This is a genomic window from Kitasatospora sp. CM 4170, assembly GCF_032110285.1.
GTDB classification, from domain to species: Bacteria; Actinomycetota; Actinomycetes; order Streptomycetales; family Streptomycetaceae; genus Kitasatospora; species Kitasatospora aburaviensis.
This window is the reverse complement of sequence record NZ_CP134877.1, coordinates 2,111,577-2,226,919: the sequence shown is the minus strand read 5'-3', so window position 1 is coordinate 2,226,919 and position 115,343 is coordinate 2,111,577. Positions and strand designations below refer to the sequence as shown.

Annotated in this window: 71 protein-coding genes (2 of these 71 cut by a window edge); 52 read left to right on the top strand and 19 right to left on the bottom strand. The window is 74.9% G+C overall.

Annotated elements, in window-relative coordinates:
* The 9 genes from RMN57_RS08750 to RMN57_RS08710 form a co-directional block, all read left to right on the top strand.
* Nucleotides 1-43, top strand: partial view of a hypothetical protein gene (locus RMN57_RS08750; RefSeq protein WP_313762824.1) — the final stretch only. It extends 977 nt beyond the left edge of the window; 43 of the gene's 1,020 nt are visible here — the last part of the coding sequence; its start codon lies off the left edge, out of view; it ends in the stop codon at nt 41-43.
* Between the two features lie 50 nt (nt 44-93).
* Nucleotides 94-1,203 (top strand): beta-ketoacyl synthase N-terminal-like domain-containing protein, encoded by a 1,110-nt coding sequence (locus tag RMN57_RS08745; RefSeq protein ID WP_313762823.1) that lies wholly within the window; start codon nt 94-96, stop codon nt 1,201-1,203.
* Between the two features lie 34 nt (nt 1,204-1,237).
* Nucleotides 1,238-1,507 (top strand): acyl carrier protein, encoded by a 270-nt coding sequence (locus RMN57_RS08740; RefSeq protein WP_313762822.1) that lies wholly within the window; start codon nt 1,238-1,240, stop codon nt 1,505-1,507.
* Nucleotides 1,504-1,995 (top strand): hypothetical protein, encoded by a 492-nt coding sequence (locus RMN57_RS08735; RefSeq protein ID WP_313762821.1) that lies wholly within the window; start codon nt 1,504-1,506, stop codon nt 1,993-1,995. Before RMN57_RS08740 ends, RMN57_RS08735 begins: the two co-directional genes overlap by 4 nt.
* Nucleotides 1,992-2,498 (top strand): beta-hydroxyacyl-ACP dehydratase, encoded by a 507-nt coding sequence (locus RMN57_RS08730; protein ID WP_313762820.1) that lies wholly within the window; start codon nt 1,992-1,994, stop codon nt 2,496-2,498. The genes RMN57_RS08735 and RMN57_RS08730 overlap by 4 nt, the downstream gene beginning before the upstream one ends.
* Nucleotides 2,499-2,565: 67 nt before the next feature.
* Nucleotides 2,566-3,312 (top strand): 3-oxoacyl-[acyl-carrier-protein] reductase, encoded by a 747-nt coding sequence (fabG, locus tag RMN57_RS08725; protein WP_313762819.1) that lies wholly within the window; start codon nt 2,566-2,568, stop codon nt 3,310-3,312.
* Between the two features lie 17 nt (nt 3,313-3,329).
* On the top strand, nt 3,330-3,947 hold the full coding sequence (locus RMN57_RS08720) for a DsbA family protein (protein ID WP_313762818.1): 618 nt from the start codon (nt 3,330-3,332) through the stop codon (nt 3,945-3,947).
* Between the two features lie 92 nt (nt 3,948-4,039).
* Nucleotides 4,040-6,073, top strand: coding sequence for an AarF/UbiB family protein (locus RMN57_RS08715; RefSeq protein ID WP_313767751.1), 2,034 nt, complete (start codon nt 4,040-4,042; stop codon nt 6,071-6,073).
* A gap of 146 nt (nt 6,074-6,219) precedes the next feature.
* Entirely contained in the window at nt 6,220-6,474 is a 255-nt protein-coding gene (locus RMN57_RS08710) for a LysR family transcriptional regulator (RefSeq protein WP_313762817.1), read from the top strand.
* A 69-nt stretch (nt 6,475-6,543) separates the two neighbouring features.
* Here the strand turns inward: RMN57_RS08710 and hppD are convergent, their stop codons facing one another.
* Nucleotides 6,544-7,608: a 4-hydroxyphenylpyruvate dioxygenase gene (hppD, locus tag RMN57_RS08705; RefSeq protein ID WP_313762816.1), complete on the bottom strand. Its 1,065-nt coding sequence runs from the start codon at nt 7,606-7,608 to the stop codon at nt 6,544-6,546.
* A 264-nt stretch (nt 7,609-7,872) separates the two neighbouring features.
* Here hppD and RMN57_RS08700 point away from each other — a divergent pair, with 264 nt between their 5' ends.
* The 3 genes from RMN57_RS08700 to RMN57_RS08690 all read left to right on the top strand — a co-directional run bounded on the left by RMN57_RS08700 (nt 7,873) and on the right by RMN57_RS08690 (nt 11,006).
* On the top strand, nt 7,873-9,099 hold the full coding sequence (locus tag RMN57_RS08700; protein ID WP_313762815.1) for a cytochrome P450: 1,227 nt from the start codon (nt 7,873-7,875) through the stop codon (nt 9,097-9,099).
* A gap of 114 nt (nt 9,100-9,213) precedes the next feature.
* Entirely contained in the window at nt 9,214-10,212 is a 999-nt protein-coding gene (locus RMN57_RS08695) for an ATP-binding cassette domain-containing protein (protein ID WP_313762814.1), read from the top strand.
* Nucleotides 10,209-11,006: an ABC transporter permease gene (locus RMN57_RS08690; RefSeq protein ID WP_313762813.1), complete on the top strand. Its 798-nt coding sequence runs from the start codon at nt 10,209-10,211 to the stop codon at nt 11,004-11,006. The genes RMN57_RS08695 and RMN57_RS08690 overlap by 4 nt, the downstream gene beginning before the upstream one ends.
* Nucleotides 11,007-11,232: 226 nt before the next feature.
* On the opposite strand, the gene RMN57_RS08685 is transcribed toward RMN57_RS08690, so the two are convergent.
* Nucleotides 11,233-12,297, bottom strand: coding sequence for a MupA/Atu3671 family FMN-dependent luciferase-like monooxygenase (locus tag RMN57_RS08685; RefSeq protein ID WP_313762812.1), 1,065 nt, complete (start codon nt 12,295-12,297; stop codon nt 11,233-11,235).
* A gap of 92 nt (nt 12,298-12,389) precedes the next feature.
* Nucleotides 12,390-13,619: a cytochrome P450 gene (locus RMN57_RS08680; RefSeq protein WP_313762811.1), complete on the bottom strand. Its 1,230-nt coding sequence runs from the start codon at nt 13,617-13,619 to the stop codon at nt 12,390-12,392.
* A gap of 295 nt (nt 13,620-13,914) precedes the next feature.
* Here RMN57_RS08680 and RMN57_RS08675 point away from each other — a divergent pair, with 295 nt between their 5' ends.
* The 6 genes from RMN57_RS08675 to RMN57_RS08650 all read left to right on the top strand — a co-directional run bounded on the left by RMN57_RS08675 (nt 13,915) and on the right by RMN57_RS08650 (nt 55,456).
* Nucleotides 13,915-24,936 (top strand): non-ribosomal peptide synthetase, encoded by an 11,022-nt coding sequence (locus RMN57_RS08675; protein ID WP_313762810.1) that lies wholly within the window; start codon nt 13,915-13,917, stop codon nt 24,934-24,936.
* Nucleotides 24,937-25,041: 105 nt separating this feature from the next.
* Nucleotides 25,042-36,921: a non-ribosomal peptide synthetase gene (locus RMN57_RS08670; protein WP_313767750.1), complete on the top strand. Its 11,880-nt coding sequence runs from the start codon at nt 25,042-25,044 to the stop codon at nt 36,919-36,921.
* A 95-nt stretch (nt 36,922-37,016) separates the two neighbouring features.
* Nucleotides 37,017-38,282 (top strand): cytochrome P450, encoded by a 1,266-nt coding sequence (locus tag RMN57_RS08665; protein ID WP_313762809.1) that lies wholly within the window; start codon nt 37,017-37,019, stop codon nt 38,280-38,282.
* 270 nt (nt 38,283-38,552) lie between these two features.
* Nucleotides 38,553-52,739 carry a non-ribosomal peptide synthetase gene (locus RMN57_RS08660; RefSeq protein WP_313762808.1) on the top strand — a complete coding sequence of 4,729 codons (14,187 nt, stop codon included), beginning with the start codon at nt 38,553-38,555 and terminating at the stop codon, nt 52,737-52,739.
* An 86-nt stretch (nt 52,740-52,825) separates the two neighbouring features.
* Nucleotides 52,826-53,320, top strand: a complete 495-nt coding sequence (locus RMN57_RS08655) for a flavin reductase family protein (protein ID WP_313762807.1) — start codon at nt 52,826-52,828, stop codon at nt 53,318-53,320.
* A gap of 69 nt (nt 53,321-53,389) precedes the next feature.
* The gene (locus tag RMN57_RS08650) at nt 53,390-55,456 is read left to right on the top strand and encodes a glycosyltransferase family 39 protein (RefSeq protein ID WP_313762806.1); all 2,067 of its coding nucleotides are present in this window, start codon (nt 53,390-53,392) and stop codon (nt 55,454-55,456) included.
* A gap of 63 nt (nt 55,457-55,519) precedes the next feature.
* Here RMN57_RS08650 and RMN57_RS08645 read toward each other — a convergent pair whose 3' ends face one another.
* On the bottom strand, nt 55,520-56,332 hold the full coding sequence (locus RMN57_RS08645; RefSeq protein ID WP_313762805.1) for a class II aldolase/adducin family protein: 813 nt from the start codon (nt 56,330-56,332) through the stop codon (nt 55,520-55,522).
* Between the two features lie 79 nt (nt 56,333-56,411).
* Entirely contained in the window at nt 56,412-57,950 is a 1,539-nt protein-coding gene (locus RMN57_RS08640) for an FAD/NAD(P)-binding protein (RefSeq protein ID WP_313762804.1), read from the bottom strand.
* A 354-nt stretch (nt 57,951-58,304) separates the two neighbouring features.
* Here RMN57_RS08640 and RMN57_RS08635 point away from each other — a divergent pair, with 354 nt between their 5' ends.
* The 7 genes from RMN57_RS08635 to RMN57_RS08605 all read left to right on the top strand — a co-directional run bounded on the left by RMN57_RS08635 (nt 58,305) and on the right by RMN57_RS08605 (nt 66,614).
* Nucleotides 58,305-59,549, top strand: coding sequence for a cytochrome P450 (locus tag RMN57_RS08635; protein ID WP_313762803.1), 1,245 nt, complete (start codon nt 58,305-58,307; stop codon nt 59,547-59,549).
* A gap of 332 nt (nt 59,550-59,881) precedes the next feature.
* On the top strand, nt 59,882-60,496 hold the full coding sequence (locus tag RMN57_RS08630; protein ID WP_313762802.1) for a hypothetical protein: 615 nt from the start codon (nt 59,882-59,884) through the stop codon (nt 60,494-60,496).
* Between the two features lie 500 nt (nt 60,497-60,996).
* Nucleotides 60,997-61,377, top strand: coding sequence for a hypothetical protein (locus tag RMN57_RS08625; protein WP_313762801.1), 381 nt, complete (start codon nt 60,997-60,999; stop codon nt 61,375-61,377).
* Nucleotides 61,374-61,907, top strand: a complete 534-nt coding sequence (locus RMN57_RS08620; protein WP_313762800.1) for a beta-hydroxyacyl-ACP dehydratase — start codon at nt 61,374-61,376, stop codon at nt 61,905-61,907. The genes RMN57_RS08625 and RMN57_RS08620 overlap by 4 nt, the downstream gene beginning before the upstream one ends.
* A gap of 222 nt (nt 61,908-62,129) precedes the next feature.
* Nucleotides 62,130-62,795, top strand: coding sequence for a hypothetical protein (locus tag RMN57_RS08615; RefSeq protein WP_313762799.1), 666 nt, complete (start codon nt 62,130-62,132; stop codon nt 62,793-62,795).
* Nucleotides 62,796-63,015: 220 nt separating this feature from the next.
* The gene (locus RMN57_RS08610; protein WP_313762798.1) at nt 63,016-65,493 is read left to right on the top strand and encodes an aminotransferase class I/II-fold pyridoxal phosphate-dependent enzyme; all 2,478 of its coding nucleotides are present in this window, start codon (nt 63,016-63,018) and stop codon (nt 65,491-65,493) included.
* The gene (locus RMN57_RS08605; RefSeq protein ID WP_313762797.1) at nt 65,490-66,614 is read left to right on the top strand and encodes a prephenate dehydrogenase; all 1,125 of its coding nucleotides are present in this window, start codon (nt 65,490-65,492) and stop codon (nt 66,612-66,614) included. The genes RMN57_RS08610 and RMN57_RS08605 overlap by 4 nt, the downstream gene beginning before the upstream one ends.
* 125 nt (nt 66,615-66,739) lie before the next feature.
* On the opposite strand, the gene RMN57_RS08600 is transcribed toward RMN57_RS08605, so the two are convergent.
* Nucleotides 66,740-67,195 (bottom strand): YbaK/EbsC family protein, encoded by a 456-nt coding sequence (locus RMN57_RS08600; protein ID WP_313762796.1) that lies wholly within the window; start codon nt 67,193-67,195, stop codon nt 66,740-66,742.
* A 360-nt stretch (nt 67,196-67,555) separates the two neighbouring features.
* Between RMN57_RS08600 and RMN57_RS08595 the strand changes: the two genes are divergently transcribed.
* The 7 genes from RMN57_RS08595 to RMN57_RS08565 all read left to right on the top strand — a co-directional run bounded on the left by RMN57_RS08595 (nt 67,556) and on the right by RMN57_RS08565 (nt 73,757).
* On the top strand, nt 67,556-68,377 hold the full coding sequence (locus RMN57_RS08595) for a LuxR family transcriptional regulator (RefSeq protein ID WP_313762795.1): 822 nt from the start codon (nt 67,556-67,558) through the stop codon (nt 68,375-68,377).
* Between the two features lie 532 nt (nt 68,378-68,909).
* Complete coding sequence (locus RMN57_RS08590; RefSeq protein ID WP_313762794.1) at nt 68,910-69,869, top strand: ACP S-malonyltransferase; 960 nt, start codon at nt 68,910-68,912, stop codon at nt 69,867-69,869.
* Between the two features lie 22 nt (nt 69,870-69,891).
* On the top strand, nt 69,892-70,641 hold the full coding sequence (locus RMN57_RS08585) for an alpha/beta fold hydrolase (protein ID WP_313762793.1): 750 nt from the start codon (nt 69,892-69,894) through the stop codon (nt 70,639-70,641).
* 1 nt (nt 70,642) lies between these two features.
* Nucleotides 70,643-71,371 (top strand): IclR family transcriptional regulator C-terminal domain-containing protein, encoded by a 729-nt coding sequence (locus RMN57_RS08580; protein WP_313762792.1) that lies wholly within the window; start codon nt 70,643-70,645, stop codon nt 71,369-71,371.
* 129 nt (nt 71,372-71,500) lie between these two features.
* Complete coding sequence (locus RMN57_RS08575) at nt 71,501-72,142, top strand: DsbA family protein (RefSeq protein ID WP_313762791.1); 642 nt, start codon at nt 71,501-71,503, stop codon at nt 72,140-72,142.
* Between the two features lie 99 nt (nt 72,143-72,241).
* Entirely contained in the window at nt 72,242-72,454 is a 213-nt protein-coding gene (locus tag RMN57_RS08570) for an MbtH family protein (protein WP_176190830.1), read from the top strand.
* A 253-nt stretch (nt 72,455-72,707) separates the two neighbouring features.
* Nucleotides 72,708-73,757, top strand: coding sequence for a polyprenyl synthetase family protein (locus RMN57_RS08565; RefSeq protein ID WP_313762790.1), 1,050 nt, complete (start codon nt 72,708-72,710; stop codon nt 73,755-73,757).
* Nucleotides 73,758-73,829: 72 nt separating this feature from the next.
* Here the strand turns inward: RMN57_RS08565 and RMN57_RS08560 are convergent, their stop codons facing one another.
* Entirely contained in the window at nt 73,830-75,980 is a 2,151-nt protein-coding gene (locus RMN57_RS08560; RefSeq protein ID WP_313762789.1) for an MMPL family transporter, read from the bottom strand.
* A gap of 317 nt (nt 75,981-76,297) precedes the next feature.
* Here RMN57_RS08560 and RMN57_RS08555 point away from each other — a divergent pair, with 317 nt between their 5' ends.
* The 3 genes from RMN57_RS08555 (at nt 76,298) to RMN57_RS08545 (ending at nt 81,241) form a co-directional block, all read left to right on the top strand.
* The gene (locus tag RMN57_RS08555) at nt 76,298-77,866 is read left to right on the top strand and encodes an acyl-CoA carboxylase subunit beta (RefSeq protein WP_313767749.1); all 1,569 of its coding nucleotides are present in this window, start codon (nt 76,298-76,300) and stop codon (nt 77,864-77,866) included.
* Entirely contained in the window at nt 77,863-78,096 is a 234-nt protein-coding gene (locus tag RMN57_RS08550; protein WP_313762788.1) for an acyl-CoA carboxylase epsilon subunit, read from the top strand. The genes RMN57_RS08555 and RMN57_RS08550 overlap by 4 nt, the downstream gene beginning before the upstream one ends.
* Before the next feature lie 121 nt (nt 78,097-78,217).
* On the top strand, nt 78,218-81,241 hold the full coding sequence (locus RMN57_RS08545; protein ID WP_313762787.1) for a BTAD domain-containing putative transcriptional regulator: 3,024 nt from the start codon (nt 78,218-78,220) through the stop codon (nt 81,239-81,241).
* A gap of 89 nt (nt 81,242-81,330) precedes the next feature.
* On the opposite strand, the gene RMN57_RS08540 is transcribed toward RMN57_RS08545, so the two are convergent.
* The 4 genes from RMN57_RS08540 to RMN57_RS08525 form a co-directional block, all read right to left on the bottom strand.
* Complete coding sequence (locus tag RMN57_RS08540) at nt 81,331-81,480, bottom strand: hypothetical protein (RefSeq protein ID WP_313762786.1); 150 nt, start codon at nt 81,478-81,480, stop codon at nt 81,331-81,333.
* A gap of 201 nt (nt 81,481-81,681) precedes the next feature.
* A complete protein-coding gene (locus tag RMN57_RS08535; RefSeq protein WP_313762785.1) occupies nt 81,682-82,140 on the bottom strand; it encodes a nuclear transport factor 2 family protein in 459 nt (152 codons plus the stop codon).
* 14 nt (nt 82,141-82,154) lie between these two features.
* Nucleotides 82,155-83,081, bottom strand: a complete 927-nt coding sequence (locus tag RMN57_RS08530) for an NAD(P)-dependent oxidoreductase (protein ID WP_313762784.1) — start codon at nt 83,079-83,081, stop codon at nt 82,155-82,157.
* Nucleotides 83,078-85,837, bottom strand: coding sequence for a non-ribosomal peptide synthetase (locus tag RMN57_RS08525; protein ID WP_313762783.1), 2,760 nt, complete (start codon nt 85,835-85,837; stop codon nt 83,078-83,080). The genes RMN57_RS08530 and RMN57_RS08525 overlap by 4 nt, the downstream gene beginning before the upstream one ends.
* A gap of 542 nt (nt 85,838-86,379) precedes the next feature.
* Here RMN57_RS08525 and RMN57_RS08520 point away from each other — a divergent pair.
* Together RMN57_RS08520 and RMN57_RS08515 are read left to right on the top strand one after the other, a co-directional pair.
* Nucleotides 86,380-87,219 carry a LuxR C-terminal-related transcriptional regulator gene (locus RMN57_RS08520; protein WP_313762782.1) on the top strand — a complete coding sequence of 280 codons (840 nt, stop codon included), beginning with the start codon at nt 86,380-86,382 and terminating at the stop codon, nt 87,217-87,219.
* Between the two features lie 88 nt (nt 87,220-87,307).
* Nucleotides 87,308-88,096: a TrmB family transcriptional regulator sugar-binding domain-containing protein gene (locus RMN57_RS08515; protein ID WP_313762781.1), complete on the top strand. Its 789-nt coding sequence runs from the start codon at nt 87,308-87,310 to the stop codon at nt 88,094-88,096.
* Nucleotides 88,097-88,248: 152 nt separating this feature from the next.
* Here RMN57_RS08515 and RMN57_RS08510 read toward each other — a convergent pair whose 3' ends face one another.
* Together RMN57_RS08510 and RMN57_RS08505 are read right to left on the bottom strand one after the other, a co-directional pair.
* Nucleotides 88,249-88,455 (bottom strand): DUF6269 family protein, encoded by a 207-nt coding sequence (locus RMN57_RS08510; protein WP_313762780.1) that lies wholly within the window; start codon nt 88,453-88,455, stop codon nt 88,249-88,251.
* A 251-nt stretch (nt 88,456-88,706) separates the two neighbouring features.
* On the bottom strand, nt 88,707-92,630 hold the full coding sequence (locus RMN57_RS08505) for an amino acid adenylation domain-containing protein (protein ID WP_313762779.1): 3,924 nt from the start codon (nt 92,628-92,630) through the stop codon (nt 88,707-88,709).
* A 389-nt stretch (nt 92,631-93,019) separates the two neighbouring features.
* On the opposite strand from RMN57_RS08505, the gene RMN57_RS08500 reads away from it, so the two are divergent.
* The 3 genes from RMN57_RS08500 (at nt 93,020) to RMN57_RS08490 (ending at nt 94,083) form a co-directional block, all read left to right on the top strand.
* Nucleotides 93,020-93,256, top strand: coding sequence for a hypothetical protein (locus RMN57_RS08500; RefSeq protein ID WP_313762778.1), 237 nt, complete (start codon nt 93,020-93,022; stop codon nt 93,254-93,256).
* Nucleotides 93,257-93,415: 159 nt separating this feature from the next.
* Nucleotides 93,416-93,619, top strand: coding sequence for a hypothetical protein (locus tag RMN57_RS08495; protein ID WP_238861761.1), 204 nt, complete (start codon nt 93,416-93,418; stop codon nt 93,617-93,619).
* Complete coding sequence (locus RMN57_RS08490) at nt 93,616-94,083, top strand: SsgA family sporulation/cell division regulator (RefSeq protein ID WP_313762777.1); 468 nt, start codon at nt 93,616-93,618, stop codon at nt 94,081-94,083. Before RMN57_RS08495 ends, RMN57_RS08490 begins: the two co-directional genes overlap by 4 nt.
* Nucleotides 94,084-94,255: 172 nt before the next feature.
* On the opposite strand, the gene RMN57_RS08485 is transcribed toward RMN57_RS08490, so the two are convergent.
* Nucleotides 94,256-94,666 carry a DUF5997 family protein gene (locus RMN57_RS08485; protein ID WP_313762776.1) on the bottom strand — a complete coding sequence of 137 codons (411 nt, stop codon included), beginning with the start codon at nt 94,664-94,666 and terminating at the stop codon, nt 94,256-94,258.
* A gap of 69 nt (nt 94,667-94,735) precedes the next feature.
* On the opposite strand from RMN57_RS08485, the gene RMN57_RS08480 reads away from it, so the two are divergent.
* The 4 genes from RMN57_RS08480 to RMN57_RS08465 all read left to right on the top strand — a co-directional run bounded on the left by RMN57_RS08480 (nt 94,736) and on the right by RMN57_RS08465 (nt 99,258).
* Nucleotides 94,736-95,587 carry a LysR family substrate-binding domain-containing protein gene (locus RMN57_RS08480; RefSeq protein WP_313767748.1) on the top strand — a complete coding sequence of 284 codons (852 nt, stop codon included), beginning with the start codon at nt 94,736-94,738 and terminating at the stop codon, nt 95,585-95,587.
* 315 nt (nt 95,588-95,902) lie between these two features.
* A complete protein-coding gene (locus RMN57_RS08475; protein ID WP_313762775.1) occupies nt 95,903-96,190 on the top strand; it encodes a heavy-metal-associated domain-containing protein in 288 nt (95 codons plus the stop codon).
* 130 nt (nt 96,191-96,320) lie between these two features.
* Complete coding sequence (locus tag RMN57_RS08470) at nt 96,321-98,612, top strand: heavy metal translocating P-type ATPase (protein ID WP_313762774.1); 2,292 nt, start codon at nt 96,321-96,323, stop codon at nt 98,610-98,612.
* Between the two features lie 127 nt (nt 98,613-98,739).
* Nucleotides 98,740-99,258 carry a histidine phosphatase family protein gene (locus RMN57_RS08465; protein ID WP_313762773.1) on the top strand — a complete coding sequence of 173 codons (519 nt, stop codon included), beginning with the start codon at nt 98,740-98,742 and terminating at the stop codon, nt 99,256-99,258.
* Between the two features lie 46 nt (nt 99,259-99,304).
* On the opposite strand, the gene RMN57_RS08460 is transcribed toward RMN57_RS08465, so the two are convergent.
* Together RMN57_RS08460 and RMN57_RS08455 are read right to left on the bottom strand one after the other, a co-directional pair.
* Nucleotides 99,305-99,958, bottom strand: coding sequence for a maleylpyruvate isomerase N-terminal domain-containing protein (locus RMN57_RS08460; RefSeq protein ID WP_313762772.1), 654 nt, complete (start codon nt 99,956-99,958; stop codon nt 99,305-99,307).
* On the bottom strand, nt 99,955-100,842 hold the full coding sequence (locus tag RMN57_RS08455; protein WP_313762771.1) for an NAD(P)-binding domain-containing protein: 888 nt from the start codon (nt 100,840-100,842) through the stop codon (nt 99,955-99,957). Before RMN57_RS08455 ends, RMN57_RS08460 begins: the two co-directional genes overlap by 4 nt.
* A gap of 324 nt (nt 100,843-101,166) precedes the next feature.
* Between RMN57_RS08455 and RMN57_RS08450 the strand changes: the two genes are divergently transcribed.
* The 3 genes from RMN57_RS08450 to paaK all read left to right on the top strand — a co-directional run bounded on the left by RMN57_RS08450 (nt 101,167) and on the right by paaK (nt 104,491).
* A complete protein-coding gene (locus RMN57_RS08450; RefSeq protein WP_313767747.1) occupies nt 101,167-102,150 on the top strand; it encodes a helix-turn-helix domain-containing protein in 984 nt (327 codons plus the stop codon).
* Nucleotides 102,151-102,228: 78 nt separating this feature from the next.
* A complete protein-coding gene (locus tag RMN57_RS08445; protein ID WP_313762770.1) occupies nt 102,229-103,005 on the top strand; it encodes a Mut7-C RNAse domain-containing protein in 777 nt (258 codons plus the stop codon).
* 133 nt (nt 103,006-103,138) lie between these two features.
* The gene (gene paaK, locus RMN57_RS08440; RefSeq protein WP_313762769.1) at nt 103,139-104,491 is read left to right on the top strand and encodes a phenylacetate--CoA ligase PaaK; all 1,353 of its coding nucleotides are present in this window, start codon (nt 103,139-103,141) and stop codon (nt 104,489-104,491) included.
* A gap of 71 nt (nt 104,492-104,562) precedes the next feature.
* On the opposite strand, the gene RMN57_RS08435 is transcribed toward paaK, so the two are convergent.
* Both RMN57_RS08435 and RMN57_RS08430 read right to left on the bottom strand, forming a co-directional pair.
* Nucleotides 104,563-106,200 (bottom strand): amidohydrolase, encoded by a 1,638-nt coding sequence (locus RMN57_RS08435; RefSeq protein WP_313762768.1) that lies wholly within the window; start codon nt 106,198-106,200, stop codon nt 104,563-104,565.
* A gap of 226 nt (nt 106,201-106,426) precedes the next feature.
* The gene (locus RMN57_RS08430; RefSeq protein ID WP_313767746.1) at nt 106,427-107,881 is read right to left on the bottom strand and encodes an APC family permease; all 1,455 of its coding nucleotides are present in this window, start codon (nt 107,879-107,881) and stop codon (nt 106,427-106,429) included.
* Between the two features lie 184 nt (nt 107,882-108,065).
* On the opposite strand from RMN57_RS08430, the gene RMN57_RS08425 reads away from it, so the two are divergent.
* Both RMN57_RS08425 and RMN57_RS08420 read left to right on the top strand, forming a co-directional pair.
* Nucleotides 108,066-108,854, top strand: a complete 789-nt coding sequence (locus tag RMN57_RS08425) for a TetR/AcrR family transcriptional regulator (protein WP_313762767.1) — start codon at nt 108,066-108,068, stop codon at nt 108,852-108,854.
* Between the two features lie 94 nt (nt 108,855-108,948).
* Complete coding sequence (locus RMN57_RS08420) at nt 108,949-109,338, top strand: metalloregulator ArsR/SmtB family transcription factor (protein WP_313762766.1); 390 nt, start codon at nt 108,949-108,951, stop codon at nt 109,336-109,338.
* A gap of 167 nt (nt 109,339-109,505) precedes the next feature.
* On the opposite strand, the gene RMN57_RS08415 is transcribed toward RMN57_RS08420, so the two are convergent.
* Nucleotides 109,506-111,857 (bottom strand): collagenase, encoded by a 2,352-nt coding sequence (locus RMN57_RS08415; RefSeq protein WP_313762765.1) that lies wholly within the window; start codon nt 111,855-111,857, stop codon nt 109,506-109,508.
* A gap of 397 nt (nt 111,858-112,254) precedes the next feature.
* Here RMN57_RS08415 and RMN57_RS08410 point away from each other — a divergent pair, with 397 nt between their 5' ends.
* From RMN57_RS08410 to RMN57_RS08400, 3 genes are all read left to right on the top strand, one after another.
* Nucleotides 112,255-113,463 carry an aminotransferase class V-fold PLP-dependent enzyme gene (locus RMN57_RS08410; RefSeq protein ID WP_313762764.1) on the top strand — a complete coding sequence of 403 codons (1,209 nt, stop codon included), beginning with the start codon at nt 112,255-112,257 and terminating at the stop codon, nt 113,461-113,463.
* 307 nt (nt 113,464-113,770) lie between these two features.
* Nucleotides 113,771-115,117, top strand: a complete 1,347-nt coding sequence (locus tag RMN57_RS08405) for a sugar ABC transporter substrate-binding protein (RefSeq protein ID WP_313762763.1) — start codon at nt 113,771-113,773, stop codon at nt 115,115-115,117.
* On the top strand, nt 115,114-115,343 hold the 5' portion of the coding sequence (locus tag RMN57_RS08400) for a sugar ABC transporter permease (protein WP_313762762.1). 697 nt of this gene lie beyond the right edge of the window; only the first 230 of its 927 coding nucleotides appear in the window; its start codon is at nt 115,114-115,116; the stop codon falls past the right edge of the window. The genes RMN57_RS08405 and RMN57_RS08400 overlap by 4 nt, the downstream gene beginning before the upstream one ends.

The window sequence follows — 115,343 nt, the reverse complement described above, 5'->3', positions numbered from 1 at the left end:
CTTCGACGAGCGCGTCGCCAAGGCGCTCCGGGGCGAGGCCTGAGGGCCGTGCCGGATCCGGCAGGCGAAACCGCGGAGAGCAACGGAGCAGATATGAGTACCACCTCAACCCCTGTGAATCGCATGGTCATCACGGCCTGGTCGGCGGTGTCGCCGTTCGGCACCGGCCGCGAGGCGTTCGCCGAGGGGCTGCGGGAACGCCGGTCGGCCGAGGCGCCGCTGGCCCGCGAGCCCTGGCAGGCAGCGGCCGAAACAGCCTGCCTGGTACCGGACTTCGACATCCGCGCGGTACTCGGCAAGAAGGGCACCCGGTCGATGGACCGGGCCACCGGCCTCGCCGTCACCACCGTGGGCCGGCTGCTCGACGACGCGCCGCGTAACCGGCGGGTCGCCACCGGCGAGAACTCCGCCCTCGTGCTCGGCACGACCATCGGCAGCGTGCAGAGCCAGATGGACTTCACCCGGGACTCGTTCACCGGCGAGAAGCCCTACTTCGTCGACCCGGCGCGGTTCCCGAACGCCGTGATGAACTGCGCCGCCGGGCAGAGCGCCATCTGGCACCAGCTCAAGGGCCCCAACACGACCATCGCCGGCGGCCACGCGGCCGGGCTCTACGCCCTCAACTACGCGCGCCGGCTGCTCAACTTCGGCCGCGCCCGGACCGTCCTCTGCGGCGCGGTCGAGGAGTTCTCGCACGCCCGCTCCTGGCTGGACCGGCACTCCCACGACCCGCAGGCCGACGGCGCGGCGCAGCCGGCCGGCGAGGGCTGCGGCCTGCTGCTGATCGAGCGCGCCGACCCGGACGACCCGGACCAGCCGGTGCTGGCCGAGGTCCTCGCCGTCCAGATGGGCATCGCCCTCGGCGGCGACGTCCGCACCGCCCTGGCCTCCTGCGTGGAGCGCGCCGGGCGCCGCGCCGAGGTGCGGCCGGAGGAGCTGTGGGCGGTCTCCACCAGCGAGGTGCCCGGCCCGATGGGCGAGCAGGAGCGGGCCGTGATCGAGGCCGCCACGGCCGGCGGGAGCCCCCGCCACCTGACCCAGACCGCGCTGCTCGGCGACACCGTGGCCGCCTCGGCCGCCTTCCAGGTGGCCGGCGTCCTGGTCCACGCCGAGGACGACCCCTCGGCCGCGGGCCGGGTGGCCCTGGTCACCTCGGTCGACCGCGACGGCGCGGTCGGCTGCGCCCTGCTCCGCCTGCGCTGACCCCCACCCCCGACCCTGACGAAAGGACACCGCCGTGACGACCCAGGAGGTCTCTGCCGTGGCCGTGCTGGACAAGGAGGACCTGCGCGCGACGATCGCCCAGGTCCTGGACGTGGACGTGGCCGAGCTGGCCGACGACACCGGCTTCATCGCCGACCTCGGCGTCGACTCCCTGCTGGCCCTGGAGGTGGTGGTCGTGCTGGAGAAGAAGTACGGCGTCCGGCTGGAGGAGAGCCAGTTCCCCCGGATCACGTCGCTGGCCGGCACCTACGAGGTGCTCGGCGAGAAGCTCCGGTCGGCATGAGCCGGCCGGGTCCGATCAGCCCGGTCGTCGCGGGGGTCGAGGTGGTCCGGCCCCCGGCGACCGGTGCCGAGGGCCGGACGTCCGCCGCGACGGCGGTCGCCGTCACGGCGGACGAGCCGGTCCTGCCCGGCCACTACCCGGGGTTCCCGATCTTCCCCGGGGTCTGCGTGATCGAGTCGGTCCGCCTCAGCGCCCTGGCGGCCCCGCCGCCCGGCGCCGGGGCCCTGGCCCTGGCCGGGGTGGAGACGGCACGGTTCCTCAGCCCGGTCTTCCCCGGCGACGAACTGGCCGTGGAGCTGGAGTGGCGCGAGGTCGCCGAGGGCTGGCGGTGCACGGCCGAGGTGGCCACCGGCCGCGCGGTCGCGGCCCGGACCAGGCTCCGCTTCACCGGCGCCCGACCGCCGGCCGAAGCGCAGGCCGTCGAAGCGCAGGCCGCCGAGCCGCACGTCACCGAGCCGCACGTCACCGAAGGGGAGGGAGCCCGATGACCGCCGAGTGGAGGACCACCGCCGGCCAGGCGGCGATCCGCCGGGCCCTGCCGCACCGCTTCCCGATGCTGCTGGTGGACCGGGTGCTCGACGTCGTCCCCGGCGAGCGCATCACCGCCGTGAAGGCCGTGAGCTGCAACGAGCCCTGGTACCGGGACGTCCCCGAGGGCGCCGAGGACTTCGCCTATCCGCAGGTCCTGCTGATGGAGTCCTGGTGCCAGGCGGCCGGCCTGCTGGCCACCTGGGAGGACCCCAACCCGGACGTCCTCACCGGCCGGGTCATGCTCTTCGGCGCCGTCACCGGGCTCGCGTACCACGGACCGGTCCTGCCCGGCGACGTCCTGGAGCACCGGGCGACCATCACCCGGACTCTGGGCGACACGCTGATCATCGCCGGCGAGAGCCTGGTGGACGGCGAACCCGTCCTCACCGTGGAGAGCGCCGTGCTGGCCTTCCGGCCCGCCGAGGAGCTGCGGCCGGCCGCCGCCACCGCCACCGCCTGACGCGGGGCATCCGAGCCACCGGCCGACCGGCCGGCGGCGCACACCGAAGCACTCTTGGGAGAGACCCATGGCTGACAACGAATCCCGGGTGGCGCTGGTCACCGGCGGCTCGCGCGGCATCGGCCGCGCCACCGTGCTGCGACTGGCCCAGGACGGCTTCGACGTCGCCTTCTGCTACCAGTCCAACGAGCAGGCCGCGCTCGAACTGGAGAAGGAGGTCCAGGAGTTCGGCGTGCGGGTGCTCAGCCGCCGGACCGACGTGCGCGAGCTCGCCTCGGTGCGCACCCTGGTCGAGGAGACCGAGCGGGAGCTGGGCCCGATCGACGCGGCCGTGACCGCCGCCGGCATCACCCGCGACAACCCGCTCGTCCTGATGAAGGACGAGGAGTGGCACGACGTGCTCGACACCAACCTCGACGGCGTCTACAACACCTGCCGCTCGGTCGCCTTCGGAATGATGAAGCGCAAGGGCGGGTCGATCGTCAACATCTCCTCGGTGGCGGGCGTCTACGGCAACGCCACCCAGAGCAACTACTCGGCCTCCAAGGCCGGCATCATCGGCTTCTCCCGGGCGCTGGCCAAGGAGGTCGGCCGCTACGGCATCCGCGCCAACGTGGTCGCCCCCGGCTTCATCGACACCGACATGACCTCCGTGCTCAGCGGCAAGGTCAAGGACAAGGCCCTGGAGTCGGTCCCGCTGGGCCGCCTCGGCACCGCCGAGGAGGTCGCCGACCTGGTCGCCTACCTGGTCTCGCCGCGCGCGGGCTACATCACCGGCGCCGTCCTGCAGATCGACGGCGGCATCACCATCTAGAGCCCCTGGAGCCGAAGTTGGCGGTCGAACCGACGCGCTGGTACTTCTCCCTGCGCAGCCCGTACTCGTGGCTCGCCTACCGGGAGCTGACCGAGAACGCCCCCGACGTGGCGGAACGGATCGAGTGGCGCCCCTACTGGGAGCCGGGCGCGGCGAGCGCCCGGCTCCTGGCCGGGACGGACATCCGGCTGCCCTACGTCCCGATGTCGAAGGAGAAGCACCTCTACATCCTGCAGGACGTCAAGCGGCTCGCCGCCGAGCGCGGCCTCGCCGTCGCCTGGCCGGTGGACACCGAGCCCGACTGGGACGTCTCCCACCTCGGCTACCTGGTGGCCGAGGACGCCGGGCTGGGCCGCGAGTTCATCGGTCTGGCTTACCGGGCCCGCTTCGAGCGCGGCCTCGACCTCTCCGAGCGGGCCGTGGTCGCCGCGATCGGCACGGAGCTCGGCCTCGACCCGGACACCCTCGGCAACGCCGCCGACGACCCGGCGGTCCTGGCCCGCGGCGTCGAGGCGCTGCGCACGATCGGCCGGGACGGCGTCTTCGGCGTGCCGTTCTTCGTCCACGGCCCGGACCGCTACTGGGGCTCGGACCGCCTGAACGGCTTCCTCGCGGGAGTCCGCGCGGCGGCGTGACGGCCGGCCGGGCCCGCCCGCCGCGGGATGCGGCATGAAGCTGACAACCCCATGCCGGTCCCGGTCGTCCGCGGTCTAACGTGGCTCCGGTGATGGCCCTGACGGTGTTACTGGTAGCGGCGGCGTCCCTGGCCGTCCTCGTCCTCGGTGTGTCGGCGATCTCCCGGCGGCTGCTCGGGATCCGGGTGGGGCCGCTGCGCGCCCTCGCCGCCGGGCTGGTCGCGCTCGGCATCATGGTGAGCCTCGAACCCCTCTCCCGGGAGCACGGCAGTATCGCGGCGGTGTTCGGCGTCAAGTTCGCGCTCGCCGTGCTCGCCGCGATGGTGACCCTGGTGCTCACCGAGGTCTTCCTGCCGTACGGCAGTTGGACCCTGCCGCTGCAGCTGTGGCGTGCGGTCGGCAGCCGGCTCAGCCGCACCCGCCGCTACTCGCAGATCAGCCGGATCTTCATCCGACACGGTCTCGGCCGGCTGTTCAGCGGCCGGGGGCGGCTCGAACGAGCCCTCCAGCCGGGCGAGTTCGGCGAGCGCTCGGCCGCCTCCCTGCGGCTGGCGCTGCAGGAGTGCGGCGGGGCGTTCATCAAGCTGGGACAGGTGCTGTCCACCCGGCGCGACCTCCTGCCCCCGCACTTCATCGACGAGTTGAGCCGGCTGCAGAGCGCCGTGCCGGCCGCGCCGTGGCCGGAGGTCGAGGCCGTGCTCAGGGCCGAGCTGGGCAGGCCGGTCGCGGACGTCTTCGAGTGGATCGAGCACGCGCCGATGGCGGCCGCGTCCATCGCGCAGGTGCACCGGGCGAAGCTGCGGGACGGGCCCACGGTGGTGGTCAAGGTGCAGCGCCCCGGGGTGGGCGCGCTGGTCGAGCGTGACCTCGGGATCGTCGTCGCCGTGACCCGGAGCCTGCAGGAGCGGGCCCGGTTCGCGCCGGCGCTCGGGCTGAAGGACCTCGGCGAGGGCTTCGCCCGGTCGGTGCGCGAGGAGTTGGACTTCCGCATCGAGGCCCGCAACGCGACCGCGGTTGCGGCGTCCTGCGGCGGGCTGGAGCCGGACGCCCCGGTGCGCATCCCGGACATCCACTACGAGTACTCCTCGGCCCGGGTCCTGGTCCAGGAGCAGCTGGACGGGGTCACCCTGGACAAGGCCGGCCCGGTCGCCGACGCGAAGGGCCTGGACCGCCGGGCGCTCGCCCGCACCACCTTCACCGCGGTCATCCACCAGATCCTGCGCGCCGGCGTGTTCCACGCCGACCCCCACCCCGGCAACATCCTGCTGCTGGAGGACGGGCGGATCGGCCTGCTGGACTTCGGGTCGGTCGGCCGGCTGGACCCGGCCACCCAGCTCGCCATCGGCGAGCTGCTGCTCGCCGTCAACCGCGGGGACCCGTCGGCCATGCACGACGCGCTGCTCGCCCTGCTCGGCACCCGGGCCACCAACAGCGAGGACCTGATACCCGACACGCTCGTCCTGGAGCGCGAGCTGGCCCAGTTCATGGCGCACCACCTGGGCGTCACGGCCCGGCCGGACACCGACATGTTTGCCGCGCTGTTCCAGATCCTGGCCCGTTTCGGCCTCTCCGTGCCGCCGCAGGTGGCCGCCGCCTTCCGGGCCCTGGCCACCCTGGAGGGCACGCTGGGCGCCCTCTCGGCGGACTTCAACCTCCTGGACGAGGGGCGGGCGATCGCCGGGGAGCTGGTCGCCGACCAGCTGAGGTTCCGCAACCACGGGGGACCGCCCCGGGAGGAGGGGCTGGGCGCCGAGCTCTCCTCGATGGCGCGCGGCGCCGTCCAGGAGGTGCTGTCCGTCCTGCCGATGCTGCGCCGGCTGCCGCGGCGGGCCGACCGGATCAGCGCCTCGCTGGAGGAGGGCCGGCTCGCCGTGCGGGTCCGCGTCTTCGCGGACGAGCGCGAGCGGCGGTTCGTCTCGGGGCTCATCCACCAGATGACGGTCACCCTGCTGGCGGCCTGCACCGGGCTGATGGGCGTGCTGCTGATGGTGTTCGGCACCGGCCGCGGGCCTCACGTGACGGCGCACCTGGAGCTGTTCCCGCTGCTCGGCTACCAGTCGATCGCGGTCAGCGGCATCCTCATGCTCCGGGCGCTCTACACGGCGATCCGCCGGCCCTCGCCGTGAAGCCGGGCGCGGCCCGGCGGGGCTTGCAGCTTCCTGTAACGGCCATTGCCCCGCTGATTCGAATGAGCTGTCATGGAGTCGAAATCAACGGGAACAGCTGCTTCGGCGCAGGAGTTCGGCCGGTCGCCGAAATGACAGGGGGAACAATGCACGAGCGGGAGTTTCGCGCCTTCGTATCGGTCGCCGAGATCGGCCGCATGGATCACGCGGCGAAAGAGCTGGGATATTCCCAGCCGGCCATCAGCTACCAGATCAAGTGCCTGGAGCAGATGCTCGGGACCAAACTCTTCACCCGCGATTCCACCGGGGCCCACCTCACCCGGGAGGGCCGCATGATCCTGCCGTCGGCGAAGGCGGTGCTGACCCTGATCGACAGTATGAAAGGGGTCTGCGCGGTGTGAGCGCGACGGGCTCGGGACCGGCTGTGCGGAACCGGTCCGGAGCCCGTCGCGCCCGCCCGGACGGGCGCCTCAGGCGGCCTGCTCCCGGGCGCGCTCGACGGCCTCGTAGAGCGCGCGGATGTTGGAGCTGCCGAAGCCCTGGGCGCCGTGGCGCTGGATGAGCTCGAAGAAGAGCGTCCGGCGCTCGAACGGCGAGCGGGAGAACAGCTGGAGCAGGAAGCCCCACTCGTCGCGGTCGGCCAGCACGTTGGTCTTGCGCAGGTCGGGGATGGTCTCGTCGAGGTCGGCGATCCGCTCGGCCAGGGCGTCGTAGTAGGTGCCCGGGGTCTGCAGGAACTCGATGCCGCGGGACTCGAAGTCCAGCACCGCCGGCACGATCTCGTCGACCAGGAAGGCCAGGTGCTGCACGCCCGCACCGCCGTTGCGCTGCAGGAACTCGTCGATCTGGCCGGGCTTCTTGGCCGGGTCGGGCTCCAGGATGGTGAAGGTGATGCCGGTGGAGGGGCTGCGGACCACGATCGAGTCCATCGCCTGGTCGCCGACCGCGACGTACTCGCTGTAGAAGCGCTCGAAGCCGAACCCGTCGAGGTAGTAGTCGACGGTGCCGTGCAGCGTGCCGGCCTCCAGGCAGACCGCGATGTGGTCGAGCAGGCGCAGCTCGGCGGCCCCGTCGGCGTCGTCGGCGACGGTGGGTGCGTCCGCGTCCGCCGGGGCCGGCGTCCAGGCCCGGCCGGCCGGCAGCCGGTGCTCCGCGCCGTGGGCGCGGTGCACCAGGGTGTGCCGGACGGCCCCGAAGCCGGAGACCACGGGGTCGGCCGCTCCCGGGGCGGTGAGGTTGCGCCCGCCGGCCGCGACCGCGCCGGCCAGCACGGCCTCCGGGTCGGTGCAGGAGAACGCGATGTCGGCGATGCCGTCGCCGTGCACCGCGAGGTGCTCCGCGGTGGCGGGGCCGGAGGTGACCACGAGCCGGATGCCGTTGTGGCGGAGCAGGACCGAGCGGAGGTCGTCGGTCCGGGACGTCGCCTGCTCGCGGAATCCCCACTTGGACACGAAGTAATCGGTGGTCCGGTGCCAGTCGTTGGTGTAGATCTCGATGTACTCGACGTCATGTGCGGTCACGTTCTTGTTCCCCATCCGACGATTCCTCGGCCGGGCACAGCGGTTTGCCGCCGATGCGGTCCCGGACACTGCCAACCATGGAACGGAGGATGCCCCGGACGGCCGCCGCGGCGATACTCCGGGTCAAATAGTTGAAAACAGACGAGGTCGCCCCGCGGGGCACATGGAAATTCTTGATGTGCGGATCTGCGGGACCGCCCGGTGCTGATATCAACGGGGGCGATGACATCGTCACGTCCGTGCACTGCGGGGACGGACCGACCGGGAGGAACCGACGGCATGTCCGAGGAGACGGCGCAGGAGCTGGAGCAGCTCGGCGAGGAGTTCGTCCGAGACCCGTACCCCGTGTACGCGCGGCTGCGCGAGCGCGGCCCGGTCGCCCATGTCGCACTCGCCGGCACGCCGATGTGGCTGGTCCTCGGCCACGAGGAGGCGCGCGCGGCGCTGACCGACGCGCGGCTGGTGAAGGACCCGGACCGGGCCACCCGGGTCGCCGCCGCCCGGGCCGGCGTCGAGGCGCCCGAGGAGCCGGCCGAGAAGACGCTCGGTCAGCGGATGCTCGTGGAGCACATGCTGAACACGGACCCGCCGCACCACACCCGGCTGCGCAAGCTGGTCGCCAAGGCCTTCACGGTCCGTCAGATCCAGGCACTGCGGCCGCGGATCGAGCGGACGGTCGCCCGGCTGCTCGACGACCTCGCCGACCAGGGCGAGGTGGACGTGCTCAAGGCGTTCGCGTTCCCGCTGCCGCTCACGGTGATCTCCGAGATGATCGGTGTCCCCGAGGCCGACCAGGCGGAGTTCGGCGGCTGGTCGAACGCGCTGACCGTCGCGGTGCAGCCGGAGGAGATGCACCGGATCGCCGAGGAGATGGCCGCGTACCTCACCGGCCTGATCGCGCGGAAGCGGGCCGAGCCGGCCGACGACCTGATCACCGGCCTGATCCAGGCCCGGGACGAGGAGGACCGGCTCACCGAGCACGAGCTGGTGTCGATGGTCTTCCAGCTGCTGGTCGCCGGCTACGAGACGACGGCGCACCTCATCGGCAACGGCCTGCTGGCCCTGCTCCGCCACCCCGAGCAGCTGGCAGCCCTCCGGGCCGACCGCTCCCTGCTGGCCGGCGCGGTCGAGGAGTTCAGCCGGTACGACAACTCGCTGCACCTGTCGACGCTCTCGGTCACCGCCGAGCCGGTCGAGGTGGGCGGGGCGGTGATCCCGGCCGACGAGTTCGTCCTGGTGGCGCTCGGCGCGGCCAACCGCGACCCGGGGCGCTTCACCGACCCGGACCGCTTCGACATCCGCCGCCGGCCGGGCGGGCACCTGGCGTTCGGCCACGGCATCCACCACTGCATGGGCGCGCCGCTGTCCCGGATGCAGACCGAGCTCGCGGTCGGCGCGCTGCTCGACCGCTTCGACCGGATCGAGCTCGCCGTGGCGCCGGAGGAGCTGCGCTACGAGATGAACCTGACCCGCGGACTGGAGTCGCTGCCGCTGCGGCTCGGCTGATCCGCGGCAGGTCGAAACCGAAGGAACAGGAAGCCGGTCGGAGCCCGTCCCCCGCGGGCCCCGCCGGTCCGGCGCTGACCGGACGGGTCCGCCGCCGCCGTGATGAGGAGTCAGATGGATATCGCAATCTCCGTAGCGGGTCTACGGAAGCGCTACGGCGACACCGAGGTACTCAAGGGCGTCGACCTCTCCGTGGAGGCGGGTACGGTCTTCGGCCTGCTCGGCCCCAACGGGGCCGGCAAGACGACCATCGTGCGCACCTTGGCGACCCTGCTCAAGCCGGACGGCGGCACCGCCACCGTCGCGGGCTACGACGTGGTGCGCCAGGCCGACGAGGTGCGTCGCAACATCGGTCTGACCGGTCAGTACGCCGCGCTGGACGCGGAGCTGACCGGCCGGGAGAACCTGGTGCTGATCGGCACGCTGTTGCACATGGGACGCCGGCAGGCGCGCGCCCGGGCGGTCGAGGTGCTGGAGATGTTCGGCCTCACCCACGCCGCCGACCGGCCGGTGCGGACCTACTCGGGCGGCATGCGACGCCGGCTGGACCTCGGCGCGAGCCTGATCGCCAGCCCGCCGGTGATCTTCCTGGACGAGCCGACCACCGGGCTGGACCCGGCCAGCCGGATCGCGCTCTGGGAGCTGGTGCGCAAGCAGGTGGCCGAGGGCGTGACCGTGCTGCTGACCACGCAGTACCTGGAGGAGGCGGACCAGCTGGCCGGCCGCATCGCGGTGATCAACAAGGGCGAGCTGGCCGCGGAGGGCGCGCCCGAGGAGCTGAAGCGCCGGGTCGGCGGGGAGCGGTTGGAGATCACGGTGCGCTCGCCCGGGATGGCCGAGGCCGCCCAGGCGGCCCTGGCCAGGATCTCCTCGGCGGAGTGCGCGCCGCCGGTGATCGACCCGGACGGCCTGCGGGTGTCGGTGGCCCTGGAGACCGGCATCGCCGGCGTCTCGTCGGCGGCGACGGAGCTGCAGCACGCCTCGGTCGAGGTGGTCGACTTCCTGGTCCGCCGGCCCTCGTTGGACGACGTGTTCCTGGAGCTGACCGGGAACGGTCCGGAGCCGGTCGAGGAGACCACCCGGGCGAAGAAGCTGGAGGCCTCGCACCGATGAAGTCCTACATCCTGGGTGACTCCATCGCCCTGTTCGGCCGGCACATGACGCACCTGCGGCGGACGCCGCAGAAGATCCTGCACGTCACCCTGATGCCGATCATGTTCGTGATCCTCTTCGGGTACCTGTTCGGCAGCTCGATGTCGGTCCCCGACGGCGACTACCACGAGTACATCATGGCGGGCATCTTCATCCAGATCATGCTCGCGAGCGTCGTCACCACTGGCGTCGGCGTGGCGGAGGACCTCAAGAACGGCCTGGTGGACCGGTTCCGCTCGATGCCGATGGCGCAGGTCTCGGTGCTGCTCGGCCGGACCTTCGCCGACGTGCTGCTGAACGCGACCTCCTGCATCGCGATGGCCTCGGTGGGCCTGCTGATCGGCTGGCGCACCCACACCAACGTGTTCAAGCTGCTGGAGGGCTTCCTCCTGATCTTCCTGCTCGGCTTCGTGATGACCTGGCTGGGCTCGCTGATCGGCCTGATCGTGCGCGAGCCGCAGGGCGTCAACGCGGTGGCGATGTTCGTCACCATGCCGTCCTCGTTCCTGTCCGCGACCTTCTACCCGCTCGACAACCTGCCGGGCTGGTTGCAGACCATCGCCCAGTGGAACCCGATGACCACGATGGCCACCGCCCTGCGCGAGCTGTGGGGGAACCCGACCGCCAACGGGACCGATCTGGCCTTCCCGCTGCGGTACCCGGTGGCGTCCTCGCTGATCATGCTCAGCCTGCTCCTGGTGGTGCTGATCCCGCTGACCACCCGGGCCTACGACCGCGCCGCACGGAAGGGCTGACCGCGGCGTCGAGCGGTGCCGCCCGGAGGCGGGCGGGCGAAGACACAGCGTGGCCGGGGCCGGTGCCCCGGGCGGACCCCCGTGGTCCCCCGGAGCGCCGGCCCTCCGGCGTGCGGCAACCGGTGCCGCCCGGTGCCGCAGACGCCGCGACCCGGCGGGCGCGGGGCCCGCCGGGTCGCGGTTCGAACGGTCGGTCCCGGGGCGGTCCGACCCGGGACGGCTGCGGTCAGCGGCCCTCGTGCGCCCGCCAGGCGTCGTGCAGCCGGGCGAGGTGGTCGAAGCCGGCGACCACCTGGTCGGTCGCCACCCCGAAGTCGACCAGGCAGGCGACCTCGTCGACACCGGCGTCGGCCAGCTGCTTCAGCATCACCATGCACTCGTCGACGGTGCCGAACATCCCGCTGGTCTCGAAGTACCGGTCGAAGGCCTGGGCCACCAGGAACCGGCGGTCCTCCTCGTCCATGCTGCGCAGCTCGCGCGACATCGCGGCCCCGTCGGCGCCGGCCGCCTCGGCCGCCTTGACCAGGAGGTCGAAGGAGCTGGCCAGGTAGCGGGAGAACGGCTCGCGAACGGTCTCCCGGACGGTCTCGCGGTCGGTGCCGACGAAGGTGTGCAGCATCAGCGCCACGTGCCCGGGGCCGTCCCGGTGCTCGCGGTGGGCGGCCCGGTACTCGGCGATCCGCTGGGCGAGCACCTCCACCTCCTGGCCGAGCAGGTGGGTGAGGACGCCCATGCCGTTCCGGCCGGCCAGCTCGAAGGTCGCCGGGGTGCCGCCGGTGGTCAGCCAGACCGGCAGCTCGGGCTGGACCGGCGGCGGGAACATCGTCAGCGAGACCGACTCGCCCGCGCCGTCGACGAGTTCGACCGCCTCGCGGCGCCAGAGCCGGCGGATGGTGTCCACGGTGTCGATCAGCGCGCTCTTGCGGGTCTCGTAGTTCTCCGGGCGCAGCGCGAAGTCGGCGGCGTGCCAGCCGGAGGCGAACGCCACGCCGGCCCGGCCGTTGGAGAGGTTGTCGACGACCGACCACTCCTCGGCGACGCGCATCGGGTGGTGCAGGGGCGCCACCACGCTGCCCGCCCGGACGGCCACGTGCTCGGTGACGGCGGCCACCGCGGCGCCGGTCACCGACGGGTTGGGGTAGAGGCCCCCGAAGGGGTGGAAGTGCCGCTCCGGGGTCCAGACGGCGGTGAAGCCGTTCCGGTCGGCGAAGCGCGCGCCGTCGAGCAGCAGCCGGTAGCGGTCCCGCTCCTCGGTGTCGTTGTTGGCGAAGTAGAAGAGACTGAAGTCCATCGGGTCTCCGGAATCTGGGAAGGGGAGGCGGGCCGGGGCGCGGGCGGAGGGCCCGGAACCCGCCGTGACGGGTTCCGGGCCCTGTGGCGGGCTCACGCGCCCGGGGTGAACACCACCGGCAGGTCGATCATCGGACGGACCATCAGGCCCGGCCGGTAGCGGACCTCCGACGGGTGGACGGCCAGCTTCACGTCGGGGAAGCGCTCGTACACCCGCTGGACGGCGATCTCGGTGAGGGCCCTGGACATGTGGCTGCCGAGGCAGTAGTGGATGCCGTGGCCGAAGCTGACGTGGGCCGGGCGGGCCCGGGTGACGTCCAGCCGGTCCGGGCGGTTGGGGAAGGCCTCGGGGTCGCGGTTGGCCGCGGCGAGCGAGATGATGACGATCTCGTCCGCCGGGATCGTCACCCCGCACAGCTCCACCGGCTCCAGGGTCACCCGCTGCAGGGAGTTGATCAACGGGCTGGTGTAGCGCAGCAGTTCCTCCACCGCGGCAGGCAGCAGAGCCGGGTCCTCGGTGATCAGCCGGGCCTGGTCGGTGTGGGTGAGGAGGGCCGCGAACGAGCCGTTCAGCAGGCTGGTGGTGGTGTCGTTGCCGCCGGTCATCAGGGCGAACGCGGTGGACAGCGCCTCCTTGGCGTCCAGCCGCTTGTCCTCGTCCGCGTGGACGAGGGCGGAGAGCAGGTCGTCCTGCGGGCTCTCCTGCTTGTGCGCGATGAGCTCCTTCAGGTAGTCCGACAGCTGCCGGGTGTGCTCGGCGATGATGCCGGTCGGGTCGGCGGCGTCCACCCGGCGCAGGGTGTTGGTCCACACCAGGAACCGGGGCCAGTCGGCGTCCGGCACGCCCATCAGCTGCGCGATGGTGATGATCGGCAGCGGCTCGTTGAGGCCGGAGACGAGGTCCCGGTTGCCGGTGCGGACCATCTCGTCGAGCAGGTCGTCGACCACCTTCACCCAGCCCGTCCGCAGGTCGCGTACCCGCTTCGGGGTGAAGGCGAAGGTCAGTGCCTTGCGCAGCGGCGTGTGCCGGGGCGGGTCGGAGTTGGCGAGGTGGTTGCTGATCTCGTCGGCGGGTTTGATCTCCTGGCCGAGCTGCCGGCCCAGGGCCTGGTACAGCTTGCCGATGTCCCGGCCGAGCCGCGGGTCCGAGAGCGCGGCACGCACGTCCTCGTACCGGCTCACCACCCAGGCCCGTACACCGTCCGGGGTTTCGACCTTGCACACCGGCTGCTCCTTGCGCAGCTCGGCGAGGAAGGGATATGGGTCCTGCGTGTACTCGTCGCTGAACATCCAGTAGCGGCTCAGCAGTCCGGAGCCCGTCACCGTGCTCCCCTTTCACCATGTGCCGACAGCGGGCCCGCGCGTGCTCGTCGGCGGCGCACGGGAACCCGAGGCAACCACGGGCCGCGGGGCCGGGGCAGCACCAGTGCGAAGACTTCGATACGTCGGCCGGCCCCGTGCCGCGCGCCCGGCCGACCCGCAGAACGAAGATTTTGCAGCGCCGTTGTCCGGCTCTCCGGGCCGGAACCAGACTGACCGCTCGCGGCCGGTGGCGGGCCCGAAGGCCCCGCCGGCACGCCCTGGTTCGGTTCCGGAATGACGAGTGGAGAGTTCCTCAATGACGCGTGCAGCCATCGACGATGTCCTCCCGCTGTCGCCGCTGCAGGAGGGGATGCTGTTCCATGTCCTCTACGGGGAACAGGATCTCGACGTCTACGTCGCCCAGCTCGTCGTCGACCTCGACGGGGTGCTGAACGCCGGGGCGATGCGCGAGGCGGTCTCCGCGCTGCTGCGCCGGCACGCCAACCTGCGCGCCAGCTTCCGCTACGAGAAGCTGAGCCGCCCGGTGCAGGTGATCCCGCGCGAAGTGGACCTCCCCTGGCGCGAGTTCGACCTCACCGGGCTGGACGGTCCGGCCCAGGAGCGGGAGTTGGAGCGGCTCGCCGCCGAGGACGCCGCCCACCGATTCGACCTGACCGCCGGTCCGCTGCTGCGCTTCACGCTGATCCGGCGGGGCGAACGGCTGACCCGGCTGATGTTCAACTCCCACCACATCCTCCTCGACGGCTGGTCCACCGCCCAGCTGATGCACGAGCTGTTCGAGATCTACGAGCGCGGCGGCGACGCGTCCGCGCTGCCGCCCGTCACCCCGTACCGCGACTACCTGGGCTGGCTGGCCGGGCGCGACCGCGCGGCCGCCGAGGCCGCCTGGCGCGAGCAGCTCGGGGACGTCGAGGAGCCGACGCTGCTCGCCCCCGACGACCCCGGTGCGTCGACCGTGCCGGGCAGCCTGCTGGTCACCATGCCCGAAGAGCTGACCGCGCGGGTCCGGGAGACCGCCCGGCGCAGCGAACTGACGCTCAACAGCGTGGTCCAGGGCTGCTGGGGCCTGCTGCTGGCCCGGCTGACCGGCCGCGACGACGTGGTGTTCGGCACCACCGTCTCCGGCCGGCCGGCCGAGCTGCCCGGCATGGAGACCATGGTTGGCCTGTTCATCAACACCGTGCCGCTGCGCCTGCGGGTGCGCCCGGAGCAGAGCCTGCTGGCCACCCTGGCCGAGGTGCAGCGCCAGGTCGGCGGGATGATGCCGCACCACCACCTCAGCCTGCCGGACGTCCAGCGGGCCGCCGGGCTGTCCACGCTCTTCGACACCCTCACCGTCACCGAGAACTACCCGCTGGGCGGCGAGGACCTGCGGGAGCTGCCCGGGGACCTCCGCCTCGCCGGCGCCGTCGGAACCGACGCCAACCACTACCCGCTGAGCATCGCGGCGATGCCCGGCGACGCGCTGCGGCTGAGCTTCGGCTACCGCCCGGAGCTCTTCGACCGGTCGGACATCGAGGCGATCGGCGAGCAGTTCCGGCTGCTGCTGGCGGCCTTCGCCGACGACCCCGCCCAGCTGGTCGGCCGTCTGCCGATGGCCACCGCCGCCGAGCGCGAACGGCTGCTCGCCCTCGGCCGGCCCGAGCGGCCACGGCCGGCCGGCGACTCGATCCCCGCGCTCTTCGCCGAGCAGGTCCGCCGCCACCCGGAGGCCGCAGCGCTCGCCCACGAGGGCACCGAGTTCTCCTACGCCGAGCTGGACCGCCGGGCCAACCGGCTGGCCCGGGCACTGATCGAGCGCGGCGCCGGCCCCGAGCGGGTGGTCGCGCTGGCGCTGCCGCGCTCGCCGGAGCTGGTCGTCGCCATGCTGGCCGTCCTCAAGGCCGGCGCCGCGTACCTGCCGGTGGACATCGGCTACCCCGCCGATCGGATCGCCTACCTGCTGACCGACTCCGACCCGGCCCTGGTGCTGACCGACCGGGACGCGGCCGCCGTGGTGCCCGCCGACTGCCGGGCGCCGCGGCTGCTGCTGGACGACCCGGCCGTCCTGCGCGAGGTAGCGGACCGGCCGGACACCGGGGTCGAGGACGCCGAACGCACCGCCGCGCTGCGCCCCGCCCACCCCGCGTACGTCATCTACACCTCCGGCTCGACCGGGCGCCCCAAGGGCGTCGTGGTCAGCCACACCGGCCTGGCCGGCCTGGTCGCCACCCACATCGAGCGCTTCGACGTCGGCCCCGGGAGCCGGGTCCTGCAGTTCGCCTCGCCCAGCTTCGACGCCGCGGTCTGGGAGACCTACATGGGGCTGCTCACCGGGGCGACCCTGGTGATCGCCCCGGCGGAGCGGCTGCAGCCCGGTGCCGCCCTGAAGGAGCTGGCCGCCGAGCAACGCGTCACGCACGCGACCATCCCGCCCGCCGCACTCGCCGTGCTCGACGGCGGCGACCTGCCCACCGTGCGGCTGCTGGTGGTCGCCGGCGAGGCCTCCTCGCCCGAGCTGGTCGAGGCCTGGTCCACCGGCCGGCGCATGATCAACGCCTACGGCCCGACCGAGACCACGGTCTGCGCCTCGATGAGCGAGCCGCTCTCCGGCGCGGTGGCGCCGCCGATCGGCACCGCGATCGCCACCGCCGAGCTGCGGGTCCTGGACGGCGCGCTGCGGCCGGTGCCGGTCGGGGTCACCGGCGAGCTGTACGTCTCCGGCCCCAGCGTCGCCCGCGGCTACCTGAACCGGCCCGGGCTGAGCGCCGAGCGCTTCGTCGCCGACCCCTTCGCCGGCGACGGGCGGCGGATGTACCGCACCGGGGACCTCGTGCGCTGGGCCGCCGACGGCGACCGCGCCGTCCTGGAGTTCGCCGGCCGCACCGACGACCAGGTGAAGATCCGCGGCTTCCGGATCGAGCTCGGCGAGATCGAGTCCGCGCTCGCGGCGCACGAGCAGGTCGACCGCGCCGTGGTCGTGGTGCGCGAGCCCGCCCCCGGCGACAAGCGGCTGGTCGCCTACCTCGTCCCGGCCGCCGGGGCGGAGGTGCCCCGGCCCGCCGTGCTGCGCGAGTTCGCGGGCGGCGCGCTGCCCGAGTACATGGTCCCCTCGGCCTTCGTCGCCCTGGACGAGCTCCCGCTCACCCCCAACGGCAAGCTCGACCGCAAGGCCCTGCCCGAGCCGGACGGCGCAGCCGACCTCGCCGGTCGTGCCCCGCGCACCCCGCAGGAGGAGATCCTCTGCGCGCTCTTCGCCGAACTCCTCGGCGTGGCCGCGGTCGGCGTCGACGACGCCTTCTTCGACCTCGGCGGCCACTCGCTGCTGGCCACCCGGCTGGTCACCCGGATCCGCGCCGTCTTCGGCGTCGACCTCTCGCTGCGCGCGGTGTTCGAGACCCCGACCCCCGCCGCGATCGCCGCCCAGCTGGGCCGCGCCGCCGACGGCCGGCCCGCCCTGACGGCCGGTGAGCGCCCCGCCCGGGTGCCGCTCTCCTTCGCCCAGCGCCGGCTCTGGTTCCTGGACCGCTTCGAGGGCGCCCGGTCGATCTACAACGTGCCGCTCACCGCCCGGCTGACCGGCGCCCTGGACCTGGACGCGCTCCGGCAGGCCTTCCAGGACGTCCTGGGCCGGCACGAGAGCCTGCGCACGGTCTTCCCCGACACCGCCGGCGACCCCTACCAGCACGTGCTGGCGCCGGAGGAGGCCGTGCTCGACCTGGCCGTCGTCGACCTCTCCGGCGCCTCGGACGAGCGGCTGGAGGCGGCGGTGGCCGAGGAGTCCGCGATCGGCTTCCGCCTCGCCGAGGAACTCCCGCTGCGCGTCCGGCTCTTCCGCACCGGCCCCGACACCGCCGTTCTGCTCGTGGTGCTCCACCACATCGCGGGCGACGCCTGGTCGCTCGGCGTCTTCGGCCACGACCTCTCGGCCGCCTACGCGGCCCGGCTCGGCGGCGCCGCGCCGCAGTGGGAGCCGCTGCCGGTGCAGTACGCCGACTACACGCTCTGGCAGCAGCGCGCGATGGGCGAGGAGAGCGACGAGAACAGCGCCGTCGCCCGGCAGCTGGCCCACTGGTCGGCCGCCCTGGAGGGGATCCCCGACGAGCTCAACCTGCCGGTGGACCGCCCCCGTCCGGCGGTGGCGAGCTACGCCGGCGACACCGTCCGCTTCCACCTCGACGAGGAGCTGCACCGCAGGCTGCAGGCCCTCGCCCGCACCTCCCAGGCCAGCCTCTTCATGGTGCTCCAGGCCGGCCTGGCCGTCCTGCTCAACCGCTCCGGGGCCGGCGACGACCTCCCGATCGGCACCCCGATCGCCGGGCGCAACGACGACGCCGTCGACGGGCTGGTGGGCTTCTTCCTGAACACGCTGGTGCTGCGCACCGACACCTCCGGCAACCCGTCCTTCCGCGACCTCGTGCAGCGGGTGCGGGAGACCGACCTGGCCGCCTACGCCAACCAGGACGTGCCGTTCGAGCGGCTGGTCGAGGAGCTCAACCCCGGGCGCTCGCTCGCCCGGCACCCGCTGTTCCAGGTGATGTTCACCCTGCAGAACGGCCGGCCGGCCGAACTCGCCCTGTCCGGCCTGCGGGTGGCGCCGTACGACCACGCCGCCGGCTCGGCGAAGTTCGACCTGTTCGTCGGGCTGATCGAGCAGCGCGCCGCGGACGGCGCCGGCGACGGCCTCGCCGGCTGGATCGAGTACAGCACCGACCTGTTCGACCGGGAGACCGCCCAGGCGCTCGCCGACCGCTTCGTCCGGGTGCTGGCGGCCGTGGCCGACGACCCGAAGCTGCCCATCGGTGCGCTCGACGTCCTCGACCCGATCGAGCGCCACCGCCTGCTGACCCGGGACAACGAGACCGGGTACGACGTCGACGGCGCCTCGCTGCCCGAGCTGTTCGAACGCCAGGTGCAGGCCCGGCCGGCCGCCCCGGCCGTGGTCCACGGCGGCACCGAGCTCTCCTACGCGGAGCTCAACGCGCGGGCCAACCGGCTGGCCCGGCTGCTGGCCGGACGGGGGATCGGGCCCGAGTCCACCGTCGCCGTCGCCCTGCCGCGGTCGGTGGACCTGCTGGTCGCCGTCGTCGCCGTGCTCAAGGCCGGCGCGGCCTACCTGCCGGTCGACCCGGCATACCCGGCCGACCGGATCGACTTCATGCTCGCCGACGCCGCCCCCGCCGCGGTGCTGACCCGGGACGGCGTCCTGACCGGGCGGCCGTCGGCGCCCGTGCTCGACCTGGCCGATCCGGTGACCGCCGAAGCCCTGGCCGCCACCGCGGACACCGACCTGACGGACACCGGGCGGACCGCGCCGCTGCGCCCGGACCACCCGGTCTACGTCATCTACACCTCCGGTTCCACCGGCCGCCCCAAGGGCGTGGTGATGCCGGCCGGGGCGATGGCCAACCTGACCGCCTGGCACCACGCCGAGGTCGGCGGAGCCCCCGGGGACCGGGTCGCCCAGTTCACCGCGATCAGCTTCGACGTCTCCGCGCAGGAGATCCTCGCCACCCTGCTCACCGGCAAGACCCTGGTCGTCCCCGACGAGGACGTGCGGCGGGACGCGGCCGCCCTCGCCCGCTGGCTGGACGAGCAGCGGATCAACGAGCTCTACGCCCCGAACCTGGTGGTGGACGCCGTCGTGGAGGCCGCGCTGGAGGGCGGGACCGCCCTCGCGGAGCTGCACACCGTCGCCCAGGCCGGCGAGGCACTGGTGCTCACCCCGCGGCTGCGCGCGTTCTGCGCGGCCCGGCCCCGGCTGCGGCTGCACAACCACTACGGCCCGACCGAGACCCACGTGGTCACCGCCACCACCCTGGCCGCCGACCCCGGGCAGTGGCCCGCCACCGCGCCGATCGGCCGGCCGGTCTGGAACGACCGGGTCTACCTGCTCGACGAGCGGCTGTCGCCGGTGCCGGAGGGCGTGGTCGGCGAGCTGTACCTGGCCGGCGCGGGCCTCGCCCGCGGCTACCTGAACCGCCCGGGGCTGACCGCCGAGCGCTTCGTCGCCGACCCGTTCGGCCCGGTGGGCTCGCGGCTGTACCGGACCGGTGACCTGGTCCGCCGGACCAGGGACGGGCGGCTGGAGTACGTCGGCCGGATCGACCACCAGGTCAAGGTCCGGGGCTTCCGGATCGAGCTGGCCGAGATCGAGTCGGTCCTGCTCGCCCACTCCGGCGTCGCCTCGGCGGCGGTGCTCGCCCGGGCGGACCGCCCCGGGGTGCAGCAGCTGGTCGCCTACGTCGTCCCCGCCGGGCCGGCGGCCCCGGACGCGGCGGAGCTGCGCCGGCACGTCGGTGCGTCGCTGCCCGACTACATGGTGCCCTCGGCGGTCGTCCCGCTGGACGCGCTGCCGCTGACGCCGAACGGCAAGCTCGACCGCCGGGCGCTGCCCGCCCCCGCGCCGGACGCCGCCGCCCGGCGGGCTCCGGCCACGCCGCAGGAGGCGGCGTTGTGCGGGCTGTTCGCCGAGGTGCTCGGCCTGCCCGAGGTGGGCGTCGACGACAGCTTCTTCGACCTCGGCGGCCACTCGCTGCTGGCCACCCGGCTGGTCAGCCGGATCCGCATCGCCCTGGCCGTCGAGCTGAGCGTCCGCGACCTCTTCGAGTCGCCGACGGCGGCCGGCCTGGCCGCCGCGGCGGGCGCGGCCGAGCGGGCGCGGCGCGCGGTGACCGTGCGCGAGCGGCCGGAGGAGGTGCCGCTCTCCTTCGCCCAGCGCCGCCAGTGGTTCCTCGAACGGCTGGTCGGGCGCAGCTCCGTCTACAACCTCCCGGTCGCCGTCCGGCTGGCCGGGCCGCTGGACCGCGGCGCGATGGCGGCGGCCTTCGCCGACCTGGTCGCCCGGCACGAGAGCCTGCGGACGGTCTTCCCCGAGGTCGAGGGCCGCCCCCGGCAGGTGGTGCTCGACCTGGTCCCCGGCCTGCCGGTGGTCGAGGTGGCCGAGGACGGGCTGGAGGCGGCGCTCACCGCGGCCGCCGGCGAGGGCTTCGACCTCGGCACCGAGATCCCGGTCCGGGGCACGCTCTTCGCCCTCGGCGAGGAGGACCACGTCCTGCTCGTGGTGGTGCACCACATCGCGGGTGACGGCTGGTCGATGGCGCCGCTCAGCCGGGACCTCTCGGCCGCCTACGCCGCCCGCCGTGAGGGCCGCGCACCGGCGTTCACGCCGCTGCCGGTGCAGTACACCGACTACACGCTCTGGCAGCACGACGTGCTGGGCCGCGAGGACGACCCGGACAGCGTGATCACCCGGCAGGCCGCGTTCTGGCGCGGGGCGCTGGACGGCGCGCCCAAGGAGCTGGTGCTGCCGGTGGACCGCCGCCGTCCGCCGGTGCCGAGCAACCGGGGCGAGGTGGTGGACTTCCGGCTGGACGCCGCGGTCCACCGCGGCCTGGCCGAGCTCGCCCGGGCCAACCGCGCCAGCCTCTTCATGACCGTCCAGGCCGGCCTCGCCACGCTGCTCTCGGGCCTCGGCGCGGGCACCGACATCCCGATCGGCACCGCCGTGGCCGGGCGTACCGACCATGCCCTGGAGGAGCTGGTCGGCTACTTCGTCAACACCCTCGTACTGCGGACCGACGTCTCCGGCTCGCCGAGCTTCCGTCACCTGCTGGAGCGGGTGCGGGCGACCGACCTCGCCGCGTACGCGCACCAGGACCTGCCGTTCGAGCGGCTGGTCGAGCTGCTCAACCCGGAGCGCTCGCTCGCCCACAACCCGCTGTTCCAGGTCGCGCTCAACCTGCTGAACAGCGCCCCCGCGCTCGACCTGCCCGGACTGACCGCCACCAACCCGTCGTTCGGCATCAACGCGGCCCGCGTCGACCTGACCTTCGACCTCGCCGAGGACCACGACGCCGACGGCGCTCCGGCGGGCATCGGCGGGCGGGTCCTCTACAACACGGACCTGTTCGACCGGGAGAGCGTCGAGCGGCTGGTCGAGCGGTTCACCACCGTGCTGGCGGCGGCCGTCGCCGACCCCGAGCAGCCGGTCGACCGGATCGACCTGCTGCTCCCCGGCGAGCGCGAGCGGCTGCTGGAGGAGTGGAACGACTCGACCCGGGCGGTGACCGCGGCCACCGTGCCGGAGCTGTTCGCCCGCTGGGTGCAGCAGACCCCGGACGCCCCGGCGCTGCGGTTCGAGGGCCGCGAGCTCTCCTACGCCGAGCTGGACGCACGGGCGGCCCGGCTGGCCGCCCGGCTGGCCGCGCGGGGCATCGGCACCGAGGCGATCGTGGCCGTGGCGCTGCCCCGCTCGCCCGAGCTGGTGGTGGCCCTGCTCGCGGTGATGCGTGCGGGGGCCGCCTACCTGCCGGTCGACCCGGAGTACCCGGCCGAGCGGATCGCCTACCTGCTCCAGGACAGCCGGCCGGCCCTGCTGCTGACGGACGGCGAGGTCGCGGACCGGCTGCCCGCCACGGACGTGCCCCGGCTGCTGCTCGACACCGGCGCGGAGGCCGGCACGGAGGCCGGCACGGCGGCCGGGGCGGACGTCGGGGCGGACGCCGTCGAGGACGCGGCCGCCCGGCCGGCCCTGGACCACCCGGCGTACGTCATCTACACCTCCGGCTCCACCGGCCGCCCGAAGGGCGTCGTGGTCACCCACCGCGGGGTCGCCGGCCTGCTGACGAGCCAGCTGGAGCGGTGCGCGGTCGCACCGGGGAGCCGGGTGCTGCAGTTCGCCTCGCCGAGCTTCGACGCCGCGTTCTGGGACCTCTCGATGGGCCTGCTCACCGGCGCCACCCTGGTGCTCGCCCCGGCCGAGCGGCTGGCGCCCGGTCCCGGCCTGGTCGAGCTGCTGGCCCGGGAGCGGATCACGCACGCGCTGATCCCGCCGGTGGCCGTGGCCGCGCTGCCCGACGACGGCATCCCGGCGGGCATGACGCTGGTGGTCGGCGGCGAGGCGACCTCGCCCGAGCTGGTGGCACGGTTCGCGCCGGGGCGGCGGATGGTCAACGCCTACGGGCCGACCGAGAGCACCGTCGCCGCGACGCTGAGCACGCCGCTGACCGCCGACGGCACGGTGCCGCCGATCGGCCGCCCGGTCGCCGGCACCCGGGTGTACGTGCTGGACGCCGCGCTGCGGCCGGTGCCGGCGGGCGTGGTCGGCGAGCTGTACATCGGCGGCGCGGGCCTGGCCCGCGGCTACCTGAACCGTCCGGGCCTGACCGCCGAGCGCTTCGTCGCGGACCCGTTCGGCCCGGCCGGCTCCCGGCTCTACCGCACCGGCGACCTCGCCCACCTGGGCCCGGACGGCGACGTCCACTACGACGGCCGCGCCGACGCCCAGGTGAAGATCCGCGGCTTCCGGATCGAGCTGGGCGAGATCGAGGCCGGCCTGCTCGCCCTGCCCGAGGTCGCCCAGGCCGTGGTGCGGGTCCGCGAGGACCGGCCGGGCCGCCGGCAACTGGTGGCCTACGTGGTCCCGGCGGCCGGCGCCGAGGCCGAGCCCGGGGCGCTGCGCAAGCACCTCGGCCAGTCGCTCCCCGACTACATGGTGCCGGCGGCCTTCGTGGCGCTCCCGGCGCTGCCGCTCACCGCCAACAGCAAGCTGGACGAACGGGCTCTGCCCGCACCCGAGTTCGGCGAGGCGGCGAAGGGCCCCGAGCCGCGCACCGAGGCGGAGCGGATCCTGGCCGGGCTGTTCGCCGAGGTCCTCGGGCTCGCCGAGGTCGGGCTGGAGGACAACTTCTTCCACATCGGCGGCGACAGCATCGTCTCGATCCAGCTCGTCACCAAGGCGCACCGGGCCGGCCTGGTGCTGACGCCGCGCGACGTGTTCCGGCACCAGACGGTGGCCGCCCTCGCGGCGGTCGCCGGCACGGCGGCGGCCGCACCGGTGGCGCAGGACGACGGCGTCGGCGAGCTGCCGGCCACGCCGATCATGCACTGGCTGCGCGACCGGGGCGGGCCGATCGACCGGTTCCACCAGTCGATGGTGCTCCAGACCCCGGCCGCCCTGGACGAGCGGCGGCTCGCCGACACGCTCCAGGCGCTGCTGGACCACCACGACGCCCTCCGCGCCCGGCTGCGGCGGACCGGGCCGCAGTGGGCGCTGGAGGTGCCGCCCGCCGGGGCGGTCCGCGCGGACGAGCTGATCCGCCGGGTCGACATCGCCGGGCTGGACGAGGCCGCCCGCCTGGCCGCCCTGACCGAGCACGGGGACGCGGCGCTGGGCCGGCTCGCCCCGGACGACGGCGTGCTGCTCCAGTTCGTCTGGTTCGACGCGGGGCCAGGGGAGCGCGGCCGGCTGCTGTTCGCGGCGCACCACCTCGTGGTCGACGGCGTGTCCTGGCGGATCCTGCTGCCCGATCTCGCCCAGGCCTGGGCGGCGGTGAGCGCCGGACGGGAACCGGAACTCCAGCCGGTCGGCACCCCGCTGCGGCACTGGGCGCGGGCGCTCGGTGCGGAGGCTGCCCGGCCGGAGCGGATCGCCGAGCTGTCCGGCTGGCGGCACCGGCTCGCCGGGGCGCCCGCCCCGCTGGCCGAGCTGACCGTGGACCCGACCCGGGACCTCACCGCGACCGTCCGGACGATCAGCCGCTCGGTGCCCGCGGACGTCACCTCGGCCCTGCTCACCCGGCTGCCGGCGATGTTCAACGCGAGCGTCAACGACGTGCTGCTGACCGGGCTGGCGCTCGCCGTCGCCGACTGGCGCCGGCGCCGCTTCGGCGGCGCCACCCAGGGGCTCCTGGTGGCGCTGGAGGGCCACGGCCGGGAGGAGATCGTCGAGCACGCCGAACTCTCCCGCACGGTCGGCTGGTTCACCAGCATGTACCCGGTGGTGCTCGATCCGGGCCGGGTCGACTGGGCCGAGGTCGGGGCCGGGGGAGCGGCCCTGGGCGACATCCTCGCCCGGGTCAAGGAGCAGCTGCGGGCGATCCCCGACCACGGGATCGGCTACGGCCTGCTGCGCCACCTCAACCCGGACACCGCGCCGTCCCTGCGCGGCCTGGCCGAGCCGCAGATCGGCTTCAACTACCTGGGCCGCTTCGACACCACGGCCGCGCCCGAGGCCGCCGACTGGGCGCTGGCCCCCGAGGCCGGCGCGATCGGCGGCGAGGACCCGGGGATGCCGGTCGCCCACGCACTGGAGGTGACCGCCGCAACCCAGGACCGGGCGGACGGCCCGGAGCTGTCGGTGGTCTGGCAGTGGCCGGCGGCGCTGCTCGACCAGGCGGTGGTGGAGGAGCTCGCCGACGCCTGGTCGCGGATGCTGCAGGCGCTGGCCCGGCACGCCGAGAGCCCCCAGGCGGTCCGCCACACCCCGTCCGACATGGATCTGATCGAGGTCAGCCAGGACGAACTGGACGACCTGCTGGCCGAGTTGGACGACTGATGACCGTCGCCGCCCGATAGTCGCCGGAGCCGGGGCGAGCCCTCCGCACGGGCCCGTCCCGGCTCCGGTCCGCGCGCCGGCGGCAGGGCCATATCCGAGTTGTTGATGCACATCCGGCGCGGCGGAGTTTCGCCGGTACGGTCGAGATCCACGTCGCAGTTCCTCAATTCCCGTTCGCCGACGCGGAATTCCCCGTCCGCCGAAGCGGACCCCACATTCTCCGAACCACGAAGACGCCAGGGAGCACGTGCCGTGAAGCAGTCACGCATCGAGGACCTTCTGCCTTTGTCCCCGCTTCAGGAGGGGCTGCTGTTTCACGCGCAATTCGCCGAGGACAGCCTCGATGTCTACCTCTCCCAGCTGGCCGTCCGGATCGAGGGCCCGGTCGACGTGCCGGCCATGCGCGCGGCCGCGAACAGCCTGGTCCGCCGCCATGCCGGCCTGCGCGCCTCGTTCCGCCGCCGCAAGAGCGGCGAGCCGATGCAGGTGATCCAGCGCGGAGTCGAACTCCCGCTGGACGTCGTGGACTTCCGTGACGTGCCGGCGGACGAGCAGCCGGCGCGGGTCCGCGCGTTCGCGGCCGAGGACCGTACCCGGGGCTTCGACATGGAGCGCCCGCCGCTGCTGCGTCTGACCATGGTCCGGGTTGCCGAGGACGCCTTCTGGCTGATCCTCACCTCGCACCACATCCTGCTGGACGGGTGGTCCTCGCCGCTGGTCGTCCAGGAGCTCTTCCAGCACTACCGCGCGGGCGGGGAGGACACCACCCTGCCGCCGGTCACCCCGTACCGCAGCTACCTGGCCTGGCTCGCCAAGCAGGACCGGGGCGCGGCCGAGGAGGCCTGGCGCGGCGCGCTGGCCGGCGTCGACGCGCCGACCCTCCTGGTCCCGGAGGGCGACCGCAGCACCTCCGTCCCGCCCGAGGACCTGGTCGGCGAGCTGCCCGAGGACCTCACCCGCCGGCTCACCGACCTGGCCCGGCGTACCGGCGTCACGCTCAACACGGTGGTGCAGAGCGCCTGGGCCGTCCTGCTGGGCCGGCTGACCGGCCGCACCGACGTGGTCTTCGGCGCGACCGTCTCCGGCCGCCCCGCGGACCTGCCCGGGGTGGAGTCCATGGTCGGCCTGTTCATCAACACCCTGCCGGTGCGGGTGGAGATCGACCCCACCCGCTCCTGGACCGAGCTCCTGACCGAGGTCCAGCGGCGGCAGACCGCGCTGCTGGACCACCACCACCTCCCGCTCTCGGCGATCCAGGCGCTGACCCCGGTCACCGGCGAACTCTTCGACACCCTCGTCGTCTTCGAGAACTACCCGCTCACCGAGGGCGCCGGGGAGGAGCCCGCCGCCGAGGGGCCCCGGATCACCGACCTCACCGGCCAGGACGCCACCCACTACCCGCTCACGCTCTTCCCGACGCCCGGCCCCACGCTGCGGATGCGCCTCGGGTACCGGCCGGACCTGTACGACCGGGCCGGCGCCCAGCAGGTGCTGGACGCCGTCCACCGCCTGCTGGAGCAGATCGAGGCGGACCCGGCACTGCCGGTGAGCCGCGCCGAGGTGCTCGCCCCCGAACAGCGCCGCCGCGTCCTGGAGGAGTGGAACGAGGCCGGCGGACCGCCGCCGGCGACGTCGGTGCACGAGCTGTTCGAGGCCGCGGTCGCCGCCGACCCCGCGGCGGTCGCGCTGGTCGCCGGCGGTGCCGAGCTCTCCTACGGCGAGCTGGACGCGCGCGCCGACCGGATCGCCCACCTGCTGGCCGGCCTCGGGGTCGGCCCGGAGACGCCGGTCGCGGTGGCCCTGCCGCGCGGCGCGGACCTGGTGGCCACCCTGCTCGCCGTCCAGAAGAGCGGCGGCGTCTACATCCCGCTCGACCCGGAGTACCCGGCGGAGCGGATCGACCACATCCTGGCCGACGCCGCGCCCGCGGTCGTGCTGACCGACTCCACGGTGGCGTCGGTGCCCGAGCGGGCGGGCGTCGAGCGCGTCCTGCTGGACGATCCCGCGGTCCGCGAGCGGCTGGCCGCCCTGCCGGGCGACGTCTTCGCCACCGCCACCCCGGCCACCGGGGCCAACCCGGCGTACGCCATCTACACCTCGGGCTCCACCGGCCGCCCCAAGGGCGTCGTCGTCACCCGCGACAACCTGGCCAACTTCGTGGTCGACATGCGGGAGCGCTTCGCCCTGCGGCCGGGGGACCGGCTGGCCGCGGTGACGACGATCTCGTTCGACATCGCCGGCCTGGAGCTGTACGTCCCGCTGGTCTCCGGCGCCACGGTGGTCCTGGCCGACCGCGACGAGGTGCGCGACGTCGACCGGCTGGCCGAGCTGCTGCGGGAGTCCGGAGCCTCCGTCATGCAGGCCACCCCCACCCTCTGGCAGGCGCTGGTCGCGCAGCGGCCGGAGGCCCTGGCCGGGCTGCGCGTGCTGGCCGGCGGAGAGGCGCTGCCCGCCGGGCTGGCCGACCGGCTGGTCGAGCTGTCCGCCGGGGTGACCAACCTGTACGGCCCGACCGAGACCACCGTCTGGTCGACCGCCGCCGAGCTCGACGCCTCCGGCCGCACCCCGGTGATCGGCCGCCCGATCGCCAACACCCAGGTCTACGTGCTCGACGCAGGCCTGTCGCTGCTGCCGCCCGGCGTTCCCGGCGACCTCTACATCGCCGGCGAGGGCGTGGTCCGCGGCTACCTCGGCCGCCCCGACCTGACCGCCGAGCGCTTCGTCGCCAGCCCGTACGGCCCGGCCGGCAGCCGGATGTACCGCACCGGCGACGTGGCCCGCTGGACCGCCGACGGGCAGCTGGAGTTCGCCGGCCGCACCGACGACCAGGTGAAGGTGCGCGGGTTCCGGATCGAGCTCGGCGAGATCGAGACGGCGCTCTGCGCACTGCCGGAGGTCGCCCGGGCCGCCGTGGTCGCCCGCGAGGACGCCTCGGGCGAGAAGCGCCTGGCGGCCTACGTGGTGCCCGCTCCGGGGGCGGCCGTGGCCGTCCCCGCCCTGCGCCGTGGCCTCGCCGAGCGGCTGCCCGAGTACATGGTGCCCGCGGCCTTCACCGTACTGGACGCCCTGCCGCTGACCCCGAACGGCAAGACCGACCGCAAGGCGCTGCCCGCGCCCGACTTCACCGCCGCCGCGGCGGCCGTCGCGCCGCGGACGCCGCAGGAGGAGATCCTCTGCGGCCTCTTCATGGAGACCCTGGACCTGCCGTCGGTCGGCGTCCACGACAACTTCTTCGACCTCGGCGGCCACTCGCTGCACGCGACCAGGGTGGTCAGCCGCACCCGCACCGCCTTCTCGGTCGAGCTGCCGCTGCGGGTGCTCTGGGAGGCGCCGACCGTCGCCGAGCTCGCCGCCCGGCTGCGCGAGGCCGACAGCGCCCGGCCGCCGGTGGTGGCCGTGGAGCGCCCCGAGCGCATCCCGCTGTCCTACGCGCAGCGCCGGCTCTGGTTCCTCAACCGGTTCGAGAACGGCGCCGCCGCGCACAACATCAGCATCGGCCTGCGGATGACCGGCGAGCTCGACCACGAGGCACTGCGGGCGGCCGTCCGGGACGTCACGGCCCGGCACGAGATCCTGCGCACCCTCTTCCCCGAGACCGACGGCGCCGCCCGGCAGCTGATCCTCTCCCCGGAGCAGGGCGCGGCCGAGCTGGTCGTCCGCGACCTCGCCGAGGAGGAGCTGGAGGCGGCGATCGCCGAGCAGGCGGCCCGCGACTTCGACCTGGCGACCGAGACCCCGCTGCGGGTCACGCTGCTGCGCCTCGCCCCGGCCGACCACGTGCTGCTGATCATCATCCACCACATCGCCGGTGACGGCTGGTCGGTCGGCCCGTTCGCCCGCGACCTCACCGCGGCCTACCTGGCCCGGGCCGCCGGCGACGCCCCCGCGTGGGAGCCGCTGCCCGTCCAGTACGCGGACTTCACCATGTGGAGCCACGAGGTCCTGGGCGACGAGGGTGACCCGCGGAGCGTGGTCGGGCGCCAGCTCGACTTCTGGCGCGGCCGCCTCGCCGGAGCCCCCGACGTGCTGGCCTTGCCGACCGACCGGCCCCGCCCGCCGGAGGCCGACTACACCGCCGAGACCGCCGAGCTGGAGATCTCCCCGGAGCTGCACCGTGCCCTGGCCGGCGTCGCCCGCAAGACCCAGAGCAGCCTCTTCATGGTGCTCCAGGCCGGCCTCTCCTCGCTCTTCACCGCCCTCGGCGCCGGCGAGGACATCCCGATCGGCTCGCCGATCGCCGGGCGCAACGACAAGGCGCTCGAAGGGATGATCGGCTTCTTCGTCAACACGCTGGTGCTGCGCACCGACACCTCCGGCGCCCCGACCTTCCGCGAACTGCTGGACCGGGTCCGGGAGTACGACCTCGCCGCGTACGCCAACCAGGACGTGCCGTTCGAGCGCCTGGTGGAACTGCTCAACCCGGAGCGCTCGCTCGCCTGGCACCCGCTCTTCCAGATCTGGCTCAACGTCCAGAACCTGGAGGCCGCCTCCAGCGCACCGGTCGGCCTGCCCGGCGTCGAGGCCGCGGCCCACCCGGTGCCGGTCAACGCGACCCAGTTCGACCTGGCGTTCACCTTCAACGAGAGCACCGCGCCGGACGGCACCCCGGCCGGCATGCAGGCGCTGATCGACTTCCGGCTCGACCTCTTCGACCGCGCCACCGTGGAGGACCTCTTCCGCCGGCTGGTACGGCTGCTGGAGCGGGTCGCCGCCGACCCGGAACTGCGGGTCGCCGACCTCCCGCTGCTGACCGACACCGAGCAGGCGGTACTCGCGGCCGCCAACGACACGGCGCGCGACCTCCCGCCGGCGACCTTCCCCGAGCTGTACGCCCGCCGGGTCGCGGCGGCCCCCGACGACGTCGCGGTGGCCTTCGAGGGCGAGGAGCTGACCTTCGCGGAACTCGACCGCCGCGCCAACCGCCTGGCCCACGTGCTCCGCACCGAGGGCGCCGCACCCGAGCGGTTCGTCGGCCTGGCCCTGCCCCGCTCGCCGCTCTGGCCGACCGCGGTGCTCGCGGCGCACAAGGCCGGCGCGGCCTACCTGCCGCTCGACCCGGCCTACCCGGCCGACCGGCTCGCCCACATGCTCGCCGACGCCCGCCCGGAGGTCGTCGTCACCACCCGCGAGATCGCGGCGGGCCTGCCGCTCTCCGCCGGGACGGCGGTGCTCCTGCTCGACGACGAGGCGACCGCCGCCCGGGTCGACGCCGCCCCGGACACCGCGCCCGAGGTGCGGCTGACGGTCCAGCACCCGGCGTACGTCATCTACACCTCCGGCTCCACCGGCCGGCCCAAGGGCGTGGTCGTCCCGCACGCGGGCTTCGCCAGCCTGCTCGCCGGCTACGTCGAGGCGCTCGGCCTCGGCCCGGGCAGCCGGGTCCTGCAGTTCGCCTCGCCGAGCTTCGACGCGGCCTTCGCCGAGCTGTGCAAGGCCCTGCTCTCCGGCTCGACGCTCGTCCTGGCGCCGCCCGCGCGGCTGGACCCGGGCGCCCCGCTGGCCGGCCTGCTGGCCGAGCAGCGGGTCACCCAGGCGACCATCCCGCCCGCCGCGCTCGGCGTGATGGCCGACGACGAGATCCCGGCCGGTCTCACCCTGCTGGTCGCCGGCGAGGCGACGCCGCCGGAGCTGGCCGGCCGCTGGTCGGCGGGCCGCCGGATGGTCAACGCCTACGGCCCGACCGAGACCACCGTCTGCGCCACCATCAGCGCCCCGCTCGCGGGCGCCGTCGAACCGCCCATCGGCACGCCCGTCCCGAACACCCGGGTGCACGTGCTGGACCGCGCCCTGCGGCAGGTCCCGCCGGGCGTGCCCGGCGAGGTCTACATCGCCGGCGCCGGGCTCGCCCGCGGCTACCTCGGCCGGCCCGGCCAGAGCGCCGAGCGCTTCCTGGCCGACCCGTTCGGCCCGGCCGGCAGCCGGATGTACCGCACCGGCGACCTCGCCCGGTGGACCAGGGACGGCGTGCTGATGTTCCTCGGCCGCGCCGACGAGCAGGTCAAGCTGCACGGCTTCCGGATCGAGCTCGGCGAGATCCGCTCGGCGCTGCTGCGCCGGGAGTCGGTCGCCCAGGCCGAGGTGCTGGTCCGCACCGACCGGCCGGGCGAGCAGCGACTGGTCGCCTACGCCGTCGCGGAGAGCGGCGCCGCGCCGCTCGACGGCGCCGCGCTGCGCACCGCCGTCGCCGCCGAGCTGCCCGAGTACATGGTGCCCGCGGCGGTCGTGGTGCTCGACGCCCTGCCGCTGACGCCGAACGGCAAGACCGACCGGAAGGCCCTGCCGGCCCCCGACTTCGCCCCGGCCGCGGGGGCCGTGGCCGCCCGCACACCCGAGGAGGAGCTGCTCGCCTCGCTGTTCGCCGAGATCCTCGGGGTGGCGGAGGTCGGGGTCCACGACAACTTCTTCGACACCGGCGGCGACAGCATCATGTCGATCCAGCTGGTGCGCCGCGCCCGCAACGCGGGCCTCACGCTGAGCCCGCGGGACGTCTTCGAGCACAAGACGGTCGCCGCCCTCGCCCGGGCGGTCGCGGCCCAGGCCCCGGCCGGGGAGGCCGCGCAGCCGGCCGCCGCGGCCCCCGTCCCGGCCGGCGCCGGCGTCGGCCCGGTGCCGCTGACGCCGATCATCCACTGGATGCGCGAGCGCGGCGGGCGCCCGGACCGGTTCAGCCAGACCAACCTGCTGGTCGTCCCGGCCGACCTCGGGCAGCAGCGGCTGGAAACCGCCCTGCAGTCCGTGCTCGACCACCACGACGTGCTGCGGATGCGCCTCGGCCGCACCGGCGGCGTGGTGTGGAACCTGGAGGTGCCCGAGCGCGGCACCGTCCGCGCCGCCGACCTGCTGCGCCGGACCGACGTCGCCGGCCTCTCCGCCGAGCAGACCCAGGCCCGCATCCTCGACGAGGCCAAGGCAGCCTGGGACCGGCTCGACCCGGAGGCCGGGGTGATGCTCCAGGCCGTCTGGTTCGACGCCGGCGCGCACGCCCCGGGCCGGCTGCTGCTGACCGTCCACCACCTCGCCGTCGACGGCGTCTCCTGGCGCATCCTGCTGCCCGACCTGGCCCAGGCCTGGTCGGCGGCGGCCGGCGGCGCGCCCGCCGAGCTCGACCCGGTCGGCACGTCCTTCCGCGAGTGGGCGCAGCTGCTCACCGACGCGGCCCAGGCACCGGAGCGGGTCGAGGAGCTGCCGCACTGGCTGGAGACCCTCGCCGAGCCGGAGCCGGAACTGGCCGACCGGCCGCTGGACCCGCGGCGGGACGTCACCTCGACCACCCGCCGGATGGTCCTGGAACTGCCGGTCGCGGAGACTGCCGCCCTGCTCACGACCGTGCCCGCGGCCTTCCACGCCCGGGTCAACGACGTGCTGCTCTCCGCCTTCGCCGCCGCGGTCGCCGAGTGGCGCCGTACCCGGGACCGCGGCGAGGGCCCGATCCTGGTCAACCTGGAGGGCCACGGCCGCGAGGAGATCGCCGAGCAGGTCGAGCTCTCCCGCACGGTCGGCTGGTTCACCAGCCTCTTCCCGGTCCGGCTGGACCCGGGCCCGCACGACTGGGCGGACTTCGCCGCCGGCGGCGGCTCGGCCGGCCGGGTGCTGAAGCGGATCAAGGAGCAGCTGCGCGCCCTGCCGGACAACGGCATCGGGTACGGCCTGCTGCGCTACCTCAACCCGCAGACCGCGCCGGTGCTGTCGCGGCTGCCGGAACCCCGGATCAGCTTCAACTACCTCGGGCGCTTCGGCGGGGCCGGCGCCGCCGGCGACGAGGTGCTGACCGACTGGGCGACCGCCCCGGAGGGCTTCGACGCCGACGGCGGCAGCGACCCGGACCGTCCGCTGGCACACGTCGTCGACATCAACGCCCTGACCCAGGACCTGCCGGACGGGCCGCGCCTGGTCGCCGACCTCGCGTGGGCGGGCGAGCTGCTGAGCGAGGAGGACGCCCGCGCGCTGGGCGAGAACTGGATCCGTGCCCTGACCGCCCTGGTGCGCCACGCCGAGCGGTCCGAGGCGGGCGGCTACAGCCCGTCCGACCTCACCCTCGTCCCGCTCTCCCAGGAGGAGATCGACGCGGTGGAGTCGGCCGGCCACGAGCGGCTGGAGGACGTCCTGCCGCTCACCCCGATGCAGGAGGGCCTGCTCTTCCACAGCCAGCTGGCCGAGGAGGGGCCGGACATCTACACCATCCAGCTCGGCATCGACATCGCCGGACCGCTGGACGCCGGCCGTCTCCGCGAGGCGGCGGCCGCCCTGCTGCGCCGGCACCCGAACCTGCGGGCGGGCTTCCGCCAGCAGGGGCTGAGCCGGCCGGTACAGGTGGTCCTCGGCGACCTCGAACTGCCTTGGACCGAGCTGGACTTCACCGACCTGCCGGAGGACGGCCGGGCGGCCCGGCTGGACGCGCTGATGGACGAGGACCGGCTGCGCCGGTTCGACCCCGAGCGCCCCCCGCTGCTGCGCTTCACCCTGATCCGGATGGGCGAGCGGATCTCCCGCTTCCTGATGACCAACCACCACCTGCTGCTGGACGGCTGGTCGGGCCCGCTGCTGGTGCGCGAGCTCTTCGCGCTCTACGAGTCGGGCGGCGACGAGTCCGTGCTGCCCGAGGTCACCCCCTACCGGGACTACCTGGCCTGGCTCGGGCGGCAGGACAAGCAGGCGGCCCGCGCCGCCTGGGGCGAGGTGCTCGCCGGGGTGGACGGCGCGACGCTGATCGCACCCGAGGCCGGCGACGCCGCGGACGCCGTGCCGGGCGACGTCCTGGTCGAGCTGGACGAGGCCGCCACGGCCGCGGTGACGGCGCTCTCCCGACGCTTCGGGGTCACCCTGAACACGGTGGTGCAGACGGCCTGGGCGGTGGTGCTGGGCCGGTTGACCGGCCGCTCCGACGTGGTGTTCGGCAGCACCGTCTCCGGGCGGCCCGCCGAGCTGCCGGGCGTGGAGCACATGGTCGGCCTGTTCATCAACACCGTGCCGGTGCGGATCGCGCTCCCGGCCGGCCGGACGTGGGCCGGCCTGCTGGACGACGTCCAGCGCGGGCAGACGGCGGTGATGGACCACCACCACCTGGGCCTGCAGGACATCCTGCGGCTGGTCGACTCCGACCGGCTGTTCGACACCATCGTGGTCACCGAGAACTTCCCGTTCGAGGGCGACGGCGACGGCGCCCCGGACGACGGCGAGGGCCTGCGGATCGTCGGCGGCTACGGGTCGGACGGCAACCACTACCCGGTGAGCCTGGTCGCGATGCCCGGCCGCCGGCTGCGGCTGCGCCTGGGCTACCGGCCGGACGCGCTCGCCCGCGAGGCCGTGGAGGCGGTCGGCGCCCGCCTGGTCCGGGCGATCGGCGCCATGACGGCTGCGCCGGAGCAGCCGGTGGACCGCACCGACCTGCTCGCCGACGACGAACGCCGCACCCTGCTGGAGGAGTTCAACGACACCGCGCGGCCCGCCCCGGCCCTGGTGCCGGAGCGCTTCGAGGCGCAGGCCGCCCGCACCCCGGACGCACCGGCGGTGCTGCTCGCGGACGGCTCCGGGCTGAGCTACGCCGAGCTGGACGCGGCGGCCGACGACCTGGCCGCGGAGCTGGTCGAGGCGGGCGTCGGGCCGGAGCGGCTGGTCGCGCTGGCGCTGCCCCGCTCGGCGGAGCTGCTGGTCGCCGCGCTCGCGGTGCTCAAGGCGGGCGGCGGCTACCTGCCCGTCGACCCGGGCGACCCGGCCGACCGGCTGGCGTACGTGCTCTCCGACGCGCGGCCGGTGCTGGTGCTGAGCCGGTCGGACGTCGCCGCCGGACTGCCGGCGGTGGACGCCCCGGTCCGGCTGCTGGACCGGCGGAGCCCGGGCGACCGGACGGCACGGGCCGCCGGCGCCGACCCGCGGTGGCGCGCGCAGGCCCCGGCCTACGTGATCTACACCTCCGGCTCCACCGGGCGCCCGAAGGGCGTGGTCATCGAGCACCGCTCGTTCGCCCAGTACCTGGACTACGCGACCGAGGCCTACCCCTCGGTTCGGGAGCGGGCGCTGCTGCACTCGCCGGCCTCCTTCGACATGGCGGTGACCACCCTGTTCGCCCCGCTGGTGAGCGGCGGCTGCGTCCACGTGGCGGAGCTGGAGCAGGCCGAGGGCGAGCGGCGGCAGCCGGCCTTCCTCAAGGCCACCCCCTCGCACCTGGCGCTGCTCGCGGGCCTGGACCGGGAATGCTCCCCGGCGGCCGAACTGGTGGTCGGCGGTGAGCAGTTGCTCGGCGAACCGCTGCAGGAGTGGCGCGCCGCCCACCCGGGCGTGGCCGTGGTCAACGAGTACGGGCCCACCGAGGCGACCGTCGGCTGCGCCGTGCTGCGGCTGGAGCCGGGCGACCCGGTGGCCGCCGGGGCCGTGCCGATCGGCCGGCCGACGCCGAACACCCGGCTGTACGTCCTGGACGCCGGGCTGCGCCCGGTGCCGCACGGCAGCGCCGGCGAACTGTACATCGGCGGCGCGCAGTTGGCCCGCGGCTACCTGGGCCGGCCGGACCTCACCGCGGCCCGCTTCGTGGCCGACCCGTTCGGCGCGCCCGGCGGGCGGCTCTACCGCACCGGCGACCTCGCCCGGTGGGACGCGGCCGGGCGGCTGGAGTACCTGGGCCGGATCGACGACCAGGTCAAGGTCCGCGGCTACCGGGTCGAACTCGGCGAGATCGAGGCCGCGTTGACCGCCGACCCGGAGGTCGGCCAGGCCGTGGTGGTGCTGCGGGAGGACGCGGGCCGGAGCCGGCGGCTGGTCGGCTACCTGGTCCCCGCCGCGGGCGGGCCGGAGGTCGCCGCGGTGCGCGAGCGGCTGGCGGCCCGGGTGCCCGAGTACATGGTCCCGGCGGCCTTCGTGGTGCTCGACGAGCTGCCGCTGAACGCCAACGGCAAGGTGGACCGCCGGGCGCTGCCGGCGCCCGAGTACCGCGCCGCGCAGTGGAGCGGCCCGAGCACCCCGCAGGAGGAGATCCTGTGCGGGCTGTTCCGGGAGGTGCTGGGGGCCGAGGTGGTCGGCGTCCACGACAGCTTCTTCGACCTCGGCGGCGACAGCATCCTGGCGATGGGCCTGGTCAACCGGATCCGCTCGGCCTTCGGCGTCAAGCCGAGCATCCGTACCGTGCTCGCCGCGCCGACGGTCGCGGAGCTGGCCGGCCGGCTCGGCGGCGAGGCCGACCAGAACGCGCTCGACGTCCTGCTCCCGCTGCGCGAGAACGGCAGCCGCGCGCCGCTGTTCTGCGTGCACCCCGCTGGCGGGCTGAGCTGGTCGTACGCGGCCCTGCTCCGGCACGTGGACGCCGAGCACCCGGTCTACGGCCTGCAGGCCCGCGGGCTGGTCGGCGGCGACCCGCTGCCGGAGTCGATCGAGGAGATGGCGGCGGACTACGTCGAGCAGGTCCGCAAGGTCCAGCCGGCCGGTCCCTACCACCTGCTGGGCTGGTCGCTCGGCGGCACCGTGATCCACGAGATGGCCGCCCAGCTCCGCGCCGCCGGCGAGGAGGTGGCGCTGCTGGCCAACCTCGACGAGTACCCGCTGGACCGCTCGCAGCCGCTGCCCGACCGGGTGCCGGACGAGCAGGACGCGCTGCGGACGATGCTCGACTTCGCGGGCCACGACGTGGACGCCCTCGGGGACGCCCGGCTGGAGCACGCCCAGGTGGTGGCCGTGCTGCAGGAGCGGCAGAGCGTGCTCGCCAGCCTGGACGAGGCCGCCGTGGCCGCGCTGGCGCGGGTGTACGCCAACAACCGGCGGCTGTTCCTGGCCTACCGGCCGCCCAGGTACGACGGCGACCTGCTGGTGCTGGTCGCCGAGCCGGACCGCTCCCGCCCCGGCTCCGACCTCGCCGACCGGGTCGGCGCCTGGAAGGAATTCGTCGGCGGCCGGATCGAATTCCGGGTGATCGGCTGCGACCACCCGTACCTGCTGCAGCCGGAATGGGCCGCGGAGGTCGGCCGGGTGGTCAACGAGAGGCTCCGGGAACTCAGGTGACGCGCACCCCGGCCGGCCGGCGGACCGGCCGGCCGGGAGGCGCGAGAAGGCTCGTGAGAAGGCCGCCGCGAAGGCGCGCGAGAAATGGTGGAGAAATGACCGTGCAGACGACCGGAAGCAGGACCGCGGTGCCCGATGGGATCTCGGCGGTGAACCTGGCGGACCCGAAGTCCTACCTCGAGAACGACATGGACGCGTACTGGCGGCGGCTGCGCGCCGACCACCCCGCGTACCGGCACGGCCGGGACGGTGAGTATCCCGAGTTCTGGGTGGTCAGCCGCTACGCCGACGTCATGGCCCTGTACCGGGACGACCGGCGGCTCACCTCGGAGAAGGGCAACGTCCTGGTGACGCTGCTGGCCGGCGGCGACTCGGCGGCCGGCCAGATGCTGGCGGTGACCGACGGCCGGCGCCACAAGGACCTGCGCAACGTGATGCTGCGGGCGTTCTCGCCGCGGGCACTGGCCCACGTGACCGACCTGGTGCGCACCAACACCCGGGCGCTGGTCTCCGACTTCGTGCGCCGCGGCTCGGGCGACTTCGCCGCCGAAGTCGCCTCGGTGATCCCGATGACCACGGTGGGCGGGCTGCTCGGAGTCCCGCAGCGGGACCACCCCTACCTGCTCGGCCTGACCAAGTCGTCGCTCAGCTCCGACGAGGCCGACCAGGCCCCCGAGGAGGCCTTCCTGGCCCGCAACGAGATCCTGCTCTACTTCAGCGACCTGGTCGCCGAGCGGCGGGCCGACCCGCAGGACGACGTCATCACCACCCTGACGCAGAGCGACATCGACGGGGTGCCGCTCACCGACCAGGACATCGTCTTCAACTGCTACAGCCTGATCCTGGGCGGCGACGAGACCAGCCGGCTCAGCATGATCGAGGCCGTCCACGCCCTCAGCCGCGAGCCGGAGCAGTGGCGGCGGCTCAAGCAGGGCGAGGTCACCCTGGAGTCGGCCGTCGAGGAGATCCTGCGCTGGGCCTCCCCGGCGATGAACTTCGGCCGCCGCGCCCTGGTCGACATCGAGTTGCACGGCGAGACGATCAAGGCCGGCGACGTGGTCACGCTCTGGAACATCTCGGCCAACCGGGACGACGCCGTCTTCGACGACCCGTTCACGCTGGACCTCGGGCGCACCCCGAACAAGCACATCACCTTCGGCTACGGCCCGCACTTCTGCCTGGGCGCCTACCTGGCCCGGGTCGAGGTGAAGGAGATGCTCGACGCGCTGCGCACCTTCACCACCGGCTTCGAGCTGACCGGCGAGCCGCGCCGGATCCACTCCAATCTGATGACCGGTATGTCCTACCTGCCGGTGGGCTTCACCGCGGACGAGGCGGGGCTGGCCACCGCCGGCTCCTGACCCCGCCGCACCGCACCGCACCGGCCCGGCGCCGCCCCTGGGGAGGCGCCGGGCCGGATTCCGTGCGGCGTACTCAATTACTTGCAGTGCCGTTGTCGGTGTCGTCGCGCGGCCGGAAGGCTGGCACGTGAGATTTCTGCCTGGCCGACGGTGCCGCATTTCCTTCCCCGACCAACCGAATTCACGCGGGCCGCACTGTCCGGGGCACCCGGGTTGATCGATCGAATGTGGAGTGAGTGAATGTCTGACCCGCAGGGTGTTCGTTACCGCTTGACCGAAGGGCAGCGGGGGATCTGGTACGCGGCGCAGAACGATCCGGCGAATCCGGTGTTCTGCCTGGCGGAGCGAGTGGACATCGACGGCCCGGTCGACGCGGAGCTGTTGGAGGCGGCCGTCCGGCAGGTGGTCGACGAGACCGAGGCCCTGCGGGCGCACTTCGGCGAGGACGCCGAGGGCCCGTACCAGGTGGTCGGCCCCGCACCCGCCTGGACCTTCCCGGTGGTCGACCTCTCCGCCGAGGACGACCCGGAGGCCGCGCTGCTGCGCTGGGTGGCGGCCGACCACGAGCGGCCGGTCGACCTCGGCTCCGGGCCGCTGTTCACCTTCGCACTGTTCCGGCTCGCCGAGCACCGGCACGTCTGGTACCAGCGGCACCACCACATCGTGCTGGACGGCCTGAGCATCGCCGTGGTCGCGCGCCGGGTGGCCGCCGTCTACTCCGCCGCCGCGGCCGGGCAGCCGTGCCCGCCGGCCGCCGCCGGCAGCCTGGGTGACCTCGTCGAGGCCGACGCCGCCTACCAGGACTCGGACGCCTTCGCGGCGGACCGCCGCTTCTGGGCCGAGCAGCTGGCCGACCGCACCGAGGTGTCCGGTCTCGCCGAGCAGCCCGCCGGCTACCCGGACCGCCCGCTGCTGCGGGCCGTCGCCGAACTCGGCGCCGGGACCGTCGAGTCGGTCCGCTCCCTGGCCCGCGAGACCGGCCTGGCCTGGCCGGCCGTGTTCGCCGCCGCGCAGGCCCTCTACGTCCACCGGGCCACCGGCCGCACCGACGTGGTGCTGGCCCTCCCGGTCGCGGCCCGCCCCACCGGGCCGGCCGGCGGGGTGCCCGGCATGGTGTCGAACGTCGTGCCGCTGCGGCTCTCCGTCCACCCCGGGGCCACCGTCGGTGAGCTGCTCCGGGACGTCTCCCGGCGGATGCGCGCCGTGGTCCGCCACCAGCGCTACCGGTACGAGGCGATGCGCCGCGACGCCGGTGCGCTCGTCGACGGCCGGCGCCTGGTCGGCCCGCGCGTCAACCTCGTCATGTTCGAGTACAACCTGGACTTCGCCGGCGCCCCGGGCACCGTGCGGAACCTGACCATCGGCCAGGACGACGACCTCACCGTCGTCGTCGACGCCCGCGCCGGCGGCGGCGCCCTGCGCCTCGAACTCAACGCCAACCCCGACCTCTACACCGCCGAGGACGTCGAGCGGCACTGCGAGCGGCTGGTCGCGCTGGTCGGCGCCCTCGCCGCGGGCGGCCCGGAGCAGATCGTCGGGCGCCTCGACACCGCCACCGACCGGGAACTGCGGCAGGTGCTGACGGAGTGGAACGGCTCCGCCGCTCCCGGTGGCGCCGCCACCCTGCCCGAGCTGTTCGAGGCGCGCGTCCGGGCCTGCCCGGACGCGACCGCCGTCACCCTCGGCGCCGAGGCGCTGACCTACCGGGAGCTGAACGCCCGGGCCAACGCCCTGGCCCGGCTGCTCGTCGCGCACGGCGCCGGCCCGGGGCGGTTCGTCGGGTTGGTGCTGCCCCGCTCGGTCGACCTGGTCGTCGCCCTCCTCGCGGTGGTGAAGACCGGCGCCGCCTACGTGCCCATCGACCCCACCTACCCGGCGGACCGGATCGCCTACACGATGGCGGACGTCGAGCTCTCGGTGGCCGTCACGCACACCGGCGGGGGAGTGGTGCTGCCGGAGGGCGTGCGGCGGATCGCCCTCGGCGACGCGGAGACCGCCGCCGACCTCCGGGCCCGGCCCGGCACCGACCTCGCCGACACCGACCGGCTCGGCCCGCTCGTCCCGGACGCACCCGCCTACGTCATCTACACCTCGGGCTCCACCGGGCGCCCCAAGGGCGTCGTGGTCTCGCACCGCAACGTGGTGCGGCTGTTCTCCGCGACCGACCACTGGTTCGGCTTCGGCCCCGACGACGTGTGGACGCTCTTCCACTCCTACGCCTTCGACTTCTCGGTCTGGGAGCTCTGGGGGCCGCTGCTGCACGGCGGCCGGCTGGTCGTCGTCCCGCACGACGTCTCGCGCTCCCCGGAGGCCTTCCTGCGGCTGCTGGCCGACGAGCGGGTCACCGTCCTCAACCAGACGCCCTCGGCCTTCTACCAGCTGGTGCACGCCGACCGGGCCGATCCGGAGACCGGCGACCGGCTGGCGCTGCGCCACGTCGTCTTCGGCGGCGAGGCGCTGGACCTGGGCCGGCTCGCCGCCTGGTACGACCGCCACCCCGACGGCTCCCCGCTGCTCGTCAACATGTACGGCATCACCGAGACCACCGTCCACGTCAGCCACCTGCCGCTCGACCGCGAGCTCGCCGCCGCGGGCACCGGCAGCCTGATCGGTCGGGCCATCCCCGACCTGCGGACCTACCTCCTGGACGGCGCGCTGCGCCCGGTGCCGCCGGGCGTCGGCGGCGAGCTGTACGTGGCCGGAGGCGGTGTGGCCCAGGGCTACCTCAGGCGCCCCGGGCTCACCTCCACCCGCTTCGTCGCCGACCCGTTCGCGGGCGACGGCACCCGGATGTACCGCACCGGCGACCTCGCACGCTGGACCCCGGAGGGCCGGCTGGAGTACCTCACCCGGGCCGACCACCAGGTGAAGATCCGCGGCTTCCGGATCGAGACCGGCGAGATCGCCGCCGCGCTCGCCGCCTGCCCCGGTGTCGCCAACTGCGCGGTGGTGGCCCGCGACGACCGGCAGGGCGAGAAGCGGCTGGTCGCCTACGTCGTGCCGCAGGACGCCGCCGACGCCCCCGACCCGGCGCTGCTGCGCAAGAAGCTCGGCGAGACCCTGCCGGACTACATGCTCCCCGCCGTCTTCGTCGCCCTGGAGACGCTGCCGCTGACGCCCAGCGGCAAGCTCGACGAGCGGGCCCTGCCGGAGCCCGAGGCGGCCGCGGCCACCGGCGGGCGCGCCGCCCGGACCCCCAACGAGCAGGTGCTCGCCGCCCTGTTCGCCGAGGTCCTGGACACCCCGTCGGTCGGTGCGGACGACAACTTCTTCACCCTCGGCGGGCACTCGCTGTCCGCCACCCGGCTGGCCGGCCGGGCCCGCGCCGTGCTCGGCGTCGAGCTGGCCGTCCGCGACGTGTTCGAGCGGCCCACCGTGGCCGCGCTCGCCACGCTGCTGGACACCGCCGCGGCGGCCCGCACCGCGCTCGTCCCCGGCCCGCGGCCCGACCCGATGCCGCTCTCCTTCGCCCAGCAGCGGCTCTGGTTCCTCGACCGCCTCGACGGCCCGAGCCCGACCTACAACATCCCGTTCGTGCTGCGGCTGACCGGGGAGCTCGACACCGCGGCCCTGCAGGCCGCCCTGCGCGACGTAATGCTGCGCCACGAGAGCCTGCGCACGGTGTTCCCGGCCGCCGCCGGCGTCCCGCGCCAGCGCGTCCTCACCGCCGACGAACTGCCCCCGCTGCTCACGGTGACCCGCACCGACGCCGGCCGGCTGCCGGCCGCGCTCGCCGCCGCGGCCGCGCACACCTTCGCACTCGAATCCGAACTCCCGCTGCGTGCCGAGCTGTTCAGTACCGGCGAGGGCGAGTACGCGCTGTCCGTGGTGGTCCACCACATCGCCGGCGACGGCTGGTCCCTGGCCCCGCTCGTGCGGGACCTCGCCACCGCCTACACCGCCCGCCACGGCGGCGCCGCGCCCGACTGGGCGCCGCTGCCGGTCCAGTACGCCGACTACACCCTCTGGCAGCGCGCGCTGCTCGGCGACGAGTCGCACGACCGCAGCCCGCTGGAGCAGCAACTCGCCTACTGGAAGCAGGCCCTGGCCGGCCTGCCGGAGGAGCTGGAGCTGCCCGCCGACCGCCCCCGGCCGGCCGTGGCGGGACACCGCGGCGCGGTGCTGGCCTGCGACCTCGACGCCGAGCTGCACCGGGCCGTCGTCGCCGTCGCGCGCTCCGGCGGCGCGAGCGTCTTCATGGTGCTCCAGGCCGCCCTCGCCACCCTGCTGTCCGCGCTCGGCGCCGGCGACGACATCCCGGTCGGCAGCCCGATCGCCGGCCGCACCGACGAGGCGCTGGACGACCTGGTCGGCTTCTTCGTCAACACCCTGGTGCTGCGCACCGACACCTCCGGCCGCCCCGCCTTCACCGAGCTGGTCGAGCGGGTGCGGCAGAGCTCGCTCGCCGCCTACGCCCACCAGGACGTGCCGTTCGAGCGGCTGGTCGAGGTGCTCAACCCGGACCGTTCGCTGGCCCGGCACCCGCTGTTCCAGATCCTGCTGAGCATGCAGGACCACCCCGACCGCGCGCTCGACCTGCCCGGCGTCGAGGCCTCGGTGGCCCCGGGCGACCTGGCGATCGCCAAGTTCGACCTGCAGTTCGACTTCAGCGAGCGGTTCGACGCGGACGGAGCCCCCGCCGGCATCGCCGGCCAGGTGCTGTACAGCACCGACCTGTACGACGCCGAAACGGTCCGGCTGATGGTGTGGCGGCTGGTCCGGGTCCTGGAACAGGCCACCGCTCGGCCGACCGCGAGCATCGCCGGGATCGACCTCCTCCGGCCGGCCGAGGCCGAGCGGCTGGACGTCGGCTGGGCGGGCGCCGTCCGCGACGTCCCCGCGCTCACCGGCACCGTCGGCGGGCTCTTCGCCGCCCGGGCAGCCGAGACCCCGGCGGCGACCGCCCTGGTGGCCGCCGACGGCACCGAGGTCTCCTACCGCGAGCTGGACGAGCGGGCCAACCGGCTGGCGCACCGGCTGCTCGCCGCCGGCGTCGGCCCGGAGTCCCGGGTGGCCGTCCTGCAGCAGCGTTCGGTGGACCTCGTCGTCTCGCTGCTCGCCGTGCTCAAGGCGGGCGGCAGCTACGTGCCGCTCGACGCCCGTGCCCCGCAGACCCGCTGGCAGCTGGTCGTCGAGCAGACCGAGGCCTCGGTGCTGCTGCTCGACCGGGCCCAGCCCGACCGGGAGTTCACCCACGGCGCGGTGGAGCTCCTGGCCGACGAGGGCCTGGACGCCTTCCCGGCGACCGCGCCCGCCGTCGCGGGCCACCCCGAGCAGCTCGCGTACGTGATGTTCACCTCCGGCTCCACCGGCCGGCCCAAGGGCGTCGCCGTCACCCACCGCGACCTGCTGGCCTTCGCGCTCGACGGCTGCTTCGCCGCCGACGCGCACCGCCGGGTGCTCTGGCACGCGCCGCACGCCTTCGACGCCGCCAACTACGAGATCTGGGTCCCGCTGCTGAGCGGCGGCACGGTGGTCGTCGCCCCGGCGCACGACATGGACGTCGCCACCCTGCGGCGCGCCGTCGCCGAGCACGGCATCACCGGCCTGCACCTGACCGCCGGGCTGTTCCGCGTGGTCGCCGAGAACGACCTCGACTGCCTCACCGGCGTGCGCGAGCTGCTGGCCGGCGGCGACGTCGTCCCGGGCACCGCCGTGCGCGAACTGCTGGAGCGCTTCCCCGGCCTGGTCTTCAAGGACACCTACGGCCCCACCGAGACCACCTCCTTCGCGACCCACCACCGCGTCACCGACCCGGGCGCCGTGCCCGACGCGGTGCCGATCGGGCGTCCGCTGGACAACATGCGCGCCTACGTGCTGGACGCCGGCCTGCGCCGCGTCCCGCCGGGCGTGGTCGGCGAGCTGTACCTCGCCGGCGAGGGCCTGGCGCGCGGCTACTGGCGGGCGCCGGGGCTCACCGCCGAGCGCTTCCTCGCCGACCCCTTCGGCCCCGCGGGCAGCCGGATGTACCGGGTGGGCGACCTCGCCCGCTGGAACGGCGACGGCCGGCTGGAGTTCGCCGGCCGGGCCGACGACCAGGTGAAGATCCGCGGCTTCCGGATCGAGCCGGCCGAGGTGGAGGCGGCCGTCGCCCGCCACCCGGGCGTCGGCTCGGCGGCCGTGGTGGTCCGCGAGGACCGGCCCGGCGACAAGCGGCTGGTCGCCTACGCCGTGCCCGCGGCCGGGCACCAGCTCGACCTCGACGCCCTGCAGGCCGGCCTCGCCCGGACGCTGCCCGACTACATGGTGCCCGCCGCCGTGGTGGCCCTGGAGGCGCTGCCGCTCACCCCGAACGGCAAGCTCGACCGCAGGGCGCTGCCCGAGCCCGGGACGCCGGGCGGGGGCTCCGGCGGCCGTGCCCCGCGCACCCCCGAGGAGCAGGTGCTCTGCGGCCTGTTCGCCGAGATCCTGGAGACCTCCTCGGTCTCGATCGACGACGGCTTCTTCGACCTCGGTGGGCACTCGCTGCTCGCCACCCGCCTGGTGCTGCGCATCCAGGCCGTCCTCGGCGTCGAGGTGGCGGTCCGCGACCTGTTCAACGCCTCCACCGTCGCCGAGCTCGCCGGGCTGATCGCCGGCGCCGCCGGGGCGACCCGGACGCCGCTCGCGCCGGTGGAGCGGCCCGCCACGGTGCCGCTGGCCCTCCCGCAGCGCGGCCTCTGGTTCCTCAACCAGATGGAGGGCCCGAGCCCCACCTACAACCTCGGCGTCTCGCTGCGCTTCACCGGGCAGCTCGACCGCGAGGCCCTGTACGCGGCCCTGCACGACGTCATCGCCCGGCACGAGAGCCTGCGCACGGTCTTCCCCGCCGAGGACGGCGTGCCCCGCCAGCACGTGGTGCCCGCCGCCGAGGCCCGGGCCGCGATCGGGGTCACCGAGATCGCCGAGGAGGAGCTGGACGAGGCGCTGACCCGGGCCGCCCGGCAGGGCTTCGACCTCGCCCGCGACCTGCCGATCCGGGCCGACCTGCTGGTGATCAGCCCGACCGAGCACGTCTTCCTGGTCCTGGTGCACCACATCGTCTCCGACGGCTGGTCGATGACCCCGCTGGTCTCCGACCTCGCCGCGGCCTACGCCGAGCGGAGGGCCGGCGGCGCGCCCGACCGGGAGCCGCCGACCGTCCAGTACGCCGACTACACCCTGTGGCAGGCGCGGTCGCTCGGGAGCGAGACCGACCCGGAGAGCCGGCTCGGCCACCAGCTCGACCACTGGCGGCAGGCCCTGGCCGGCCTGCCCGAGCAGCTCGACCTGCCCACCGACCGGCCGCGGCCGGCGGTGCTGAGCAACCGCGGCGACATCGTCCCGCTGGCCCTCGGCCCCGAGCTGCACGCGGCGCTCGCCGGTGTCGCCCGTACCAGTGGCGCCAGCCTGTTCATGGTGGTCCAGGCCGGGCTCGCCGCGCTGCTGTCCCGGCTCGGCGGGGGCACCGACATCCCGCTCGGCACCGCCGTCGCCGGGCGCAACGACGAGGCCCTGATGGAGAGCATCGGGTTCTTCGTCAACACGCTGGTGCTGCGCAACGACGTGTCCGGGGACCCGACCTTCCGCCAGCTGCTCGACCGGGTGCGCGAGGCCGACCTGGCCGCCTTCGCCAACCAGGAGGTGCCCTTCGACCTGCTGGTGGAGGCCCTCAGTCCGCACCGGTCGCTGGCCCGGCACCCGCTCTTCCAGACCATGCTCACCTTCGAGAACATGCCCGAGCTGACGCTGCGCTTCCCCGGGCTGCAGACCAGGCTCCACCCGGCCAACGCCCGCGCCGCCAAGTTCGACCTGGACTTCTCGCTCGGCGAGACCTTCGACGCCGGCGGCGCCCCGGCCGGGATCACCGGCACGCTGTCCTTCAACACCGACCTCTACGACCGCACCGGCGCCGAGGCGCTGGCCGCCCGGTTCGTCCGGCTCCTGGAGGCGGTGGCGGCCAACCCGGCGCTGCCGGTCTCCGCGGCGGACCTGCTGGCCGACGAGGAGCGGGCCGGTCTGGCCGGCCCGTGGCAGGGCGCCGAGGCGATCGAGGGCCCGACCACCCTGGCCGATCAGCTCGCCCACTGGGCCGAGCGGACGCCCGACGCCGTCGCGGTCAGCACCGCCACCGAACGGCTCGGCTACGCCGAGCTGGCCGCCCGGGTGAACCGGCTGGCCCGGCTGCTGGCCGGCCACGGCGTCGGCCCGGAGCGCTTCGCCGCCCTGCTGCTGCCGCGCAGCCTCGACATGGCGGTCGCCCCGCTCGCGGTCACCGCGGCCGGCGGCGCCTACCTGCCGATCGACCCCGGCCTGCCCGCCGAGCGGATCCGGTTCGTCGTCGAGGACACCCGCCCGGCGGCCGTGCTGACGACCCGCCGGCTGGCCGCCGCGCTGCCGCCGCTGCCGGAGGGGACCGCCCTGCTGCTCCTGGACGACCCGGCCACCGGGGCCACGCTCGCGGCCCTGCCCGGGCACACCCCGGAGCCCGGCGAGCTGAACGGCGCGGTGCGCCCGGACAACCTCGCCTACGCCATCTACACCTCCGGTTCGACCGGCCTGCCCAAGGGCGTCACCGTCGAGCACCGCAGCCTGGTGAACCTCTTCACGGCGCACCGGCGCGACCTGTTCGAGCCCGCGGTCGCGGCGGCCGGCGGCCGCCGGTTCCGCGCCGGAGTGACGGCCTCGCTCTCCTTCGACACCTCCGTCGAGGGACTGCTCTGGGCGCTGGCCGGCCACGAGGTGCACATCGTCGACGACGACGTGCGCCGCGACCCGCAGGCCCTGGTGGCCTACCTGGCCGAGCACCGCGTCGACTTCCTCGACATCACCCCCTCGTACGCGGCCGAGCTGGTCGAGGCCGGCCTGCTCGACCGCACCGACACCGCCCCGGCGGTGCTGATGCTCGGCGGTGAGGCGCTCGGCCGGGACCTCTGGGAGCGGTTGGCCGGATCGCCGGCCACCGCGAGCCACAACTTCTACGGCCCCACCGAGTTCACCGTCGACGCGCTCTCCGCACCGCTCGCCGCCGCCGACCGGCCGGTGATCGGCCGGCCGGTCCGCGGCACCCGCGCCCATGTGCTCGACGGCGCGCTGCGGCCGGTCCCCCCGGGCGTCCCGGGCGAGCTCTACCTGGCCGGCGCCGGCCTGGCCCGCGGGTACTGGCAGCGGCCGGGCCTGACCGCCGAGCGGTTCGTCGCCGACCCGTTCGGCCCCGCCGGGAGCCGGATGTACCGCACCGGCGACGTGGTGCGCCGGCAGGCCGACGGCCATCTGGTCTACCTCGGCCGGGTCGACGACCAGGTCCAGGTGCGCGGCTTCCGCGTCGAGCTCGGCGAGATCGCGGCGGCCCTCGGCGCGCTGCCCGGCGTCGCCCGGGGCGCGGCCCTGGTCCGCGAGGACACCCCGGGCGACCAGCGGCTCGTCGGCTACGCCGTGCCCGAGCCCGGCGCCGCGCCGGACCCGGCGGACGTCCGCGCCGCCCTGCGGCGGAGCCTGCCCGAGTACATGGTGCCGAGCACCGTGGTCCTGCTGGACGCCCTGCCGCTGACCGCCAACGGCAAGCTCGACCAGAAGGCCCTGCCGGCGCCGGAGCGCGGCGCGGCCACCGCGGCCCGGGCGCCCCGCACCCCGCGCGAGGAGGTGCTCGCCGGGCTCTTCGCCGAAGTGCTGGGCGTGCCCGGGGTCGGGGTGGACGACGGCTTCTTCGACCTCGGCGGGCACTCGCTGATGGCCGCCCGGCTGGTCAACCGGATCCGCACCGCGCTCTCCGTCGAACTCTCCGTCCGCACCCTGTTCGAGGCGCCCACGGTGGCCGCGCTCGCCCGCGCCCTGGACGGCGCGGCGGCCGCCCGGCAGCCGCTCGCCGTCCAGGAACGGCCCGACCCCCTCCCGCTCTCCTACGCCCAGCGCCGCCTCTGGTTCCTCAACCGGCTGGAGGGGCTGAGCGCGACCTACAACGTGCCGGTGGTGCTGCGGCTCTCCGGCGAGCTCGACCGGGCCGCGCTGGAACTCGCGCTCGGGGACCTGATCGGGCGCCACGAGAGCCTGCGCACGGTCTTCCCCGAGACCGGCGGCACGCCGCGGCAGCAGGTGCTGGACGCCGCCGGGGCACGGCTGCCGCTGGCCGTCGTGGACACCACCGAGGAGGACCTGCCCGACCGGCTGCGGGCCGTCGCGACCCAGGGCTTCGACCTGGGCGGGCGGCTCCCGCTGCGGGCCACCCTGTTCGCGCTCGGCGGGACCGAGCACGTCCTCGCCCTGGTGGTGCACCACATCGCCACCGACGGCTGGTCCGAGGCGCCGCTGGTGCGCGACCTGTCGGCCGCCTACACGGCGCGCCGCGCCGGCGCCGCGCCCGACTGGGCGCCGCTGCCGGTCCAGTACGCGGACTACACGCTCTGGCAGCGCGCGCACCTGGGCGACGAGTCCGACCCGGAGAGCGGCATCGCCCGCCAGCTCGCCTACTGGCGGGACGCCCTGGCCGGCCTGCCCGACGAGCTGTCGCTGCCCACCGACCGCCCCCGGCCGGCCGCGGCGAGCTACCGCGGGCGCACCGCGGAGTGCTCGCTGAGCCCCGAACTGCACCGGCGGCTGGCCGCGCTGGCCCGCTCGCGCGGGGTCACCCTGTTCATGGTGCTGCAGTCCGCCCTGGCCGTGCTGCTGACCCGGCTCGGCGCGGGTGAGGACATCCCGATCGGCAGCCCGATCGCCGGGCGCGCCGACGCGGACCTGGAGGACCTGGTCGGCCTCTTCCTCAACACCCTGGTGCTGCGCACCGACACCTCGGGCGACCCGACCTTCGCGGAACTGCTGCACCGGGTGCGGCGGACCACCCTGGACGCCTACGCGCACCAGGACGTGCCGTTCGAGCGCATCGTCGACGCGGTCGACCCGGAGCGCTCGCTGGCCCGCCACCCGCTGTTCCAGGTCATGCTGATGGTCCAGAACATGCCGGCCACCGGGACCGCCCTGGGCGGCCTCGCCCTCCGGCCCGAGCTGGTGGACACCGGCGTCGCCAAGGTCGACCTGAGCTTCGCCTTCGGCGAGCGCCCGGACGGCCCCGGCGAGCCGGGCGCGCTCTTCGGGGTGGTCGAGTACAGCACCGACCTCTTCGACGACGGCACCGTCGAGGTGCTGGTGAGCCGGCTGGTCCGGGTGCTGGAGGCGGTGGCCGACGACCCGGAGCTGCGGATCGGCGCGCTGGAGGTGCTGTCCCCGGCCGAGCGCGGACGCGTCCTGGCCGAATGGAACGACACCGCCCGGCCGGTGCCGGACCGGCGGGTGCACGAGCTCTTCGCCGAACAGGCCGCGCGCACCCCGCAGGCGACCGCCGTGGTCTCCGCGGGCGTCGAGCTGAGCTACGCCGAACTCGACGCCCGGGCCGACCGGTTGGCTGCACTGCTGGCCGCCCGCGGCGCGGGGCCGGAGCGGTTGGTGGCCGTCGCGCTGCCGCGCTCGGCCGAGCTCCTGGTCGCCCTGCTGGCGGTCCTGAAGAGCGGAGCGGCGTACCTGCCGCTCGACCCGGACCACCCGCGGGACCGGATCGGCTACATCGTCGATGACGCCCGGCCGGCGCTGGCGCTGGTCACCGCCGCGACGGCGGGCCTGTTCACCGGGACGGACGTGCCGCTGCTGGCCCTGGACGGCGACCGGGCCGCCCCCGACGCTCCCGCGCCCCGGGTGGCGGTCTCCCCGGACCACCCCGCGTACGTCATCTACACCTCCGGCTCGACCGGCCGGCCGAAGGGCGTGGTCGTCCCGCACGGCGGGCTGACCAACTTCCTGGCCGACATGGCGGACCGCTTCGCCCTCGGCGCCGGCGACCGCCTGCTGTCGGTCACCACGGTGTCCTTCGACATCGCCGCCCTGGAGCTGTACCTGCCGCTGCTCGGCGGCGCGGGTGTGGTGATCGCCGACCGCGACACCGTCCGCGACCCGGCCGCGCTGCTGCGCACCGCCGCCTCCACCGGCGCCGGGATCGTCCAGGCGACGCCGTCGCTCTGGCAGGCCATGGTGACCGCGGTGCCGGAGGGCCTGCGCGGGCTGCGGGTCCTGGTCGGCGGCGAGGCGCTGCCGGCGGCCCTGGCCGCCCGCCTGCGCGAGCTGGCCGGCCCGGTGACCAACCTGTACGGGCCGACCGAGACCACGATCTGGTCGACCGCCGCCGAGCTCGGCGCGGCGGACGGGGCGGGGGCGCCGTCGATCGGCGGCCCGATCGCCAACACCCGGGTGTACGTCCTCGACGAGGGCCTGCGCCCGGTGCCGCCCGGGGTCTCCGGCGAGCTCTACCTCGCGGGTGCCGGCGTCGTGCGGGGCTACCACCGCAGGCCGGCGCTCACCGCGGAGCGCTTCGTGGCGTGCCCGTTCGGCCCGGCCGGCGACCGGATGTACCGCACCGGCGACGTGGTCCGCTGGTCGGCCGACGGCCGGCTGGAGTTCTCCGGCCGGGTGGACCACCAGGTGAAGGTCCGCGGCTTCCGGATCGAGCTCGGCGAGATCGAGGCGGTGCTCGCCGCGCACGGGGACGTGGGCCAGGCCGTGGTGGTCGACCGCCGCACCGAGCAGGGCGCCGTACGCCTGGTCGCCTACCTGGTGCCGCGTGCCGGCCGGCCGGCCCCCGGGCCGGAGGAGCTGCGGGCACACCTGCTGGCGTCGTTGCCCGAGTACATGGTGCCGGCCGCCTTCGTTCCGCTGAGCGCGCTGCCGCTCACCCCGAACGGCAAGCTCGACCGGAAGGCGCTGCCCGCCCCCGGGTTCAGCGCCGCCGAGGGGTCGCGGGCCCCGCGGACCCCGGTCGAGGAGGTGCTCTGCACGGCCTTCGCCGAGGTGCTCGGCCTGCCGTCGGTGGGCATCGACGACAGCTTCTTCGAGCTGGGCGGGGACAGCATCGTCTCGATCCAGTTGGTCGCCCGGGCCCGCGCGGCGGGCGTGGCGGTCGCGGTCAAGGACGTCTTCGAGCACCGGACGGTGGCCGGTCTGGCCGGGACCGCGACGCTGATCGATGGCGCCGCGGCGGCCGAACCCGACGTCGCGGTGGGCGAGTTCGCGCCGACGCCGATCATGCACCGGCTGCGCGAGCGGGGCGGCGGGATCGACGGCTACAGCCAGCCGATGCTGCTCCGCACCCCCGCCGGCCTGGACCTGCCGACGCTCACCGCGCTGCTGCAGGCGGTGCACGAGCGGCACGACGTGCTCCGCGCACGGCTGATCGAGGACGAGCACGGCGGGTGGCGGCTGAGCGTGCCGCCGGCCGGGACGGTGGACGCGGCGGACCGGCTCGACCGGGTCGACACCGCCGCCGCGGCCGAGCCCGCACCGCTGGTGGCGGACCACCTCGCCGGCGCGGTCGCCCGGTTGGCGCCGCGGGACGGGGAGATGCTGCGCGCGGTCTGGTTCGACGCCGGCCCCGACCGCCCCGGTCGGCTGCTGCTGGTCGCCCACCACCTGGTGGTCGACGGCGTCTCCTGGCGGATCCTGGCACAGGACCTCGCCGAGCTCTGGGCCGCGGCCGCCGACGGCCGGGACGCGGCGCTGCCGGCCGTGGGCACCTCGGTGCGGCGGTGGAGCGAGCTGCTGGCGGCCGAGGCCGCCACCGACCACCGGCAGGCCGAACTCGGCTTCTGGGCCGAGGTGCTGAGCACCCCGGACGCCCCGCTGGGCACGGCACCGGACCGCGCCGGCGCCGCCGCGGCCCCGGCCGGACGGGTCGCGCTGACCGTGCCGGTCGGCACCGCCGAGGCACTGCTGACCCGTCTGCCCGCGGAGTTCCACTGCGGGGTGGAGGACGTCCTGCTGACCGCGCTCGGGCTGGCGGTCGTCGACCGGCGCCGGCGGCTGGGCGGCTCGGCGACCTCGCTGCTGGTGGCGGTCGAGGGCCACGGACGCGACGAGGGCGTCGGCGGCGCCGACCTCTCCCGCACGGTGGGGTGGTTCACCAGCCTCCACCCGGTGCGGCTCGACCTCGGGCCGCTCCTGTGGGCCGAGGTGTGGTCCGGCGGCCCCGCTGTGGGGCGCGTGGTCAAGCGGGTCAAGGAGCAGCTGCGCGCGGTGCCCGGCACCGGCATCGGCTACGGCCTGCTGCGCCACCTCGGCAGCCGGCCCGGCGCGGAGCCGGTCGGCCCGGCGGTCCCGCGGATCGGCTTCAACTACCTGGGCCGGATCGCGCTGGGCTCCGACCCCGCGGGCTCCTGGGACGTGGCGCCCGAGGCGCTGGACCTGGACCTCGGTGCGGCCGCGCCCGACCCGGCCCACGACCTGGAGCTCGACGTCGTCGCGGTCGACCGGGCGGGCGGACCGGAGCTGCGCGCCACGCTGACCTTCGCGCCCGACGCGCTCCCGGAGCCCGACGTGCGGGAGCTGGGCGCGGGCTGGCTGCGGGCCCTGGAGGCGCTGGTCGCCCATGCGGCGGGCCCGGGCGCGGGCGGCCACACCGCGTCCGACCTGCCGCTCGCGGGCCTGGAGCAGGCGGAGATCGAGCTGTTGGAGGGCGAGTGGTAGCCCCAGGCTGACCGGCCCGGCCGGTACGCCGTTCGGCGGCGGTGGGACCCGCCCACCGCCGCCCCCTTTCGAGACCGGAGGCACAGATGTCCCTTGCACCCGAGGAGTTCACCCGGACGATGGCGCGGGTGCCCGGCCCGGTGGCGGTGGCCACCACGGTCGACCGGGCCGGCCGCCGCTGGGGGTTCACCGCCAGCTCGTTCAGCTCCCTGTCGATGACGCCGCCGCTGGTGCTGGTCTGCCTGGGCAAGTCCGCCAGCACGCACCGGGCGTTCGTGACCGCCGACTCCTTCATGGTCAACGTCCTCGCCCAGGAGCAGTCCGGGATCGCCCTGCGGTTCGCGCGCTCCGGCGTGGACCGCTTCGAGGCCGGCGACACCCTGCCGCTGGAGCTGGGGCTGCCCGGCATCCCGGAGGCGGCGGTCCGGGTGGCCTGCTCCATGCACCAGGTCCTCGACGGCGGCGACCACTCCATCCTGATCGGCCGGGTCGAGGCGGCCGCGGTGGGCGGCGATGCCCCGCTGGTCTACTGCGACCGCGCGTTCCAGCGCCCGGTGACGCTGGACCCGGCCACCGTCTGAGTGCGAACCATGGTTCGAACTTTTTGATGGATCGTTGGCGATCCGTCCCGGGTCGCCGATCCTGCTGGCATGTCCATCACACAGAATCGACCGGAGCGACCCGGTGCGGACGGCAGCACCGCCGCGCCCGGTCCGGTGCGGCCCCGGGCCGCGCGTCCACCCTACGAGCGGCCGGTCCTGGCGGTGATCGCCGCGGCCTGCGCGCTGGTGGCCTGCTGGGACCTCGACGGCCGGGCCCTCTCGCCGTACGCGCCAGCCGCGGTGCGCAGCATGGCGCACTCCTGGAAGGCCTTCCTCTTCGGCGCGCTGGACCCGGCCTCCTCCCTGACCGTCGACAAGATCCCCGGGGCGCTCTGGCCGCAGGCGCTGTCGGTGCGGCTGTTCGGGTTCCACCCCTGGGCGGTCTTCCTGCCGCAGGCGGTCTTCGCCGTCCTCACCGTGCTGGTGCTGCACCGGGCCGTGCGCCGGCACGCCGGCCCGCCCGCCGCCCTGCTCGCCGCGGCCGCGATGGCCTGCACGCCGGTGGCCGCGGCACTCGCCCACTTCGCCTGGCCGGACACCCTGCTGACGCTCCTGCTGGTGCTGGCCGCCGACGCGACCCTGCGGGCGGTGGACGGCGGGCGGCTGGGGCCACTGCTGATGGCCGGGGTCTGGGTCGGGCTGGCGGTGCACGCCAAGATGCTGGAGGCGTGGGGCGTGCTGCCGGCGCTGGCCGCCGTCCACCTCCTCGCCGCACCGACCGCCCTGGCCCGCCGGCTGCGCGACCTCGCCCTCGCCGGCGTCGTCACGGCCGCGGTCTCCTGCGCCTGGATGGCGGTGGTGTGGGCGGTTCCGGCCGAGGACCGCCCGTACGTCGACGCGACCTCCGACAACGACCCGTTCAGCATGGTGTTCGACTACAACGGGCTCGACCGGTTCAACGCACAGACGCAGTCCGCCGGGACGTACCCCTACCGCAGCGGTCTGTTCGACGCGGTCTTCGGCCTGCTCGGCACCCAGGTCATGTGGCTGTTCCCGGCCGCGGCCGCGGCCGTGGTGTGGACGCTGCTCCGGCGCCGCCGCGCGGGCCGCACCGACCCCGCGCGCGCCGGGGTGCTGCTCTGGGCCGGCTGGCTCGGCACCTACGCCACGGTCTTCAGCGTCGCCCAGATCAACCACGTCGCCTACGCGGTCGTGCTCGGGCCGCCGCTGGCGGCGCTGGCCGGGGTGGGCCTGGCCGGGTGCGCGCAGGGCTTCCGGGAGGGGATCCGGGAGCGCGGCCGGCGGGCCTGGGCGCTGCCGGTGCTGGTCGCGGCCACGGCCGCCTGGGCGGTCGTCCTCACCCGGCGGGCACCCGGCTTCCGGCCCTGGCTTCCCGGCCTGGTGACCACCCTGGCCGTCCTCGCGGTGCTGCTGCTCCTGGGCCTGCTCCTGGCCGTGTTCCGGGGCCCGCTCCTGTCGGGCACCGCCCCGGGCGGGCCGCTGCTGCGCCGGTCGCGGGAGCGGCTCGCGGCCGCCGGGGTGGTGCTGGGGGTGGCGGCGGCGCTGGCGGCCCCGGCCACCTGGACCGTCTCGACCGCGGCCCGGGAGTACACCGGGATCTCGACCAGCCCGGAGGCCGGTCCGCTCTTCGCCGACTGGGAGTTCGTCGACGCGCCGCCCGAGGTGCGCGCACAGCTCTCCGCGGCGGCCGCCGAGTTCCTGAAGCCGGAGAACCTCGGGCAGGTGCTCGGCCCGACGGTGCCCGCCGCGGCGGACCTGGCCGCGCTGCGGTTCGCGGCCGAGCGCTCGGACGGGCGCCGGTACGCGCTGGCCGTCTCCGACGCGGTGCGGGCCGCGGACCTCATCGCCGACTCGGGTGCCTCGGTCCTGCCCATGGGCGGGTTCACCGGGCGCGTCCCGTTCCCGGACCGGGAGCACTTCCTGTCCCTGCTGCGGGCGGGGGAGCTGCGCTACGTGCTGGCCGTCCCGCCGACCCAGCCGGGCCCGCCGACGGCGACCACCGCGAACCTGGAGTGGGTGGCGGCGAACTGCGCGCCGGTCGATCCGGCCGAGTACGGCGTGGGCGCGCCCGCGGCCGACGCGGCGGCCGGGCCCGGGGGAGCGGCGCCGAGCCGGCTCTACGACTGTGCGGGCCGGGCGCCGGCGGCCCCGTGACGGACCGCCGGACCGACGGCGGTGGTCCCCCCGCCGACCGCGGCGGGGGGACCGACCCGGGGGCTACTCGTCCAGCAGGTCCGGCTGTTCGGCGACGATCTCGTCCCAGAGCAGCTGGAAGCTGAACCAGCCGAGCTGGGCGTCGCCGAACCCGGCGCCGGCCGCCAGCGCCTGCTCGTGGCTGAACGCCTTCGGCGTCCCGGCCGCGTGGGCGAGCAGCTGGACCTGCGCGCAGCTGTCGTAGGTGAAGAACCAGTGCACCGCCTCGTCCAGCGAGCCGCCGACCGTGATGAGCCCGTGGTGGCGCAGCAGGATGGCGCGGTTGTCGCCGAGCTTCTCCGCGATGTCCCGGCCCTGGGCCAGCGAGACCGAGGGTCCCTCGTACTCGTCGTAGAGCACCTGGCGGCCGTAGAACGCGCAGGCCTCCTGGTCGATGGGCTCCAGCAGCCGGCCGAGCGCACCGAGCGCCCGGGAGTGTGCGGTGTGGCCGTGCGCGGCGGCGGTGGCCCCGGGCTGGAGCTCGTGGATCTGCGAGTGGATCACGAAGGCGCTGGGATTGACCCGGTGCCGGCCCTCCACCACCCGGCCGGTGGAGTCGACGCAGATCAGGTCGGCGACCCTGACCCGCTTGAAGGAGACGCCGAAGGGGTTCACCCAGAACCGGTCGGCGTGCTCGGGGTCGCGGACCGAGATGTGGCCGGAGATGCCCTCGCCGAAGCCGTACTTGCCGAACAGCCGCAGGGCGGCGGCGAGCCGCTGCTTGCGGTGGCGCCGGGTCTCCTCGGGGGTCGAGAACTCGGGCTCGCCGGGGATCGGCAGGCCGGTGGCGGTGTCGGCCAGGAACTCGGCCTCCGGCCGCGGGGCCGTGGTGGTCATGACGGATCGTTCCTCTCGGGTCGCAGGGGGCGGGGCGTGACCCGAAGGACACGCCCCGGGGAGGGGCGGTGCGGGCCGCTCAGGTCGAGACCAGGACGTCCGCGGCCCGGGCGGCGTCCAGCTCCGCGGAGTGGTCGAGGATCGCGGCGACGATGTCCACGCTGCGGTCCACCAGGGACGGCACGCCCCAGGTGAAGAAGAGCGCGCCGGCCCCGATGTTGCCGAGCCCGTACAGGCGCGGGTCCGGCCGCCCGTCCACGGTGAGCCGGCTGGTGGCGCGCTCCAGGTGCAGCCCGCCGTACGGGTGCCGGTCCGCGGCCCGGCCGTGCACCAGCGAGTCGACCAGCGGACGCGCCGCCGCCGGGATCCGGTCCTCGGCCGCGTTCACCGCGTTCACCACCGTGTCGGCGGTGACGGCGGCGTCGGTACCGGTCAGGGCGTCGAAGCGCGCGTCGGGGCGCACGGTGATGCTCCGCAGCCCGGAGCGGTTGGCCAGCTGCCCGCTGTCGAACATCCGCAGCAGGGCGGCGGCGCTGCCCGGGGGCATCGGGCAGCAGAGGCTCATCGTGGTGCGGTAGTGGCTGCGGAGCACCTCGGCCTGGTCCCGCGGCCGCAGCAGCGGCCACACGTCGGGCCCGGTCTCCGGGACGGCGCGCTGCAGGATGCGCTGTCCCATCGCGGGCGAGTCGACGTCGCCGAGCTGGCGGCGCAGCCGCGCCACCGGGTCCTCCCGGCCGAGCGCCGCGAGGTCGGCCATCGCCGCGTCGAGGTCGGCGCCGGCGTCGCGGAACTCGGCGCGCATCAGGGCGCCGAGGTCGTCGATCGACAGGTGGCGCCGCCGCCGGGCCAGCGACCGCAGCCGCTCGGTGGTGAAGTGCCGCAGCTCGAAGGGGATCGGGCGCTGCCGGACCCCGGGCAGGACACCGCGCCGGGAGAGCAGGCTGATCGGGCCGCGGTGGCCCTGGGCGGCGAGCGAGAGCACGATGTCGACGGCGGTCAGGCCGCTGCCGAGGACGGCCACGTGGTCGTCCGCGTCGATCTGCCGGAGCCGGCCCAGGACCGGGTACGGGTCGGCCACGAAGCCCGCCGCGCCGGCGAGGCCGTAGCCGTCCTGGGGACGGTCGCCGCCGACGCAGAGGACCACGTGGTCGAAGGACCGGACGCCGCCCCGGCCGGAGCGCAGCACGACCTCGTCCGGGCCGCGGTCGGCGGCCGTCACCGGCTCCCCGATGAGGTTCACCTGCCAGCCCTGTCTGCGCAGGTCGGCCAGGGCCGCGGCGGCGGTCTGCTCCAGGTACTCGCCGTAGACGGTGCGCGGGGCGAAGCGGACGCCGGACCAGGGGTCGAACTCCGCCGGGCCGCCGGTGGCGCGGTCCCGGGCCGCCAGCCAGCGCTCGAAGTGCCCGGGGTCGCCGGCCCGCACCGACATGTCGTCGGGGGTGGCGTTCACCCGGAGCGTCTCGGTGTCGACCTGGTACGCGCGGCCGCGCCAGAGATCGGGCGACGGTTCGAACACCGTGACGCTGCCCGGTCCGCCGCGGGCCCGGGCCAGCGCGTCGATCAGGCAGACTGCGGCCGCGCCACCTCCGACGATGCCGATCGAGAATCCACGCGACATTTCTCAGTCACCTATCGATAAATGGAAGGTGCGGAGTGCTGCATCGACAGTCGTGTCCGCGGCCGCCGGAATCCTTCCTCGCCGTCGTGGGAATGTCGTGAAGTGCCGCCCATTCCTACCAAGTTCCGACGAGTATTCCGTCGGCCCGGAATGTGGTCCACCGAACTGTCAGGTTGTTGACAGCGCGCCGGGGAGGGGACTTGGAGGTCGTGCCGGACGTGGGACAGTGCGGGCCGGCGCCGTCCGGAATAGCCGCTCTCGATTCTTCGATGCGGGGGGGACCGGGCACTCGTGACGCTGATAGAGCTGTCGCCTGAACGTTTGGCGAGTCGTACCCGAGAGGCAGACACCACCATGACGCAGACCGACGTCGAAGCGCTGGAACTACCCGGGGCGGACCTGGAGGAGCTGGGACCGGACTTCTACCGGGACCCGTACCCCGTCTACGCGCGACTGCGTGAGCAGGGCCCCGTCGTCCAGGTCCGCTTCGGCCCGACGCCGGTGTGGCTGGTCGTCGGTTACGCCGAGGGCCGTTCCGCACTGGCCGATCCACGCCTGGTCAAGGACCAGGGCAGAATCGCCCGGGCCGCCGCCGCGCTGATGGGCGTCGAGGCACTGCCCGAGCCCGAGGAGCAGACCTTCGGCGAGCGGGTGCTGACCAGTCACCTGCTCTCCATGGACCCGCCGGACCACGGGCGGCTGCGCGGCCTGGTCGGCAAGGCGTTCACCAACCGCAAGGTCCAGGCACGGCGGGCGCGGGTGAACGAGGTGGTGGCCGAGCTGTTCGACGCGGTGGCCGGCAAGCCCGAGATCGAGCTGCTCGCGGACGTCGCGTACCCGCTGCCGATCACCGTGCTCTGCGAGCTGCTGGGCGTGCCGGTGGGCGACCAGGCGGAGTTCACCCGGCTGGCCAACGCGCTCAACTTCGAGCCGCCGGAGCGGATGCGCGAGATCGCCGGGGAGCTGGCCGATCTGGTGCTGACCTGGGTGGAGCTGCGCCGCCGGGAACCCGGGGACAACCTGCTCAGCGAGCTGGTCCGGGCGCACGACGTCGACGGGATCCTCAGCCTGGAGGAGCTCGTCTCGATGGTGTTCCAGATCCAGAGCGCCGGCTTCGGGCCGACCAGCCACCTGATCTCCAACGGCGTTCGGGCCCTGATGGTGCACCCGGACCAGCTCGCCCTGCTGCGGGCCGACCGCTCGCTGATCCCGGCCGCCGTCGACGAGTTCGCCCGCTTCGACACCACGGTCCACCTGGCGATGCTCTCCGTGGCCGCGGAGCCGGTCGAGCTCGGCGGGGTGCTGATCGCGGAGAACGACTTCGTGGTGGTCGCGACCGGTGCGGGCAACCGCGACCCGAAGTACCGGGCCAACCCCGACGTGCTGGACATCCGGGCCAGCACCGCCGCCCACCTCGGCTTCGGCCACGGCATCCACCACTGCCTGGGCACCGCGCTCGGCAAGGTCCAGGCCGAGGCGGTGGTGGCGGCGCTGCTCGACCGCTACGAGACGGTCGAACTGGCCGTCCCGGCGGGCGAGCTCACCCACAAGGTGTTCCCGGCCCGGCTGCTCGACGCGCTCCCGCTGCGCGTCGGCTGAGCCCGGGACCGTCCGCAGGTGCTCAGGGAGACCGTTCCCGTCGGGTACGAGGCGAACGGTCGGACACGCCCTGACCCGGGCCACCACGGCGTCCGGCCCCCACGGGCCGGGCGCCGTCGTGCGTCCGGACGCCGGCCGGCCGGGTCCGTCCTGCGTGCGGTGGAGGGGTCGCCTCCCCCGCGCGGGGGAGTGCTCCCCTTCTCGCGGCAGATGCGCGGGGCCCGTTCCGTCCGGCACCGTTGAACCAGCAACAGGCAGGTACCGCCCGCCGGATCGGTGGAGGCCCTGGCCGCCCCGCCACCGATCGGGTATCCGAACGAGGAGAGCTCCCGATGACCGCTCGCACCATCCTGACCAAGCTGCACGGCCCGACGGCGGCGGGCGTGCCCCGCTGGGCGGTGTGGACCGCGTACGCGACGACCCTGACGGCGCTGCCCTCGTGCATCTGGCGCATCGCGGCGATGAACCTCAACGCGCCGCTGATCGACCACAACGACGCGCCACCGGAAGGCCACGGCGCCGTCCTGGTGAGCGGCGAGGGCTCCTGGTGGTACGTGATCGCGCTCAGCGTGGTCAGCGAGGCGCTGGCCTTCCTCGCCGTGGGCCTGGTCGCCCGGTGGGGCGAGGTGTGGCCGCGGTGGGTCCCCGGGCTGGGCGGCCGCCGGGTGCCGATCATGGCGGCGGTCGTCCCCGCGGGCGTCGGCTCGGCGCTCCTGATGGTCTTTCCGTACGCGATGGTGATGTTCGCCAACGGCCGCATGGTGAACGGGAATCCGGACACCACGATGACCCACGGCTGGCAGACCGTCGCGTTCTGGGTCTCCTACCTGCCGCTGGCCGCCTGGGGGCCGCTGCTGGCCGTCCTGACGGTGCACTACTACCGGCGCCGCCGGGCCGCCGAGGCGGCCGGCCGGAGCAGGAAGCCGGAGGCCGCCCTGGTCGGGTGACGCGCGGACGCACCGGTCCGGTCCGGGGCGGTCGCCGGTGCCGTGGAACGCCACGGCGGTCCGGCGGCCGCCCCGTCGTGCGGTCCGGCCGCCCTGCGGACACCCGCCCGCCGCCTTCCCACCGCCTTCCCGCCGCCTCCCCGTCTCCTCCACGGTGGCTTCACCTGGGGGGTTCGAATTGTTCGACGTGGCGTTCCGCCGCACCGCGCTCCGGTGAACCATTCACCGAGAGAGCGGTGCGGTCGACCGGCACCGCGCGACGGCCCCGCCCGCTGCGCAGCGCACCCGCGCGAGCGCGGTGGCACCGGCCGGACCACCTTCCGAGGACAGGAGACAGGGATGGCCCGCACACCGTCGGCCAGACGCTGCCCGGCACACCCCGGCACCACGCGGCGGACCGCCGCACCCGCGGCCCCGCACCCGGCCGCCGACCGCGGCCGGTCGGCCGCCACCTGCCGTACCCGCCGCGGCCGCGGCACCCACCCGGCGGGAGGCCGGGCATGATCCCGGGGAGCGGCCCGGGCGCGGCCGCCCGGACCGGCGCGGCCGGACCGGCGGCGCCCGCACCGATCCGGTACGTCGCGAGCCTGGAGCCGGTGTTCTCCGGCCCCTGCGACGGCTTCCCGATCCTGCCCGGGGTCTCCCTGCTGGACTACGCCTGGGCGAGCGCCGACGCCAACCTGCCCGTTCCCGGCCTGCACCTGCAGACCGTCGACCGGGCCCGTTTCAGCGGTGCGGCGTTCCCCGGCGACGAGCTGAGCGTCGAACTCGCCTGGGCGCAGCAGGGCCCGGACGAGTGGACCTGCGCGGTCACCGTCGCCACCCCGCGCGGCCCGGCCTCGTCCGCGCGGCTGCGCTACGGCGCGGAGGCCGCGCGGTGATCGGGCTGGACGGAATCGCCCGGCTGCTCCCGCGCCGGCGCCCGATGCTGCTGGTGGACCGGATCGTCGAGGCCGTACCGGGTGAGCGGATCACCGCGGTCAAGGCGGTCACCGGCAACGAGCCCTGCTACCTGGGGCTCCCCTTCGGTACCCCGGCCGAGCGGCTGGCCTACCCGCCCGCGCTGCTCGTCGAGTCGTGGGGCCAGACCGCCGGCCTGCTGGCGAGCATGGCGGCCGGCGACGCGCCCGAGGCCGTGATGCTGCTCGGCGGGGTCAGCGACGTCCGGTTCCACCGGCCGGTCCACCCGGGAGTGGTGCTGGAGCACCGGATCAGGGTCGCCCTGGCCATGAACGACACCACGGTCTTCGAGGGCGAGACGCTGGTGGACGGCGAGCCGGTGCTCTCCGTCGGCCGGATGACGATCGCCTACCGCCCCTGGGACACCATCCCCATCGAGGGGTTCGGCCCGCTGCGGAGCCCCGCTCCGGCTGCGGAGACGGCCGCGATCCCTGCCCAGCGCGACCGGTGACCCGTCGCGGCCCCGCCGGGCCGCCCCCGTGCAGCCCAGTCCTCCGCGGGGCGCAGCGCCGGCTCCCCCGTGCGGGTGAGCCGGTCCCTCCGCACGATGGACGCGAGCGGCCCGGCGGGCTGCCAGGCTTGATTACACGAAGGCATGAACTGCCCGTCGGGCCAGTGGAGTTCGGACGATCCGCCCACCGGTCGGACGCACGTACCCCAGGGGGGACTCCCGATGACCGCTCGCACCACTCTGAGCAAGCTGCACGGCCGGCCGGCGGCCGGCGTGCCCCGCTGGGCGCTGTGGGCGGCCTACGCCGTTCCGCTGACCACCACGCCCTCCTGCATCTGGCGGATCGCCGGGGTGGCCGGCGGCGCACCGCTGCTGGAGCACCGCGCGGCGCCCCCGGAGGGGCACGGCCCGGTGATCTTCGAGGGGCCGCAGTACGTGGTCGCGCTCAGCGTGCTCAGCGAGGTCCTGGCCTTCCTCAGCTTCGGGCTGATCGCCCGCTGGGGCGAGGTGTGGCCGCGCTGGGTCCCCGTGCTGCGCGGCCGCCGGGTGCCGATCAAGGCCGCGGTCGTCCCGGCCGGCATCGGCGCCACCCTCCTGCTGATCTTCCCGTACGGGCTGCTGATGTCCGCCCTCGGCCTGATGATCAACGGGAGCCCGGACGGCACGGTGACGCACGGGTGGCAGACGGTGGTCTTCTGGGTCGCCTACGGCCCGCTGGTGGCCTGGGGGCCGCTGGTCGGCGCCCTGACGGTGCAGTACTACCGGCGCCGCCGCGCGACCGAGGCCGCTGCGGCCACCGCCGCCACCGAGGCCGCTGCGATCCCGGCGGGTACCCCCGCCGCCGCGCCGGCCGAGGCCTGGCGCGGTGAGGCGGCCGTGGCCCGCTGACGGCGGTCGCGACCGCCGGCCGGGCCCGCGTGGCGCCCTCGCGGGCCCGGCGCGGGCCCCGCGCGTGTCAGCAACCTGACGATCCGGGCCGCCGGGGCCGCTCCGCGGGCGATCGACCGCGTCCAATGGAGACCGGCTCTGCCCCCGTCGATTGGGAAAGCACGATGTTCGAACGCGACGTCACAACCGAAGGACACCCGGGCGCGAAGGCGGTCGCCGCATGAGCGCCGCCGACCCCCGCACCGCGCCGCGGCAGGCGCTGACCCTGGACGACTACGCGGCCCTGGCGCGCGAGGGGATGGACCCGGGGGTCTGGGACTTCCTCCAGGGCGGCGCCGGGGAGGAGCGGACGCTCTCCGAGAACCTCCTCGCCTTCGACCGGCGGCGGCTGCGCACCCGGGTGCTGACCGGGGTGGCCGAGGCCGACACCGCCGTCACGGTGCTCGGCCGCCGCTGGGCCGCCCCGGTGGGTGTGGCCCCGATGGCCTACCACACGCTGGTCCACCCCGGCGGTGAGACGGCCACCGTGCAGGCGGCCGGGGTGGCGGGCCTGCCGGTCGTGGTGAGCACCTTCGCCGGGCAGCCCTTCGACAAGCTGGCCGCCGCCGCGAACTCGCCGCTCTGGCTGCAGGTCTACTGCTTCCGCGACCGGTCGGTGACCCGTCGGCTGGTGGAACGGGCCGCCGAGGCGGGCTTCGAGGCGCTGGTCCTCACCGTGGACACGCCCCGGCTCGGCCGCCGGCTGCGCGACCTGCGCAACGGCTTCCGGCTGCCGGAGGGCATCGTGCCCGCCAACCTGCCGCCGGGCGACTACTCCTCGCCCAGCGGGCACTCGCGCACCGAGCTGGACCCCGCGCTGGACTGGTCGGTGGTCTCCTGGCTGAAGTCGGTCAGCCCGCTGCCGGTGCTGCTCAAGGGCGTCACCACCGGCGAGGACGCCGCCCGGGCGCTCGACGCCGGCGCGGACGGCCTCGTCGTCTCCAACCACGGCGGCCGCCAACTCGACGGCGCCCACGCCACCGTGGACGTCCTGGCGGAGGTGGCGGTCGCGGCGGCCGGCCGCTGCCCGGTCCTGCTCGACGGCGGGGTGCGGCGCGGCACCGACGTGCTGACGGCGCTGGCGCTCGGCGCCGACGCCGTCCTGCTCGGCCGCCCGGTGCTGCACGGGCTGGCGGTGGCCGGGCAGAGCGGCGTCGCCGACGTGTTCGACATCCTGGTCGGCGAGCTGGCGGACGCACTGCTGCTCACCGGCACGCCGTCGGCCGCCGCCGCCGGCCCCGCGCTGCTGAGCCCGGCCGGCGCCGGGCCCGTACCGACCCCGGCGACGGCGGTCCCGGCCCGGCCGGCGGCGGATCCCGCCGCCCCGGTCGTGCTGCGCAAGGAGGAGCTGCACGCCAGCCTCGGCGACCCGGTGCTGGACACCATGAACTTCCTCAACGAGGTGACCACCCGCTACCCCGGGGCCGTCTCCTTCGCGCCGGGCCGCCCCTACGAGGGCTTCTTCGACACCGAGCAGCTCTTCGGCCACGTCCGCCGCTACCTCGACCACCTGGCCGCCGAGGGCGACACCCCCGAGGCGGTCCGGACCAAGCTCTTCCAGTACGGCCCCACCGCCGGGCTGATCAACGGCCTGATCGCCGACTCGTTGCGTGCGGACGAGGGCATCGACGCCGCCCCCGGCTCGATCGTGGTCACCGTGGGCTGCCAGGAGGCGATGTTCCTCACCCTGCGCGCGCTGTTCGCCGGCCCGCAGGACGTGCTGCTGGCCGCCAGCCCCTGCTACGTGGGGATCACCGGCGCCGCCGCCCTGCTGGGCATCCCGGTCACCCCCGTCGAGGAGGGGCCGGACGGGATCGGCACCGCGGCGGTCGAGGCGGCGGTCCTGGCCGAGCGGGCCCGGGGGCGGCGCCCGCGCGCGCTCTACCTGGTGCCCGACCACTCCAACCCGTCCGGAAACACCATGCCGCTGCAGGCCCGGGAGGAGCTGCTCGCGCTGGCGGCGCGGCTCGACCTGCTGCTGATCGAGGACAACCCCTACCGCCTGATGAGCACCGGCACCCGGCTGCCCACGCTCAAGGCGCTCGACACCGGGCGTCGGGTGGTGCACCTCGGCTCGTACTCCAAGACGGCCTTCCCCGGGGCGCGGATCGGCTTCGTGGTCGCGGACCAGACCGTCGAGGACGCACAGGGCGGCACCGGCCTGCTCGCCGACGAGCTGGCCCGGATCAAGAGCATGGTGACGGTCAACACCCCGCCGCTCAGCCAGGCCGCCGTGGCCGGCCTGCTGCTGGCCGCCGACGGGCGGCTCTCGGAGCTCAACGCCGGGCCCGCCGCGCACTACGGGGACGTTCTGGCGGCCGTGCTGGAGCAGCTGGAACGGCACTTCCCCGAGGAGCGGCGCCGCTCGCTCGGCCTTTCCTGGAACGTGCCGAGCGGCGGGTTCTTCCTCACCGTCAACGTGCCGTTCCGCGCCGACAACGCGGCCCTGCTGCGCTCCGCCGAGGAGTACGGCGTGATCTGGACCCCGATGTCGTACTTCTACCCGCAGGGAGGCGGCGAGCACGCCATGCGACTCTCCTTCAGCTACCTGACCCGCGCCGACGTCGAGGACGGCACGGCCCGGCTGGCCCGCTTCGTGGAGGCCGAGGCCTCGGCCCACGCCGCGGCCGCCGGCACGACCCGGGCGGCCGACCGATGAGGAGCGCCGCCGTCATCGGAACCGGGGCGATCGGCACCTCCGTCGCGCTCGCGCTGGCCAGGCACGGCGTCACCGTGTACCTGGACGACGTGAACCGGACGGCCGCCAGGACCGCGGAGGCCATGGGCGCCGGCTCGCTGGCCGCCCCCGACGGGCCGGTCGACCTGGCCGTCCTCGCGGTGCCGCCCGCGCACGTCGGCACCGTCCTCGCCCGGTCGCAGCGGGTCGGGCTGGCCCACGCCTACACCGACGTCGCCAGCGTCAAGGCCCAGCCGCACGACGAGATCGACCGGGCCGGGGCCGACCCGGCCAGTTACATCGGCGGCCACCCGATGGCGGGCACCGAGCGCTCCGGGCCGCTGGCCGGCCGGGCCGACCTCTTCGAGGGCCGTCCGTGGGTGCTCACCCCCTCCCCGTGCACCGGGCAGGAGACGCTGAACCGCGCGCTGGAGCTGGCCTCGCTGTGCGGGGGCACGCCGGTGGTGATGGACGCGGCGGCGCACGACCGCGCCGTCGCCCTGGTCTCGCACGCCCCGCACCTGGTCTCCTCGCTGCTGGCGGCCCGGCTGGCGGGCGCGGGGGAGGAGAGCATCCGGATCTCGGGGCAGGGGCTGCGCGACGTCACCAGGATCGCGGCCGGCGACCCCGGTCTCTGGAACGAGATCCTGGACGCCAACGCCACCGCCGTCGCCGACGTCCTGGACGCCTACGCGGCCGACCTCGGCCGGGCGATCGGCGCGCTGCGGGCCCTGGGCGGCGCCGACGCCGTACGGCGCAGGGCGGCCGCGTCCACCCTGGACGGCCTGCTGCGCACCGGCAACGAGGGCCGGGCACGGGTCGCCCACAAGTCGGGGACGCCGCTCACCGACCTGACCGCCGTGCCGGTCCTGGTGCCGGACCAACCCGGCGCCCTGGCGCGGCTGTTCACCGCCGTGGGCGAGATCGGCGTGAACATCGAGGACGTCCGGATCGAGCACTCGATGGACCGCCCGCGCGGCCTGGTCGAGCTGCTGGTGCAGCAGAGGTCCGCGCCGGCGCTGTCGCGGCTGCTGGACGCGGGTGGCTGGACGGTGGCGGAGAACGCCGTGGCGGAGCACGCGGTGATGGCGGCCGTCGGCTGACCCGGACGCGGCGGAGCTCCGGTGGCGCGGGATCGCCGCACCACCGGAGCTCCGTTGCGTCGCACCGGCCTGCTCGGCCTGCCCCGGCCGGGTCGCCGGATCGCCGGGTCGGGCGGGCCGGGCGGTCAGTGGCCGGCGGCCACCGGATCGCGCTGCGCGACCGGCTTGATCAGCGGTCGCGCGAGCGTGGCCCAGTCCGCCGGCGCCACGGCCAGCGAACGGTCGAGCCGGGCCGCGTTGAAGAAGATCTCTTCGTGTTCGAGCAGGCCGGGGTCGGCCAGCAGCCCGAGGTCGCGGTCGAAGGTGAACGGGACGATGGACCCGCTGCGGCACCGGGTGAGCCGCTCGGCGGTCTGCCGGTCGGCGAAGGCCGCTCGATCGCCGCCGAGGTGGTGGGCGACGGCTTCCAGGTCGACCCGGCGGTCACCGGGGACGACGACGACACTGTGCCGGGGCGGGCTCCCGGCGGTCCTGGTCCGGACCACGATGGATTTCGCGGCCTGCCGCAGCGCGTGCCCGCGCATCTCACTCGCCTCGGCGGTACGTCCTTCCGGCCGGTGGTGGATCAGACGGAACGGCACCCCGGTCTCCGACATCATTGTCAGGAGCCGGTGGAAAATGCCGTGTTCGGTCGGGTCCGTGAGCCGACTGCTATTCACGGAATTACCTCCCTCGAAAGGCTGGCTCGAACGTAGTGCCTGCCGGGGTCCGGGAATTCGGAATTGGCCAGTAGCTGTCATGACCGGAATCGGTCAGGTGTCCGGGCCCGCTCCGGCGGATCGCCACCGCGCGTGGGCGGCCGCGCACGGACCGTGGCCGATCCGGGGGTGTCGGCGCGGATCGGCGGGTCGGCCACGCAGCTTGCTGACAGGGCGGTAGGGCTGCCGTGCCGCCGCGCTGTTCGATGGCGGTGGACGGAGTCGCATGTCATGGGGGAAACCATGAGGGAACTGTCGGCGGTGCCGGGACCGGCACCGCTCACCCGCCGCCGACCGGGGGACCAGGTCGAGCGCGGGCTCTTGGAGGTACAGGCACTGATCGAGGACGCCGTGGTGCGGCACCGGAACTTCGTGTCCCGGGGCGCCGTGGTGACCTCCGTGAAACCGGACGAGGCGGTGCTCTCGGCCGAGGCGGCCCGGCTGATCGGGCGGACCAGACGCGGTCTGGAGGTCGTCCTGGCCTCGGACGTGCCCCGGGCCAAGGGGATCTACCGGGCGCTCGGCGAGATGCTCGCCGCCTGCGGCGACGCCGTCACGGTGCGGCTGCTGTGCGTGCCGGAGACCCTGGACCGGGAGTTCGTCCGCACGCAGCTGGACGCGGGCCGCCAGCTGGAGGTGCGCACGGCCCAACTGCCCTGGATGGAAACGGTCCTGGTGGACAACCAGGTGGTGCTGGCCTGCGCGGACCTGGTCACCGGGAACCGCCAGGCGGCCGTGGTCCGGGACGTCTCGGTGATCCGAACCCTGCACAACCTGTTCGCCGGCGTCTGGCGGCGGGCGATCCCGGTGGAGCAGCAGCTCGACTTCGGCGGCTGGGCCCGGGCGGAGTTCGCCCGGCGGATCCTCGACCGGCTGAACGCCGGGGTGACGGACGAGGTGGCCGCCCGGGAGCTCTCGGTGTCGGTCCGCACCTACCGGCGCTACGTCGCCGAGATCATGGAAATGCTCGGCGCGAACTCCCGGTTCCAGGCCGGCGCGCGGGCCGCCGAGCTCGGGCTGCTGCCCCTCGGCCCGGCCTCCCGACCGGCCCGGCGCACCGCCTGACCTGCGCCGTCGCCCGCCGCGCCGGCCGCCGGATGCGCCGGTGGCAGCTTCCTGAAGCGGGCGTTGCCGCCGGCTCCGGGGGGCGGATAGAAATGGCGGCGGAAGGCCGGGGGCCACCTCGACTGGCCGGTTCGCCGCCGTACCACCACGGGCCGCGGACGGGTCTGCGCGGCGGCCGGAGCCCGGTCCGGGGGGCGGACCCGAGGGCGGCCCGGCGGAGCGCCCGACCGGGCTCCGGCGGGCGGCACGACCGCACCGCGGCCGCAGCACCACCGCGGCGGCGGAGGGGCACCGCGTGCCCCGGCCCGCCGCCGACCGGGACCGGCCCGCACGGGCCGCGTCCGCAGCACCACAGAGCCTCCGGCAGCCACCTCCCCGGGCGGGCTGCCGGAGCCGCCGTCAGACACGGCCCGTCCCGGTGGGAGACGGGCCGGGCGGCGGCACTCGGCGGAGCCGGGGCCGTTCCCCCGGCGGGTCCGGCTCCGCCGCTAAGCCCCGGGACGCCGGTGACCCACCGACCGAAGGTGCATCCATGACCCCCGAACCGATCGCGCTGCTGTTCCCCGGGCAGGGGACCCAGAAGCAGGGCATGGGCGAGCCCTGGCAGGAGACCGGCGCCTGGGCCGTCGTCGAGACGGTCTCCGAGCAGTCCGGCCAGGACGTCGCCGAACTGCTCCTGCACGCCGACGCCGAACGGCTGCGCCGGACCGACCTGGCGCAGCTGGCCGTCTTCACCGTCGCCGTCATGGCGTTCGAGGAGGCGGACCGCGCCGGCCTGACGGCCGGTGCGCCGGTGGCCGCCTGTGCCGGCCACAGCCTGGGCGAGTACGCCGCGCTGGTGGCCGCCGGGGCGCTCGGCCTGGCGGACGCCGCCGGGCTGGTCGCGGTCCGCGGCCGCGCCATGCGGGAGGCCGCCGAACTGTCCGACGGCACCATGGGGGTGCTCGTCGGTGCGCCGCTGCCGGCGGTCGAGACGCTGGTCGAGGACGCCCGGCAGGCCGGCCACCGGGTCTGGGTGGCCAATGTGAACGCACCCGGCCAGGTGGTGCTCTCGGGCTCCGCCGACGGGGTGGCGGCGGCCGCCGCCGAGGCGCCGGGGATCGGCGCCAAGCTGATCAGCGTCCCGGTCGGCGGGGCCTTCCACAGCCCGTACATGGCGCCCGCGGCCGGACGGCTGCGCGCGGCGCTCACGGGCGTCGGGTTCGCCCCGGTGCACACGCCGGTGGTCGCCAACGTGGACGCCCGCCCGCACGCCTCGGGAGACGACTGGCCGGACCTGATGGGCCGCCAGCTGGTCTCCCCGGTGCTCTGGGAGGCGGGGGTCCGGACGCTGGTGGGCCCGCTGGGCTGCCGCCGGCTGATCGAGCTGGGCCCGGGCCGGACCCTGGCCGGGATGGTCCGCCGCATCACACCGGAGACCGAAGTGCTCTCCGTCGACAGCCCGGAGGCCCTCGCGGCGGCCGCTCCGGCCCTGCAGGCCGCCCGGGGTTGACGGACCGAGAGGAGAGGGAGAGATGATCGAGAGCGCGGTCGACAGCCGCTGGTTCCGGCGCTACCCGCCGCCGGACGGGGACGTGGCCAGGCGGTTGGTCTGCCTGCCCCACGCGGGTGGCGCCGCCAGTGCCTTCCACGGCTGGGCGGACCACTTCGCGTCCGGGGTCGAGGTGCTGGCCACCCGCTACCCCGGCCGGCAGGAGCGGATCGCCGAGGAGTGCATCACCGGGATGCCGGAGCTCGCCGACGCGGTCACCGAGGCGCTGCTGCCCCTCCTGGACGTGCCGGTCTACCTGTTCGGCCACAGCATGGGCGCCTCGCTCGGCTACGAGGTCGCGCTCAGGCTGGAGCGGGACCACGGTGTCCGGCTCGCCGGTCTGTTCGTCTCGGCCCGCAAGGCCCCGCACCGGGTGAACCCCGAGCCCACCTACCTCGGCGGGGACGAGGCCCTGATCCAGGAGGTCCTCGGCCTCGGCGGCACCGAGGCGCAGCTGATCCGGGACCCGGACCTGTTCGAGCTGGTGATGCCCGCGCTGCGGGCCGACTTCCGGATCGTCGGCACCTACCGCGCGCAGCCAGGCCACCCGGTGCACTGCCCGGTGGTCGGCTACGTCGGCGACCGGGACGGCGGGATCGACCCGGTCGACATGGCGGCCTGGGCGGACGTCGCCGCCGCCTCCTTCGACCTGACCGTCTTCCCCGGCGACCACTTCTACCTGCTGGGCGAGCGGGACGCGCTGCTGCGCGACCTGGCCGCCCGGCTCGTCTGACGTGACCGGCACCGCGACCGGGCGGCCGAGCAGCGGCGTCGGCGTCCTGGACAAGACCTCGCTGCTGCTCGGCGTCCTGGCCGGCGGACCGGCCTCGCTGCGGACGCTGAGCGACGTCACCGGGCTCTCCAGGGCCACCGTGCACCGGCTGGCGCTGGCCCTGGAGAGCATCCGGCTGCTGACCAGGGACGCCCAGGGGCGCTTCCTGATCGGCCCGCGGATCGGCGAGCTGGCCGACGAGGCCGGGCGCGACCGGCTGCTCCAGGGCGCCGACGCCGTGCTGGCCGACCTGCGGGTCCGGACCGGGGCGAGCGCCCGCCTCTACCGGCGCCAGGGGGACCTGCGGATCTGCGTGGCCACCGCCGAGGGGCCGGGCACCGGGCGGCAGGCCCGCTCGGCGCTCGGCGTGGCGCTGCCGATGAAGGCCGGTGCGGGCGCGCAGGCCCTGCTCGCCTGGGAGGACCCGGACGAACTCGGCCGGGCCATGCGCGGCGCCGGGTTCGGTGCGGTCACCCTGACCAACGTGCGCCGGCAGGGCTGGGCGCAGAGCCTGGGCGCCGGCGAGCTGGGCTTCGCCGCGGTCGCCGTGCCGGTGCGCGGCGCGGCCGGCCGGGTGGTCGCGGCGCTGGTGCTGGACGGGCCGGTGACCCTGCTCTCGCGGGCCCCCGGCCGACTGCACGGCGGCCTGCTGATCGACGCGGCGGCCCGGCTCGGTGCCGGGCTGACCTGAGCCCGGCCGACCGGCCGTGCGGGAATTCCCGGGAGTCCTGGCAGTTAGTTGCCGGACGGCTTGTCCGGCCTTCCGGGGCCCCGATAGAAATCAGTTCGGCAATTCCTCGCGAATTCCTTGGAGGCGGTGATGGCGAGAAAGCCACCGCGGTGGTACTTCTCCTTCGGCAGCGCGTATTCCTGGATGGCCTACCGGGATCTGGTCACGCGCTACCCCGATGTCGCGGAGGCGATCGACTGGCTGCCGTTCTGGGAGCCGGACGACGCCCACCACGACCACCTGGAGGCCACCGGCGTCCAGCTGCCCTACGTGGCGATGTCCCGGGAGAAGTACCTCTACGTCCTGCAGGACGTCCGCCGGCTGGCCCGGGAGCGGGAGCTGCGCATGGTCTGGCCGGTGGACCGCGAGCCCCGCTGGGAGGTCTCGCACCTGGCCTACCTGGTGGCCGAGGAGCACGGTCACGGGCGGCAGTTCATCGACGCGGCCTACCGGGCCCGGTGGGAGGAGGGGATGGACATCTCCGACCCCGAGGTGGTGGGCGGCCTCGGCGCAGCGCTCGGCCTCGACCCCGGGCTGCTGGGCGGTGCCTGGCAGGACCCGGAGGTGCGAAGCCGCGGCCTGAAGGCGCTCAACGCGCCCTACCGGGACGGTGTATTCGGGGTGCCGTACTTCATCGACGGCTTCCAGCGGTTCTGGGGCGTCGACCGGCTGCCGGGCTTCGTCTCCGCGGTGCGCCACCGCATGGCGGCCGCCACCGCGGGCGCGCACTGACCGTCCCGAAGGCCGCTCCACCCCGGTGAACCCATGGTTTTGACGACAGTTCAACAGGACGACGTTCCATCCCCAACCATCCGACAGGAGCCCCGCATCATGGCGACCAACCCGTTCGAGGACGACAGCGCCTCCTACTACGTCCTCGTCAACGAGGAGAACCAGCACTCGCTCTGGCCGGCCTTCGCCGAGGTGCCGGCCGGCTGGACCGTCGTGCACGGCCAGGAGAGCCGCGAGTCCTGCCTCGAGTACGTGAACACCCACTGGACGGACATGCGTCCGAAGAGCCTGGTGGAGGCGATGGGCGCCTGACCGCCCGCCACCCCCCCGGCACCGAGCACCGCCCCAGCCGCCGGCCGTCATCGACGCCCCCGCACGGCCACCCGCGGTACCACGGCCGCCGGGCCCCGGTCCGTCCCCACACGGACCGCGGCCCGGCGGCCGTTCTCGTCGGCGGTCCGCTGACAGCTTGTTGCCACCCTTTCGGTGAGACGGCCCGATTCGGGTGGCAGGACTCCTAGGGTCGGGTTCGAACGACCGTGCTGACGCTCCGCCTGGAGGAACCATGACCACGCTGACCGCCGAGCCACGGCCGGACTCCCTCGTGAGCCGCCTGGATCTCGCCGACCCGGGGCTCACCGCCCGGCTTCACCGCGGCCTGGCCGCCGCCGAGTCACGGCTGCGCGAGACGGCGTCCGACGTCCCCAGTGCGCTGGTCGCCGATTGGTCCCGGTACCTGATCGAGGCCGGCGGCAAGCGGCTGCGGCCGCTGTTGGTGCTGCTCGCGGCCGAGTTCGGCACCGCGGCGCGCGGGACGGGCGGGCCGGCGGCCGGCCGGATACCGGCCGCGGCCGCCCTGGTCGAGCTGGTGCACGTCGCCTCCCTGCACCACGACGACGTGATGGACGGCGCCCGCAGCCGGCACGGCGTCCCGAGCGCCCCGGCCCGCTGGGGCAACCGGACGGCCGTCCTGCTCGGGGACCGACTGCTGGTCAAGGCCGGGCAGCTCGCCGCCGACCTCGGCGAAGGCGCGATCCGGCTGCAGGGCGAGGCCGCCGAGCGCCTGGTCCGCGGGCAGCTGCGGGAGTTGACCGGACCTGAGGCGGGGGAGTCCCCGCTCACCCACCACTTCGCGGTGATCGCCGACAAGACCGCCTCGCTGCTGTCCCTCGCGGTGCGCCTGGGCGCCGAGGTGACGGGCGCGCCCGAACCGGCCGTCCGGGCGCTGGCGGAGTACGGCGAGCAGCTCGGCATCGTCTTCCAGCTCTCCGACGACCTGCTCGACTTCGCCTCCGAGCCGCAGGACTCCGGCAAGGACGCCGCGCTCGACCTCGCGGTCGGCGTGCGGACCCTGCCGGTGCTGCTCGCGCTCAGCGAGGACGGGCCGCGCGCCGCCGAGCTGCGCGGCCTGCTGGAGGCCGGACCGCTGGCCGACGACCGCGACCGGCGGCGGGCGGCCGAGCTGATGCGCAACTCCAGCGCCGAGGCGCGCGCCCGGGAGCTGCTGCACGCCTGCGCGACGGATGCCCGGGACGCCCTGGCCGCCCTGCCGGACGTCCCGGCCCGCGCGGCCCTGGCCGCCCTGGTCGGCCTGGTCGAGCACCGCAGCGCCTGACGCTCCCCGAACGCGGGAAACGGCGAAGGGGGCCACCGGTGAGGTGGCCCCCTTCGCCGTACCCGTGCGGGCTCAGCCGGTGGTGCGGCCGCTGCCGACCAGGACGGGCTCCTCGCCGGCCGGGGCCGGTTCCTGCTGCGCCAGCCCCGGCCACCAGGCGCGGCGGCCCAGCAGCGTGGTGGTGGCGGGAACGAGGAAGAGCGCCATCACGAAGGCGGTCAGCAGGATGCCGAACGCCACGGCGAAGCCCATCTGCTGGAGCATCGAGTTGTCGGCGAGCATCAGCACGCCGAAGGTGCCGGCCAGGATGACGGCCGCCGCGCCCATGGTCGGGGCCGACCGGGCGACGGCGTGCCTGATCGCCGCCCGCGGGTCGCTGCCGCCGCGGATCTCCTCGCGGAGCCGGGCGACCATCAGGATGTTGTAGTCGGTGCCGATGGCCACCACGAAGAGGTAGACCAGCACCGGCAGGCTGAACAGCACGCCGTCGTTGCCCTTGATGCCCTGGAACAGCCAGACCGTCGCGCCGAGCGTGCCGGCGAAGCCGAGGCCGACCGAGAGCATCAGGAACCAGGGGGCGACCACGCTACGCAGCAGCAGGCCGAGGATCAGCATGATGGCGAGCCCGGCGACCGGGAAGACCACGGTGTAGTCGCGCTCGACGGCGGTGCGGATGTCGGCCATCACGGCGGTGGTGCCGCCGACCAGGGCCCGGCTGCCGGCCGGGGCGGCGGCGTGCGCCTGGTCCCGGAGCGTTCCGTCGACCAGGTCGATCGCCTTGTCCTCCATCGGCCGGTACTTCAGCGAGACGCTGTACTGGACGACCGAGCCGTCGGTGTTCGGTGCCGCGGGCGCGACCTGGGCGACGCCCTCGATACCGGCGAGCTTGTCGCGGTAGGCGGCCAGCTGGTCCTCGGGCAGCCTGCCGCCGGAGGTGTTCTCCAGGAAGACCAGGGTCGGCTCGGCCCGGCCGGCCGAGAAGCCGGCCTGCAGGTCGTCCATGGCCTGGACCGACTCCAGGTTCTTCGGCATCGACCCGCCGGTGTCGAAGTCGGCCTTGAAGCCGAGGGCGCCGAGCGCGAGGACCACGAGCAGGCCGCCGGAGACGCCGGCCACCAGACCCGGCCGACGGGCCGTCAGGCCGCCGACCCGCTGGGCGAGGGCGTTCTTCGGCTCACGCTTCCAGGCCTTCGACGGCCAGAAGGCGGCCCGGCCGAGCAGCGCGAACACCGCCGGCACCAGGGTGACGCCGGCCACCAGGCTGACCGCGACGGCGATCGCTAGGGCGGGGCCCATGGCGCGCAGCATGCCCATGGTGGAGAGGGTGAGCGCCAGGAAGGCCACCACCACGGCGCCGGCCGCGGAGGCGATGGTCTCGCCGACGCGGGCGACGGCCTCGGCCATCGCGGGCCGCGGCTCCAGCCCGGCGCGCAGGAACTCGCGGTAGCGGAAGAGCAGGAAGAGCAGGTAGTCGGTGCCGACACCGAACAGCACCACGATCAGCATGGTGGAGACCGAGGCGTCGGCGGTCAGCCCGAAGACCTCGCTGGCGGTGGAGATCAGGCCGATGGCGGTCAGGTAGACCAGGGCGATCACGATCACCGGCAGCAGGGCGATGAGCGGGCTGCGGAAGATGACGCCCAGCAGGACGACGATCAGCAGCAGGGTGGCCATCATGATCATGCCGTCGGTGTTGCTGCCGGACTCCTGGGCGTCCAGTGCGCTGGCCGCCGCCCCGGTCACGCCGAGCTTGAGGCCGGTGGCGCTCAGCAGCTCCTTGGCGTCCGCCCGCAGCTGCTTGACGTCGTCGGTGACGGCCGGCTCGTAGACGTTCTTGGTGTCGGCGTAGATCTGCGCGAGCGCGATCCGGCCGTCGGGGGAGACGCTGCCCGGGTCGGCCTGGACCTTGTTGAGGTGGGGGTACTGCTTGGCCTGGAGGCCGGCGGCCACCTTCTGCACGTCGGCCTTGTCGCCGTCGGTCAGCGCACCGCCGTCCGTGCGCTGGAACACGCCGAGCGCGGCGGGCTGATCCTGTCCCGGGAAGGCGCGCTTCTCCAGGTCGGCCACCTGGACGGACTCGTAGTGCGAGGGCAGGAACTCGGCCTGGTCGGTGGTCGATTCCAGCTTGGGCGAGAGGACGGTCAGGGCGACCGCCGCGACCAGCCAGGCGATGACGACCAGCCACGGGCGGCGGACGACGAACCGTCCGATCCGTGTGAACATGACACTCCTTGGCGTCCGGCGGGGTCCGGCGGCCCCGCCCGGGACGGGCCCGCGGGGACGGTTCGGACTGGCGGGTGGTGTGCGATCGAAATGTCGCGATCGCAGTGCGTGGGGATGCAGCATCGCACCGTCACCCGATCGCGCACCTGCGCCGTGGCAGCTTGTGGCCACTCCGGGCGGCGCGGGGGCGCGGAGCGGGTCGGCCGGTTCAGCTTGCGGACCGGCGCCGGGTGAACCGTGGCGCGCCGCCACGGGCGCTGCCTACCGTCGGGGAACCGTCGAGGAGCAGAAGGAGGGGATGGCCGGTGCCGGACACCATGACGACCGCGGCCGCCGCATCCACCATGCGTGACCGGGTCGAGGAGCTGCGGAGCCTGCGGGCCGGGATCCGCGCGGGAGACCCGAGGGCCACCGGGGCCCAGCGCGGAAAGGGCAAGCTGACCGTCCGTGAGCGGCTCGACCTGCTCTTCGACGAGGGTTCGTTCCGCGAGGTGGAGCCGCTGCGGCGGCACCGCGCCACCGGCTTCGGCCTGGAGGCGAAGAAGCCGCACACCGACGGCGTCGTCGTCGGCTGGGGCACCGTGCACGGCCGCACGGTCTTCAGCTACGCGCACGACTTCCGGATCTTCGGCGGCGCGCTGGGCGAGGCCCACGCGCAGAAGATCCACAAGATCATGGACATGGCCATCGCGGCCGGTGCGCCGCTGGTCTCGCTGAACGACGGCGCCGGCGCCCGCATCCAGGAGGGCGTCACCGCCCTGGCCGGCTACGGCGGCATCTTCCAGCGCAACACCCGGGCCTCCGGCGTCATCCCGCAGATCTCGGTGATGCTCGGCCCGTGCGCCGGCGGCGCCGCGTACTCGCCGGCCCTGACCGACTTCGTGTTCATGGTCCGCGAGACCTCGCAGATGTTCATCACCGGCCCGGACGTGGTCCAGGCCGTGACCGGCGAGAAGATCAGCCAGAACGGCCTCGGCGGCGCCGACGTCCACTCCGGGGTCTCCGGCGTCTCGCACTTCGCCTACGACGACGAGCAGTCCTGCATCGAGGAGGTCCGCTACCTCCTCTCGCTGCTGCCGCAGAACAGCCGCGAGATGCCGCCGACCGTCGTCAACGACGACCCGGTGGACCGCCGCAACGACGCGCTGCTCGACCTGGTGCCGGTCGACGGCAACCGCCCGTACGACATGCGCAAGGTGATCGAGGAGATCGTCGACCACGGCGAGTACCTGGAGGTCCACGAGCACTGGGCGGCCAGCGTGCTCTGCGTGCTGGCCCGGCTCGGCGGCCGGCTGGTGGGCGTGGTGGCCAGTCAGCCGCAGTCGCTGGCCGGCGTGCTGGACATCCACGCCTCCGAGAAGGCCGCGCGCTTCGTGCAGTTCTGCGACGCCTTCAGCATCCCGCTGGTCACCCTGGTCGACGTGCCCGGCTTCCTGCCCGGGGTGGACCAGGAGCACGGCGGCATCATCCGGCACGGCGCCAAGCTGCTGTACGCGTACTGCAACGCCACCGTGCCCCGGGTGCAGCTGATCCTGCGCAAGGCCTACGGCGGCGCGTACATCGTGATGGACTCCCGCTCGATCGGCGCCGACCTGTCCTACGCCTGGCCGACCAACGAGATCGCCGTCATGGGCGCCGAGGGCGCCGCCAACGTCGTCTTCCGCCGGGAGATCGCCGCCTCCGACACGCCGGACGCCACGCGCGCCCAGCTGGTCAAGGAGTACACCGCCGAGCTGATGCACCCGTACTACGCGGCCGAGCGCGGCCTGGTGGACGACGTCATCGACCCGGCCGAGACCCGGGCCACCCTGATCGCGGCGCTCGACATGCTGGCGACCAAGCACGCGCTGCTGCCGGCCCGCAAGCACGGGAACCCGCCGCAGTGAGCGCCGCCCACGCCCCCGCCGGGCCCGGCCCGTGCAGTCCCGGCCCGTGCGGGCCGCTGCTGCGGGTGCTCCGCGGCCGGCCCACCGGTGACGAACTGGCCGCCCTCACCGCGGTGCTGGCCGCGGTGCTGGCACCGGCCGCCCGCAGGGCGCCGACCGGGCCGCCGGACCGGCCGGCACCGCCGGTGCGCTGGGAACGTGCCGAGCCGCGGCCGGTGCGCCGATCGTGACACGTTCCTGCAGGTCCGCTTGTCGCTGCCGAGAAGCGGCTGGTAAGAACGACCAATCTTGGAAGATCAACAACGGATGCGGCCGGCTCACCACACGGCTGCGGCCGAGGGGAGGCGGCTGATGCTCCAGGTGGTTTTCAGGATCCTCGGCCCCCTGGACGTCCAGGTGGACGGCCGACCGGTCCCGCTCTCCGGAGCCCGGCAGCGCACCATCCTCGCCATGCTGCTGCTCTCCGCCAACCACGTCGTCTCGGTCGACACCCTCGCCGAGGCCGTCTGGCAGGGCTCGCCGCCGACCACGTTCGTGAACCAGATCGCCATCTGCGTCTCCGGGCTGCGCAAGGCCTTCAAGGCGGCGGTCGGGGCGGACGACCTGATCGTCACCTCCCACCCCGGCTACCTGCTCGCCACCGGCGCCCACCGCATCGACGCGGCCGAGTTCGAGGAACTCGTGGCCGAGGCCCGTGATGCGCGGCAGCGCGGGCGCACCGCCGCGGCGGCCGGGCTGCTGGAGCAGGCACTCGGTCTCTGGCGCGGCCGCGCGCTCGAAGGCGTGGCCGCAGGGCGGGTGGCGGCCGAGGCGGCCCGGCTCGACGAGCAGCGCCTCGCCGTCCACGAGGAGTTCACCGCCCTCCGGCTCGACCTCGGCCGGCACCGCGAACTCATCGGCGAGCTGACCTCGTTCCTCGCCGAGCACGGACTGCGCGAACAGGCCCGGGCCCAGCTGATGCTCGCCCAGTACCGGTCCGGTCTGCGGGCCGAGGCGCTGGAGACCTACCGGGAGGCCCGCCGGCTCTTCGCCGAGGAGCTCGGCATCGAGCCCGGCCCCCGGCTGCGGCAGCTGCACGACGCGGTGCTCGCCGACGAGGCCTGGCTGGCCGCGCCGCCGGCCGGCCCCGCCACCCCGCACCCCGGTCAGCCGCACCCCGGTGAGATGTACCCCGGCGATCCACACGCGGGCGATCCGCAGCCGGGCGATCCGCAGCCCGGAGCCGGGGCCGCCGCCTCCGCGGAGCCGGAGGCGGAACGGCAGGGATTCCGTTTCGCTTTCGAGCCCGTTTCACAGCGCCGCGCTCTCACCCGGCCGGCCGGCCCGGCGGCAGAGCACCGGCCTGCCCGGACCTCGCCTCCGCCTGCCCGGACCTCGCCGCCGCCGGCCCGGACCCGGGCGGCGGACCGCGGCGCCCGGGCCGACGAGGTGCCGCCCGCCCGGTCCCCGCAGTTCGTCCCAGCGGCCACGGCCGCGTTGGAGTTCCGCCTGCTCGGCCCGGTGGAGGCGACCGCCGGGGGGCGGGAGATCCCGTTGGACGGCGCCAAGCAGCGCTCGGTCCTGGCCGCCCTGCTGCTGGCCGACGGTCGGCTGCTCCCCGACGACCGGCTCTCCACCCTGATCTGGGGCTGGGACCCGCCGGCCACCTGGACCGCCCAACTGCACACCTACGCCTCCCGGTTGCGCGGGCGGCTCGGCCCGCTCGTCGATCTGGTCCGGCGGGGCCCGGGCTACCGGCTGGACATCGGGCCGGCCCGGCTGGACCTGCGCGAGTTCCGGCGCGACGCCGACCTCGGCCACCGCGCCCTGGAGAACGGCGCCTACGCCCGTGCGGCCGAACTGCTCTCCGCCGCGCTCGGGCAGTGGCGGGGCGAACCGCTCACCGGCGTCACCCCGCAGCTCGCCGAGAAGGAGCTGCCGGCACTGGAGGAGAGCCGGCTCGCCGTGCTGGAGGACCGCATCGAGGCGGAGCTCGCCCTCGGCGGCCACCGGGCGGCCGTGCCCGAACTGCTCCGCCTGGTCGCCGAACACCCCACCCGGGAGCGGCTGCGCGGGCAGCTGATGATCGGCCTGTACCGCTGTGACCGGCAGGGCGACGCGCTGGAGGTGTACGAGGCCGGTCGGCGGCTGCTCGCCGAGGACCTGGGCGTGGACCCGGGACCGGCGCTGCGCCGGCTCCACCACCAGGTGCTCACCGGGGACCTCAGCCACCCCGGGGTACCCGACCGGTCGGCCGCGGTGCTGACGCCGACCGCCCGGCCCGATGCCGAGCCGCCCGGTACCACCCGCCCGATCGTCGCCGCACCGCCCGGTGGGGAGGAGCGCGGCGGGCTGGTCCCGGCGATGCTGCCGCCCGCCACCGCCGACTTCATCGGCCGGGAGCGCCACCTCACGGCCCTGGCGGCCGCCCTGCGCGGGGTCCGGGTCGACGGCCCGGCAACCGGGGCCGCCGTCGAGGACCCGGCGGCCCCGGTCGGCCCGGTGGTGCTGACCGGTGGGGCCGGGACCGGCAAGTCCGCGCTCGCCGTGCACGCCGCGCACCTCGTCCGGGACGACTTCCCGGACGGGCACCTCTACGCGGACCTGAGCACCCCCGACGGCACCCCGCGCGACCCCGGCGCGGTGCTCGGCGGCTTCCTGCGCGCCCTCGGCGCCGACCGGCCCGAGCTGCCCGACGCCCTGGACGAGCGGGTCCGGCTCTACCGCAGCCGGCTCGCCGGCCGGCACGTCCTGGTGGTGCTGGACAACGCCGCCGACGACCGCCAGGTCCGCCCGCTGCTCACCGCGGAGAGCCGCAGCCGGACCCTGGTCACCAGCCGGGCCGCGCTCGGCGTGCTGGAGGGCGCCCGGCGGTTCCAGGTCGGTCCGCTGGACTTCCCCGGCGCCTACCAGCTGCTCGCCGCGGCCGGTCGCGAGCGGGTGTCCGCCGACCCGGCCGCGACCGCGCGGATCGTCGAGCTGTGCGAGCGCCTGCCGCTCGCCCTGCGGGTCTGTGCCGCCCGGCTGGCCGCCCATCCGCACTGGTCACCGGCCCGGCTCGCCGACCGGCTCACCCCGGCCGAGCACCGGCTGGACGAGTTGCGCCTGGACGACCTCGACGTCCGGGCCCGGCTGGGTTCCGGTCTGCCCGGTCTCGACCCCGTCGCCCGGGGCGCCCTGGGAGTGCTCGCCCGGGCGGACGCCGACAGCTGGACCCCCGCCGATGCCGCCGCCCTGCTCGGCTCGTCCGAGCGGGACGCCGAGGAGGTCCTGGAGTCGCTGACCGGGGCCCGGCTGCTCACCGCCGCCGAGGACCGGTCCGAGCTGCGGTACCGGTTCGCCCCGCTGGTGCGCCTCGTCGCCCTGGAGGAGTGCCGGACGGCCGTGGCCGTCTGACCGGCCGCCCGGGCCGTCCGCCCCGCGCACCACCGCGGGGCGGACGGCCCGGCCTCCCCCTGCGGGCCGGCACGCCAGGGCGTGCCGCCCTACCCGCAGCCACCGGCGTGGCCGACGTCCAGACTGCGGGTCGGCAGCGCGACGGCCAGCAGGTCCGGCTCGCTGAGCAGCAGTTCGAGGTCGAGGTACTGCGGCCACTGCCGTTCTTCGACAGCGGTGTCGGTGCTGGTGGTCTCCATCGTCGCCTCCGGACTCCGTGCTTCTCGGTGGAGAGAGCATGGGTCCGGCGGCTATGGCGCCCCTATCTATCCTCTGCGGATCGCCTCTGCCGCGAGGCCGATCCGATGAGAGCGCGAATATAGAAATTCTATGGAGACTTGAGGCAGGGTTCCGGCGGGGACGTCCGGCACGCCCCGGCCGGCGTGCCGCTCAGCCGTCGCTCAGCCGTCGATCAGCCGGGCGAAGACGACGGTGTCGAAGATGTCCTCCATCCGCACCGCCCGGCCGTCGCGGAACGTCCACGAGTGGACGAACGACAGGGTCTCGGTGCGCCCGCTCAGCGAGGTGACGGCGCGGACGCCGAAGACCACCACGCGGTCGCCGGAGCGGACGAACTCCTGCGGCTCCAGCCGCATCCCGCCCAGGACGGTCGGCACCTTGGCCAGGAACTCCCGGACGCCCGCGTGGCCCAGCTTGGTGCCGCCGAGCCCGTACGGGGCGAGTCCGTCCGGGTGGACCCACTCGATGCCCGGGTCCATGGTCGCCAGCAGCGCGGCGAGGTCCCGGTCGTGGAAGGCCCGGTAGGCGGCGTGGACGACGGCGAGGTTGTCGTGGTCGCCGCGGCGGTCGGCGCCGCCGAGGTCGTCGACGAGGGAAAGGTCGGCGTAGTCGACACTCATCAGGGTGGCTCTCCTCAGCGGCGGATGTGGTCGGGGTACAGGGCTTCGAGGGTCAGGCGGATGCCGTCGCGCCAGTCGACCTCGCACGGACCGGTCAGCGCGCGGCGCCGGGTCGGGTCGAACTGGTAGGTCTCCCGGGTGACTTCGCTCGGCACCAGGTCGGCCGGCACCCCGGTGAGCTCCTCGATGTAGCGCACGCAGTCGGTGATCCCGACCGCCTCGTCGCCGCCCCAGTTGACCAGGGTCGCCGGCACCGAGGCCGCCGCCCACAGGTGCGGCACCTGCCGGACCAGGTCGCTGGTGTACAGCAGCGAGCACCAGTTCTGGCCCTCCAGCGGCACCGGGATCGGCTGGCCGGCGAGCATCCGCTGGAAGTAGAGCATCGGCACGCCGCCGTAACCGCCGGGCCCGTAGGCGATGTTGAGCCGGGCGATGGTGGTCGGCAGGCCCAGTACCCGGGCCAGCGCGCGGACCGCGCCCTCGGTGGCGATCTTGCCCACCGGGTAGGCCGGCAGCCAGTCGGCGACGCCGTCGATCGGGTCGTCCTCGGTGTAGGCGTGGTCCAGCGTCTGCCGGGCGTAGAGCGCACCGGTCGAGACGTAGAGGAAGGACTCCGCGGTGCGGCAGTGCGCCATCAGCCGGCCGGTGGCCGAGACGTTGACGTCGATCGCCCGGTTGAAGTCGCCGTCGTCGCCGCGCCGGACCGCCGAGTGGATGACGTGGGTGAAGTCCTCCGGCACGCCCTTGAAGGCGTACTCGCTGTCGTCCTCCATGTCCCAGCGCCAGGTGGTGATGCCCCGCGCCCGCAGCTCGTCCTCGACTCCCGGGGTGCCGAAGCGGCCCAGGCACCAGACCTCGTTCCCCTGCTCGACGAGCGCCTCCGCCACCGGCCGGGCGACCTGACCGGTCCCGCCGGTCACCAGGATCTTGCTGCCCTTCACTTGCCCTCTCCCATCGCCAGGTCCAGCTCCTTGCGCAGAATCGCCTGGAACGCCGCCACGTGCTGCGGGCTCATCAGCGTGTAGTGCTCGCCGGGTACTTCGACGTACCGGTTCGGCTCCTCGGTGAAGTCGTCCCAGCGCCGCAGCTCGTTCTCCAGCCAGTCCTCCTTGGTGCCCCGCAGCGGGATCGCGTGGAACACCGACATCCGGCGGACGCTGCCCTCCGGCCGGTAGCTGCGGCCCAGGTCGGTGAGCCGGTCGGCGAGCTCCGCCCAGGCGGCGAACTTCTCGATGTCCAGATCGAGTTCGGCGATCCGCTCGGCGGGCGCGAGGGCCAGCAGGCGGGCCGTCTGCAGCTCCCGGGGGAGGCCGCGCAGCTGGTCGGGCAGCTCCCGGGCCTGCTTCCTGTCGACGAGCGCCAGGAAGAAGGCCAGGTTGACGGCGGTCTCGGCGAAGTCGAGCTCGTCCATCCGGTACTTGATGTTCGGCGGCAGGTTGAAGCTGCCGACGAAGTCGACCCGCTCGCCCTCCGACTCCAGCACCTTGGCGATCTCGAAGGCGACCGCGCCGCCGTAGGAGTAGCCGGCGACGGCGTACGGACCGTGCGGCTGCCGGGCGCGGATCGCGGCGACGTAGGTGTCGACCATCTCCTCGAAGGTCCGGAACGGCTTCTCGCCCTCGTTGAACCCGCGGGCGCGCAGCGCGTAGAACGGCCGGTCCCCCACGAAGTAGTGGGCCAGGTTGACGAAGACCAGCACCTCGCCGACCCCCGGGTGGACGCAGAACAGCGGCGTCTTGTCGCCGCTCAGCTGCATCGGCACGATCGGGTCGTAGGCGGTCTCGTCGGGCCCCCGCAGCCCGGCGAGAGCGCCCGCGAGCGAGCGTACGGTCGGCGCGGTCAGCACCGTGATGATCTGCAGGTCGTCCGCACCCAGCCGCTCCGCGACCTTGCTGCGCAGCCGCAGGATGTCCAGCGACGTGCCGCCGAGGTCGAAGAAGCTGGCGGTGGCGCTGATCCGGGCCGGGTCGAGGTCGAACAGCTCGCCGTAGATCTCGGTGAGGACGCGCTCCGTATCGCCCTCCGGCGCGGTGTACCCACCGAGCCGACGGTCCCTCAACTCCTCGACGGCGACGATCTGCTGTGCGTAGTGGCCGGACTCCAGACGGTGACGCATCAGCGCCCGCTGGATCTTGCCGAGGCTGGTCTTGGGGAAGGTGTCCGTCGGAAGCGGCAGGATCAGCGCCGGGCGGAAGCCCCAGTGCATCACCACGGTGCTGCGCACCGCGGCCAGCACCCGGTAGCGGCCGGCCTCGTCCTCCTCGGGCACCTCGCAGTGGAAGGCCACCACCAGCTGCTCGGTGTCCGCACCGGCCGGGCGGGTGGGGAAGGCCGCGACGAACGAGCCTGCCACGCCGTCCAGTTGCTCCAGAGCGGCCTCGATCTCGTGGCTGAAGTAGTTGACCCCGTTGACGATCACGCTGTCCTTGCTGCGGCCGACGAGGGTGAGTCTGCCCTCGTCGATCCGGCCGAGGTCGCCGCTGCGGAACCAGCCGTCGGCGGTGAACGCGGCGCGGGTGGCGGCCTCGTTGTTGTGGTAGCCGCGGGTGATCATCGGTCCGCTCAGCTGGAGTTCGCCGACCTCGCCCTCGGGCAGCGCGCGGTCCCCGGGGTCGGCGACCCTGATCCGCAGTCCGGCCACCGGCATGCCGAGGCTGGCGAACTCCCGGCCCTCGTCACTGTGCGGGAAGCCCAGTGAGTAGATGCTGCCGGCGCAGGTCTCCGTCATGCCGAACGCGGGCCAGAGCGCGTCACGGCGCAGCCCGTAAGGCGCGTACCGGTCGAGGAAGGCGGTGCCGGTGGTGCAGACCACCGCCTCGCCGCCGCTGACGATGTGCCGCAGTCGGGACAGGTCCAGCCGTTCCCGGTCCGCCGGCGACATGCCGTCGGCGGCGGCGTTGAGCAGGCCCAGCAGGAAGTTCGGGGTGAAGGTCATGGTCACCCCGTGCTCGGAGATCAGCCGCAGGAACTCCAGCGGTTCGCCGAGCACCACCTGGGCCGGTGCGTGGACCTGCCGGCAGCCGACGGACAGCGGCAGCAGATGGCACTCCAGCAGGGCGGCCACGTGGTCGAAGGAGACCCAGTTGAGGCTGGTGTCGGCGGCGGTGAGCCGGTGGTAGCCGTTCTTCGCGGCCATCGACGCCAGCAGGTTGGCGTGGCTGAGCTCCACGGCCTTGGAGTTGCCGGTCGAGCCGGAGGTCAGCACCAGGACGGCGACGTCCGACGGCTGCGCCCGGTGCAGCTCCTCGGCGGGGCGCCCGCCCTCCTCGGACAGGGCGGTGAGCGTGGCGACGGCGAGGCCGTCCACCCGGGGCAGCTCGGCCGCGATCGCCTCGCTGGTGATGACCAGCGGGCTGTCCAGTAGGGCGTTCACGTGGGCCAGTTGGGCGGCCCAGCGGTCCTGGTCGCCGCGCAGCGGCGCCATCGGGCAGGGAACGAAGCCACCGAGCACGGCGGCCCAGAAGGCGGGCAGGAAGTCGGAGTGCCGCTCCAGCAGCAGGACGACCTTGTCCCCGGGGCGGAGGCCGCGGGTGCGCAGGCCGGCCAGCAGGCGGCGTGCCTCGTCGAGGAGTTCGGGGTGGGTCTGGTCGTGGTGGTCGGTGCCGGCGCCGCCGGAGCAGTAGCGGACACCGTGGGCGGGCTGCCGTTCGGCGGCAGCGAGAAGCAGGTCGGCGATGGTCTGGGTGGGGACGTCCATCGTTCTCTCCATGGCTCGGTGGATCTCAGGGCGGTCAAGCGGGGGAGAAGGCCACGCGTCGGCGCATGCCGGCGCAGCGGTGGACCGAGTGGGGCGAGGGGCGGAACGGTGACCGTCGGACTGAAGGTGGTCGCCGGGGTCACGGTGAGAACGTAGGGCGACTCTCCGGCGCCGGAGTGGGCGGTGGCCTGAAACGGCTCGGGGTGCTACGGATGGTGAGTGGGGCGTCGCCCGGGGTGTCAGAAGCGGAGTGACCGACCACCTGTTCGGGCGGGCGGTGGCATCTTCTTGCCTCCCGCATGACGGGACTGTGCGCCCCCCGAAGGGCCTGGTGTAGCGACCGGTTTCAGCCTGCGTACATTCGTTGACGCTCAGGGACGGACGAACTAGTGTCAGCGATGATCTATGTCCCGTCGCGCGACCCTTGTCATTCGTGACGAACTGTCAAGTACCGATCCGGTGGCCGGTGTATCGCACGGCCGGCGCCGCCGGCCCGGGTCGTGCGCAGGGAGTAGTACGGGGTGGATCAACGGGGGCGAGGAATGGTGGAGCAGAAGAACGCGGCTGCCTTGGAGGCGGTCATTTCGCAGGTCCATGCGGAGCGGGTGGAGCAGGCGTTGCTCCAGGCCCGAGCCCTGATCGAGTCCACGGTATCGCTGCACCGGCGACGGTCGGGCGGTCCGCCGCCCGTCGCGCGGACGGAGGCGGAGACGCTCGGCGAGGCGCTCGACCAACTGGTGAGCGGCGCCCGGCGTTCGGTGGGCCTGGCGCTCCCCACCACCGGCGAGTTCGCAGCCCGCGCGGCACCCGCGCTGGCCGCGCTGGCCGCCCGGTGGTCCGCGGACCAGGCCCGCGCCGCCGGCGGCGGTCCCGCCACCCCGTCCGTCCAGGAGGGGCTGGTGGTCCGGGTGCTCTGCGTGGGCAACGGCATCGACACCGCCATCGCCCTCGCCCGCCGGCTGCGCGGCCCCCGGGTGGAGATCCGGGTGTCGGAGACCGAGCTGCGCGAGGCGTTGATCGTCGACGGCCGCGGCGCGCTGGTCCGCTCCGGGGCCGAGCACAGCGGCGGCAACGCCGTCACGGTCAACGACCCGGCCGTCGTCCGCGCGCTCGACCTGCTCTTCGCCAGCGCCTGGACGCGCGCCCGCCCGCTGGTCGACCACCTGGGCCTGAGTCCCCGGCTGGTCAAGGACCCGGCCCGGCGCATCCTGGAGATGCTGAGCGAGGGCCACACCGACGAGGCCGCCGCCCAGGAACTGAACGTCTCGCTCCGCACGTACCGTCGCCACGTGGCCGAGATCATGCGCGAACTGGGCGCCAACTCCCGCTTCCAGGCGGGAGTCCGGGCCGTCGAACTGGGGCTGCTCTCCACCCATGGCTGAGACGACCGGAGCAGGCCCCCGAAACGGCGGGGAACAGGCCCGCGGCGCGGGAGAGACGACGGACGCAGCCGTCGGGGAGACGAGGAGCATGGTGCCGAACCGGGCCGAGGACGAGCTGGAGGAGGCCCTGCTCGAAGTCAGCGCGATGATCGAGTCGACCGTCGCCATGCACCGGGACCGCTACTCCACCGACCGGATGCTCAGCAACGTGGAGGGCGACTACGACGCCGTCCTCGACACCGCGCACGAGATCATCGTGGGGGCCACGACCAGCATCGACATCGTGCACGCCCGGCGCGTCGCCGGCGAGGGCCGACAGGGGCGCTCCGAGCGGCAACTGCTCTACAGTGCGGACCCGGCCGTCTGCGTCCGGCTGCTCAGCTCGCCCGAGATGCTCGACGACGAGTTCGTCCGCGAGCAGCTCGGCCGGGAGCGCCCGGTCGCGGTGCGCGTCGCGAGGGTCCCACCACTGCAGGCGATCATCGCCGACGGGACCACCGCGCTGGTGGTCACCGGTACGGCCGTCGCCCGACGTGCCTCGGTGATCCGGGTGCCCGAGGTGATCCACACGCTGCACATCCTCTTCGACAACGTGTGGCGTACCGCCGTGCCGGCCAACGAGCGGATCGTCTTCGGCGACCGCGCGCGGGCCGCCTTCGCCCGCCAGATCCTGGGCGCGCTGCGGGCCGGTGTCACCGACGAGGTCGCCGCCCGCGACCTGACCGTCTCGGTGCGCACCTACCGGCGCTACGTGGCGGAGATCATGGCCCTGCTCGGGGCCAACTCCCGCTTCCAGGCGGGGGTGAGGGCGGCCGAGCTGGGCCTGCTGCCCCCGTCCGGCCCGGACGGGCGGGCGCCCACCCGCGGCGGCGAGTAGCGCGGCCGGCCCGGCGGCCCACCGCCGGGCCGCCGACCGCTGCCCCGCCCGCGTGCGGGTCCCCGGTGCCTGCGACGTCATGCCCCGCATGCTATGGGCACCCGGTTTCACGACTCTTTCGCTCCGCTTTCACGCTCTCCCCCGCCCGCGGCTCACTCCTCCTCGACCTCCGGCGGCTGTGCCGGCTGCGAGGCGATCAGCTCGGTGAGCACGTCGATGTACCTGGCCAGCACCTCTCCCCAGGGTGCGTCGTCGGCTCGCAACTCGGCTTCCTGCTCGGCGTCGTGGTCCTGCTCGATCTGTTCCAGGACGGCAAGCGGGTGCGGGATCTGGACGGAGTCGAACCGGTCGTCGCTCAATGTTTCCTCCTGAAAGTGGCGCCGTTCCCATGGTGCCCCCGCACCCTCAGGATTCCCTTGACCCATATGGTCTTCCTTGCGGGCGCCTATATTCGCCGTCGCACGGTTCGGACGCACGGTGCGTCGTCCCCGGTTCCTCGGCGGCCGCGGGCGGCCACGCCCCACACGGTACGTCAAGGCGCCTTCCGTGCTTCGCATTTGAACGACGTGGCGCCGCCCGGTGGTTCACCGGGCGGCGCCACGCGCCGGCGCTACCGCCCCGGTCGGCCGTGGATGGCCGTGACCAGCTCGTCGATGCCCTGCTCCCGCAGCACGCCGTAGTGGTCGCCGGCCAGCGACAGCACGGTCGGCGGAGCGCTGGAGTAGCCGGACCGGCCCTCCAGGAAGGCGTACTCGTCGCCGGTCGCCTTGACGATCGTCACCGGGGCCGCCAGGCGCCGTTCGGCCAGTTCGCGGAAGCTGTACTCGAACTCGTAGGTCTCCCCGACGATCCGGGTGATCCGGCGGATCAACTCCTCGTCCAGCTCCGGGAAGCGGTGGTGGACGAAGGCGGTGAAGCCGTCCTCGTCCCGCACCTGTGCGAGGCAGGCCTCCAGCCCGGGCCCGCTGATCGAGCCGGCGAACACCGAGTACAGGATGGTCAGGTAGGCCGGGTTGCGGTAGGAGGACTCGCGCCCGTACCGCTCGCCGTCGGCCCGGCGCACCTCCGGGTTGCCGGGGCAGATCAGCAGCAGGTCCGCGACCCGCTCGCCGGCCTGCTCCAGCTGCCAGGCGGTCTCGAAGGCCACCCGGGCCCCGAAGGAGTACCCCCAGAGGGTGTAGGGGCCCGCGGGCTGCACCCGGCGGATCTCGGCGAGGTCGGCGGCGGCCGTCTCCCGGACCGTCGGGTACGGCGTCTCGCCGGCGTTCAGGCCGTACGCCTGGACGCCGTAGAACGGCCGGCCCGTCCGGCCGCCGAGCAGCCGCAGGTTCATCGGGTAGCCGCCGAGCCCCGGCCAGCAGAACACCGGCTCCCCGGTGGCCCCGCGGTGCAGCGGCACCAGCCGCGAGGCGGGCTCGCCGGCGCCGGCGTCGATCCGGGCGGCCAGGTCCGCCAGCTTCGGGGCGGCGAACAGCACCTGCATCGGCAGCCGGGTGCCGAACTCCCGGTTGACCCGGTTGATCAGCGCCACGGCGCTCAGCGAGTTGCCGCCGACGGCGAAGAACTCGTCCGCCGCCGAGACGTCCGGGTACTTCAGCGCCGCGGCCCAGGCCCCGGCGAGCCGCTGCTCGGTCGGTGTCGCCGGGGCCACGAACGGGCCGCCCGCCGGCGTGCCGCGGACCTCCTCGCGGGCGGCCAGCGCCTTCAGGTCGACCTTGCCGTTGGCGGTCAGCGGCAGCTCGTCCAGCACCAGCACCCGGTTGGGGACCATGTAGTCGGGCAGCAGGGCGGCCAGTTCGTCCCGGACGATCTCGGCCGGCCCCTTCATGTGGACGGCGTCCTCCACCATGCCCTCGCTGCGGATCTGCTCCTCGCCGACCCGCCCGCCGAGGAAGAAGTACGACGGGGCGGTGGCGATCCCGCACTCCGTGAGCACGGCGTCGATCCGCCGCGCCGACGGCAGCGGGTGCCCGGACTTCGAGCTGTAGCCCGAGGACATCAGTCCGAGGCCGAGCGCCACGCCCCGGCGCTGCAGGTGGTGCAGCTCGGTGCCGAGGTCGAGGTAGGCCAGCCAGGACTGCTCGGCCCGGCCGAGCGCGGTGATGCCGAACGCGGCCCGCCGGTACACCTGCTGGTTGATCGCGATCACCTGCCGCGACTCGACCAGGGCGTCCGAGATCCGCGCCAACTCGCCGTCCGCGTAACGGTACTGACCGGCGGGCAGACCCTCGACCCGGCCCGGATGAGCCTGGATGAGGAGCTCGGTGCGGCGCGGCGGGGCGAGGCCGTCCTCCGGGCCGATCGCGAAGCTGCCGAGGTAGTGGTCCTCCGGGGCGACGTCCAGCCGGTCCTGGACCTCCCGGTGGTGGCCGAGCGGCCGGATCGCCAGCCCGTACCCGGGCAGTACCTCCTCGAAGACGCCCACCATGTGGCCGGCCTCGAACTCCAGCACCTCCTGGATGTTGTTGCGGTACACCGGCTCGATCGCCCCGTGCCGGCCCAGGAAGTGCACGGTCAGGCCCGGGCCGCCGGCGGCGGCGTCACCGACCCGCACCAGGGTGTGCTCGACGGGGTGGTAGTAGTACACGCCCGACGGGAGTCCGGCCGGGCCGCCGGTGCCGCCGGTCTCCAGGTAGAGCTGGGTGGCGTAGAGCGCGCCGGGCGAGGCGTAGGCGTACTTCGGCAGCAGCCGCTCCTCGCTGTGGAACTGCCCGAACCACCGGAGGATCGTGCCGAGTTCGGAGAGGTCGGGCCCGTCCGTCCGGCGCGCGGCCGGCGCGGCCGGGCGCGGGGCCAGCAGCGCGAGCAGCTCGTCCCGGGTGACCGGCCCGTCCTGGTAGCAGCGGTAGGTCTTGCGGGCGAACGTCTCCCGGCGCTGCCGCCCGGTCTCCCGGCGGCCGGGCAGTGCCACCACGGGCCGGCCGGCCAGGTCGTCCGCGGTCCGGACCCCGGGGTCCGACAGCTGGGCGCGCACCTGGACCCGGCCGGCCTTGGACTGGTGGTGGCCGCCGTGGTTGCCCTGGTCCATCAGGGCCGCCTCGCGGGGGTTGAGCTCGACGCAGGCCACCAGGGTCGGCCGGCCGGTGCGCGGATCACCGGTGACCACGGCCGCGGCCCGCCGCACCCAGGTGTGCTCCTCGACGGCGAGTGCGATCTCGTCCAGCTCGACCCGGTAGCCGCGCAGTTTGACCTGGTTGTCGGCCCGGCCGGTGCACTGCAGGGTGCCGTCCGGGTTCCAGTGGACGAGGTCGCCCGTGCGGTACAGGCGCTCGCCGGGCAGGTGCGGCGAGGAGACGAACCGTTCCGCCGTCAGGTCGGGCCGGTGCAGGTAGCCGCGGGCGAGCTGGACGCCCGCGAGGTGCAGCTCACCGGTCGCGCCGGGCTCGACCGGCGCCAGGTCCTCGTCCAGGACGAAGCAGCGGGTGTGGTCGACCGGCAGCCCGATCGGCACCGATCCGGCCTCCCCGCCGAGGTCGCCGGGGTCGACCAGGTGCGCGGTCGCGTTGATCGTGCACTCGGTCGGCCCGTAGAGGTTGACCAGGGACGCCTGCGGCAGTGCGGTGAGCACCGACCGCGCCAGGCGGCGGGAGAGCGGCTCGCCGCCCGAGTAGACCCGGCGCAGGGAGGTGCAGCCGGCCAACTCCTCGTTCTCCACCAGGGCCTGGAGCAGGGTGGGCACGCACTGCAGGGTGTTCACGCCGTGCTCCCGGACGGTGGCGAGCAGGCGCTCGGGGTCGCGGTGGATGCCCGGTGCGCCCATCACCACCCGGGCACCGGCGGCCGGCGCGAGGATCTCCCACTGCGCCGCGTCGAAGCTCATCGGCGTCTTCTGCAGCACCGTGGTGCCGGGGCCGAGGTGGCCGTGGGCGCCCAGCCAGCGCAGCTGGGAGACGATGCTGCGGTGCTCGATCATCACGCCCTTGGGCCGGCCGGTGGAGCCGGAGGTGAAGACGACGTAGGCCAGCGAGGAGGGGTGGGGGCCGGGGGCGGGCTCGCCGGGGCCGTGGCTCTGGCCGGGGATCGGGTGCGCGCCGGGCTCGGCGTGCGCGTCCGGCGGGGCGCCGGGCCCGGGCGGCGCGGTGCGGCCGGCCGGGATCCCCGGGTGCGCGCCCGCGACGAGGATCCGGGTGCCCTGCGGGGCGAGTTCGGCCAGCCGGGCCCGGAGGTGCTCCTGGGTGACGACCACCCCGGTCCGGCTGGACTCGATCATGTAGCGGATCCGCTCCTCCGGGTACTCCGGGGAGAGCGGCAGGTAGGCGGCCCCCGCGCAGAGGATGCCCCAGACCCCGGTCATCAGCTCCAGCGACGGCTCCACGAACAGGCCGACGCAGTCGTCGGCCCGCACGCCGAGGTGGTGCAGGCGGTCGGCCAGCGCGTCGGCGGCCGCTTCGAGCTGCCGGAATCCGAGGCGTTCGCCGTCGGCGACGACGGCCGTGGCGTCGGGCCGCTCGGCGGCCTGCGCGCGGAGCAGGTCCGGTAGGCACTCGGCGGTGCGGGTGTCGTACGGGGCGAGCAGCGCGGACTGTGCGGTCATGGTGGGACCTCGGTGGTGGTGTGGACGGGAGGGGGACCGCCCGGCGAACCGGACTGCCGTCCACGCTCCGCCACCCGCTGTCCCGAACACCTGGGGCACCGGCCGCCTTTCCCGCCCGGATCGGTCCCGGCCCCGGGCCCGGCCGGCGGACGGGACCGTCCCGACCCGGCCGGGCTCCCGTCCCGGGTGCGCGCCGTCGATGCCCCGGGCCCGGCCCGGGCGGCGGGGGCGCGCCCGATCGGGCGCCCGGGCGTCAGGAAGCCGTCAAGGGGCGGCCCGTGGGCGTACGGCCCGCGTCAAGGGCGGCCGCATCCGCGGCGGCTGCGCGCTCCACTGGAGTCACGGGCCCGGACCTGCGGCCCGCAGCCATCCGGAAGGAAGCGCCCGCCATGAGTGAGTACCGGACCGTCGTCGCCGTCGCCGAGCCGAACGCCCTGCCGCTGCGCCGCCGCGTCGGCGCCCCCGCCGTCGCGGCGGCCACGGGCCGCGCCGCGCGCCGGGACCGGGTCGAGGCTCGGGCCGGGGAGGAGACCGGGCCGTTCGCGGCCGCTGCGGAGCCGGCCGGCGAGCTCGCGTTGCGCACCCGGGCCGCCCACTGCCGGATCGCCCTGCAGTACCTCGACTGATCCCGGCCGGCCGGCGGCCCGGCCGGGTCGGATCGGGCAGCAGCGGGGGAGGACCGGGGCAGGACCGGGGCGGTCGTGCGGGACCGCCGGGGGTCGCCCCAGGGGGTGGGTGCAGCCGGTGGAGGGTTACCGCCGCTGGGGTCCGTCGTTCTCCAAGGCATGAGAAGCGACCGCCCCGCCCTGGCCATCGCCAACGAAGAAACGATTCTGCACGAGCAGGTGCCGATCTTCGCCCACCTCGTCGCGGTCTGGGCCCGGTGCGGCCGCACCGTCCCCGGCCGGGCCGACGACGAGTGGCATGAACTGCTCCAACCGCCGCGGTTCTTCCCGCCGGCCCCTGCAGCCCCGGGGGAGCCGGAATGACCGACCGGGAGATCCCGCAGGTGCCCCCGCAGCGCTCCGGCGCGGCGGCCGCCGCCATGGACCTCGACCTGCGCACGGTGGTCTGCCCCGGCCTCAGCGTCCTGGTCCGGGCGCGGCTGCGGTACCACCAGGCCGAGCCCTACGCGGTCTACCTCGACAGCCACGTCGACCGGGACGAGCCGATCACCTGGATGTTCGCCCGGGAGCTGCTGGCGGCGGGGCTGGACGGGTGGGCGGGGGTCGGCGACGTGTCGGTGCACCCCGGCGTGGGCAGCGAGGCCGGGACGGTCTTCATCGCGCTGGGCGGCGACGAGAGCACCGTCGTGCTGTGCGCCCGGTTGACCGAGGTCAGGACCTTCCTCGGCCACACCGAGTGCGTGGTCCCGTACGGCCGCGAGCGCGAGTACGTGGACCTCGACGTGCTGCTGCGCCGCCTGCTGGAGCCCGGCCCGCCGGGGGCGTGAGCCGGGGCGCCGACCGCGGGCGTGGCATGGCGCGCGCGGGGCGGGGCGCGTCGGGCGCGCGCGGGGCGGGACGCGTGGCCGGTGCGCCGGGCGGACCGCGGGTGCGCCGCCGGCCCGGGCCGGGGCGGCCCGGGCGGCCGGACGGCGGCTCACCGCCGGCCGGCGACGGGCGTCAGCGGCCCTTGGCGGCCTGCTCGGCGGCCTGCTTCTCCTGCTTCTCCTTGATCCGCACGGTCTCCTTGCGAACCTCGGCCTGGACGGTGCGCTCGCGCTCCAGCCAGGACGGGTTCTCCTCCTTGAGCGCGTCGATCTGCGCGGTGGTGAGGGCCTCGGTGACGCCGCCGCGGGCCAGGCCGGAGACGGAGACGCCGAGCTTGGCCGCGACCACCGGGCGCGGGTGCGGGCCGTTGCGGCGCAGGTCGGTGAGCCACGCCGGCGGCTCGGCCTGCAGGGCGTTCAGCTCCTCGCGGGAGACCACGCCCTCCTGGAACTCGGCGGGGGCGGCGTTGAGGTAGATGCCCAGTTTCTTGGCCGCCGTGGCCGGCTTCATGGTCTGGGTGGTCTTCGGCTTGAGCGATGTCATGGTCACCAGGGTAAGCGAGTGCGTGGCGTACCCGGTCACGGTCGGTAGCCTTGCTGCGTGACAGAGAGCGTGACAGAGATGCAGGCGAGCCCCTCGTTCCGGCTGGTGTACGTGCCCGGCGTGACGCCCGGTAAGTGGGTCCGGGTCTGGGAGGAGCGGCTTCCCGACGTCCGGCTCGACCTGGTCGCGGTGCCGGTGGAGGAGGGCGAGCCGACCCTGCTGGGCGGTGGCGCGGACGCCGGCCTGGTCCGGCTCCCGGTCGACCGGGACAGCCTCAGCGCGATCCCCCTCTACACCGAGACCACGGTGGTCGTCTTCCCCAAGGACCACTGGCTGGCGGCGGCCGAGGAGGTGCCGGTGGCCGACCTCGCCGACGAGGTCGTCTTCCACCCGCAGGACGACGCCCTCGGCTGGGGGGACGCCCTGCCCGGGCGCCCCGCGATCGAGCGCCCGGCGACGACCGCGGACGCCGTCGAGCTGGTGGCGGCGAACGTCGGTGTCCTGCTCGTCCCGCAGTCGCTGGCCCGGCTGCACCACCGCCGGGACCTCACCTACCGCCCGGTCCCGGACGCGCCGCAGTCCCAGGTGGCCCTCTCCTGGCTGCAGGACCGGACCACCGAGCTGGTGGAGGAGTTCATCGGCATCGTCCGCGGCCGGACGGTGAACAGCTCGCGCGGGCGTGGCCAGTCGGCCCCCGCCGAGCAGCCGAAGCAGCAGCAGGCCCGCGGTGGCGGTGGCAAGCCGGCGGCCGGGAAGACGGCGGGCAAGCCGGCCGGGGCGAAGGCGGCGGGCGGCCGCTCGGGCGGCGGGAAGACCGGCGGCGCCCGGTCCGGCGGGGGCAAGGCCGGCGGGGGCAAGAGCGGCACCGGACGCTCCGGGGGAGCCAAGCCGGGCGCCCGCCGGGGCCGGCCCGGCCGGTAGCGCGCGCGGGGCCGGTAGCGCCCGCCCCGGCCGGGGATCCCTCCGGCCGGGGCTCTCCTGAACGGTACGGACCGCGGGCGGCCCGGCCCGCCGCCGGCGGCCGCCCGCACCTCGGGTTCAGGGGCGGCGGCCGGATTCCCGGATACCCCCGGGGGGTGTAACGGGCCGGCGTGGGGGTGCGGACCGCCGGTCGTTGGGAACGACGTCCGTCGGCGAAGGGGTTGCGACGCATACCCCCCAGGGGTATAAAGAACTCGTCGCAAGGCGATACCCCCACCGGGTATCGAAGGAATCGGAACCGCACCGGAGGAAACCATGTCCTGCTGCTCCAGCAACGGCACCTGCTCCAGCACCGCCGCCGCCACCGCCGCCGTCGAGCCGGCCCCCGTCGCCGTCACCGCCGTCTACGCGGTGGCCGGGATGACCTGCGGCCACTGCGAGCAGGCCGTCGGCAAGGCCGTCGCCGGGCTGCCGGGCGTCACCGCCGTCTCGGTCGACGTCCGGGGCGGCCTGGTGACCGTCTCCGCCGGGGCCGAGCTCGACGACGAGGCCCTGCGCGCCGCGATCGACGGCGCCGGCTACGAGCTGACCGGCCGCGCCTGACCGCGCCGGTCCGTCGCGACCGGGTACCCCCCGGGGGTTTCCTGGTCGCCGCGGGGCGGCGCCGCTCTTCCCGGCCGCCGTCCCCGCCCGCTCACCCGACCCGTCGCACGAGCACTCACGAGGAGTCCAGATGACCACGCAGGCACCCGCCTCCACCGAGGTGGAACTCCGGATCGGCGGCATGACCTGTGCGTCGTGCGCCGCCCGGATCGAGAAGCGGCTCAACCGGATGGACGGTGTGACCGCCACCGTCAACTACGCCACCGAGAAGGCGAAGGCGGTCGTCGAGGGCGGCGTCGGCGCCGCCGAGCTGATCGCCGCCGTCGAGGCCGCCGGCTACACCGCCGCCGTCCCCCGCCCCGCGGTCGCGGAGCCGGCCGGGGCCCCGACCGCGGGTGCGCCGGACGGCGGCGGTACGGCCGCCGGCGCACCCGACGGCGGCGGGCCGGACGAACTGGCGCCGCTGCGGCAGCGCCTGATCACCGCGCTCGTGCTGGCCGTCCCCGTGGTCGCGATGGCGATGGTGCCGGCGCTGCAGTTCACGAACTGGCAGTGGCTCTCGCTCACCCTGGCCGCCCCCGTCGTCACCTACGCCGCCTGGCCGTTCCACCGGGCCGCCTGGACCAATGCCCGGCACGGCGCGGCGACCATGGACACCCTGGTCTCGCTCGGCACCGGCGCCGCGTTCCTCTGGTCGCTCTGGGCGCTGTTCTTCGGCCACGCGGGCATGCCGGGCATGCGGCACGGCTTCGAGCTGACCATCGCCCGCAGCGACGGCTCGTCCAACATCTACCTGGAGGCCGCGGCCGGCGTCACCGCCTTCATCCTGGCCGGCCGCTATTTCGAGGCCCGCTCCAAGCGCAGCGCGGGGGCCGCGCTGAAGGCGCTGCTGCAACTCGGCGCCAAGGACGTGACGGTGCTGCGCGACGACGCCGAGGTGCGCGTCCCGACCGCCGAACTCGCAGTGGGCGAGCGGTTCGTGGTGCGTCCGGGCGAGAAGATCGCAACCGACGGTACGGTGGTCGAGGGTGCCTCGGCCGTGGACGCCTCGATGCTGACCGGCGAGTCGGTGCCGGTCGAGGTCGCGGTGGGTGACGCCGTCACCGGCGCCACCGTGAACGCCGGCGGCCGGCTGGTGGTGGAGGCCACCCGGGTCGGCGCGGACACCCAGCTCGCCCGGATGGCCCGGCTGGTGGAGGACGCCCAGAACGGCAAGGCCGCCGCCCAGCGCCTGGCCGACCGGATCTCCGCGGTCTTCGTGCCCGTCGTGATCACCCTGGCGCTGGCCACCCTCGGCTACTGGCTCGCCACCGGCGAGGGCTGGACCGCCGCCTTCACCGCGGCCGTGGCCGTGCTGATCATCGCCTGCCCGTGCGCCCTCGGCCTGGCCACCCCGACCGCGCTGATGGTCGGCACCGGGCGCGGCGCCCAGCTCGGCGTCCTGATCAAGGGCCCCGAAGTCCTCGAATCGACCCGCCGGGTGGACACCGTCGTGCTGGACAAGACCGGCACCGTGACCACCGGCCGGATGACCCTGCTCGCCGTGCGCACCGCCGAGGGCGTCACCGAGCACGAGGCGCTGCGGCTGGCCGGCGCGCTGGAGCACGCCTCCGAGCACCCGATCGCCGCCGCCGTCGCGGCCGCGGCCACCGAGCGCACCGGCACCCTGCCCGCCGTCGAGGACTTCGAGAGCCTCCCCGGCCTCGGCGTGCAGGGCCTGGTGGACGGCCACGCGGTGCTGGTCGGCCGGGAGCGGCTGCTCGCCGAGTGGTCGCAGCACCTGCCGCCCGCGCTGGCGGAGGCCAAGCGCGCGGCCGAGGCCGCCGGCCGGACGGCCGTCGCGGTCGGCTGGGACGGCGCGGCCCGGGCCGTCCTGGAGATCGCCGACGCCGTCAAGCCGACCAGCGCCGAGGCGATCACCGAACTGCGGGCCCTCGGACTGACCCCGATGCTGCTCACCGGCGACAACGCCGCCGTGGCCGCCGCCGTGGCCGCCGAGGTCGGCATCGCCCCGGAGCACGTGATCGCCGAGGTGCTGCCCGAACAGAAGGTCGACGCCGTCCGCCGGCTGCAGACCGAGGGCCGGATCGTCGCCATGGTCGGCGACGGCGTCAACGACGCGGCCGCACTCGCCCAGGCCGACCTCGGCCTGGCCATGGGCACCGGCACCGACGCCGCCATCGAGGCCGGCGACCTCACCCTCGTCCGCGGCGACCTGCGCGCCGCCGCCGACGCCATCCGCCTCTCCCGCCGCACCCTCGCCACCATCAAGGGCAACCTCTTCTGGGCCTTCGGCTACAACGTCGCCGCCCTGCCGCTCGCCGCCGCCGGCCTGCTCAACCCGATGATCGCCGGCGCCACGATGGCCTTCTCCTCGGTCTTCGTGGTCGGCAACAGCCTGCGGCTGCGCCGCTTCCGCTGACCCCCGAGGGCCCGGTCGGGCTGCCCCTCACTCGTTCGGGTGAGGGGCGGCTGTCATGTCCGGGGGCGGGCCGCGCGGTGGCTAGCGTCGGCGGGAAGCCCGCACCCGTACTAGGAGACACCCCGCCGTGAGCACTGAACAGACCCGCAGGATCGTCCTGGTCCGGCACGCCAAGGCCGAGTGGTCGGACGGCGACGACCACGACCGCCCGCTGGCCGACCGGGGCCGCAAGGACGCCCCGGCCGCCGGCCGCCGGCTGGCCGGCGCGGGCATCACACCGGACCTCGCCATCGTCTCCACCGCGGTACGCACCCGGGAGACCTTCGGTCTGATCTTCGCCGAACTGGCCACGCGGCCCCGGACCGTCTACGAGGAGCGCGTCTACGAGGCGGGCCTCGGCGAGCTGATCGCGCTGCTCAACGAAGTCCCGGACGAGGTGGCCGACTTGGTCGTGGTCGGCCACAACCCCGGGATGCACGCCCTGGCCGACGCCCTGGCCGGCGAGGCCGACGGCGACCTGCCGGCCCGGATGAGTCGGTCCGGGTTCCCGACCGCCGCCGTCGCCGTGCTCACCTTCACCGGCTCCTGGAAGAGCGTCGACCACGGGGTAGCCAGGCTGACCGCGTTCTGGGCACCGCACGCCTGACCGGCACGGGCGCGGGCCGGCCGCCCGGGCACCTTCCGGCGAGCGGCTACCGCACCCGGCCGTCCCAGGACCACGCGCCGGCGGCTTGCCGCGGCCGGTCGGGCAGGGCGGCCCGGCCGGTGCACCAGAGGAGGGTCTCGCCGGGGGCGTGGCCGGCCGGGGCGGCCGGGAAGAGCCGGGCCACGGCGGGGGCGGCGAGCTCGTCCGGGAGCGGCCCGCCGACGCCCAGCGCGCCGGCCAGGTCCCAGCCGTGGAGGAGGAGTTCGACCGTCCCCATGGCCGCGAAGCCCGGCCCGTCGGAGTGGCCCCAGGGGTGCCAGGCCCGTGCGTCGGACGCCGCGTCGCGGACCGTGCCGGCCAGCAGGGCGGCGGCGATGCGCAGGCCCTCCAGGCAGTGCGGGACGGGCGCGGCCGGGTCGAGCGAGCCGAACAGGGTGATGTAGCGGTCGGTCGGACGGGCCGTCAGCAGGCCGGCGTAGCCGAGGACGCCGAGCGCGAGGTGGTCGAGCGTCGCGCGACAGGTCCAGTCGCTGCCCGCCGGCCGGGCCGACCAGTCGGCGTCGGCGGCCCGTTCGAGCAGGGCGGTGGTCCGGGCGGCGGTCTCCGTCACCAGCGCGGGCCAGTCGACGGCGAGGCCCGGCGCGGAGAGGCCCGGCGTGGAGAGGCCCGGCGTGGCAGGGGCAGTGGCGGCCGCGGTCACTTCTTGACCACCTCGATCAGGCGCGCGTAGCTGTCGGCGCCGTGGCCGGCGGCGACGGCCTCGCCGGCCTGACGGGCGAGCAGTTCGGGCAGGGCGGTGTCGACCCCGCGGGCCCGGGCCGCGTGCAGCAGGTGCTCCATGGCGGCGACGTGGACGTCGAGGCTGGCGTCGTCGCCCGGGTAGCGGCCGGCGTCGACCTGCGCGGCGTAGCGGTCGATGAAGCCGGCGACCGCGCCGGCCAGCCAGCGGGTGGCGACCGGTGTGAAGTCGGCGGCCCGCACCCCGTCCGCGCCGACCAGGGCGGCGCCCTGCAGCCAGCCGCTGAGGGCGGACCACATCAGGCCGAGCAGCGCGGCGTCGTAGAGCCCGGCGACGCCGGCGTCCGGGCCGAGGTCGACCGGCTCGCCGAGGGCGGCGAGGGTGGCCCGGTGCCGGGCGAGGGCCTCGGGCGCGCCGCTGTAGAGCAGGGTCGCGTGCGGGCCGCCGATGCCCGGCGGGGTGATCATGATTGCTCCGTCCAGGTAGGCCAGCCCGTGGCCGGCGGCCCGGGCGGCGAAGTCGCGGGCCTGCTCGGGCGAGCCGGAGGTCAGGTTGACCAGGGTCCGGCCGGCCAGCAGCGCCTCGGTGCCGGCCAGGACGGACTGCAGCGCGTCGTAGTCGAGCACGCAGGCGACGATCAGCCGGTTGGCGCCGACCGCCTCGGCCGGGGTGGCGGCCCGGACGGCGCCGCGGGCGGCGAGTGCGTCCGCCCTGGCGGCGGAGCGGTTCCAGACGGTGGTGGGGTGGCCGGCGGCGAGGAAGGCGTCGGCGAGCGCGGTGCCCATCGCGCCCAGGCCGAGCACGGTGACGGGCTCGGGGGCGAGGTGGTCGGTGTCGCGTGGCATGCGGTGCTCCTTCGGTGCGTCCCGCCCGGTGCGGTCGGGTTCCGTTCCGGGGCCGGTCCTGAACGGCAGGGCCTGATCGACAGTCCTGAACGGCAGGTCCTGAACGGCAGGTCCTGAACGGCAGGTCTTGATCGACAGGACCACCCTCGCCTCCGGGGCCCGGTCGCCGACAGTGGCAGGATTGCCCTTCGCCGCACCATTCCTGCCAGTAGGCTCGGGGCCGTGAACGCCTTACCGCAGACCCCGGGGCGGGGCCCCGGCACCGTGGCCGTCGCCGTGCTCGACCACACCGAGCTGCCGCTCTGGGACCTCTACGAACTCGGCATGGCCTGCGCGGTGTTCGGCATCCCGCAGCCGGACCTCGCCGACCGCTGGTACCGGCTGCGGCTCTGCGCCGAGACCCCGGACGCCGCGCCGCCGCCCCGCCCGCCCGGCGGCTTCGGCTTCTCGCTGCGGGCCGAGTACGGCTGGGACGCGCTGGCCGGCGCCGACACGGTGATCGTCACCTCCGTCCCGGACGCCTGCGTGACGGGGGAGCGCGAGGTGCCGCCGGCGCTGGTCGCCGAGCTGAGGCGGGCGCAGCGGGCGGGGGCGCGGATGGTGTCGCTGTGCACCGGCGCGTTCGCCCTCGCGGCCGCCGGCATCCTCGATGGGCGGCGGGCCACCGCGCACTGGTCGCACACCGCCGACCTGGCCCGGCGCCACCCGGCCGTCACCGTGGACGACAGCGTGCTCTACGTGGACGACGGCACGGTGCTGACCAGCGCGGGCGTCGCCGCCGGGCTCGACCTCTGCCTGCACATCGTCCGCACCGACCTCGGCGCCCACGTGGCCAACCAGCTGGCCCGCCGGCTGGTCGTCCCGGCCCACCGGCCAGGCGGGCAGGCGCAGTTCGTCGACCTCTCGGTGCCGGTGGCCGACGACGACGGCCTCGCGCCGGTGCTGCAGTGGGCCACCGAGAACCTGGAACGGCCGCTGACCGTGGACGACCTGGCCCGCCGGGCGCGGATGAGCCCGCGCACCTTCTTCCGCCGGCTGCAGGCCGCCACCGGGACCACCCCGCTGCAGTGGCTGCTCAACCAGCGCCTCGCCCGCGCGCAGTCGCTGCTGGAGGCGACCGACCTGCCGGTCGAGCAGATCGGCGAGCGCAGCGGCCTCGGCAGCGCGACCAACCTGCGTCGGCACTTCACCGCCCGGGTCGGGGTATCGCCGACCGACTACCGGCGGGCCTTCGCCGCCCGCGCGTCGCTCCCGGGCACTGAGGCGGGCAGCGGGGGCGGGCGCCGGGCGCGCGGGTGCCCGGCGTGACCGGGACCCGGGACCCGGGACCTGGCCCCGGGCCGAAATCGCTGGCCGAGGCCGCCCGGCCGCTGGCATGCTGACCAGGTGGAGAGACCGGAGATCTGGCTGAGTTTCGCCCCCGAGCTGCACCTCTTCGTCGCCTCGCGGCGGCGGGCGGCGCCGACGGCGGTACGGACGGACGGCGCCTCGACCCTCGGCCACCTGGTGGAGTCGCTCGGCGTCCCGCTGACCGAGGTCGGCAGCCTGCTGGCGGACGGGCGGCCGGTCGGCGACGCGCACATCCCCGGCCACGGCGAGCGGATCGCGGTGCACGGCGTCACCCGACCGCAGCCGTCCGCCGCCCCGCTGCGCTTCCTGCTCGACGTCCACCTCGGGACGCTGGCCCGCCGGCTGCGCCTGCTCGGCATCGACGCCGCCTACGAGAACCCGGACATCGGCGACGCCGCGCTCGCCGCCCGCTCGGCCGCCGAGCGGCGGGTGATGCTCTCCCGCGACCGCGGCCTGCTGCACCGCCGCGAGCTCTGGGCCGGCGCGTACGTCTACAGCCACCGGCCGGACGAGCAACTGCGGGACGTGCTCTCCCGGTTCGCGCCGCCGCTCGCCCCCTGGAGCCGCTGCACCACCTGCAACGGGACGCTGCGCAGCGTCGCCAAGACCTCGGTGCGCGACCAGCTCCGGGACGGCACCGAGCGCTCCTACGACGCCTTCGCGCAGTGCACCGCCTGCGGCCAGGCCTACTGGCGCGGGGCCCACCACGCCAGCCTGGACGCCATCGTGGCCGACGCCGTGCGCGAGTTCGGCGGCGGCCGCACCCCCGGCGCCGGGCCCGACGGCGCGGACCGGACGGCCGCCGCCACCTGAGCCTGCCGCGGCCGCGGACCCGCGTGGCGTCCCTTGACAGCCGGTGCGGCTGCTGGGTTACTGGGGCGTGCCCGCCCACTGACCGAATGATCGGTCGGGGCTGGGAGGGGCCGGCCACGACGGAGGAGACGCCATGAGCAGCAGAGCGCCCGGCCCGGCCGCCGCCCCGACGCGCCTGGGCGAGCCGCTGCCGGCGGAGCTGCTGGACGCCGGGGAGCGGATGACCGGCGAGGAACTGCGCGCCCACCAGCTCAAGCACCTGCGGGCCACCCTGCGCCACGCGTACGACCACGTCGAGCTCTACCGGCGGAAGTTCGACGCGGCCGGGGTCGGCCCCGAGGACTGCCGCACCCTCGCCGACCTCGCCCGCTTCCCGTTCACCACCAAGGCCGACCTGCGGGACACCTACCCGTTCGGGATGTTCGCCGTCCCGATGGCCGAGGTCCGGCGGATCCACGCCTCCAGCGGCACCACCGGGCGGCCCACCGTGGTGGGCTACACCGAGCACGACCTCTCGGTCTGGGCTGACGTGGTCGCCCGCTCGATCCGGGCGGCCGGCGGCCGGCCCGGCCACAAGGTCCACATCGCCTACGGGTACGGGCTGTTCACCGGCGGCCTGGGCGCGCACGCCGGCGCCGAGCGGGCCGGCTGCACGGTGATCCCCGCCTCGGGCGGCATGACGGCCCGCCAGGTGCAGCTCATCCGGGACTTCGGGCCCGAGGTCGTCATGGTCACCCCCTCCTACCTGCTCACGCTGCTGGACGAGTTCGAGAAGCAGGGCGTCGACCCGCGCACCACGGCCCTGCAGGTCGGCATCCTCGGCGCCGAGCCGTGGACGGAGGAGATGCGCCGCGAGATCGAGGAGCGGACGGGCATCCACGCCGTCGACATCTACGGCCTCTCCGAGGTGATGGGCCCGGGCGTCGCCCAGGAGTGCGTGGAGACCAAGGACGGCCTGCACATCTGGGAGGACCACTTCTACCCTGAGGTGGTCGACCCGCTGACGGACGAGGTGCTGCCCGACGGGGACCGCGGTGAGATCGTCTTCACCTCGCTCACCAAGGAGGCGCTGCCGGTCATCCGCTACCGCACCCGCGACCTGACCCGGCTGCTGCCCGGCACCGCCCGCCCGGTCTTCCGGCGGATGGAGAAGGTCACCGGCCGCAGCGACGACCTGATCATCCTGCGCGGGGTGAACGTCTTCCCCACCCAGATCGAGGAGATCCTGCTCCGAGTCCCGGCCGTGGCGCCGCACTTCCAGCTCCGGCTCACCCGGCGGGGGCGGCTGGACCACATGGCGGTCCGGGTCGAGGCCCGCCCGGACACCGGGCCCGAGCAGCGCGCCGCCGCCGCGGCGGCGATCGTCGGGGCGGTCAAGGACGGCGTGGGCGTCACCGTGGAGGTCGAGGTGCTCGACCCGTACACGCTGGAGCGCTCGGTGGGCAAGATCAAGCGGATCGCCGACCTGCGCGAGCAGGGCGGGTAGCCGCCCGCCGGACGTCCCGGTCCCGCGGTCCGGAGAGGGGTCCCCCCGGACCGCGACCGTCACCCGGCTGGTCAGTCGGCCGCGTGGACCAGCTGCCCGCCGACGTACGTCCGCAGGACGCGCGCCTCGGCGATCTCCTCCGCGGGGGCGGTGAGGATGTCCCGGTCCAGGACCACCAGGTCGGCCAGGTGGCCGGTCCGCAGGCTGCCCGCGTCGTCGTGCCCGTTGACGTGGGCGGAGCCCGCCGTGTACGCGGCCAGGGCCGAGACCAGGTCGAGCCGCTGCTCGGGGAGGAAGACCCGCCTGTCGGTGGCCTCCGGCTCCATCCGGTTGACCGCGACGTGCAGCCCGGCCAGCGGGTCGGGGCTGCTGACCGGCCAGTCGCTGCCGGCGGCCAGTGTGGCGCCGGCCCGCAGCAGGTCGCCGAACGGGTACTGCCAGGCGGCGCGCTCGGGGCCGAGGAACGGGATGGTCAGCTCGTCCATCTGCGGCTCGTGCGCGGCCCAGAGCGGCTGGATGTTGGCGATCGCGCCGATCCGGGCGAACCGCGCGACGTCCTGCGGGTGGACGACCTGCAGGTGGGCCAGGTGGTGGCGGGTGGCCCGGCGGCCGTTGGCGGCTCGGGCCGCCTCGACGGCGTCCAGCGCCTCGCGCACGGCGCGGTCGCCGAGCGCGTGGAAGTGCACCTGGAAGTCCAGCGCGTCCAGCGCGGTGACGTGCTCGCGCAGCGCCGCCGGGTCGACGAAGCTCAGGCCGCTGTTGCCGGTGGCGCAGCCGCAGCCGTCCAGGTAGGGGCTGGTCATGGCGGCGGTGAAGTTCTCCGCGATGCCGTCCTGCATGATCTTCACCGAACCGGCCCGGAACCGGCCGTGGCTCAACTCGGTGCGCCGGGCGACCAGTTCGGGGATCTGCTCGGCGCCGCGGTCGCGCTCCCACCAGAGCGCGCCGGTGACCCGGGCGGTCAGCGTGCCGGCCCGGGCGGCGGCCAGGTAGGCGTCGGAGGGGTCGGGCTGGCCGTTGAACACGCCGAGCAGCGCGTCCTGCCAGCCGGTGATGCCGAGCGAGTGCAGCAGCCGCTGCGCCCGGAGCAGGCCGGACAGCCGGTCGGCGGCGGTGGTCGGCGGCACCAGCCGGGCGACCAGGGCGGTGGCACCCTCCTGGAGGACACCGCTGGGGGAGCCGTCCGCCTCGCGCTCGATCCGCCCGTCGGCCGGGTCGGGGGTGTCCTTGGTGAGGCCGGCGAGTTCGAGCGCCCGGGTGTTGGCCCAGGCGCCGTGGTGGTCGCGGTTGGTGAGGTAGACCGGGCGGTCGGGGACCACCGAGTCGAGCAGCTGCCGGGTGGGCAGTCCGCCCTCGAAGCTCTCCATCGACCAGCCGCTGCCGGTGATCCAGGCCTGGTCGGGGTTGGCCCCGGCGTACGCGCGGACCCGGTCCAGGTAGTCGTCCACGCCGACGGTGCCGGTGAGGTCGCAGGTGGCCAGCTCGGTGCCGCCGTAGACGGCGTGGATGTGCGCGTCCTGGAAGCCGGGGATCAGCAGCTTGCCGGTGAGGTCGACGACCTCGGTGCCCGGCCCGATCAGCTCCCGCACCTCGTCGTGGCCGACGGCGGTGATCCGCTCGCCGGTCACGGCCAGGGCGGTGGCCCGGGTGCGGGCGGGGTCGCCGGTGTGGACGGGGCCGTGGGTGAATACCAGGTCGGCCTTGCTCATGGGTGGTGCTCCAGACGGATCGGGTGCGGTGCGGTTCGGTCGGCGCGGATGGCGCGGGTGCAGGTGATTCAGGAGGTGCGGCCGGGCTCGACACCGGGCGTGCGGTCCGGGCCGGTCGGGAATCGGGTACCCGGGAGGCTCCCGCGGTACCCGCTCCGGTGGCCCGGCCCGCCGTCCGGCCCCCGCCGGACGGCTGTCGGGCGTCCGGCGGGCGGACGGTCGGCGGTCAGGCGGCCGGGGCGGGTACCGCGGGGTCGGCGTCCTCCCCGACGGGGCGGAGGAAGTACGCCGAGCGGCGCCGCCAGCGCGCCCAGGCCGCCGCCACCAGGCCGGTGCCGATCATCAGGACCGGGACCAGCAGCTCGAACCAGCCGTTGTCCGCGGACAGCTCGAAGTGGTCGGCCGAGTCGTAGAAGGTCCAGGCGAGGTAGCCGCCGACCAGCAGCAGCGCGACGGCGCCCAGCAGCGGGCCGACCACCGCGCGCAGGCCCTCCAGCGGCGCGGTGCGCAGCAGGTGGCGGAAGCGCACGGCCGAGGCGGCGGCGGTGAGCGCGTAGTAGAGCGCCACCACGATGCCGATCGCGTTGACGGCGGCCGAGATGAGGTCGCTGACGGTGGGGATGGCGATCGAGAGCAGCGCGAGCACGCAGGCGATGCCGGTGATCAGCAGGGTGCCGACCGCCGGGGTCAGGTGCTTGGGGTGCAGCCTGGTCCAGACCGGGCCGAGCACGCCGTCGCGTCCCATCGCGTACAGGCCGCGGGCGGTGGGGATCACCGAGGCCTGCAGCGAGGCGACGGCGGAGAGGGTCAGGGCGATCAGCGGCAGGGCGGCCAGCGGCTGGTCGGCCAGCTTGGAGCCGAAGTAGGCCAGCCCCTGGGCGCCGTTGTCGGCCAGTTCGTCCAGCGGCAGCACCCGCTGGAAGGCGGTGCCGGCGAGCAGGAAGAGCAGCATCATCACCACCAGGGCGAGCATGCCCGCGCGGGAGGCGTCCCGCGGGTCGCGGACCTCCTCGCCCACGCTGAACACCGACTCGAAGCCCCAGTAGCAGAACACCGCGAGCACCATGCCCTGGGCGAGCGCACTGAGCGAGGGGATGTCGAAGGGGTTGAACCACTGCAGCGAGAAGGGCTGGTCCCCGGCGAAGAGGCCGTAGCCGCAGAACGCGAGCAGCACCCCGTACTCGAAGACCAGCAGGTACTTCTGCAGCCGGGCGGCGAGGTCGAGGCCGCGGACGGCGACCAGCGAGGCGGCGATCAGCACGGCGAGGCCGATCAGGGTGCACTGGAGCGTGGAGTCCGGGTCCAGCCGCAGGCCGGCGACGGAGTGGACGGTGGCCTGGCCGAGCAGCTGGATGATCGCCGAGCCGGTCACGGTCGTCGTGTACGCCATGAAGACGACGGTGCCGACGGTGTTGACCCAGCCGGTGAGGAAGCCGAGCCAGGGGTTGAGGGTGCGGCCGACCCAGCGGTAGCTGCTGCCGGAGTCCGGGTCGACCCGGTTGAGCCGCCCGTAGCCGCCGGCGATGGCGAGCACGGGCAGGAAGGCGAGCAGCATGATCGCGGGGAGGTGGAGGCCGACGACGCCGGCCGTCAGCCCGAGGCCGATGCCGATGCTGCTGGTGGCGGCCGTGCTGGAGGCGGCGATCGCCGCCCCGTCGAGCAGGCCGAGGGACTTGCGCATGGAGACGGGGGAGTCGGGGGCGCCGAATCTCGCGCCGGAACCCGTGTCCTGGACGGTTTCTGCCAAGGGAGCACCGCCTTGCGTGTGGTGGGGGGAGAAGTGGGGGGCGGCCCGAACGGCCGGTGGCTGGCCATGAAACCGCCGCACCCGTTACACGTCAATGCTGTTGTCATAAGCTGGGGCCATGGCAGAACGAGTGGTTCCGGAGCCGCAGCGGCGGCGCAGGCGGCCGACCAAGCAGGGCACCGTGCTCTCGGCCGAGATGATCGTCGACACCGCGCTGCGGCTGGTCGGGCAGCACGGCGCCGAGGCACTGACCGTCCGGCGGCTGGGGGCCGCGCTGGGCGCCGACCCGAGCGCGATCTACCGCTACTTCCACAGCACCGACGACCTGCTGCTGGCCCTGGCCGACGAACTGGTCGGCCAGGCCCAGGACGGCTGGCGGCCCACCGGCGACTGGCGGGCCGACCTGCGCTCGATCGGTCTGCGGATCCACGCCGCCTACCAGGCCCACCCACAGGCGGCGCTGCTCGCCGCGCACCGGACCACCGGGCGCGGCCACGAGATGCTGGCGGTGGAGCGGATCCTCGGGGTGCTGCGCCGGGCCGGCTTCCCCGACCACGAGGCGGTGCCGATCTACCACGCCTTCGTCGACCAGGGCCTGGCGTTCGCCGCGCTCGACGCGGCCGCCCTCGCGCTGCCGGCCGCCGCGGCGACGGCCGACCTCCAGGTCTGGCGGCAGCGCTACAGCCGGCTCGGCGCCGACACCCACCCCAACATCGCGGCCACCGCGCCGCTGCTGGAGGCGGAGATGCGCCGCAGCGGCTACCCGTTCGCGCTGGAGCTGCTGCTGGACGCGGTGGCGGCCCGCCACCCGGCCGCGGGCGCGCAGACGGGCGCAGGCGCGGTGGAGGCCCCGGACCGGCAGCCGGAGCAGGCCGCGGACCCGATGCCGGAGCAGGACCTTCCCTGAGCTGCGCCCGCCGGCCGTCCGGCGTGTTCCGCGGGGCCGGGTCGCGCCCGCCACGCGGATGAGGCCGGCGGCGGCGGGCCCTTACGATGGCGCCATGAGCGGGAGCCTTCGGCTGTCAGATGCACAGAGGTCGCAACAACACGTCCACGACCGGCCGGGCGGCGACGGCCGGACCGGGAACGACGAGCGGCTGGAGACGGCCGCGGGCATCCTGGCGCTGCTGGCGGACCGGACCAGGCTGGCGCTGATGCAGCGGCTGAGCGAGGGCGAGGCCGACGTGACCACGCTGACCGAGGCCTGCGGCGCGGCCCGGCCCTCGGTCAGCCAGCACCTGGGCAAGCTCCGGCTGGCCGGTCTGGTCAGCACGCGCAAGGACGGGCGGCGGGTGGTCTACGCCCTGCGGCACGGGCACCTGCGCCGCCTCGTCGACGAGGCGCTGAACGTGGCCGACCACCAGCTCGGCGGGCTGCCGCCGCACGACTGAGCCGGGCCGCCGCGGAGCCCGTGCCGGCGCCGCGGCGGGGCCGGGGCGGCCCGTCCGGAACGTGTCCCACACCCGTCCCGGACGGGCCCTTCCGACCGGTGTCGACCGGCCGGGCACCGGCCCGGTGCCACGGTGGGGCGCGCGCCGGGCCGGCCCACCCTGCTCCGTTACCGGCGCAGGGGGCCTTCGCAGGTGTAGTCGGCGGTGCCGGCCCGGCCGTCCGGCCAGACGTCGACCTTGCCGAACCAGCAGTTCATGTCGGCGAGGTTGTTGGCCGCGGTGGCGCCGCGGTCGAGCAGGTAGTAGTCGACGGTGGCGGCCATGTCCTGGCGGATCCGGCCGGCGTCGGCCGGGTTGGTGAGGTTGGCGGTGATGCGCCCGCTGCAGCTGAAGCGCATCTTGTTGTTCCAGTCGGCGTTGTCCTTGCAGACCGGGGCGTTCTGGGTGGCGGAGGCGAAGGCGGACTGCACCTCGGAGGCCCACGCGTAGCTGAGTGCACTGTTCGGGGCGAAGGTGGTCACCGGCACGTAGAGGTCGTCGGCCTGCGGGATCTGCGCGTCGAGGTAGGCGGTGTACTCGGCCTGGAGGCCGGCGTCGCGGCCGAGGCGGTCCCGCCAGGCGTCGTAGCCGGCCTTGTCGTCGGCGCGCAGCAGTCGGTACATCTCGGCCAGCCGGTCGGGGTGCTTCTCGCCCAGCAGGTTGAAGAAGGTCGCCGCGTACGGGTAGGCGCGGAACCCCTGGCCGTCCCAGGTGGCGTGCAGGATCTGGTCGACCGTCAGGCGCGGCGTTCCCGCCTGGTCGTCCCAGCCGACCTGGCGGACCATGTACTTGCGCGCCCTGACGCCGCCGTCGCGGGTGGCGCCGGCGAAGTACTCGGCGGTGCCCTCGTTCATGGCGAAGGTGGCGTCGCTCGGCCAGCGGGTGGTGTAGCCGGACTCGGGGATCGCCCACCGGGCGTTCAGGTAGTGGGTGTACTCGTGCCGGAACAGCTCCTCCAGGCTGAAGTACGACTCCTGGGCGGTGCGCTGGTAGGTGTAGAAGGTGGAGCGGTCCTCCAGGAACATGCCGCCGTTGTTGACGTCGCCGATGCCGAACAGCAGGCTCTGGAAGGCCTGGTAGTTCGTCTTGGTGTCGTACAGCTGGACGGTGAGCACGGGGTGCTCGTCGCCGGGCAGCGGCTGGTCGGTGCCGATGGTGCGGAAGAACTGGGCCTTGACCTGCTTGGTGGCGTAGTACAGCTGGTCGGCGGTGGCCCGGTCGAGCGCGGTGCGGACGACCAGGGCGCCGTTGTCGTAGCTGTAGGTCTGGGGGAAGAGCTGCCGCTCGATGTCGGCGCGGCAGACCCCGTACTGGGCGCAGAGGCCGAGGTCGTTGACCGGGCCGACCAGGTTGGCCCACGGGCGGCTCATCCGGCCGAAGCCGGCCTCGACCTGCTGGAGCTGGCCGCCGATCCGCTGGGTGAGCTCGGGCCTGAGCGCGGCGATCTGGGCGAAGCGGCCGTACTCCAGCATGGCGTCGGCCGCCGCCCACTCGCTGGACGTGCCCTTGAGGTGGGTGTAGCCGGCGTAGGCGCGGAAGGCCTCGCGGTAGTCGGAGTCGGCGGCGACGGCGGCCCGGAACAGCCCCTGCGGGTCCTCGCCGACGTTCGCGATGCCCTGGAAGTCGAGCTGGAGGGCGCCCTGGACGGCCCAGTTCCACCCGGGGTTCCCGACGGCCGCGCTGCCGGGCGCGAACATCCGCATCACCTGCTTGACCAGCCCGAGGCGGTTGGTGCGCAGGCCGGGAGCGGTGCCGGTCTGCAGCAGCTCGCCCATGGTGTCGCCGTTGGCCGTGGTGGGCTCGAAGACGCGGGGGTTGGCGGTGTAGTCGCGGATCGCGCGGTCGATCGCCGCGACGGTGGCGCCGTCGCCGATGTCGACCTCGGGGTGGTAGAAGTCGAAGAACACCGCGATGTGCAGGAAGTACCAGAGCTCGCGCTGGTTGCGGTTGTTGGCGCTGTCGAACGAGGGCGCCAGCGCGCTCACCCGGGCGGCGACGGCCTGCACGTGTGCGGGCGTCATCACCTTGGCGGTGCGGACGTCCCAGGTGACCAGCAGCGGGCGCAGGCAGTCCTGGTAGGTGTGGGCCGGGTCGGCCAGGAAGTCGGCGAGCGCGGCCGGGCTCAGGGCGGTGAAGGCCTCGGGGGTGCAGGCCGTGCCCCGGGCGGTGGCGTCGGCGGTGGTCGCGGGGCCGACCGGGGCGCCGGGCCGGGTGCCGGTGGTCGGCTGGAGCGCCGCGGCGCCGGGCCAGCCCTGTGGGCCGACCGCGGAGGCACCGCCGGGGGCCGCGCGGTGGCCGACCTGGTCGGCGGCGGAGGACGCGGCGGGCGCGGCGGGCGCCGACGATGCGGCGGCGGCCCGGGCGGTGGCGGCCGGCCCGGGGCCGGCGGCGGCCTGAACGGTCGGCGCCAGCGGTGTCGCGAGGGCGGCCGCCAGGGCGGCGGAGAGCAGGGTGTTGCGCACGGTGACAGTCGGGGGCACCGGATCTCCTCGGTGAGGTGTGGGGGGCGTCATCTGCGGTCCGCCGGGGGAGTGGGGTCCGGGCGGCGGAGCTTCCTGTCCGGTCGAGGGGCCGGAGGGATGACGCAATGCAACATAGTAATGTGAAATTGCACTGACAAGAGGATGGCGGGTTGTTATCGATTCGTGTCCCGCCCGGCGCTCCACCGCAGGTCGCGCACTCTTGACTGTCCGTCACCCGGCTCGGCGTCCCGTGGTCGCACCCCCGGCGGGCGGCGGCGCGGCGGGTCCTTTCTGCTGCAGGGGGCTTGACGCCGCCGGTGGTGCAGGCGTTTCCTGTGGGCCAACGCGTTGGAACCTGTTTGGTTCTGATCTTTTCTGTGAGTTTGAACGTTCAAATCGAAGGGTGCGGTGCAGCATGCCGGTGCGGACGACCCTCCCGGTCCCCGAGTACCTGCGGCAGTTCGACGAGCCCGCGGGCTACCTGGACTTCGCGCGGTTCGGTCCGGTGTCGGCCGAGGTGCGCGAGGTGCTGACCAGGGCGGCCGGGCGGATGCACAGCGGGCACGGCTGGGACACCCTGGCCGAGCTGGACGCCGCCACGCTCGACGCCGCCCGGTCGGCGGCCGATCTGCTCGGCGCCCGCCCGGAGGAGATCGCCTTCGTCGGCTCGACCTCGCACGGTCTGTTCGCCGCCGCCCACGCCCTCGCCGGCACCTCCGCGCCGACGCCGGGAGCGGGCGCGACGTCAGGGCTGTTCACCGCGGCGGGAGCCGGCGGAGCACCGGGCGCCGGAGCCGCCGCGGGTACCGTCCTGGTCGGCCGGCGCGACTTCCCCGGTGCCCTCTACCCCTGGCTGCGCGCCGCCGACCACGGCGGTCTCGCGGTCCGCCCGGTCGACGGCCCGGTCACCGCCGACGCCGTCCGGGCGCACCTGGACGACGCCGTGCGCGCCGTCTCGGTCTGCGCGGTGGACGCGGCGACCGGCTTCCGGGCGCCACTGGCCGCGATCCGGGACGTGATCGGCCCGGACCGGGTGCTGGTCGTGGACGCCGTGCAGGCGCTCGGCGCGGTCGACCTCGACGCCGGTCCGGCGGACGTCCTGGCCTGCGGCGGACAGAAGTGGCTGCGCGCCGGCTGGGGTGCGGCGCTGCTCCTGGTGCGCGACCGGGTGGCCGACCGGCTCCGGCCCGGGCTCTCCGGCTGGTCCGGGGTCGTCGATCCGATCGACGCACCGCACCACCCCCGCCCGCCGCGGCCCGGCGCGGTGGCCCACACCCTCACCAACCCGGACGGGCCGGCCGTCGCCGCGCTCGGTGCGGGGCTCGACCTGGTCCGGGCGGTCGGGCCGGACCGGATCGCCGCCCTGGTGGCGGAGGCGCTCGACGGACTGCTCGACGCCGCGCGGTCGGCCGGCGCCGAGGTGGCGCGGCCGGTCGGCGGCAGCGGGATCGGGCGGCTGCGGCTGCCCGGCGCCGACCCCCTGGCGGTGCACCGCACGCTGACCGGGGCCGGCCTGGCCACCACCCTGCGCGGCGGCTGGATCCGGCTCTCCCCGCACGCCTCCACCGGACCGGAGACGGCCGCCCGTCTCGCCGAGGCGCTGCGCTCCGTCCCCGTGGGCTGACCGGCCCCGCCCCGCCCGGCCCGCCCGGCCACCGCCCCGGCCGGCCCCGTCCCGTACGCCCGCCCCGAGCCACCGTCCGACCCGTACGCCGTCCGACCTGCCCGGTTCCGCCGCACCCCTCCCAAGGCCGACACCCCGAAGGCCCGACGCCCCGAACCCGCTCCGAAGCCTCGAACCGCCCCGACGCACCGAACCAGCCCCGAACCACCCCGGCCCGGCGCCTCGTCCCGGCCGCCCGCCCCCGCCCGTGCCGTGGCACCCGTCCCACGGCCGCGGCGGGGGCCGCCACCCCTCAGAGAGGACTGCCATGTCACACCTTTCCCGCCGCGACCTGCTGCGCGCCTCCGGAGCCGGTCTGTTCGCCCTGGCCGCCGGCGGCTCCCTCGCCGCCTGCGGCTCGGGCTCCGACTCCGGTTCCGGCTCCGGCGGCGACGCCGCCACCGGCACCGTCACCGTCTGGTCCTGGACCACCGCGGCCGAGGCCCTGCGCGGCGTCGTCCCGGCCTTCGAGAAGGACAACCCGGGGATCAAGGTGGACGTCCAGGACGTCGGCAACCCGGCGATCTGGGACAAGATCACCGTCGGTCTGGCCGCCGGCGGCCAGGGCCTCGCCGACGTCCTCCACATCGGCTGCGACTACCTGCCCGGCTACCTGGAGAAGTTCCCCGGCGGCCTGGCCGACCTCTCGGCGCTCGGCGCCGACGCCCACAAGGAGAAGTTCTCCAAGGGCCTCTGGCCGGTCGTCACCGGCAAGGACGGCAAGGCCTACGCGCTGCCGTGGGAGGTCAACTCGCTCGGCTTCTTCTACCGCAAGGACTACTTCGACAAGGCCGGCCTCGACCCCAACACCTTCGGCACCTGGGACGACGTGCTCGCCGCCGCGCCGCAGTTCAAGGCGGCCAACCCCGGCGTCTCGCTGATCGCCATCAACAAGCCGGCCGCCCCCGCCGAGGACCTCGACTTCCTGCAGTCGCTGATGCAGCTCCAGGGGTCGTTCTACTTCGACCTCAAGGGCAAGGTCACCATGGGCTCGCCCGAGGCGGTCCGGGCGCTCACCATCATCAAGCGCCTCGACGAGGCCGGCCTGGTCGGGGACGCCGCCGGCGACCACGGCTGGGTCAACCTGCTGAAGGCCGGCAAGGTCGCGGTCTGCCCCAACCCCGCCTGGGCCGTGCACTACCTGGAGACCAAGGTCCCCGACCAGAAGGGCAACTGGCGGCTCGCCAAGCCCCCGGCCGTGGTGACCGGCGGCAAGCGGACGGCGATCGTCAACTCCACCCACCTGGCCGTCGCCGCCTCCAGCCCGCGCCGCGTCGCCGCCTGGCGGTTCGTCGAGTACGCCCTCACCCGGCCGGACTCGGTCAACAGCATGTTCAACGCCGGAGGCGTCTTCCCCGCGCTCACCGCCGCGTACGCCGACCCGATGTACTCCGCGCCCAGCCCGTTCTACGGCGACCAGCCCGTCCTGAAGACCTTCACCGACCTGCTCGGCGAGGGCGCCGACGCCACCAACTACTCCGGCGACTACGCCCGCGCGCTCAAGCTCGCCAGCGACGCCCAGGTCAAGGTCTTCCTCAAGGGCGGCGACCCGGCCACCGTGCTCCAGGACGCCGCCAAGCAGCTCGCCCAGCAGACCGGCCGCAGCATCGCATGACCACCGCCACCCGCCTCGCCGCCCCCGCCGCGACCGCGCCCGCCCCCGCCGGCCGGCGGACCGCCCGCTGGCGCCGCCGCGCCGTCCCCTACCTGCTGCTGGCCCCGGCGCTGGTCCTCTTCGGGTTCTTCAAGGCCTACCCGATCGTCTCCTCCCTGCTGCTCTCGCTGACCACCGGCTCCGGCGCCGCGACCCGCGACGCCGGCCTGGCCAACTACCGCCGGCT

Bases quoted from the DNA above. Each gene is read 5' to 3' on its own strand.
- RMN57_RS08655 (WP_313762807.1), top strand. From the start codon at position 52,826: ATGTCCCTTGCACCCGAGGAGTTCACCCGGACGATGGCGCGGGTGCCC.
- RMN57_RS08615 (WP_313762799.1), top strand. From the start codon at position 62,130: ATGACCGCTCGCACCACTCTGAGCAAGCTGCACGGCCGGCCGGCGGCC.
- fabG (WP_313762819.1), top strand. From the start codon at position 2,566: ATGGCTGACAACGAATCCCGGGTGGCGCTGGTCACCGGCGGCTCGCGC.
- RMN57_RS08675 (WP_313762810.1), top strand. From the start codon at position 13,915: ATGACGCGTGCAGCCATCGACGATGTCCTCCCGCTGTCGCCGCTGCAG.
- RMN57_RS08540 (WP_313762786.1), bottom strand. From the start codon at position 81,480: ATGGAGACCACCAGCACCGACACCGCTGTCGAAGAACGGCAGTGGCCG.
- RMN57_RS08490 (WP_313762777.1), top strand. From the start codon at position 93,616: ATGACCGACCGGGAGATCCCGCAGGTGCCCCCGCAGCGCTCCGGCGCG.
- RMN57_RS08650 (WP_313762806.1), top strand. From the start codon at position 53,390: ATGTCCATCACACAGAATCGACCGGAGCGACCCGGTGCGGACGGCAGC.
- RMN57_RS08500 (WP_313762778.1), top strand. From the start codon at position 93,020: ATGAGTGAGTACCGGACCGTCGTCGCCGTCGCCGAGCCGAACGCCCTG.
- RMN57_RS08475 (WP_313762775.1), top strand. From the start codon at position 95,903: ATGTCCTGCTGCTCCAGCAACGGCACCTGCTCCAGCACCGCCGCCGCC.
- RMN57_RS08535 (WP_313762785.1), bottom strand. From the start codon at position 82,140: ATGAGTGTCGACTACGCCGACCTTTCCCTCGTCGACGACCTCGGCGGC.
- RMN57_RS08410 (WP_313762764.1), top strand. From the start codon at position 112,255: ATGCCGGTGCGGACGACCCTCCCGGTCCCCGAGTACCTGCGGCAGTTC.
- RMN57_RS08645 (WP_313762805.1), bottom strand. From the start codon at position 56,332: ATGACCACCACGGCCCCGCGGCCGGAGGCCGAGTTCCTGGCCGACACC.
- RMN57_RS08665 (WP_313762809.1), top strand. From the start codon at position 37,017: ATGACCGTGCAGACGACCGGAAGCAGGACCGCGGTGCCCGATGGGATC.
- RMN57_RS08525 (WP_313762783.1), bottom strand. From the start codon at position 85,837: ATGGACGTCCCCACCCAGACCATCGCCGACCTGCTTCTCGCTGCCGCC.
- RMN57_RS08630 (WP_313762802.1), top strand. From the start codon at position 59,882: ATGACCGCTCGCACCATCCTGACCAAGCTGCACGGCCCGACGGCGGCG.
- RMN57_RS08430 (WP_313767746.1), bottom strand. From the start codon at position 107,881: ATGCGCAAGTCCCTCGGCCTGCTCGACGGGGCGGCGATCGCCGCCTCC.
- RMN57_RS08715 (WP_313767751.1), top strand. From the start codon at position 4,040: ATGGCCCTGACGGTGTTACTGGTAGCGGCGGCGTCCCTGGCCGTCCTC.
- RMN57_RS08405 (WP_313762763.1), top strand. From the start codon at position 113,771: ATGTCACACCTTTCCCGCCGCGACCTGCTGCGCGCCTCCGGAGCCGGT.
- hppD (WP_313762816.1), bottom strand. From the start codon at position 7,608: ATGGGGAACAAGAACGTGACCGCACATGACGTCGAGTACATCGAGATC.
- RMN57_RS08515 (WP_313762781.1), top strand. From the start codon at position 87,308: ATGGTGCCGAACCGGGCCGAGGACGAGCTGGAGGAGGCCCTGCTCGAA.
- RMN57_RS08420 (WP_313762766.1), top strand. From the start codon at position 108,949: ATGAGCGGGAGCCTTCGGCTGTCAGATGCACAGAGGTCGCAACAACAC.
- RMN57_RS08565 (WP_313762790.1), top strand. From the start codon at position 72,708: ATGACCACGCTGACCGCCGAGCCACGGCCGGACTCCCTCGTGAGCCGC.
- RMN57_RS08590 (WP_313762794.1), top strand. From the start codon at position 68,910: ATGACCCCCGAACCGATCGCGCTGCTGTTCCCCGGGCAGGGGACCCAG.
- RMN57_RS08470 (WP_313762774.1), top strand. From the start codon at position 96,321: ATGACCACGCAGGCACCCGCCTCCACCGAGGTGGAACTCCGGATCGGC.
- RMN57_RS08450 (WP_313767747.1), top strand. From the start codon at position 101,167: ATGGCCTGCGCGGTGTTCGGCATCCCGCAGCCGGACCTCGCCGACCGC.
- RMN57_RS08685 (WP_313762812.1), bottom strand. From the start codon at position 12,297: ATGGACTTCAGTCTCTTCTACTTCGCCAACAACGACACCGAGGAGCGG.
- RMN57_RS08575 (WP_313762791.1), top strand. From the start codon at position 71,501: ATGGCGAGAAAGCCACCGCGGTGGTACTTCTCCTTCGGCAGCGCGTAT.
- RMN57_RS08635 (WP_313762803.1), top strand. From the start codon at position 58,305: ATGACGCAGACCGACGTCGAAGCGCTGGAACTACCCGGGGCGGACCTG.
- RMN57_RS08505 (WP_313762779.1), bottom strand. From the start codon at position 92,630: ATGACCGCACAGTCCGCGCTGCTCGCCCCGTACGACACCCGCACCGCC.
- RMN57_RS08520 (WP_313762782.1), top strand. From the start codon at position 86,380: ATGGTGGAGCAGAAGAACGCGGCTGCCTTGGAGGCGGTCATTTCGCAG.
- RMN57_RS08730 (WP_313762820.1), top strand. From the start codon at position 1,992: ATGACCGCCGAGTGGAGGACCACCGCCGGCCAGGCGGCGATCCGCCGG.
- RMN57_RS08625 (WP_313762801.1), top strand. From the start codon at position 60,997: ATGATCCCGGGGAGCGGCCCGGGCGCGGCCGCCCGGACCGGCGCGGCC.
- RMN57_RS08710 (WP_313762817.1), top strand. From the start codon at position 6,220: ATGCACGAGCGGGAGTTTCGCGCCTTCGTATCGGTCGCCGAGATCGGC.
- RMN57_RS08605 (WP_313762797.1), top strand. From the start codon at position 65,490: ATGAGGAGCGCCGCCGTCATCGGAACCGGGGCGATCGGCACCTCCGTC.
- RMN57_RS08640 (WP_313762804.1), bottom strand. From the start codon at position 57,950: ATGTCGCGTGGATTCTCGATCGGCATCGTCGGAGGTGGCGCGGCCGCA.
- RMN57_RS08545 (WP_313762787.1), top strand. From the start codon at position 78,218: ATGCTCCAGGTGGTTTTCAGGATCCTCGGCCCCCTGGACGTCCAGGTG.
- RMN57_RS08735 (WP_313762821.1), top strand. From the start codon at position 1,504: ATGAGCCGGCCGGGTCCGATCAGCCCGGTCGTCGCGGGGGTCGAGGTG.
- RMN57_RS08745 (WP_313762823.1), top strand. From the start codon at position 94: ATGAGTACCACCTCAACCCCTGTGAATCGCATGGTCATCACGGCCTGG.
- RMN57_RS08670 (WP_313767750.1), top strand. From the start codon at position 25,042: ATGCACATCCGGCGCGGCGGAGTTTCGCCGGTACGGTCGAGATCCACG.
- RMN57_RS08695 (WP_313762814.1), top strand. From the start codon at position 9,214: ATGGATATCGCAATCTCCGTAGCGGGTCTACGGAAGCGCTACGGCGAC.
- RMN57_RS08455 (WP_313762771.1), bottom strand. From the start codon at position 100,842: ATGCCACGCGACACCGACCACCTCGCCCCCGAGCCCGTCACCGTGCTC.
- RMN57_RS08700 (WP_313762815.1), top strand. From the start codon at position 7,873: ATGTCCGAGGAGACGGCGCAGGAGCTGGAGCAGCTCGGCGAGGAGTTC.
- RMN57_RS08485 (WP_313762776.1), bottom strand. From the start codon at position 94,666: ATGACATCGCTCAAGCCGAAGACCACCCAGACCATGAAGCCGGCCACG.
- RMN57_RS08585 (WP_313762793.1), top strand. From the start codon at position 69,892: ATGATCGAGAGCGCGGTCGACAGCCGCTGGTTCCGGCGCTACCCGCCG.
- RMN57_RS08425 (WP_313762767.1), top strand. From the start codon at position 108,066: ATGGCAGAACGAGTGGTTCCGGAGCCGCAGCGGCGGCGCAGGCGGCCG.
- paaK (WP_313762769.1), top strand. From the start codon at position 103,139: ATGAGCAGCAGAGCGCCCGGCCCGGCCGCCGCCCCGACGCGCCTGGGC.
- RMN57_RS08555 (WP_313767749.1), top strand. From the start codon at position 76,298: ATGACGACCGCGGCCGCCGCATCCACCATGCGTGACCGGGTCGAGGAG.
- RMN57_RS08610 (WP_313762798.1), top strand. From the start codon at position 63,016: ATGAGCGCCGCCGACCCCCGCACCGCGCCGCGGCAGGCGCTGACCCTG.
- RMN57_RS08595 (WP_313762795.1), top strand. From the start codon at position 67,556: ATGAGGGAACTGTCGGCGGTGCCGGGACCGGCACCGCTCACCCGCCGC.
- RMN57_RS08570 (WP_176190830.1), top strand. From the start codon at position 72,242: ATGGCGACCAACCCGTTCGAGGACGACAGCGCCTCCTACTACGTCCTC.
- RMN57_RS08690 (WP_313762813.1), top strand. From the start codon at position 10,209: ATGAAGTCCTACATCCTGGGTGACTCCATCGCCCTGTTCGGCCGGCAC.
- RMN57_RS08435 (WP_313762768.1), bottom strand. From the start codon at position 106,200: ATGAGCAAGGCCGACCTGGTATTCACCCACGGCCCCGTCCACACCGGC.
- RMN57_RS08560 (WP_313762789.1), bottom strand. From the start codon at position 75,980: ATGTTCACACGGATCGGACGGTTCGTCGTCCGCCGCCCGTGGCTGGTC.
- RMN57_RS08495 (WP_238861761.1), top strand. From the start codon at position 93,416: ATGAGAAGCGACCGCCCCGCCCTGGCCATCGCCAACGAAGAAACGATT.